We start from the raw sequence: 93,136 nt of genomic DNA, 5'->3' as shown, positions 1-93,136 counted from the left end.
ATTCTACTCAACCACCTTCTCGAGTCAAGCCTTATTTTCACAGACTTTTCGAGGTTACCGACCGGCTTGTTTGCGTTGCCGCTTGCCGTGTCGATGGAGGCGCATTATAGAGAGATTGATCACATTGGCAAGGGCCCCAATGCAATAAAATTGCAAAAAAGCGCACTTTTTTAGTTATTCATATCAACACACAGGCTTTATACAACCTTATCCACAACCAACCTGCTTTTAGATTAAATATGCAGCAGCGCAGCACTCTCCAGGCCCGTCCACCCAGCTCATCGGCAGGACTCCGATGATAGAAGGCTTATGCCAATCCGGCTTCCTGCACCCAACGGGCGATCAGTTCCCCGGCCGGTAGCTCACGACAACCCGACACATTCTGCCCAGCCCACAATGGCGAGAAGCCGCTGTCTCCCGCTTTTTCTGCCGCCGCACGCAGCGGCGCCAGAGCGCCACCGGCATAGGGGAAATCGGGCGCCAAGTCTGACAGGGGCCCTAGTTCTTGCATCAAGCGATTGACGATGCCTCTGGCCGGACGGCCGCTGAACAAATTGGTCAGGGCGGTATGATGGCTGTTGGGAGAATGTAGCGCCGCCCGATGCAACGCCGAGGTGGTGGCCTCCTGGCTGCACAAAAATGCCGTCCCCATCTGCACCGCGCTCGCTCCCAGCGCCAGCGCCGCCTGAATGCCTTTACCATCGACGATCCCTCCTGCGGCAATCACCGGCAGATCGACTGCTTCTACTATCTGCGGCAACAGGGTGAAGGTGCCCTGCTGCAGGTCGAGATCGTCGGATAGGAAATGGCCACGGTGGCCGCCGGCCTCCTGCCCCTGGGCGATGATGGCATTGGTACCATGGCGGGCCAACCACTTCGCCTCGGCCACTGTGGTGGCGCTGGCCAGTACGCACGCCCCCGTGGCTTTCACCCGGGCCAGCAGTTCGGGCTCGGGCAGACCGAAGTGAAAACTGACGACCGCCGGTTTGAACTCTGCAAGCAGGGCTGCATGTTCGGCATTGAAGGGAGCCCGGCTTGGAGCTGCTACTGCCTCGTCTGCACGGATGCCCAATTCTGCGTAGTAAGATGCCAGAGCCTGCTGCCAGCGCAGCATCTGCTGCGAGTCAGGGTCAGCTTGCCGATGGCAGAAGAAATTGACATTGAAGGGGGCGTCAGTTGCGGCGCGGATAGCCGACAGTGCTTTATATAGTTGTTCGGCATTGAGCATGGCGGCCGGCAATGAGCCCAGCGCGCCGGCACGGCAGGCGGCGATGACCAGGCTATGATCCTGCACACCCGCCATGGGTGCCTGAATGATGGGGTAACGCAGCCCCAATTTGACAAACCGGTTCATGGGCTGGCCTCCTCGTTGGTCTGGAGAGGAGTGTCGGCGCACTGGCAACGAGCCAGCACAATGGCGCCCTCAATGGCCGCGCGAGCTTGCGGGCTGTTCTGCCAACAGGTCGAGCCCAGCATGCCGGCCACCAGCGTGACGATATGGCCACTATCGGCCTTCGCGAGTTCACTCAAACTGTGATAGCCCAGCTGTTCGAGTCGGCCAATCACGGTAGGCCCGACTCCCTTTACGCCGAGCAGCAGGGCACGTTCCTGCGCCGAAAACTGTTTCATCTCGCCCATGGTTCAGATTCCTTTCCGAAGGTGGTGTGTGCACATCAGGCCCGCGAGGAGCCTGATGTGGGGGTATCAACGAACGCTGCGCAGCAGGAAGTCCGGCTGGCCACAGGAGCGGCGTTCTCGTGTTTGCATCTCGTCCGAGCAGGGAACCGCCTCCGTCCCTTCCTTATTGATGCAGACATAGATCTCCCGCAGGAAACGCCCCCCGTCGGCGCAGGCGATCGTGATGTTGTCCGGCGCCAGCCAGTCGTTGGCCGTGGCCAGATCCGCCTTGAGCTGGAAGCGGCTCTTGCGCAGCGGCTCGGCGGGATACTGATAGGCGGCCGGGATGTTCACCCGCTGGCGCAGGTCGCTGGCCAGCTGATGGAACTGCTGCTGGGTCAGACCGGAGCAGGTGCCGTGCTTCTCCCACTCATGGCGATAGAGAAAACGGCTGGGATAGAGCCCGGGGAAGGCCTCCTCCATCCCGGGATTTACGCCGAGCAGCAGGGCACGTTCCTGCGCCGAAAACTGTTTCATCTCGCCCATGGTTCAGATTCCTTTCCGAAGGTGGTGTGTGCACATCAGGCCCGCGAGGAGCCTGATGTGGGGGTATCAACGAACGCTGCGCAGCAGGAAGTCCGGCTGGCCACAGGAGCGGCGTTCTCGTGTTTGCATCTCGTCCGAGCAGGGAACCGCCTCCGTCCCTTCCTTATTGATGCAGACATAGATCTCCCGTAGGAAACGCCCCCCGTCGGCGCAGGCGATCGTGATGTTGTCCGGCGCCAGCCAGTCGTTGGCCGTGGCCAGATCCGCCTTGAGCTGGAAGCGGCTCTTGCGCAGCGGCTCGGCGGGATACTGATAGGCGGCCGGGATGTTCACCCGCTGGCGCAGGTCGCTGGCCAGCTGATGGAACTGCTGCTGGGTCAGACCGGAGCAGGTGCCGTGCTTCTCCCACTCATGGCGATAGAGAAAACGGCTGGGATAGAGCCCGGGGAAGGCCTCCTCCATCCCGGGATAGAGCTGCTCGCCGGTGCAGTTGCTCGGGTAGCCCCGCTGATATTGCGGCCAAAGCCCGTGCAGCACGAATCCCAGCTGGCGGGAGCACTGCTCCCGATCGGCCGGTTTTATCGCGCAATGCTGCGGCGACCAGGAGAGCGCCATGGCGTAATAGTCAAATTCCCCCGCCTCCCCTTTGGCCTGAACGGCAGCGGAGAACAGCAGGCCTCCCATCAGCAACCCAATCATCTTCTTCATTTTGGTGTTATTCCTCGCAGCCACTTGCGTTTGGGGATGCTCCAAATGTCACCCCTGTTGACCCATGCTCCCATATTAAAGCGGCAGGCAACAGCCACCCTGGGCCGGAACGTGACAAGGGTCAGACCAGTGAGGGGTTTCCCAAGGCGATATCGAGGCGTAAGCTGGCCAACCGGTAGACTCCCCGTCCACCAGCTGACAATCCTTCATGGCAACCACAGGATGTAACATGATCCGCAAGAATCCCTCCGGCCACCTGCCGGTCATCGACGAATCTGCCTATATCGACAAGACCGCCATCATCTGCGGCAAGGTGATCATCAAAGAGAATGTGTTCGTCGGCCCCTATGCGGTGATCCGTGCCGACGAGGTGGATGAGAGCGGCGACATGGAGCCCATCATCATCGGCGCCAACTCCAATATTCAGGACGGGGTGGTGATCCACTCCAAATCCGGCGCTGCCGTCACCATAGGCGAATACAGCTCCATCGCCCATCGCTCCATCGTGCATGGCCCCTGCGAGGTGGGTAATCGGGTCTTCATCGGTTTCAATACCGTGCTGTTCAACTGCCATATCGGTGACGGCGCCGTGGTGCGTCACAACTCGGTCATTGATGGCTGCGATCTGCCGCCGGAGTTTTATGTCCCCTCCACCACCCGCATCAACCAGCAGAGTGATCTGACCCACATCCCCCGGGTGTCGGTCGATGCCGCCGAATTCTCGGAAGACGTGGCCCACACCAACATCGATCTGGTCAAAGGCTACAAGGCGCTCTCCAACGAGTTCTGAGGCAGGCCAATCCTGCGATGAAAAACGGGCGCCGCAGCGCCCGTTGCTATTTATGGTTCGTGCTTATGGTGAACACTTCTTCAGACTGATATGCCAGTTGGCCCCTGACTCCACCTGATATTTGGTGGCAAAGCTATCCATGTTGAGGGCCACAGAGACCTGCAGCAGGCTGTTGAGGTAGACCAGCGGCTGCCCTTCCGGCACATCGCCAAAGCTGCTGACGTAGGGGGCCTTGCCATCATATTTGACGACATCCCCCTGGCTAATCGCGATGCAGGCGGTGTCTCCCTTGCCGATCCCGGCTTTGGTCAACAGGGCATCGTCGATATTGGTCCAGACGTTGCCATATTGCACATCCAGAATGGGGATGGTGCCCTTGAGGGTGCCATCCTTCTCGGCCACCGCAGCTTGATAGGGGATAGTCACCACCTCGGCGGGCAGTTTGGGCCCCACCTGCTCGTAACTGATGGTGCCGGAGGCAAGCCGGGCCCCGGTATAGGCGTAAACATCGCGGCCGTGGAAGGTGTAAGACTTTTCGGACCCCTTGAGGCGATTGCGCTTCTCATCGATCTGGCGCACCTGATCGATGCCGAAGTGCTCGGCCACCAGAGTCAGGGTGCCGTTGTCCGGCGAGACGATATAGTGGCCACTCTTGGTCTTGAGCACGACCGACTTGCGATCCGTGCCCACGCCGGGATCCACCACACTGACGAAGACGGTGCCCTTCGGCCAATATTGCAGGCTCTGATAGAGGCGATAGGAGGCTTCCCAGATGTTGTAAGCCGGGATCTCGTGGGTCAGGTCATAGAGCGGCAGGGTACGATCCACCCCGAAGGCCACCCCCTTCATGGCCGACACGGCGCCATCCTTGAGACCGAAATCGGTCTGAAACACCAGCGCCTCGTTGGCAGCGGCGACACCGCTGGTCAACATAAAAGCGAGAGCAAGGGCGCGAGGAGCGGTACGAATGTCCATATTGAATCTCCTGAATCTGGTGGACACGAAGAAAATGGCGACACCATTTGGCCAACCAGACTGTCACTATCGGGATCGCTTGCAAGGAAAAAGCCGTAAAGTGAGTCCTGGCTCGCAGAAAAATTGCTCATCAAACGGCCAGTCGATACCCTCAAGCGACTGACCCCCCCCACATTGTTCATTGCAGGAGGCGTTGCTATGCCCTTATCCACACCCCGCACTGACAGCCTGCTGCTGGAGATCGGTGAAAAGAGCAGCCTGGTCCGCCTTGATCTGTGGGACGCCACCCTTTCCCCAATTTCGCTGACCTTTGGCATTCGCGCCATCCAGCCCGGTCCCTTCAGACATGCCCCGCCCACCCCGCTCGAACTGGAGCGCGCCATCATGGTGGTGGAGGATGAGCTGATGCGCATCGCCCCCCGGATCCCGCCCGGAGTGCCGCTGGCGGTACGCAGCCAGCCTTCACTGGCGCCAGTGCTGGGGGCGCACCAACTGAGCCGGGAGCACATCGAGCTGCTCTTCGGCCAGTTGGCCGCCATGGCGGAAGGGGATCCCCTCGCCGCCAGCCAGCTGCCACGGGATGCCGATTTTGCTGCAACGCTGCTGATCATCCGGGAGTGGCTGCATCATCTGGCCAGCGACAGCGTCATCCTCATCGAATAACCGATCGCTTCAGCCTGGGGCAAGGATTGACAGTGGATTCTAGCGGGGTGCCGGTGGCATATACTCCAGCCACACGGACTTCATTTCCGATCAGTGCTGTACTTGACTCATCACACTCATTCCCGAGGAGAAGCCCCGGCCATGATCCGGAACCAGGTTCGCTTTCATCATCCCAAACCGGCACTGCTGGGAGTGATCCTGCTTATCCTGACCGGCCTTGCTTGCGTGTTCTACTACACCTATCTGAACATCCGTCACGACATGGACCTCATCACGGCCAAGCAAGACAACGTGTTCGAGGTTTTCTACCAGCGGGCCAAGATCCTCAAGGTGGAGAACATCACCCACTATCTCGAACAGCACCACGCTCTGGAGCAAGGGAACCCCAAGAGTGAAGAGGGCACCAACTACCTCTATGGCTACGATATCGAGAGCAAGGCCCGCTTTGCCGATATCCCGCTGCAATATCCGGCCGCCAATATTCTCAACACCTTCCGCTATGCCCTCTCCTATCCGGAGGTCATCAATATCTATACCATCTGGAATGACTACCGGCTGATCGGTATGGTGGCCAATGACGATGTGCTGCCGACCAAACTGACGCCCATTGGCTCCAATATGAGGGCGTTTGCGCCCTGGCATCACTATTTTGGCTGCACCGAGTTCATCACCAAGCACAAGCTGTGCAGTAAGGACGAGGCGTTCGTCTCGGATATCGAGGTTGACAGTTTCACCCTGCGCAACACCATAGTGATGTTCTTCCCCTTCGTGCTGGAGCAAAAGAGAAGCGATACCAAATATGGGTTGCTCGGGATCGACATCGCCGTCGACAAAGCCTTCGAGGATGTGTTGCGCCCGTTCAACGAACTCAACCCGACACGCACCTCCATCTCCTTTGATGCTGCCAAGCCCTGCCCCGCCAGACATATCTGCCTGAGCCAGCCCTTTATGCGCACCAAGGCCGGGACCATTCTCTACCTCAAATGGGCATATTCCTGGCTCGACTTCATCAAGGTGACGCTGCACAGTGCCGCCTTCAAGGTCTATCTGATCCTGTTGCTGCTGATCATGGTCATCGGCAAGCAGCTCTACCAGCGCGTGCGTACCCTGGCCTATACCGATCAGCTGACCCGCTTGCCAAGGCGCGATGTGCTTAACCCGGCACGGTTACACGAGCACGACTACCTGATGCTGCTGGATATCGACAACTTCAAGTCAATCAATGACATCTATGGCCACAACGCGGGCGATCAAGCGCTGGCCGCCTTCGCCCGCCACCTCGAGGACAATACCCGCAAGATAGATACCGCCATCCGCTGGGGAGGCGAAGAGTTTATCGTGCTGTTCAAGGGGATGGGGGATGATGACATGATGCGCCACTCGGCGGCCCGCTTGCTGGCCAAGCCACTGGCGATCCCTGCCTTGCCGACCCCCATCACCTTCTCGGCCGGCATCATCCGCATTCGCGACTATCTGACGGTCTCGGAGGCCGTACACCTGGCCGACGAGCTGCTCTATCACGTCAAACAGCACGGCAAGCACAATATCGCCTGGTATGAGGGGCAGGAGATCCGCCTGATCCGCGAGCCCTCTGCCCAGCCAGCTTCTGCCGATGAGGCGGCTCTGCTACCATCGCGGCCATTGTAATTGGCTTGATCGTGGCCGCCGGCCGCGATAACCCCTATCTGGTGCCCTTATGTCTATTGCTTCTTTTGCCGAACTGGCTCTCTCCCCCCAACTGCTTCAGACCCTGAACGAACTGGGCTATGCCGCCCCAACCCCTATTCAGGCTCGGGCGATCCCCGCCATTCTGGCGGGGCGGGATCTGCTGGCCGGCGCCCAGACCGGTACCGGCAAAACCGCCGCCTTTGTGCTGCCGCTGATTGAACAGTTGCAGAAGGCCCCCGCCGGCGAGATGCGCCCGGTGCGCGCCCTGGTGCTGGTACCGACCCGCGAGCTGGCGGTGCAGGTGCAAGAGAGCGTCGCGCGCTATGCCAAGGGCACAGATCTCACCAGCACCCTCGTCTACGGCGGGGTCAGCATCGCCGCCCAGGTGGAGGCACTCAAATCGGGTGTGGATATCCTGATCGCCACCCCGGGCCGTCTGCTCGATCACCTGCGCCACGGGGCGGTGAGCCTCAACGCCGTGGCCCACCTGGTGTTTGACGAGGCCGACAGGATGCTCGACATGGGCTTTATGGACGAAATCAAGGCGCTGCTCAAATACCTGCCAAAGGATCGCCAGACCCTGCTCTTCTCGGCCACCTGCGATGACAACCTGTTTGCCTTGAGCAAGGTATTGCTGCGCGACCCCGAACTGATTGAAGTGGCATCGCGCAACACCACGGCAGCCGAGGTGGAGCAGCGTGTCTATGCGGTGGACAGCGATCGCAAGGTGGAACTGATCGAACACCTTATCAAGGTGAAAGGGTGGGCGCCGGCGCTGATCTTCAGCCGCACCCGCCAGGGGGCCGACAAGCTGGCCCAGCAGCTTGGCAAGAGGGGCATCAATGCGCTGGCCTTCCACGGGGACTTGTCGCAAAGCGCACGGGAGAAGGTATTGATCGAGTTTCGCGCCGGCACCCTGCAGGCCCTGGTGGCCACCGACGTGGCGGCGCGCGGGCTCGATATCAGCGATCTCAACTATGTGATTAACATGGAGTTTCCCTTTGTGGCCGAGGACTACGTGCACCGCATCGGCCGCACCGGCCGCGCCGGCAACAAGGGGCTCGCCATCACGCTGTTCAGCCCGGAGGACACGCCACTACTGGAAAAAGTCGAGGCGGTGCTCGACACCCGATTGCCCCAGCAGTGGTTCCCGGGCTTTGAGCCGGATCTCACCCGCGATATCCCCACCCCGCGCAGCAATAGCAAAGGGGCCCAGAAGCAGAAGGCCAGACGCCAGGCTCTGGGGGGCAATAAAGGCAGCAAAGGACGGCGCTAACCCCCGCCTCGCCCCCCCATAAAAAGAACGCCCAATCGGGCGTTTTTTTACTGGCACTTTGGCCTCTTGTTCGGGACACCCACTTTTCCGACTATTTGGGGGACTATTTGGGAACCCCCTCCTTTTTACCTCGTCGGCCCCCTTTTTTGGGACACCCACTTTTCTACCTATCTCTGTAGTGAAGACCGGGCTCATCGGCTGGTGGTGTGGTTTCAGCAGGATACAGCCAGAATCGTCACCATTTCAGGGCTAGATATGGAAGGTGCCGACAGAAGAGCCAGATAACGGCCAGCCAATGACGCTGGTGTCATGGGACATACCAGGTTGCAGGTGGATTTGGAGTGAAATCAGTGAATTGGCTGATGACATCGTCGCTGCCCACAGTGGTGGGCGTAGCGCTCACGGGCCACACCGTGACCGATGGCCCGGATACCGCTTCGTTTAAACAGCATCACCTGCTTGAGCCAGTCTTCACCGTCGAGTTGCAGCCGTTGCAAGATGGGGGAAAGCACCTCGGGAATATAACCCCGCTTGTCACCCCGGATGGCACGGCCGGTCCAGTCAACCAAAGCCAAATAGTCGGTGAAGGGGCAGAGGAGTGACCTGGGTTCACCCTTCTGAGCAAACGGGAGCAGCAGGGGCGGCAATTCGGTGGTTTGAGCACGGCCGAGGCGCTGGCTGATGCTGGTGTAGTCGCTCTCCTCCGGTGTCTCAGCCAACTTGGCGCGAATGGGATTGAGCTCCACATAGGCCATGCAGGCGAGCAGCGCCGACTCCGTCAGCAGGGCTTGGCTCTTGAAGCGCCCCTCCCAGAAGTGGCCCTTGCAGCTATCTTCTTGATTGGCTTGGCGAGCCAGCCCCTCGTTGAGCAGGCGAATGAACCAGCTGATGGAGTAGAGTCGACCACGCCACTTTTCTATCAACCCTTGTACCACCGTGAGCTCTGGCTCAATCAGGGCATCCCCCTGATACCAGCGTCGCACCAGCAGCGGCCACTGGAACAGCCCGGCCCATCGCTCGGCCACCTCCCGCTCGCTCCAGCCCTGCGCCTGCTCTGCATCCACTTTCAGCACCAGATGATAGTGGTTGCTCATCACGGCATAGGCGCAGATGCCGATGGCAAAGAGCCGCGACAGCTGGCCCAGCCTGTCCACCACCCACTGACGGCGATGCTCGTAACTCTGCCCCGAGTAGGCATCTTCCCCACACAGGAAAGCCCGCCGCACGCAGCGGCTCACCACGTGGTAGTAGGGCGTATCCTGCAGACTGATTTGACGTGAACGGGCGATGGTCATGGCAAGTTCCCTCTGCGTTTCGGTTAAGCCAAGCAGAGCCTCACACGGCTGTCAAAAAGGTGGGTGTCCCAGAATCTTTCAGAATCTTTCTTCCAGAATCTTTCTTTTTGAACTCTCAATTAGATATCTGATAATAATGCTCTGTAACGTTTACCTGAGCAGATGCTTTTGGTAAATCGTGGATGAAAAGACCACCCGCATAACGGGTGGTCTTTTCATTATCTTCGGATAAACCAGAGAGATTTAACTCACAACACCAATCACCCCAGCGGCGGCGTGCGCGGCGGCACCTGGCGCTTGCTGCCGGTGGACTCGAAGGCCGAGGCAACGCGCAGCAGGTTGTTGTCGTCATAGGCGCGACCGGCGAAGGTCAGGCCCACCGGCATGCCGATATCGGCCATCACGCCCATGGGGACGGTAACGGTCGGCACGCCGAGGTGGCGGATGGCGAGGTTGCCGTTGGCAACCCAGATGCCGTTGCTCCAGGCGATATCGGCGGAGGCCGGATTCACGTCCGCGTCAGCCGGGCCCACGTCGGCCACGGTCGGGAACAGTACGGCGTCGAGCTTGAGCCCGTCCATCCAGTCCTCCAGATCCAGCTTGCGGGTCTGCTCCAGCCCACGCAGACCGTCCGGCACTGTGGGGATCTCGTCCCAAGATTTCAGGCCGCGCTTGGCCATGTTGACGTACTCGTCCATGCCGGCGGCGAGATCCCCCTCGCGGTTCGGCAGGGTGCCGGGATCGTGGGGGAAGATCTTGGGCCCGTCGACATCGGCGAGTTTATTGAGCTTGGGATCGCCGTTGGCACGCAGGAAGTCGTCAAACGCCCAGCCGGAGAGCTCCCACAGCTCGTCGTTAAGGAATTCCGGGGTGACGATGCCGCGATTGAACACGGTGGGCGCACCCGGTCTGTCCCCTTCGCAGTTGGAGACCAGCGGGAAGTCCACTTCGATGACCTCGGCGCCGGCGGCTTCCAGCGCCTTGCGCGCGTCTTCCCAGAGGGCAATCACGGAGTCGCGGGTATGGATGCGCTGACCGGTCGGGCCGCCGATGCCGGGGTGCTCGCTGGTGCCCGCCAGTTCATCCTTGTTGATAAACATGCGCGGCACGCCGAGGCGCTTGCCCTTGAGGGCATCGCTCTTGGCGGCCAGATCCAGATAGGAAGCCGGGCGCACCTCGGAAGCCTTGGGGATCTTGACCCAGGGCTGCAGGCGCCAGAGATCACCACGGGTCTCGGCATCGTCGGCGACCACCACATCCAGCACTTCCAAGAGATCGCTCATGGTGCGGGCATAGGGCACCACCACGTCCATGGTCGGGGTCAGCGGCCAGTTGCCGCGCACCGAGATGACACCGCGGGACGGGGTGTAGGCACACAGGCCGTTGTTGGAGGCCGGGCCCCGGCCGCTCGACCAGGTCTCTTCCGCCAGACCAAAGGCGGCGAAGCTGGCCGCGGTGGCGGTGCCGGCACCGTTGGAGGAGCCGGAGGCAAAGGGCGCGGTCAGGTAGTCGGCGTTGTAAGGGCTCTCGGCGCGGCCATAGACGCCGCGCTGCATGCCGCCGTTGGCCATGGGCGGCATATTGGTTTTGCCCAGGCAAATGGCACCGGCGGCGCGCAGCCGCTCTATGGTGAAGGCGTCACGCTGGGCCACCAGATCTTTAAACGCCGGGCTGCCGGAGGCGGCGGTCAGCCCCTTGACCAGGTAGCTGTCTTTGGCGGTATAGGGGATGCCGTCCAGCGGCCCCAGGGTCTCGCCACGGGCGCGGCGCGCATCGGAAGCTTGCGCCTCTTTCAGGGCATCGGGGTTGCGCACCACGACAGCGTTGAGGCGGGTTTCGGTCTCGGGGCCATCATAAGCCTCGATGCGGGCCAGGTAGGCCTTGACCAGTTCGACCGCCGTGGTGCGGCCGGATTCGAGCGCGGCACGCAGCTCGGCAATGGAAACTTCAGTCACTTCGATCATTGGGGATCTCCTGTAAAAGGGTGACGGTTTGGCGATATCCGCGCAGCGGAGCAGACACCGCGTTGTGATTGCTTGCGAGGGTAGCCGCTGCTTAGCTATGTTCGGCCACCCACTTATCGAGAGATAAAACCCCACGGCGTGGGGTTTGGTCTATCACTCTTCCCCGTGGCTTATTTGCCGGAGGGGATCTGCTGGGTAATACAGTGGATATTGCCACCGCCCAGCAGGATCTCGCGGGCCGGCACGCCGACCACTGTGTGCTGCGGGAAAATCTCTTCCAGAATGCGCTGGGCCTCGCCGTCTGTGGTGGCGTCCAGCAGCGGGTAGACGATGCGATCGTTGGTGATAAGGAAGTTCACGTAGGAGCCGGCCAGACGGCCTTCCGCTTCGCGCGGCACACCGGTACCGCTCTCGACACCGGCGGATTCTTCCTCAGTGCAGAACAGCGGGCCCGGCTGGGGCAGCTTCCAGATTTTGAGCTTGCGACCCTTGGCGTCGACGGCGGCCTCGAGCACCTTGAGGGCGGCCACGGAGCGGGCGTACTGGGGATCGGTCTCGTCGTCGGTCCAGTGCAGGGCCACTTCACCCGGGCGAACGAAGCAGCACATGTTGTCGATATGGCCGTCGGTTTCGTCCATATAGACGCCCTCGTCCAGCCAGATAAAGCTGGTGACGCCGAGATAATCGCGAAGGTGTGCTTCGATCTGCTCCTTGATGAGATCCGGATTGCGGTTTTCGTTGAGCAGGCACTCGGCGGTGGTCATGCAGGTGCCTTCGCCGTCGACGTGGATGGAGCCCCCTTCCAGAATGAGCGGCGCGTCGTAGCGATCCATGCCGTGCTGTTCCAGCATCCGGGCCGCCACTTTTTCGTCCTGATCCCACGGATAGTAGAGACCACCCTTGTGGCCGCCCCAGGCATTGAAGCCCCAGTCCACGCCGCGGCACTCACCGGCCGCGTTGGTGACTATGGTGGGGCCGGTGTCGCGGGCCCAGCAGTCATCGCTGTTCATCTCGACCAAAGTGACGTGGGCGGGCATGACGGCGCGCGCCTGCTCCATAAACTGGGCAGGAACACCCATAAAGACCGGGGTAGCTTGCCCGATGGCGTCAGCTACCTTGGCGAAGGTGGCCTGGGCGAAGCGGCCGGCGACGCGCCAGTTGTCCGGGCGAAACGGCCAAATCATCCAGACAGCTTGCTGATGCGCCCACTCGGCGGGCATGGTGAAGCCGTCGGCGGCCGGAGTGGAGTTGATGGTCTTGATGCTCATCGCAAGGCTCCTTGCATGGATTGAGGCCCCCCTATTTGCACGGGAACCTGGGAAAAATAAGAGTGGGTCGCAGTGTAAAAAGTTGTACGCCCATCCATCAAATGAATAGGATGGATTGTCCCATAAACACTGCAAATAATCTTGATGAAACTGCACCAGCTCGACCTCAATCTGCTGCTCGCCTTTGACGCCCTGATGACACAGGGCAGCGTCACCCGCGCCGCCGAAACCCTGTTTATCAGCCAGCCCGCCATGAGCCACGCCCTCGGTCGGCTGCGTACCTTTTTCGGCGACCCGCTACTGGTGCGCACCCCGCAGGGCATGCTGCCCACGCCGCGCGCCCAGCGGCTGCATCTGGGGGTACAGCAGGCGCTGCGGCTGCTGGAGCAACAGCTCAGTGAAGAAGAGGAGTTCGAGCCGCGCCACTCCAAGCGGCGCTTTGTGCTCTGCACCACGGACTACGTGGAGTGCGTGCTGATCCCACCCCTTATCCAGCGCCTCAAGGTGCTGGCGCCCGGGGTTACCATCGAGATCCGCATCCTGCGCGACACCTTGCCCGAAGCCGAGTTGGCGAGCGGCGAGATAGACCTGGTGCTGGGGTTTGACGAATACATGCAGGTGCCGGGGTATCTGGGCAAGGAGACCTGGCTCACCGAGCCCCTGGCCGGCCTGGTGCGCGCCGATCTGTCCATCCCCAAATCGGCCCCCGCAGGAACAGAGGATGACCCCTCCAGGTGGGAGGAACGCATCACCCTGCAGCAGCTGATCGCGATGCCCCACGTATTCCACTCGCCGCTCGGCACCTCGGAGGCGAGCCTGGATCGCTACCTCAAGAGCTTGGGCTTTAGTCGCACCATCTCGGTCAACAGCCAGAGCTATATGTCCGCCGCCGCCATCGTCAGCCAGAGCGACCACCTGCTGGTGCTGCCGAGCATGGTGGCCGAACTGCTCGCCAGCCACTGGCCACTGAAAAGCCTGCCGCTGCCACAAGACGTGCCGGACTACCACCTCAACTGCGTCTGGCACCCCGTGCATGCGCAGCAACCGGCATTGGTGTGGCTAAAAGAGTTGATGAAGGAGTTGGTGAACCCGCGATAACCGCCTCCTAAAAACAACAATGGCTCCCTGGGGAGCCATTGTTGTTGCTGCGTCTGTCATCACGCCCGCAGGGCATTTATCAGCTGGGTGACGACCCCGTCGAGCAGGGGGCGATCCGGGCGGCACTGAGCAAAGGTGACCAGGCCCTGAATATTGATCAGCAAGAAGGCGGTCAGGGTCGGGATATCCCGCTCGGCCGCCAGCTCACCGAGAACCTGGGCCTGTTTCAGCTGCGCCGCCAGATCCTGTTCCATTTCGCCATAGATGACCTTCACTCGCTGGATCAGCTCCTCGTCCTGCTCGCTCAGCTCCATCATGGTACGAGTCACCAGGCAGGTACCGCAGAGGGCCTCACTCACCACCCGCTCGAGATAGGCGGCTAGCCCAGCCAGGGGGCTGGGGTTGTCGAGCAACGCGCGGCGCTGGGCACGTTTGCCCTCCACGTAATGATCCACCGCCGCCAGCAGCAAGCCGCGTTTGTTGCCAAAGGCGCCGTAGATGCTGCCCGGGTGCAGGCCGGTAGCGGCCACTAGCTCCTGCATGGTGGTCTTGGCATATCCCTTGGCACGAAATGCCTCCATGGCGTTTCGCAACACCTCGTCCCGATCAAACTCGGCAATACGCATGGATCCTCCCCTGGGAAATGGTTCACCGGCAAGGGCGCTGACACCTGCCGATTCAAGAGTGCTTGGCAAAGGGCGGCAAGTTTACCCCAGCAGCAGGGCAAGGCCAACCATGTTGAATGAGCATTCAAAAAAAAGCTTGCGCCCGTCCGCAAAAACGAATTGAATGCACATTCAAGAATAACTCGCTCAGGACAATCTATCATGAACACCCTGTTTCAGCCGTATCGTCTCAACGACACCATCACCCTCGCCAATCGCTTCATGATGGCGCCCCTGACTCGCTGCATGGCGGGCCCCGGCCTGGTACCGACCGAGCAGATGGCGGCCTACTACGCCCGGCGCGCCGATATCGGCCTTATCATCTCGGAAGCCGTCATCATTCGCCCGGACGGTCAGGGCTATCCCAACACCCCGGGTCTTTTCAGCGAGGCCCAGATCGAGGGCTGGAAGAAGGTGACCGGCGCCGTGCACGCCAAGGGTGGCAAGATCTTCGCCCAGCTGTGGCATGTGGGTCGCCTCTCCCACCCCTTCTTTCACCACGGCGAGGTGCTGGCCCCCTCTGCGGTTGCCCATGAAGGCACAGTGCCGCGCATACGCGAGCTGACCTATCAGGTGCCCCGCGCCCTGACCCTGGCCGAGATCGCCCAGCTGGTGCAGGATTATGCCCAGGCCGCCGCCAACGCCATCGAGGCGGGCTTCGACGGGGTCGAGATCCACGGCGCTAACGGCTACCTCATCGACCAGTTCCTGCACCACTCCTCCAACCTGCGCAGCGATGAGTACGGTGGCAACCCGGCCAACATGAGCCGCTTCGCGCTGGAGGTGGTGGATGCCATCAGCGCGCGCATCGGTGGTGAGCGGGTCGGCCTGCGCCTCTCCCCAGGGGCCTATGTTCACCTGGCGGGCAGCCCGGAAGATCGCGCCGTGTTCGACCATCTGCTGGCCGAGCTGAACCAGCGCACGCTGGCTTATATCCACCTCGGGATCTTCGATGACAGCCTGACCTTCGACTATCTGGATGGTCGCGCCTCCGACTACCTGCGCAGCCACTATCAGGGCAATCTGGTGGGGGTTGGCAACTACAGCGCCGAGACGGCAGCTCAAGCCATCAAGGCCGAGCGCTTCGATCTGGTGGCCATCGGCCGACCGCTGATCGCCAACCCGGACTATCTCGACAAGGTGAAGAATGGCGAGGCGCTGGTGCCCTATGCCGAGACCATGCTGGCTGAGCTGGTGTAACGGGCAAGCCACTGCAAAGTGCAGATAACAACGAGGGGAGCCATGGCTCCCCTCATGTCATTGCTATTGCCGACGGTTAGTTGGTGCGAAACAGCGCCTCGATGGAGAGCCCCTGACTCAGCAGGATCTCCCGCAGACGGCGCAGCCCCTCCACCTGGATCTGGCGCACCCGCTCGCGGGTCAGGCCAATCTCGGCCCCCACGTCTTCCAGGGTGGCGGGCTCGTAACCGAGCAGGCCGAAACGGCGGGCCAGCACCTCGCGCTGCTTGGGATTCAGCTCCTCCAGCCAGTGCACAATGCTGGCGCGCATGTCATCATCCTGGGATTCCAGCTCGGGCCCCATGCCCCGCTCATCGGAGAGCACATCCAGCAGCGCCTTGTCGCGATCGCCGCCGATGGGGGTATCCACCGAGGTGATCTTCTCGTTGAGCTTGAGCATGCGGTTCACGTCATCCACCGAACGATCCAGCGCCTGGGCGATGTCCTCGGCGGTCGGCTCGTGGTCGAGACGGTGGGAGAGCTCGCGCGCGGTGCGCAGGTAGACGTTCAGCTCCTTGACTACATGGATGGGCAGACGGATTGTGCGGGTCTGGTTCATGATGGCCCGCTCTATGGTCTGGCGGATCCACCAGGTGGCATAGGTGGAGAAACGGAAGCCGCGCTCGGGATCGAACTTCTCGACGGCGCGGATGAGACCGAGGTTGCCCTCTTCGATGAGATCCAGCAGCACCAGGCCGCGGTTGTTGTAGCGACGGGCAATCTTGACGACCAGACGCAGGTTGGACTCGATCATGCGCTTGCGGGCGGCTTTGTCACCCCGCAAGGCACGACGGGCGTAATAGACTTCTTCTTCGGCGGTGAGGAGGGGGGAGAAGCCAATCTCCCCCAGATAGAGCTGGGTGGCGTCCATCACCTTGTTCAGTTCCGGTGCCAGCAACTCATCGGAGATAGTCTCTTCCGCCTCGGCGGCTACCTCCTGCAACTCCTCTACCTCTTGAGACTCGGATTCGGCGTCAAACTCTAATTCTGCATCCTGCATTACCAGTTGTTCTTGGCTCATGGTGTGTCTCCCTGACGTTACCAGAGTAAGACAGACTCTCTGGGATTAACGCTTTGGCAAATAGCTCATCGGATTGATCGACTTGCCTCTGTACCGGATCTCGAAATGCAATCGCACATCCGGCGCGTCCGTGCTGCCCATGTTGGCAATCACTGTTCCTCCCTTGACGCTATCCCCTTCCCGTACCTTCAACTCGTCGTTGTGGGCATAGGCGGAAAGATAGTCATCATCATGCTTGAGGATGATCAGCTTGCCATAACCCCTCAGTGCACTACCGGCATACACCACCTTGCCGCCGCTGGCGGCGTAGACGGGTTGCCCCTTCTGGCCGGCGATGTCGATCCCCTTGTTGCCCTGTTCGGCAACGGAGAAACCTTCAACAATCCGGCCTTTGGCGGGCCAGTGCCACGCCAGTCGTGACTGGGAGCTGGTTGTTTTTTGTTCTTTTGCCTGAGCGTATGCTTTCGGTGGAGCCTCGGCAACGGATTTCTGAGAAACGAACGGCGTGGTCTGACCAGCACTACCACTCGCCCCTGCCGGACGCTGGGTCACAGGTTTGGTGGCCGCAACCATCTGGGGAGCCGTATTGGCGGCTGATTGCACGGTGAGCACCTGACCCGGTTGCAGCGCATAGGGAGCGCTCAGATTGTTGCGCTGGGCCAGCTCCTGGGGCGTGGTACCGAACTGGCGACCAATGCTGCTCAGGGTATCGCCACGGCGTACCTGATAGGTGCTGGTGCTGCGGCTGGCCATGGCGCCGGAGCTGGACGCATCGAGGCGCAACTGCTGGCCCGGATAGATGTTGTAGGGAGGACTGATGCCGTTGAGGCTGGCCAGCGACGGCACATCATTGCCCGAATTGAAGGCGATGGAGTAAAGGGTATCTCCCCGCTTTACCACATAGCTGCTGCCTGTGATGGGCGCGCGGTTCGGAGTCCCCGCCTGGCGAACCGGGATGGTCGAGACAAAGGGGTCGCCTCCCACACCATCCACCGGAGCCGCATTTTTACTGGAGGAGCAGGCAAGCAGCAGCCATGAGAGCATGACCACACTGCTTCCTTGCCAAATACGCGAACGCATAATGGATCCTTAACGACTAAACCAGATATAGGCCACGACGGCCAGACCGATACAGAGCCAACCGAGCACATCCACATAGTGCATCAGCTTGCGTTCCATCTTCTCCCCGCCCCAGCGCATCAGGCCCGCAACAAGGAAGAAGCGCATACCACGCCCGATCAGCGAGGTGATGATGAAGGGCACCAGAGCCATTTGCAACAGTCCGGCGGTCACGGTGAATACCTTGTAAGGGATGGGCGTGAAACTGGCAATAAAAATGACCCAGATACCCCACTGTTCGAACCACTGGCGAGCGATGGCGATCTTGCCTTCGTAACCGACGGAGGCCACCAGCGGCTGGACCACGGGATCCCACAGGGCATAACCCAGGGCATAGCCAAACAGGGCGCCCAGTACGGAGAAGAGGGTCGCCAGAGTGGCGAAATGCCACGCCTTGTGCGGCTTGGCCAGCGCCATGGGGGCCAGCATCACATCCACCGGGATGGGCCAGAACACCGACTCGATAAAGGCAGTGACAGAGAGATACCAGGGGGCGTATTTGTGGCGCGCCCACTGCATCACCATCACGTACAAACGGGAAAACAGCTTCACTCAACATCTCCATCTATCAAGGGAACAAAGCGCACCGGTTCCAGGATCCGGCTGGTCAGCTGGGAACCGGCGCGCTCAATCAGTTGCAGGGTTTGCTGCTTGTCGCCCACCGGCAACACCAGACGCCCCCCTTCGGCCAGCTGGTCGGTGAGGGCCGCGGGGATCTCGCTCGCCGCGGCGGTGACCAGAATGGCATCAAACGGCCCTTTGCTGGGCCAACCCAGCCAGCCGTTGCCGTGCTTGGCCGAGACATTGTGCAGATCGAGCTGGCGCAGACGGCGCCTGGCCTGGAACTGCAGCGACTTGATCCGCTCGACCGTGTAAACATGCTCCACCAGATGGGCGAGGATCGCCGTCTGGTACCCTGAGCCAGTGCCAATCTCCAGCACGTGAGCCGGATTGTTCTGCATCAGCAGTTCGGTCATCCGCGCCACCATGTAAGGTTGCGAGATGGTCTGGCCGTGGCCGATGGGCAGGGCGGTATTATCCCAGGCCTTGTGCGCCATGGCCTCGTCCACGAACAGCTGGCGCGGCACTTTCGCGATCGCCGCCAACACGCGAAAATCGCGAATATCCTGTGCAATGAGTTGATTTAAAAGGCGCTGAACTATCACACCCTCATCCCTGCATATCTAGCCATGCACCCAGCCCAGCCAGACTGTCGTAAGCAGTCATGTCGATGGTCAAGGGAGTAATCGAGACATAACCCTGTTCGATGGCGGCAAAGTCGGTGCCATCGCCCGCATCCTGCTGGCTGCCGGGAGGACCAATCCAGTAGATGGGCTGGCCGCGGGGATCCTCGGTGCAAATCACCGACTCCGCCCGGTGGCGGTTGCCAAGGCGGGTCACCCTGATCCCCTTGATCTGGTCGAGGGGCAGATCCGGCACATTGACGTTGAGGATCTGGTCGGCAGGCAACGGATACTTCATCAACCCCTTCACCAGCAGGGCCGCATAGTGGGCCGCCGTGGCAAAATGGGTCTTGCCCACCAGGGAGATGGCGATGGAGGGATACCCCAGGTGGCGCCCCTCGGTGGCGGCCGCCACCGTCCCCGAGTAGATGACATCATCCCCCAGGTTGGCACCGTGGTTGATCCCCGCCACCACCATGTCGGGCTCAGGGCGGACCAGCTCGTTGACTGCCAGATGCACGCAGTCGGTCGGCGTCCCCTTCACCGCATGAAACCCGGTCTCGCCGATGCGGGTGACCCGCAGCGGCACTTCCAGGGTCAGGGAGTGGCTGGCGCCACTGCGGTTGCGATCCGGCGCCACCACAATGACCTCACCACAGGCGCCCAGCGCCTCGCTGAGGACACGAATGCCCTCGGCATGCACACCATCGTCATTACTGACCAGAATTCGCATCGGTCTGCTTCCTGAAACCATGATCGGCCTCTTCGGCCTGCATTAATTCCCGCACCACGCTGGTGGCAAAGGCGCCCGCCGGCAGGAAGAACGACAGGGTCAGCGCATCGCCTTCCAGCTGCCAGCTCATCTGTTCCGGCTTGAGCAGCAGCGGACGCCTGTCCTGATCCAGCCCGGCCTTCTCCAGCCCCTCGCACCAGTCGCTGTAAGGCGCCAGCACTCCCTGCTCGAATTCGGCTGCTGCTCCCTGGCTCGCTAGCCGGCCGCGACCCCACATGGGGGCGGTCAGCTGCACGTCACCGGCGGCGAGGCGCGCTGCCAGCTCGGGGGTCACGCTCTCTTCGCTGAAGATGGAGTGGCTGCCCCTCAGCATCACGCAGTCACCGGCCAGCAGCTGGTGTGCCAGCCCCTGCTCGATGCGGGCGCTGACGATGGCGTTGAACAGCATGCTGCGGGCGGCGGAGAGGTAGAGGGAGCGCTTGTTGCGATCCTTGATCCGCTTGCCGGCAAACATCGCCTTGGCCGCTTCCAGGTTGTTGCCTTCCCGGCCAAAACGCTGCTCGCCGTAATAGTTCGGCACCCCTTGGGCGGCAATGGCCTGCAGGCGGGACTCCAGCCCGTCGGCCTGGGTCAAACCGGTCAGGCGCAGGGTGAAGTTGTTGCCCTTGAGGTAGCCCACCCGCAGTTTGCGGTTGTGGCGTTTGGCCTCCAGAATCTGGATGCTGTCGCTCTCGATGACCGACAAGTCCGGCTCGGCCTTGCCCGGCAGGTGGATGCCGAACCACTGCTCGGTCACCGCGTGGCGATCCTTCAGGCCTGCCCAGGTCACTGCATTGTGCGCGACCCCGGCGGCATCGGCCAGCAGCCCCGCCACCCAGGCGGTGTTCTCGCCGGTTTTGCGCACCCGCACGAAGATGTGCTCCCCTTCCCCGCAAGGCTCGAACCCGAGATCCTCGATCACCACGAAATCGCTGGCCTCGGCCTTGAGGATGCCGTGGGCGGTGGGGGTTCCGTGCAGATAGTTAAGCTGTTCCAACATTATTGTTTCACCAGTAAGACGACGGCTTCGGTGGCGATCCCTTCCTTGCGCCCCGTGAATCCCAGTTGTTCGGTGGTGGTCGCCTTGACGTTCACCCGGTTCAAATCACACTGCAGATCGGCGGCCAGCACGGCGCACATGGCGTCGATGTGGGGAGCCATCTTGGGGGCCTGGGCGATGATGGTCACGTCCAGGTTGCCGATGGCATAACCCGCCCGCTGCACCCGGGCAAAGACATCCCGCAGCAGGATGCGGCTGTCGATCCCCTTGAATTGCGCGGCGGTATCGGGGAAGTGGCGACCGATGTCACCAGCGCCGATGGCACCGAGCAGGGCATCGCTCACCGCATGCAGCACCACATCCCCATCGGAGTGGGCCAGCAGACCCTGTTCATACGGCACCGCGACCCCGCCCAGCATGCAGGGGCCTTCCCCGCCAAATTTGTGTACATCAAAACCATGTCCAATCCGGATCATGTGCGCTCCTTGTTTGGGCCTATTTGTTCGAATTCGCGGGCTATGCCTGCTGGCTTAAAAACAGCCCGGCCAGGGAGAGATCCTCCGGCCGGGTCACCTTGATATTGTCGGCGCGCCCTTCCACCATGCGCACCGGGAAGCCGGCCCGCTCCATGGCGGAGGCCTCGTCGGTAATGGTGGCCCCCAGCATCAGCCCCTCTTCCAGCGCCCGCTTGAGGGTGCGGGTGGGGAACATCTGCGGGGTGAGGGCATGCCACAGCTGTTCACGCTCGACGGTGGCGATGATGTTGCCCGCGGCATCCGAGCGCTTCATGGTATCGCGCACCCGGCTGCCGAGGATGGCCCCACCGCAGTTCATGGCGGTGGCAATCAGGGCATCGAGATCCCCGTGGGTCAGGCAGGGACGGGCAGCATCGTGCACCAGCACCCACTCCCCCTCGGCCACCTGGAGGGCATTGAGAACAGAAAAGGCGCGTTCGGCGCCTCCTTCGACCCGGATGATTCGGGGATCGGCGGCGACGGGCAGGCTCTCGAACCAGGGGTCATGGGGCGCCAGCGCCACTATCACCCGCTCGATGGCGGGATGTGAGAGCAGGCGCGCCAGGGTGTGTTCCAGAATAGTCTGCCCCGCCAGCTGCAGGTACTGCTTCGGGCAGTCGGCCCCCATCCGGCTGCCAATCCCGGCGGCCGGCACGATCGCCGTCAGACCGAAGGCGCGGCTTGCATCAGTCATGGTAGGGCTCATCGTCCGGTACTGTCTCTTTGTCTTTCTCTTTGGGGATGATCCGGTAGAAGGTCTCCCCCTGCTTGATATAACCCAGATCGTTGCGCGACAGCTCCTCGATGGCCTCAAGGCCCGAGGTGAGATCATCTATTTCGCGGTAAATGAGGTCGTTACGATCCTTGAGGGCCTGGTTGTCCCGCTCTTGTTGCGAGATCGCATCCGACAGGTTCTGGTAATCGGACAGCCCGTTCTTCCCCAGCCAGAGGTCATATTGCAGGCCCCCCAGCAGGAGGAGCAGGATCAGGGTGAATAGGCGCATGCTCTAGGTCTCCTTCAGGGGGCCTAGTGTCCCATATTCGGTGGCAAGACAAAAGAAAGCCAGCACCCGGGAACCCGGGTTAGCGCATAAAAAAAGTCCGAAGATGAACCAGATAACAACAAGCCCCGCCAAACCGGGACAAGGGTACCGAAGTGGTACTCCCTGACCGGGGCGGGGCCGAGGGGCGTCAGACTGCCTCGAAGATTAGTTGACCGCGACCGGGGCTCCTTCGCTGGCAGCCGGGGTGTTGAACTCCTCTTCCGCCTCGTTGAATCGCTCCAGCATGGCCTTGGAAGGCGCTTCGCCAAGCAGGCTGCCAATCACGATGGCAATGCTGGCGAAGACGAAGCCCGGGATGATCTCATACAGACCCAGCCAGCCGTACTGCTTCCAGACGATGACGGTGACCGCGCCCACCAGCATGCCGGCCAGGGCGCCATTGCGGGTCATGCGCGGCCACAGCACGGAGAAGAGTACCACGGGGCCGAAGGCGGCACCGAAGCCTGCCCAGGCGTAGCTCACCAGCCCCAGCACCCGGTTTTCCGGGTTCATGGCGACCGCGATGGCCACCAGGGCGATGGCCAGCACCATCAGGCGGCCGACCCACACCAGTTCGCGCTGGGAGGCGTTCTTGCGCAAGAACGGCTTGTAGAGATCCTCGGTGATGGCGCTGGAGCAGACCAGCAGCTGGCAGCTCAAGGTACTCATCACCGCCGCCAGGATGGCGGAGAGCAGCACACCGGCGATCCAGGGGTTGAACAGCAGCTTGGAGAGTTCGATGAAGACCCGCTCCGGGTTGCCGGTAACGCCGGCGGCCACTTCCGGGAAGCGGCCGAAGTAGGCCAGACCGAAGAAGCCGATGGCCACGGCGCCGGCCAGGCAGAAGATCATCCAGGTCATGCTGATGCGACGGGCGCTGGCCATGGAGTGGTGGGAGTCCGCCGCCATGAAGCGCGCCAGGATGTGCGGCTGACCGAAGTAGCCCAGACCCCAGGCCATCAGGGAGACGATGGCGATCACGTCCAGGTTCTTGAACATGTCGAGGTTGCTGGCGCTCTTGGCCGCCACTTCCACCATGGCGCTGTCGATGCCGCCCACGGCGATGATGACGAACACCGGGGTGAGGATCAGGGCGAAGATCATCAGGGTCGCCTGCACAGTGTCGGTCCAGCTCACCGCGAGGAAGCCGCCGAAGAAGGTATAGGTGATGGTGGCTGCGGCACCGACCCAGAGGGCGGTGTTGTAATCCATGCCGAAAGTGCTCTCGAACAGGCGGGCACCGGCCACCACACCGGAGGCGCAGTAGATGGTGAAGAACAGCAGGATCACCAGGGCCGAGAGGATGCGCAGCACCTTGCTGTGATCCTCGAAGCGGTAGGTGAAGTAATCCGGCAGGGTCAGGGCGTTGCGGTTCTTCTCGGTGTGCACCCGCAGGCGGCCGGCCACCCAGCGCCAGTTGAGGTAGGCGCCGATGACCAGACCGATGGCGATCCAGCTCTCTGAGATACCGCTGATGAAGACTGCGCCAGGCAGGCCCATCAGCAGCCAGCCGCTCATGTCGGAAGCGCCGGCGGAGAGGGCGGTGACCCAGCTCCCCATGCGGCGGCCGCCGAGGATGTAGTCGTCGAAATTGCGGGTGGCGCGATAGGCAATAAAGCCGATCAGCACCATCCCGAGAATGTACACCAGGAAGGTGATTAACATGGGTGTGCTAGCTGTCATTCAAAACTCCGTTTCATGTAGCGTGACGGCCCGCTCTACCGACGGGCTCTTTCCTTAAAAACCGCCATAGCTTAATCAGCAGATCCCGTGAGCTCAATCATTTTTAACAAACACAAAACACAATAAAAACCTTTGTGCATCAACATATCCTCCAGGACAAGGGGATAAGTCACTATTTTATATTGCGGCAGTGGCCTCGCAGTCCCCACTCCAGACACGCCTCCATCTGGCTGGCATATCGGTGCATCGACCGGGCTCGCGACGCCGTATGTCACAGGGCACCAGGCAACAAAAAGGGCGAACAGCATGCTGCTCGCCCTTTTCATCATCTTATCGCCCGTTGGTGCTCAGCACCTTCAGCGATTGATGGCAATCGGCATGCCGCTGCGCTGCTCCAGGGCCTGCTTGACCCGCTGGGAGTCGCTGTCGGCGTGGGCGATGAAGCGGGTCACCGCCGGGGTGATCGGCAGCGGCGCCGGCAGGCTGGAGTTGAACTCGGCTTCGCTACGGGAGAGCGGCTGGTGCACCTCGAGATAGCGGCGACCATCGGGCTCTTTGGTGGCCTTGATCGGCTGGTTGACGAACTGCACCCGGGTACCGACCGGTACCTGCTTGAACAGGTATTCGATGTCATCGTTGCGCAGGCGCACACAACCGTGGCTCACCCGCAGGCCGATGCCAAACTGGGCGTTGGTGCCGTGGATGGCGTACATCCTGCCGATGTAGAGGGCATAGAGACCCATGGGGTTGTCGGGACCGGCCGGCCAGACCGCAGGCAGAGTCTCGCCACGGGCGGCATATTCGGCGTGCATCTTGGCCGTTGGTGTCCAGGTCGGGCGTTCCTTCTTGCGCTGCACGCTGGTCACCCAGTCCTCCGGAGTATCGGTGCCCAGCTGGCCGATGCCGATGGGCAGCACCTCCACCACCTTCTTGCCCTTGGGATAGTAATAGAGGCGCATCTCGGCCACGTTGATGACCACCCCTTCGCGCGGTGCATCCGGCAGGATTAACTGCTGCGGGATCACCAGCTTCTCGCCGGTCTGCACCAGCAGGGGATCCGCCTTGGGGTTGGCCTCAAGCATGTTGGTCAGCCCGAGCTGGAATTTGGCGGCGACCGCCTCCAGCGGCTGGCCATTTTCCCCGGCCGGCACCACGTATTCCAGATTTTCCCCCACCAGGCGGCTGTTGGCGGCAGGCAGGGCATATTCAACGGCAAACACAGGCGCGGCGGTCAGCAGCAGGCCGTAGCAGAGGGTTGCCACACTATTGCGAAAGAGCTTCATAACTTTCCCATGATGATGACTTGATTGAGGTCTTCGGGCTGGCCCCAAGGCGCAATATGCCTGGGGCCGAAGAGAAGGCCGCCATTCTTCTCCTCTGCCCGGCAAATTTCAACCGACAAGTCGTGACGGGTCAGTGATTAATATTCGCTCAGGCCGCTTGCCCGGTTTTCTGGTCGGCCGGTACGGCCCCGCTTTGCCAGGCGCGCATATCGTAACCTGTGGGAGACTGGTGCAACCGCAGATGAAACTGCTCGATGATGGCAAAAATGTGGTCGAAAATATCGGCCTGGATCCCTTCGTATTCACCCCAGGCAGTGGTCGCGGTGAAGCAGTAGATCTCCAGTGGCAGGCCATCTGACGTGGGGGCCAGTTGGCGCACCATCAGGGTCATGTCATTGCGAATGCCGGGATGGGCCTTGAGGTAGGCATCCAGGTAGGCGCGCAGGGTACCCAGGTTGGTGAGATGGCGGCCGTTGATGGGGCAGTTGATCGCCTCCCTGAGCTGCTGGTTGTAGCTGCTCAGCTCCTGCTCCTTGCGGCTCAGATAGGGGGCCAGCAGTTGGGCCTGCTTGAGCTGCAGTTGCTCGTCTGCAGTCAGGAAACGCACGCTGGTCATGTCGATGTTGACGCTGCGCTTGATGCGGCGACCACCGGATTCGGTCATACCCTGCCAGTTCTTGAACGAGTCGGAGATGAGGGCATAGGTGGGAATAGTGGTGATGGTCTTGTCCCAATTCGACACCTTGACCGTGGTGAGACCGATGTCGGTCACCTCGCCATCGGCACCGTATTTATCCATCTGCAACCAGTCCCCCACGCTCAGCATGCGGTTGGCCGAGAGCTGGATCCCCGCCACCAGGCCGAGGATGGGGTCCTTGAACACCAGCATCAGCACCGCAGTCATGGCACCCAGGCCGCTGAACAGGAAGAGGGGGGATTTGCCGAGCAGCAGGGCGATCATCAGGATGCCGACCAGCACGCTCCCCACCAGCTTGGTGCCCTGGAAGATGCCGCGCAGGGGCAGATCCCGTCCCAGGCTGGTGTTGCGGCTCACTGCCAGCACGCAGTCAAGCAGGGCGAAGAAAGCGAGCAGCAGGAACAGCAAGATCCAGAGCTGGGCCACCACTTCGATCAGCGCCAGGCTGTCGGAGCCGCCGGGCAGCCAGATCTCCGCCTGGGCGAGCAGCACGCCCCCTTGCAGCACAAAGGCGAGCCGGTTGAAGAGCCGCTGCTGCAGCTGGGGCGGCAGCCACACCTGTTTGGCCTTGCCGAGGACCCCGACCAGGCGCACCAGCAGGAAGCGGTGCAGCATCATGTGCAGCAACAACGAGGTGATCAGGATGAAGCCGAGCGCGATCACCAGCGCCATCATGCTGGTCACCTCCACGCCAAGACCGGACAGCCAGCTAAAAAACGCTTCTTTCATTCTTCTCTCCCAAACCTTGCAGCGGTTCGTTGCAACCACCATGGCGGTCAGGGTACCTATCCCCTCCCCCATGTCAAATCGGCCACCACCAGAAACGACAACGCCCGGCACAGGCCGGGCGTTGAGACAACACGAAAAGCGTTAGCCAACCAGGCCGAGGGCATCGCGGGCGATGACCAGCTCTTCGTTGGTGGGGATCACCATGGCCAGACGGCTCTCTTTGGTGGTGATGCGACCCTCGCCACCCAGCACGGCGGCGTTGTTGGCTTCCTGGTCCACTTTGAAGCCGAACAGGGCCAGGCGATCCAGCACCATCTCGCGCACCATAGCGGCGTTCTCACCGATACCACCGGTGAACACCAGGGCATCCAGACGACCATCCATGGCGGCAGCATAGGCGCCAACATACTTGGCCACGCGATAGGTGAAGACATCCAGCGCACGCTTGGCGCCGGCATCGGTCGCATAGTTGGAGGTCACATAGCGGCAGTCGCTGCTCGCCTCGGTCAGACCCAGCAGGCCGGACTCGCGGGTCAGCACCTTGTTGATCTCGTCCACGCTGTAACCGAGCTGATCGTGCATGAAGAAGACGACCGCCGGGTCGATGTCACCGCTGCGGGTGCCCATCGCCAACCCTTCCAGCGGGGTCAGACCCATGGAGGTATCGACGGATTCGCCATTCTTGATGGCGCAAACGGAGGCACCATTGCCCAGATGGCAGTTGATGATGTTCAGCTCTTCGAGCGGCTTGCCCAGCTCCTTGGCAGCTTCTTCCGCAATGAAGCGGTGGGAGGTGCCGTGGGCGCCGTAGCGACGGATGCCGTGCTCGAGATAGAGCTTGTGGGGCAGCGCATAGAGGTAGGCCTCTTGCGGCAGTGTCTGGTGGAAGGCGGTGTCGAACACGGCCACGTTCTTCTCGGCCAGCGCCGGGAATACCTTCAGTGCGGCACGGATGCCGATGAGGTGCGCCGGGTTGTGCAGCGGCGCGAACGGGATGGCCGCCTCGATGCCGGCAATCACGCTGTCATCGATGCGCACGGAGCGGGAGAACTGCTCGCCGCCATGTACGATGCGATGGCCGATGGCAACCAGTTGCCCGGCAAGAGTGGGATCCTGCGGCAGGATGTGGCCCACAATGTGGTCGAGGGCCTCCTGGTGAGCGGCACCCGCTCCCAGCATGGCTTCGCCCTTGACCCCGTGGAGTTTCCATTTGATACGTGCATCATCCAGATTGAAGCATTCGGCCAGGCCGGACAGCATGTCCTCACCTGTTTCGGCGTCCATTACGGCAAATTTCAGGGAAGAGCTACCGCAGTTAAGGATCAGTACCAACTTGCTCATTTTCTACATCTTCCTGTGCTTCGGCTTTATGCCGACAGTGTCGTGTCATCCAAAAGAGGATGGGATTCCCCTGCCGGGGGCTTATGGTCGCAGGAGGGTGCGTCCAATTTTTCAATTCGGGTCGTGCATGGCACTGATTGCAAACGGTGCGCAGCACTCAAGTTCAGGCAGCGTGCAACGCACGCCTTGATTCGATAACGTCAGATATTGACCAGCAGGTCCCTGTGTACCTTGACCACCAGCTTCTTCACTTGGGCGGGTTGCTTGAAGGTACAGAGCGGGCGATGCAGCTCGCCCGGCCAGAAGATGGCGAAATCCCCCGGTTGCAGCGCCAGATAGCTGGTCTGCTCGTCGTCGACGAACCAGAGGTCAGGATGGGGATGGTCGGCGCCCTCACTCACATAGTCATGGGGGCCCACACCGATCCACTCTTCACCGCGCAGCAGCAGCTGGATATCGAGGTACTGCTCATGAAATTCGCCGCGGCGATCCGGGGCCGGCTCGGTCAGATCCTCGCTCACCAGACAGAACAGCGTGAGGCCGTCTATCTCCTGCTTGCCGACGGGGGCATCGCGCCAGTGGGCGACGCTTTTCACCACGTCAGCCATGATGCGGGCGAGCGGCGCTGGCAACGGGGTGCGGTGCAGAGTGTTCAGGCTACCGGTGATCATGGCGCGTCTTTCCTGTTAGGTGTATCTGCGCGGCATCTTTGCCCGCCAATGAAAAAGGACCTGTGTCAGGTCCTTCGATAATGCCGTCTGCGATCCGTGCAAACCGGTTTAGAGCTTTTGCTCGTTGTCTCTTTATGGATGCACTGTTACACACTCGTCCTGTGCTTGCCAAGGCCATGGCACCCAATTGCGCAGTGATCGTACCAGCTGAAACCATATTATTCACCACCCTTTTATCATCGGCTTTGACCAGACGCAAAAACGGGAGCATCAGCTCCCGTTTTTTTCAGGTAATCGGTTTCGTTCAAACCTTGCCGGCGTTTTCCACCGGTTTGGCATACATGGCTCGCCAGATTGCCTTGTGCTCTTCGGGCACCTCGGACTGGCGACTCAGGAAGGCGGCCTGTTCGATGGTGTTGGCGTGGCCGGTCACATCTGCCGCCAGGTAGTTGCTGGGGAAGAGCTGATAGTTGCCCCAGATCGCCTTGTCGATCAGCGCGGCCAACTCGTCCGGATCGCTGAACCCCCCGGTGATGGGAGCGCCGAAGGAGACATGTACCCGCCCCTTCATGCCGACGATGCCGGCAACGATACTCTCGATATCCTCGAATTCGCCCTTCTCGTAACTGCCGTTGACCGACTTCTCGTAAAGCTCGCGCGCCTTGGCCTTGTCGGTAGGATCCAGCTCGTAGCTGATGCTCACCGGCACGATATTGAGGCTGCGCATGTAGTCGGCGAATTCGATTTTCTGCTTCTTGCCATCCACGTAGAACATCTTGAGGATGGCCGGATCCGTCTTGTCATCCCCATCCTTGGCACGCCCTTCCTTCTGGGCGATCCAGATGGAGTGCCCCTCGTGCACCGACTGGCCGATATAGGCCGACAGCTCGCCGAGGGCCTTCATCATCTCCCGCGGCCCCTTGGCGGAGCGCTTGACGATAAAGCTCTTGTTGAGCTTCATCAGCTCGGTAGCGCAGGGTTTGCGCAGCAGGTTGTCACCGATGGCGATGCGCACCGTATCGAAACCATGGGTATAGAGACCCCAGTTGACGAACGCCGGATCCATGGCGATGTCCCTGTGGTTGGAGACAAACAGATAGCCCTGCTCTTTCTTCAGATGCTCGAGCCCGGAGAAGGTCACCCCCTTGGTGGAGGTGGCGATCATGCGGGACATGTACTGGGTCACCCCCATCTGCACCTGATGTACCGTGGTCACCTTGGACCACTTGTAGCGCAATACCTGGCGGATCAGCGGGCGAATGGCCCAGCCCAGCCAGCTCATCAGGGAGCCAAAACGATACTTGGCGATGGCACCGACGAACTCATCATCCTGGATCAGCCGTTCGATGGCGGCGGGCACTTCCTCATCACGGTAAGGGCGAATGTCCGCGAATCTATCTACTTCAGTCACAATGTCAGCCTTGCATGCTAGGGGGGCACGGCCAACCCGAGTTGGCCGGGAAAAAATCAGGGCGCAATTTTACACACTTTTATGACGAGGAGTATGAGGTGGACGTAGATAGTGAGATCTGACCAGTAAAATGAACGGATGGCCCGCAGGCCATCCGGGATCAGGCCTCCACGGTGAAGGAGAGCATCATGCCGGTATCCTCGTGCTCCAGCAGATGGCAGTGCGCCATGTAGGCGCGCTCCTTCGGGGCCGGATGGTCGAAGCGTACCAGCACCTCGCTGCGATTTCCCTCGACTCGCACCATGTCCTTCCAGCCGGCACGATGGGGCGCCACCGCCTGGCCGTTCTCCCGCAGGATCCGGAAACGGGTGCCGTGAATGTGGAAAGGGTGCAGCATCATGTCCCCCTCTCCCGAGATGATCCAGCGCTCGGTCCGGCCCTGCTTGACCGCAAACATCGGCTGGTCCATGACAAATGCCTGACCGTTGATCCGGTTGCCCGTGTGCAGATCCAGCGGCTTGGGCGCCTCTTGCATATCGGCCATGCCGTCGTGCTGCATCTTGGCCATCTCGCCGTGATCCATGCCCTCAATCTTCATGGCGCTCTGTTTGCCGGCATCGCCGTGCGCCATGCTCATGCCCGCCATGGCACCGTGACCATAGCGTTCCATCAGCGCCTGCATCCCCAGGCGATCCAGTTCGGGATCCATCGACAGGGTCAGGGTGCGGCTCGTCATCCCCTCCAATGCGGGCAAGGCCGGCAGACGGGCCAGGCTGTCCGGCAGCCGCCCCTTGCCCTCGATGAGGGAGGGCTGGATCCGCAGCAGCGGCAGTGCGGCATCGAACGGGGCGAGCGTCATGCCCATCTGGCGTACCGGCAGGCTGACCAGATCGAACGCCTTGCCATTGCGGGCATCTACCATCACCTCGAAGCGCTCCCCCGGCAGCAATTCGAGCTTCTCAAGCACAACCGGCTCCGCCAACAGACCGCCATCGCTGCCAATCACATAGAGGGAGCGCCCGTCGCTGGTCGCCACCTTGAGGGAGCGGGCGTTACATCCGTTGAGCAGCCGCAGTCGCAACCAGCCCCTGGGGGCGGCATGGCTCGGGAACTCGGCGCCATTGGTCAGCATCAGATCGCCAAACCAGCCGACCGCCGCACTCATCACATCCAGCCGGTAATCGACCTGATCCTGGCCATCGAGCCGCTTGTCCTGCAGCACGACCGGAATGTCATCCTGGCCCCAGCGGCTGGGCAGGGGCAAGCGCTGGATCTCCTCATCATCAAGGATGAAGAGTCCGGCCAGCCCCATGGCCACCTGATGGCCAGTCCGGCCGTGGGTATGGGGGTGATACCAGCAGGTGGCCGCCGGCTGCTCGATGCGAAATGCCGCCTGCCACTGCTTGCCAGCGGCAATGGTGGCCTGGGGGCCGCCATCGGCGCTGCCCGGCACCTCCAGGCCGTGCCAGTGGATCGTGGTGGTCTCGGAGAGCTGGTTGTTGACCTGCATCGTCAGCGACTGCCCCTGCCGCGCCCGCAGCGTCGGCCCCAGCAGATTGCCGTTGTAGCCCCAGGTGCGGGTCGGCTGGCGCCGCCACTGCATCTGGTCCGGCTGGGCATTGAGCCGGATCACCCCCTTTTCGTCCGGCGCAAGCAGGGCGGGGATCGGCAGGACCGGGCGCTCGGCCGCCAGTACCTGGTTCCACCAGGGCAAGGCGCTGGCCACACCGAGTGCGGTAGAGAGTTTCAGAAAATCGCGACGCTGCATGGATCAATCCTCCTGGTCTGAGACAGACTCTCAGCCTAGATGAGCGCCCAATGGCAAGGTCAAGGGCTGATACACAGACGTGTCTTATTACCCCGGTTCGCCAGCTTGCCACCCGGACTCCTTGCTTTAGCCCAGTGCCAGCGTAACCGCCGCCTCGGCATGGATGGCGGTGGTGTCGTAGAGCGGCACCGCAGCCTTCGCCTCCCCCACCAGCAGGGCAATTTCGGTGCAGCCGAGAATGACAGCCTCGGCCCCGTCTGCCGCCAGCCCCTTGATGATGGCCAGATACTCGGCCCGCGACGATGCGCGGATCTGGCCAAGGCAGAGCTCGTCATAGATGATCCGGTGCACCCGCTCCCGCTGCGCCTCTGGGGGAACCAGCACCTCCAGCCCGAAATGCATCTGCAGCCGCCCCTTGTAGAAATCCTGCTCCATGGTGAAACGGGTACCGAGCAGCCCGACCTTTTTCACCCCATCTGCCAACAACTGGTGGGCAGTGGCATCGGCGATGTGGAGCAGCGGAATGTCGATGGCCGCCTCAATCTCGGGAGCCACCTTGTGCATGGTGTTGGTGCCGATCAGCAGAAAATCGGCGCCACCGGCCTGCACGTTGCGGGCCGCCTCCGCCAGCAGACGGGCGGTAGCGGGCCAGTCACCGGCGTGTTGCAGCCGCTCTATCTCGGCAAAATCGACGCTGCTAAGCAGCACCCTCGCCGAGTGCAGACCGCCGAGGCGCGCCTTTACCCCCCGGTTGAGCGCCTGATAGTAGCTGACGGTGGACTCCCAGCTCATGCCACCCAGCAGACCGATACATTTCATGGGAACTCCTTATGCGATCCGAGCGCAGCACGGCGGCCGCCATCGCGATAAAAAAGGCCCCGAAGGGCCAACAAGACAGACGGTAAAGGCCAGCAGGCCTAAATCCAGATCATCAGCACGCAGGCCGCTGTGGCGAGCCCCATGCCGAGGTTGAAACGACGCCAGCCATGGGCGGTGCGGATAAGGCGGCGCACCTGGGCACCGAACAGCACCCAAAAAGCCCCGGTGTAGAGGCCGGTAATAAAGAAGATGGCCAGCACCCAGAGGGCGGACGGCCAGTAGCCCTCCCCCGCCAGGGTGAAGCCGCTGATGGCGGAGAGCGCCATCATCCACGCCTTGGGATTGAGCAACTGCAGCATGGCCCCCTGATGGGCCGGGATCAGCGGCCGGTTGCCCTCCGCCGGGCCGCTGGCGGTCGCCACCTTCCAGGCCAGCCAGAGCAGGTAGGCCGAGCCGATGAGCTTGAGGCCGTCGTGCAGCAGCGGCACCTTTTCAAACATGACCCCAAGGCCGAGCGCCGTGGCCAGGATCATCAGATTGATCCCCCCCACCACTCCCACCAGCAGGGGAAGGGTGCGGCGAAAACCCTGGGCGGCGCCGGCGCTGGTGAGCAGCATGTTGTTGGGGCCCGGCGTGCCGCAGGTAACCAGGGCAAATCCCGCCAGGGGCAGTAACCAGTTCAGATCCATCTCAACCTCTTGGTGGTACAACACATCCGTTATGGAGCAAGCCTCCTAATATGCAGAGCCGGCCCAGCGGCGACAAGGGCACCAACGCACTTATTTGCATTTTTATGCGTGCCAGGCACAGAGATCCAAGCCGCCAGAGAGTCAATACCAGAGCATCACCACACAGAGCGCCGTCAGCAGGCCGAGGGAGCCATTGAGGCGATGCCAGCCCCGATCCGTGCTGATCCAGTTGCTCAGCTGATGGCCGAACAGCACCCAGACAAAGCAGACTGGAAACCCCACCAGCGGGAAGATCAGCATGATCCCCCACAGGCTCGGCCAGTAGCTGGCGCCGGGCAGGCTGAACAGGCTGATGGCGGAGATCCCCATCATCCACGCCTTGGGATTGAGAAACTGAAAGCCCAGCCCCTCCAGCAAGGTCAGCGGACGGGCTCGCCGGGCCGGATCGCCGGGAGCGCCGGCCACCGCGATGCGCCAGGCCAGCCACAGCAGATAGAGGCTGCCGAAGATCTGCAACCCCACCCGCAGCGGCGGCCAGCTCTCGAACAGGGGATAGAGCCCCAGCGCCAGCACCAGTTGCAGCACGGGCTGCCCCACCGCCACCCCGGTCAGGTGTGGCAGGGTGCGACGCACCCCAAAATTGGCGCCGGACGCCGTAAGCATCAGGTTGTTGGGGCCCGGCGTGCCACAGGTGAGCAGGGCAAACCCGAACAGGGTGACATACCATTCCATTGTCATCTTTGTACTCCTGAATTGCGGCAAATTGTATCGATACAATTTACTGTCATTGATTGTTATTAGGTTGAATTTCACGCTATATTGCCGATACATTTCGATCAATGGATTTATTGTCACCATGACAATCTGGACCCCGGACATCACAACCTTCGACGGCCCCCTCTACCTCAAGCTGATCAAGGCCATCGAGCGCGACATAGCCAACGGCACCTTGCCGGCGCAGACCCGCCTGCCCACCCACAGGGCGTTGGCGGACAGGCTGGGAGTGACGGTTGGCACCATCACCCGCGCCTATGGCGAGGCGGAGCGGCGCGGCCTGCTGGCCGCCCGGGTGGGGCACGGGACCTGGGTCAAGGGGGACAATGAGGATCCGGCCAACGCCTGGGTGATCCGCAAGGAGGAGGGGCATCGCATCGAGCTGTGGCAGAACCTGCCGGTGCAACTGGATCGGGCGGCCATCATCCGCCCCATGCTGGAAGAGCTGGCCGGCGGGGATCTCAACACCCTGCTCGGCTACGACAAGGAGGCGGGCCAGCCCGGCCAGCGCCAGCTGTTTATCGACTGGCTGGCGGAACAGGGCGTAGCGGGGAGTGAGGAGCGCCTGCTGTTCAGCCACGGCGCCCAGCACGGTATCACGCTGGCACTGCTGGCCACCGGCTGCGTGGGGGAGACCCTGTTCTGTGAAGGGCTCAGCTATCCCGGCATGCTGGGCAACGCCCGCCAGCTGAAGAACCAGGTGGTGGGACTGGCAATGGACGAGGAGGGGCTGATCCCCGCCGCGCTGGAGGCGGCCTGCCGCACTCGCCGTGCCAAGCTGCTCTACCTCACCCCGACCTTGCAAAACCCCACCACGGCCACCATGAGCCTGGCCCGGCGCGAGGCCATCGTCGCCATCGCCCGCCGCCACGATCTGCTGATCGTCGAGGATGACGTCAATGGCCTGCTACCCCAGACACCGGTGATGCCGCTGGTCAACCTGGCGCCGGAGCGGGTCATCTACCTCGGCAGCCTGGCCAAGATCGCCTGTGGCGGCCTGCGAGTCGGCTTCGCGCTGGTGCCAAGTGCCCTGCGCAGCGCCTTCGCCCAGACGATGCGATTGTCGAGCTGGATGGTAAGCCCGCTACTCATCGAACTGGCTTGCAAGCTGGTGAGCCAGCGCCAGATCATGCCATTGGTCGAACAGCAGCGGCAGATCCTGGCACGGCGCGGCGAACTGCTGCGCCACCTGTTGCCGGGGGCGTGCTGGCAGGCGGGATCCATGCATGCCTGGTTGCCGCTGCCCGAGCCCTGGCGCAGCCAGGAGTTCGCCGAGGCCGCCAACGCCCTGGATGTCGGGGTGGCGAGCGGGGAGCACTTCGCCGCCGGCCAGTTTGCCGCCCCACAAGGGGTGCGTCTGAGCCTCAGCCAACCGGCCACCGACGCTCGCGTCGCCGAGGGGCTGGATCGGCTGGCGCAATTGCTGCGGGGCACACCGCCCACCAATCCCCTGCTATAGTGGGCCAGCGTCCATCACCCGGCCCATCCATGCGCTCAAAGGAGAGTCCATGCACCCGTTTCGCGCCCCGTTCTTGCTTATCACCCTGCTGCTGGGAGGCTGCGCCTCACCCGCCCATCAACAGCTGGGGGCGGCGCTGGACGGGCTGGAGGGGGAGCTGAACCGGCTGGAAGAGGAGCTGGCGGCCATGAACGGCCTCCATTACCAGAAGGCGATCGATGCCCCCCTGAGCCTGCGCCGCTACCTGAACGCCCCTCGCCCCACGGCCGAGGGGTTGATCCCGATCCGCAGCCAGTTGCAGGATGGCCCTCTCCTTCACTACGACTACCGCTTGCCTGTGGGCATGACGAGCCTGCCGCTGGACAACCCCTGCCTGCGCTACGAATTCGAGCTGCGCCACCTCGGCAGGTTGGGCAAGCTGGCGCTGCACTGGCAGGATGCCCAGGGCCAGCAGAGCCGCCTCATTCGCCAGGATGAGTGCCCCTTCTCCCCCAAGGGGCCCGGTCTGCTCTGACATCTGCGGGCCATGTCCACCTCAACCCGAAAACAAAAAGAGCTGCCGAGGCAGCTCTTTTTGCATCATGACCCACATTTAGCCGAGGCTGTCATGGTCGAGGACGGTTTTCAAGAAATCCTTCCAACTGATGATGCCCACCAGGGCGCCGTTTTCCAGCACCGGCAGGCAGGAGACGTTCTTCTCCAGCATCAGCTTGATGCCGTCCCGCAGCGGCAGGTTGGGGGCAATGGTGACCAACTGACGGCTCATGATCTGGTGGGCACGGCGGTTGAGGGTCTCGGTGTCGCGGCTCATCTCGGCCTCGGAGTCGAGATAGGGGCTGATGGCGCGAAACAGATCCCGATCCGAGATGACGCCGACCAGCTCCTCCTCCTCCAGCACCAGCAGATGGCGAAAGTGAGCCTGCTCGAAGATATCCTTGATGACCCCGAGCCTGTCATCCATGGAGACGGTGGCGACCCGGGTCGTCATGATGTCCCTGATATGCAGCATGCTAGCCTCCACCATCCTGATTGATAGTTCTGTTATGACATGTTTTTGCGGCGCCAGCCAGTAGCAGGCCCGCACCTCAAGTGCAAACCGGCGCCATTTCACGTAAGATCCGCGCCAGTTTTTCTCCTCCATTTTTGAGCAAGCAGATCCCACCCATGATAGTTGCCAGTCAAATCGAACTGATCCGCGGCGGCCGCAAGCTGCTGGACAACGCGTCCGCCACCATACACCCGGGCCACAAGGTGGGCCTGGTGGGCAAGAACGGCAGTGGCAAGTCCACCTTTTTTGCACTGGTACGGGGGGAGCTGGCCATCGACAGCGGCACCTTCAGCCTGCCCGCCGGCTGGCAAATTGCGGGGGTCGCCCAGGAGACCCCGGCGCTGGAGTGCTCGGCTCTCGACTACGTGATCGATGGTGACAGGGAGTTTCGCGCACTGGAAGCCCAGCTGGCCCAGGCCGAGCAAGATGACAACGGTCTGCTGGTGGCCGAGCTGCACAGCAAGCTCGACACCATAGGCGCTTACAGCATTCGCGCTCGCGCAGCCGAGCTGCTGCACGGTCTCGGCTTTGGCGACGAGCAGTTGAGCTCGCCAGTACGCAGCTTCTCCGGTGGCTGGCGCATGCGCCTCAACCTCGCCCAGGCGCTGCTGTGCCGCTCCGATCTGCTGCTGCTTGATGAACCGACCAACCACCTGGATTTGGACGCCGTCATCTGGCTGGAGAAGTGGCTCAAGGGTTATCAGGGCACCCTGGTGCTCATCTCGCACGACCGCGACTTCCTCGACTCGGTCGTGGGCCGCATCATCCATATCGAGAACGGCAAGCTCAACGAATACACAGGCGGCTACTCCGACTTCGAACTGCAACGCGCCGAACACCTGGCCCAGCAGCAGTCGATGTACGAGAAGCAGCAGCGCGAGATGGCCCACATGCAATCCTATGTGGACCGCTTCCGCTACAAGGCTTCCAAGGCTCGTCAGGCCCAGAGCCGCCTCAAGGCCATGGAGCGGATGGAGAAGATCCTGCCCGCCCACGCTGACTCCGAATTCAGCTTCGAGTTTCGCGAACCCTCGGCCCTGCCGACCCCGCTGATTGCCATGGAAAACCTCAGCGCCGGTTACGGCGACAAGGTGATCCTGGAGAAGATCAAGCTCAACCTGGTACCGGGTTCCCGTATCGGCCTCTTGGGTCGCAACGGCGCCGGCAAGTCCACCTTTATCAAAATGCTGGCAGGCTCCAACCCGCCGCTTTCGGGCAAGCTGGAAGTGAGCGCCGGGGTCAGCATCGGCTACTTCGCCCAGCATCAGCTGGAGACCCTGCGCCTGGACGACTCGCCCCTCGATCACCTGGTGCGCCTCGCGCCGGACAAGACAGAGCAGGAGCTTCGCAACTATCTGGGCAGCTTCGGCTTTCACGGCGACAAGGCGCTCGACAAGGTGGCCCCCTTCTCCGGCGGCGAGAAGGCGCGACTGGTGCTGGCCCTCATCACCTGGCAAAAGCCGAATCTCTTGCTGCTCGATGAACCGACCAACCACCTGGATCTGGAGATGCGCCACGCCCTGACCATGGCGCTGCAAGGATTCGAGGGGGCCATGGTGGTGGTCTCTCACGACCGTCACCTGCTGCGCACCACCACCGACGACTTCTATCTGGTGCACGGTGGCCGGGTCGAGCCGTTCGACGGCGATCTCGACGACTACCACAAGTGGCTCGGCGAGCAGGAGAAAGAGGCCAACGCCAAGCCGACTGATGCCCCCGCAGCCGCCAACTCGGCGGTGGCGCGCAAGGATCAGAAGCGCCGCGAGGCGGAGTTCCGCCAGCAGACCAGGCCGCTGCGCCAGAAGCTGGAGAAACTCGAAACCAGCATGGAGAAGCTGCAGGAGAAACTCGCCGAGATCGAGACCCAGCTGGCCGACCCGGCCATCTATGAAGAGAGCGCCAAGGGCAAGCTGTCCGAGCTGCTCAAGTCCCAGGGCCCCATCAAGGAGGAGCTGGAAAACGTCGAGATGGAGTGGATGAGCCTCTCCGAGGAGCTGGAAACCATGGAGCAAGCCTTCCTTGCGTAATTTGTCACTGGTGGCGACCGACGCAGTCGCCGAACACGAACTGCCGAGCCCGCTCGATTTCTGGCACTGGAGCGGCGAGGTCTATGGTGCACGCAGCCAGGACTGGCTCCAGGTTCAGGAGCTGGGGGGCTGCGTCAATCTGGCGCTCTTGCTGCATCGACTCGATCAATGCGGGATCCCGGTCGATCTCACCGACCTGCAACCTGCCCTGGTGCAGACCGAGGCGGTGCTGACCCCCTGGCGCGCCCTGCGCAAAAGCGCCAAAGCGCGAGTCGGCGAGCAGGAGTATCAGGCCATGCTGGCCCACGAGCTGGAGCTGGAGCGGCTGCAGCAGGGGGTGCTGCTGCAAACCCTGCGCGAGCTTTCCCTCTACCGGGGCAAGAGCCACAATCTGTTGAACTATCTATCGTTACTGGGTGCCCAGCAGGGCCCCCTCAGAGATCTAATATGCTGAGCTATCGCCACGCCTTTCACGCCGGCAACCATGCCGACGTGCTGAAACACGCCGTCCAGGCCCTGATCATCGAGTCCCTCAAGAAGAAGGAGAAACCCTTCATCGTGCTGGATACCCATGCCGGCGGCGGTCTCTACGACCTGCGCGGCGACTGGTCGCAGAAGAAGGCGGAATATGCCGATGGCATCGGTCGGTTGTGGAACGAGCGGGCCCAGTGGCCGGCCATGGCCCCCTATCTGGACGTCATCGCCGACATGAATGTCGATGGCCAGCTGCACTACTACCCGGGCTCCCCCGAGCTGTCGCGCCGCCTCACCCGCGAGCAGGACAAGCTGGCGCTGATGGAGCTGCACAACAACGAGGTAGAAGATCTGCGCGCCAACATGGGTTACGACCCGCGCGTCGCCGTTCACCATCGCGACGGCTTCGAGGGGCTGGTAGCCCTGCTGCCCCCCACCCCGCGCCGCGGCCTGGTGCTGATCGACCCGCCCTATGAGCTCAAGGAAGACTACTTCGCGGTGGTCGATACCCTGAAAAAGGCGCACAAGCGCTGGGCCACCGGCATCTACGCGCTCTGGTATCCCATCCTCGGCCAGGAGGCGGACAAGTCCCGCGACATGCTGCGCGCCATCAAGCGCGAAAACTTCGGTAACGTCCTGGTCGCCGAGCTGGAAGTAGCCGGCCAAACCAGCGATTGGGGCATGAATGGATCAGGGATGCTGATCATCAGCCCCCCCTGGATGCTGGACCAGCAGATCGAAGCCTTCTTGAAACCCTTGTGCGCCAAGCTGGCCCAGGGCGCCGGTGCCCAGTACAAGGTGGAGTGGCTCAACAAGGTGGAAGAGTAACCGCCTGAAAAACAGGAAAACCGACAAGGGCCTGCCATTGTAGGCCCTTTTTATTGGCAGGATCGGCGGGCAGCTCGGGTGCCATGGCTGGCAATCAGGGGCCGGTGGGTCTGTCCAGGTGCAAAACCAGCAACAGCAGGGCCAGCAGACCCAAGGGCGGAAACAGGGAGAGCAGGGCGCAGAGGGTGGCGATCAGGGCGGGGCGCTCGCTTCTGCGACGGGCCAGCCAATAGGCCAGCTCCCCCCACGACGATCATCAGCAACAGTATGCCCTGTCCCAGCAGGGTGGCGTTGATATTCATATGCATGAAAGCTCCTTTTTCATGGCAAAACATCATGTTAGCGCGGCAACAGTTCAAGGCAAGCCCCAGTCTGGCAACAAGACATTTGATAGGCATTCTCTATCCAACCATTAGATGAGAATAGTTTTCATTTAATAGCATTCCGGGTGATACTACCAACATCACCAAAGGGAGCCGCCATCATGAAAAAGACCATCAGCTTTGCCGCCCTGCACTTCACCGTTGCCTTTACCCTGGCCTATCTACTGACCGGCGAGCTGCTGACCGCCAGCCTGATCGCCCTCATCGAACCCGCCGTCAACACGGTCGCCTTCTACTTTCACGATGTCGCCTGGCACAAATTCAAGCCCAGTCACAGCCTGCAGGCCAAGACCAGCAGCTTCGCCCTGGTGCATTTCTCGGTGGCCTTCGGCGTCGCCTTCCTGCTGAGCGGCGAACTGCTCACCGGCGGCGTGATGGCGATGATCGAACCCACCATCAACACAGTCGTTTTCTTCTTCCACGAGCGGCTGTGGCGTGCCCGCCAGCAGCTGGTGCTGGCCTGATCCCTGGCTCCGGGCTTTACGCGCCAACCCGTGCCGCCAGCGCCAAAAAAGCGCTCGGCGGCATGAGGGCTTTTGTGTTTTAGTGAAGCGATATCTCTCTTTTCAGGAACCGCTTCGATGACCCCGCTCAAGACTCTGCTGCTTGCCCCCCTGGCACTCTTTCCCCTGCTGGCCAGTGCCGCAACCCCCTCGTTCGATTGTCACAAGGCCTCCGGGGCGGTCGAGACGCTTATCTGCAAGGATGCGAAACTGACGGCGCTGGACAATGAACTGGCCGACCTCTATCACAAGGCGCTCGCCCAGCTCTCCCCCGAGCAGCGCAAGACGGAGCAGGCGACGCAGCGTGGCTGGATCAAGGGGCGCAACGAGTGCTGGAAGGGGCAGGATCTGCGCCAGTGTGTCGAGGATAACTACAAGCTGCGGATCGCCGAGCTGCAGGTCACCGGTGGCCAGCTGATGGTCACGGCTCCCGTCTTCTACCGCTGCGGCGACCAGCTCATGCTGGAGACTTACTTCTATCAGGATGCCAAGGTGCCGGTGGCCGTACTCAACCTGAGTGAAGGCAATCGCCCGCCACTGCAGACCATCGCCTATCAGGAACCCAGCGCCAGCGGCGCCCGTTATGAAGGGCAGAACATCAGCCTGTTTACCAAGGGGGACGAGGCCAGGCTGGAGCGTTTCGGCCAGCCGGCGCTCGCCTGCAAGGTGAGCACGGCGCAAGGCAAATAACGCGATCTGGGGGCCGGCCACCGTTTCGCCCTGACGGTGCCGGCCCCGTCATATGCTAGATGGCGATATCCAGCGCCTTGCCTTCCCGCACCACCCGCACCTTGAGTGAACCCGCTTTGCTCTGGTTCAGCAGATCCCGCACCCTGTCTATCTGTAGCGGGTGATAGGGCACGCCGTTGATCTGCTCGATGACGTCGCCATTTTTCAGACCAAACGGCGCCAGATCCCGCTCGTCGTTGTAGTAGACCTGCAGATGCTGACCATCGAAGCGCACCGCAATCTGGCGCAGGTTTGGCTGCACCTGCTGCGCCAGCGTCTCTGCGTCATAGCAGAACATCATGCGCCCAGGGATGATGGCAAAGCGCTTGAAGCGACTCACAAAGTCCATGCCGAGGGCATACTTGTCGTTGTCATTCTCCGACACCCGCAGCTGACCGAGGGGGCGGCCGTCAAAATGCAGGCCGGTGATGACATGATCGCCCAGGTCCTGCATGCCGCTCGCATCGACCCCCTTCATCGGCGTCGAGCCATCCTTCAACAGCGCCTGCTGCTCGGCCATATGGCCGATAAAGCTGCGATCGACATAGCTCTGATCAGCCCCGGTATCGAGGAGCATTCGCAGGCTGCCCTCGCCCTGGGTCAGGTAGAGCGCCGGTGAACGGTTGTAGCTGTCGTCATAACCGATGCAGCGCTCGAAGCCGGCCGCCGAGGGGGCCGACGACCAGGCGCTGATCTGGTGCTGCTCCTGATCAAACACCCAGTTGAAGCGACGTATGACCTCTATCCCGAGTACCCCGTCGATGCGCGTGCCAAGGGATTGGGAGATGAGCGAAAAATCCATGGTGCCCCACAGATCACTGTCATCGATCGTGACCGAGCCAACCGACAAGGGCACCGGCTGTACAAACCCGAAATGTTCACTCTCAATCTGGCCCGAGACGCTGACCATATTGGCAAAATCGGCCTGGTAGGCGCGGGGCAACTGACTCAGGGAAAGCGCCTTGAAGCGGCTGGCAATGCGGCGATCGAGCACGGTGATGCTGGCGCCGGTATCGAGCAGAAACTGGTACTGCTCACCGGCGATGGTGACAGGCACTATGGGGCTACGCTCGTAAGAGACGGCCAGCACGGGCTGGGGCTTGCTTGCTGCATTGGCGCTATCCGGGGTACTGCAACCCTGGGTGCCAAACAGGGTCAAGATGGCGAGCGCCACTGCTTTTCGCTGCAATGTCATAAGACTCCTTTGCGATAGACAATGTGTCTGCGCCTCCCCCAACTACAGCACCAAACACAAACTATCTTGTTGATTTATAGATAAATAAACAAAATATTACGGGGCGGTCGACAATAACAAAGTGTTTTATGCTGACTCAAGCTGATTATGACCTCTCACCATCCAGGGATCCGTCCGGCAAGATCATCCCCCGAGTCCCCACCCCGCTACCATTCAACTCACCCTATTGATTAATTTATTGATCCAGCTTAAGGATCCCTCGCCTTCCCCTTTCTCTTCTTGTCACGCCAGTTAATATACCCGTTTGGCAACAGCCTCGGCGGAGTCACCCCATGAGCCACGCCACTCCTCACGCAGGTAAAAAGCAGCAGACTGGGGGCTGAAACTCAGGGGCGGTAGCCTTGCCGGCGCTTGCCATGGCCAACGTCACACTGCTTTTCTATACAGTCGTAATGGTTGCGCAAAAAGAAGAGGTCAAGCGAACACGTTCAGCTTCATAGGAATGAATATAAGCAATTGATTTGAAATATTATTTTTTGCATTCCGCATCAGGCGGGAGCGGAGTTAGATGGAAAGCGATATTAATGTGTTAGTACTGCCTTCCATCGAATCACTGTTAGGTATTTTAGAGAGGTTTTAGTTTGGACGTGTTTAAACGACTAAAAGATGAAGTAAATGAAATTCACTTTCGTTGGGTGATTTATAGGCAAGTTTATGCTCAAGGACCAAAAGAAATAGAGCTTTTAAACAAAAATGGAGCCTACTTTTTCTATATCGCTCAGCATCTATTTTTGGATAACGTAGCACTTTCTTTTTCGAAACTAACAGATCCGAACAAGCAAGGGTCTAATGAAAACCTTAGTCTTAAACAATTAACAGTTTTAGCTAACAATTCTGGTGATTTAGAGTTAGCTCATACTTTGAAAGAAAAGTTTGAAGAACTCTTAAAGAGCTGCGAAAAATTTAGGAAATTGCGTAACAAGCGCATTGCACACACAGACTTAGGTCATGCGATGGGGGTTGCCGAGGAGCCGCTTCCTGGTGTGTCACGACAGTACGTTGAAGATGCCTTAGCTTTGTTGCGAGATTTTATGAACACTTACGAACTTGCTGTCAGTGACTCCCAAACCTTGTATGACGAAATCATCTTGGATTTAGGGAGTGGTGGAGATGTATTGTTGGATTCTTTACGCAGGGTAACACATACATAACAAAACATTTAAGAGTGATTCGCAATGCTTGGCATTTTCGCTTCGCTCAAGTATAGCCAAGCGCAGCTCACACCTTAATGCGGCGTTATATCAAAAAGCAGACTACCCATATAAAAAGGAAGTATAAATGTCAGTTGAAGTAAGAACTAAAGAAGAATTAACAATGGCTAAAGATCGCGGAGAGAGCGAGATTATAGTCGTAGGTAAACTTGCGGATGAGCTAAAGAAAACTAAGAAGCTAGCCTATGTCGGTGCCGGGACTTTAGCTGCTTTGACAGCTGCGCTGGCAGCAACCCCTTTTACAGGTGGTATGTCGATGTTCGCTGCGGCTCCAATAGCAGCCCTTACTGGCTTGGAGATCAGTGGAATTATAATTGCTGCATCTTTAGGACTGTCGTTGATAATCGCAGTTTTTAAAGGATATGACGAGATATCTTACAAGAAAGGTGAGCTTAAACTAAAACGTAAAAGTTCGTGATATAACAAACTCTTCAAGACGGATTCGCAACGCATGGCATTTTTACTATGCATTGATTTTAGTAATTAAGGTGGTGTGCGTAAACACCATATTGCGTTGCTCACCACTTAAGCGGGCGTTATACAATAATTAGGATTTATCTACATGGGTTACCAACTTTGGATGTCGCCAGAAACTGGTTATCGACGTCAGGGGACTCGTTTCGAGTCCCTGCATGGCATTTTCCTTGAAAATGCAAAGCTACTTTCATTGCTCGAACCAGTTCTTTGTTGCAAAGATACTGATAGTGCGTCCGACGCGAAATATGCGCTTGAATTAAGAGATTTTGATGTAACATGTGTCGTGAATGATGATGGTGTTATTATTGGACAAATAGAAAGAAAAGCTCTGAATAAAGGCTTAGTCGTTGAATATGTAAAGAATGTAGAGGAAGAACAAAAAATAGATGAAAATACCTCCTTAGTTCATCTACTCAAAATTTTGGAGACAACTGAATTTAAATATGTGACTCGAAATGATCAAATAGTAGGCATTGTCACACGTTCAGATCTGAATAAACCAATTCCAAGGACATATCTATTTGGTGTGGTTTCTTTAGTTGAGTTACATATAAATTTTTGGATTAATTATTACTATCCCAACGACATTTGGCTTCAAGCTTTAAACGAAGATAGGCAAACTAAAGTACAAGAAACTATTGAACTTCGTCGAGGAAGTAGTGATTACCTCGCCGTGGTTGAATGCGCTCAGCTTTGTGACAAGAAAGAAATTCTTAGAAATACTCCCGAGTTCTTAGCTAGATTTGGTTTTAGTAAAACAAGCTTCAAAACCTTCTTGGAAAAACTTGAAGTTATTCGTAACGAAATAGCACACAGTCAGTCATCTATAATCGAACGATTAAGTTGGGAAAATATTACTCGTACTATTGCAAAGGCTGAAGAATTCGTTGGTAATTCAGATGACGTAATTGAAGCTGAAGGCAAAGAGAAGGCTAAAGACTTTGAATCGACAGTTTTGGTTCCCGTAACTATTGTATAACAAACTGTTTGGGAGTGATTCGCAACGCATGACATTTTTGCTATGCGTTCGTTTAGTGTTTAAGGTGCTCTGCAGCAACTTTGGTATTGCGTTTCTCACACCTTAACAGGGCGTTATATTTATTCACGGTAAATTACGATGTATGAAGAAGTTGCATTAAAAGTACTGCCAGGTGTGTTTGTGGCAGTGTTCTCGTCTTTTTTGGCTGCTCGATGGGCAATGAAGAAGTTTTACACTGAGAAATGGTGGGATCGTAAAGAAAAAGCATATACAGAAATTATCAACGCTTTATATGACATGGTGCAGTTTTACGAGGTATTTAAGGAGGATTATGGTCAAGATAACTTTATCTCAGAAGCTAGTTCGCGAGAATTACACCAAAATCACAATAAAGCTTATTGGACTGTCCGTAGAGCAACGGATTTAGCGTCGTTATATGTTTCTGATGAGGCAGTAAGGATTCTCCAAACTTTGCGTAATAGAGAAGTCTTTGATTATGAAACTAACCCTCTCTGGGATATCTATAATTCAGAGCACAAGCACCATAGTGGTATCTATTCACCAGGACGGGGTTGACGGCATCAGTTCTGCCGGGATGGGATAATCTGTCTTCTCGATGCACGCCCTGACCACGGCCCTCAACCACTCCTGTGGGCAGCGGCCCAATCGCTTGCCGGTCTCCACCAACGACAGGATGCGCTGGCGAAACAGCTCGCCCCGGTGAGACCACACGCCGTAGCTACCCTTGCGCCAGAGCACATAGCCACGCAGCGCCCGCTCCGCCTCGTTGTTGGTCAGCGCTATTTCGTCGTCAGTCATAAACCGCCACAGCATCTCGTCATCCCGCAGCAGCAACTGGCATCGTCCACGGTAGCGTTTGCTGCACAACAGGGCGCCGCGCTCCAACTGGCTTCGCCAGCTTTGCCGGTAACGCGCGAGCCTGCGCAGGTATTTCTGCTTGCTCAACGCACCGCTTTCCCAACGGTGCCGGGTACGAAACACCGCATCCGCCAGCAAGACCAACCGGGCACCGATGGGCTGGTTGCACTGCTCGCTACTCTCGGCGATGGCCACGAGATTGCGGGCCACGTGGGCCCAGCACAGTTGCCGCTGGTCGGCGTCGATAAACCGGTAGCCGGCGTACTGGTCGGTCACCAGCACCCCGTCAAACTCGGCGCCCAGCAGCCGCTTGGCCGCCTCCTGACCACGGCCATAGGCCGTCATGAAGCAGACGGCTATCTTGCTCAGCGCCAGCCACATCCAGCGGCGCTCTCCACCCCGCTGATGCCGGGTCTCATCGGCATGAACGTGGGTGGCCGTCTGCACCTGCTGCTTGATGGCCTGGTAGGTCGGGGTGAGCATGGCACTCACCCGCCCCTGCGCCTCACTGATGGCGCCCCGGCTAAAACTCAGGCCGAAATGCTGTTTGAGCTGCTGCTGTATCTGGCTGACGCTCTGGTGAAACTGGCCGCTTTGCAGCGCGATGTAGCTGAGCAGATTGGCCCCCATCTGGCTGCTGCTGACGTTGTCTGGCAGTGCGGCCTGGGTCGTGCCGATACACCGTGAGCAGGTCGCACGATACAGTTGGTGTTCGGTGACGAGATAGCTCACCTCGGGCAGCTCGAACACCTGATGAACCTGATAGGGTTTGGCATGGGCCACCATGTCCCCGCCACAGCAAGCGCAATCGGCGGCAGGGTAATGCGGGACCAGGGTCAGGCGGGCATCAAGCGGATGCCGCTCGCGGCGATGTCCCTTGTGACCGGGCTGCGCCCCCCGTTGCTTGCCGGACGCCGGACGCTTGCGGGCCGGCGGCGGTGCACCGGGGCCGTCGCTGGAAGGCGGCTTGGAGGAGTTGCCGCTGTGCTGATTGAGGCGGTCCTCCAGCTCGGCGATGCGGTCGAGGAGCTTATAAATCAGCTCGTTGGCCTGCTCCAGAGTGGTGGGCATTCCCGCGGAATGCATGGTGTTTTTGCTCATGGGGGGAGCGTATCTAAGGAGCAGGATCAAGCAAGCAGGAAAGTGGGATCAAGAGACGATCGTCTCATTTTTCCTGTGTCAATACTGTTCCGGTGAATACTTACCCATAGTGAAGCGTTAGAAAAAATGGTCAAAGTCGCTTCGAAAGATCTCAAAGGAAAATAAACATAACAAAGCGTTCAAGCAAAGAAATTAGGACACCCACCATTATAAGCGCCGCATAGCGAATCTTTTCCATCAGACGAAGATGGGCACGGTATTACGACCCACTGCAAGCCGCTGAGGCGAGTTGAGCGGGTCAGTAGTGCCGTCATGGTCGCCACAGGGGTGGGAGGGCAGCCAGCTTCACCCCGCTGAATAGGCGAGCGCCTTTGCAAGGATAAAGCCATCGCAGAAGACCCCCAACCCTCCTCTTGACAGGGGAGGGTATCACTCTGCGACAACACAGCCTCCAACTCCCCGGTGCAATGCGCTGCGCTTATTGCACCCTACCCCACAATACCCCGTTACCCACCACCCCACTCCCGCAGGGCGGGCGAAATCCCGGTAGCACCAAGCCAGTCAGGCTTGCTCTCCTGGCCATAGCAAAGGAGCCCGACCGGGCTCCTTTTTCGTTCTATATCTGGAACCGCTCCACCAACCGATGCAGGGTACGGCCCGAGTCGGCCAGCTCCGCGCAGGTATGGCGGGTGGCATCGGCCCCCTCGCTCAGCTCGGCCACGATCTGCTGAATGGCCACCAGGTTGCGGTTGATCTCTTCGGTTACCGCGTGCTGCTGCTCGGCGGCGCTGGCGATCTGCAGGTTCATGTCGTTGATGGTGGTGATGGCGCTGCTCATCTCGTCTAGATTGGTCACCAGGGCGCCGGTCTCGGCCAGGGTATTGCTGTGGCGGGCCTGGCTCTCGCTCATCAGGGAGCCGGCGGTAGTCACCATCTGCTGCAGCCGCTGCAGCATGGTGCCGATCTCGACCGTGCTCTGCTGGGTGCGGGAGGCGAGCTGGCGCACCTCGTCGGCCACCACGGCAAAACCGCGCCCCTGCTCGCCGGCCCGCGCCGCCTCGATGGCGGCATTGAGCGCCAGCAGGTTGGTCTGATCGGCAATCCCCGAGATAACCCCCACCACGTTCTGGATCTGATCCGTCTCCCGGGTCAGGGTGCTTATCTGTTCATGAATGGCGTTAAGGTCGGTGATCAGGGTGTCGATACCATCCATGGCGCGGGTGATCACCACCCGGGTCTGGCGTGACAGGTTGTCGGCACTGCCGGTGGCGGCGGCCGCATCGCCGGCGTTGCCCGCCACGCTGTGGGCGGTGGAGCTCATCTCTGTCATGGCGGCCACCACCTGCTCCGTCTCCCTGTGATGGGAACCCATGCGAGAGAGATAGTCGCCGGACTGGCGCTGCAGGGTCTCAACCGACTGGTAGACCCGATCCGAGGCCGATGTCACCTGCTCTACCAGATGGTGGATCTTCTCGATAAAGCCGTTGAAGCTGCGGGCGAGATCGCCCAGCTCATCCCCCTGCTCCAGCTTGAGGCGGCGGGTGAGATCCCCCTCGCCGTGGGCGAGATCGTGAAAACTCTCCACCAGGGTCTGGATCGGCCGGGTAATGGAGCGCGACACCCAGAGGCCGCCAACGATGGCAAGCAGGGTTAGCAGCAGCGAGGTGAGCAGGGTATCGCGCATGGTGATGGCCAGTTCGGCCTCCCCTTCCTCGCGGGCCTTGGCCACCGCATCGTCGATGTCGTCGATATAGAAACCGGTGCCCAGCACCCAGCCCCACTGGGGCAGCAGCACGGCATAGCCGAGCTTGGGCTGCTCGCTCCCCTTGGAGGGCTTGTCCCAGATAAAGCGCGAATAGCCGTCGCCACTCTCGGCCGCCTTGATGATATCGAGGATCACCTTGTTACCTTCGCTGTCGGTCATGCCGGAGAGATCCTTGCCCTCCAGCGCCTGCTTGATGCCATGGGCGATGTTGATCCCCCTGGTGTCGTAGACGTAGAAGTAGCCGTCCTCGGCATAGCGCAGGGTGCGCAGTATGCCCTTGGCCTGCTCGCGGGCCTCGGGGCTGTCCTGGCTGAGCAGATGGGCGATGGCGGTTCTGGCCATCAGCACGTGTTCGGCCAGTGCCACCTTCTTCTGCTCGAGGGCACTGGCGCGGTAACGATCGAGCTGATCCGTCAGGGACTGCTGTGCGCGCCACCAGATCCCGACATTGAGCAGCAGGGCCATCATCAGAATGGGGACTATGGCCAGGGTCAGGGTCTTGCCCCTGATGGAGAGGTGTTTCATCTGCGTAGACATCCTTTGTGCAAGCGTTTGCCGGATATCATAAAAGACTTATTTATCAGTGACTGTTAACAAGATCATGGCTTTGGCCGCTGGCCCCTTTTCAAACCCGCAGCAAGCTCGAAACGCACTATCCCCCGGTACCCCATACGCCTTTTGGCAGAGGCAGCCCGTTGTCGCCACACTCCAATATGCTCTGCCCTACTCTTGCCTTGCCTGCATAAGGGCCAGGCAGACGTTCCGCAATCGACACAGTTGGCAGGCTCGGCGCAATCTGCAGACGAAAAAAAACCGGAACCCAAGGGTTCCGGTTTTTCTCACACCAGCCGAGGCTGGTTAACCAGCAAATCAAGCCTGGTTTTTAACTTCTTTCAGACCGCGGAACGGAGCCTTCTCACCCAGCGCTTCTTCGATACGGATCAGCTGGTTGTACTTGGCAACACGGTCAGAACGGCTCATGGAACCGGTCTTGATCTGGCCAGCCGCGGTACCAACAGCCAGGTCGGCGATGGTCGCGTCTTCGGTCTCACCGGAGCGGTGGGAGATGACGGCAGTGTAGCCAGCGTCTTTGGCCATCTTGATGGCAGCCAGAGTTTCGGTCAGGGAACCGATCTGGTTGAACTTGATCAGGATGGAGTTGGCGATGCCGTTGTCGATACCGCGCTTCAGGATCTTGGTGTTGGTTACGAACAGGTCGTCACCCACGATCTGGATTTTCTTGCCCAGTTTCTGGGTCTGGTAGGCGAAGCCTTCCCAGTCAGATTCGTCCAGGCCATCTTCGATGGAGACGATCGGGAACTTGGCAGTCAGCTCTTCCAGGAAGTCGGAGAAACCGTTGGAGGTGAAGACACGGCCTTCGCCTTTCAGGTTGTACTCTTTCTTCTCTGCGTCGTAGAACTCGGAAGCAGCGCAGTCCATGGCCAGGGTCACGTCGGTGCCCAGCTTGTAACCGGCGGCAGCAACGGCTTCGGCGATCACTTCCAGCGCTTCGGCGTTGGATTTCAGGTTAGGAGCGAAACCACCTTCGTCACCAACGGCAGTGTTGTAACCCTTGGCCTTCAGTACTTTGGCCAGGTTGTGGAACACTTCGGCGCCCATGCGAACGGCTTCTTTCAGGGTCTTGGCGCCAACCGGCTGGATCATGAACTCCTGGATGTCGACGTTGTTGTCGGCGTGCTCACCACCGTTGATGATGTTCATCATGGGCAGCGGCATGGAGTAAACACCCGGGGTGCCGTTCAGCTCGGCGATGTGGGCGTACAGCGGCAGGCCTTTGGCAGCAGCAGCAGCCTTGGCGTTGGCCAGGGAAACAGCCAGGATGGCGTTGGCGCCGAACTTGGATTTGTTCTCGGTACCGTCGAGGTCGATCATGATCTGGTCGACAGTGGCCTGGTCCTTGGCATCTTTACCCAGCAGAGCTTGAGCGATCGGGCCGTTTACGGCTTCGATGGCTTTCAGCACGCCTTTACCCAGGAAACGGCTCTTGTCGCCGTCACGCAGTTCCAGCGCTTCGCGGGAACCGGTGGACGCGCCAGACGGAGCGGCTGCCATACCAACAAAACCACCTTCCAGGTGAACTTCGGCCTCAACGGTCGGGTTACCACGGGAGTCGATGATTTCACGACCGATCACTTTAACGATCTTGGACATGTGTATTTCCTCAGGTTTCGTAAAAAAACAACAAAAATATGCCAAAAAAAGCGGCTGTGGCACAGTGCCCCAACCGCATTTATTTTCAATTACTTCAAATTACGCTTCTGGTACTCACCTGCCGCCTTCACGAAACCGGCGAACAGGGCGTGGCCATCACGAGGAGTAGAGGTGAACTCCGGGTGGAACTGGGCCGCGACAAACCAAGGATGATCCGGGATCTCGATAATTTCCACCAGCTTCTTGTCGGCGGAGAGACCGGTCACCTTCAGGCCTGCTGCCTCGATCTGCGGCAGCAGCTTGTTGTTAACTTCATAACGGTGGCGGTGACGCTCGTAAATGGTCGGGCTGCCGTACATCTGACGCACCTTGGAACCGTCGACCAGGTGGCAGAGCTGGGAACCCAGACGCATGGTGCCACCCAGATCGGACTTCTCGGTACGAGTCTCGACGTTGCCCTCTTCATCTACCCATTCGGTGATGAGGCCAACCACCGGATAGGGACACTCTTTCTTGAACTCGGAGGAGTGAGCCCCTTCCATGCCCGCTACGTTGCGGGCGTATTCGATCAGTGCGACCTGCATGCCGAGGCAGATGCCGAGATACGGGATCTTGTTCTCACGGGCATACTTGGCGGCCAGGATCTTGCCTTCTACGCCGCGCTCGCCGAAGCCGCCCGGCACCAGGATCGCATCCAGACCTTCCAGCAGCTCGGCGCCACGGGTCTCGATGTCCTGGGAATCGATGTATTTGATGTTGACGGAGAGACGGGTCTTCAGACCGCCGTGCTTGAGCGCCTCGTTGACGGACTTGTAGGCGTCCGGCAGGGAGACGTACTTGCCCACCATGCCGATGGTTACTTCGGCGGTCGGGTTGGCCTCTTCGTAGATAACCTGTTCCCACTCGGCCAGGTCGGCCTCTTTGCACTCGATGCCGAAGCGCTCGGTGATGTAGGAGTCCAGGCTCTGGGATTTCAGCAGTGCCGGGATCTTGTAGATGGAGTCGACGTCCTTCATGGAGATGACGGCGCGCTCCGGTACGTTACAGAACAGGGCGATCTTGGCGCGCTCGTTGGCCGGAATGGCACGGTCGGAGCGGCAGATCAGCACATCCGGCTGAATACCGATGGAGAGCAGTTCTTTGACGGAGTGCTGGGTCGGCTTGGTCTTCACCTCGCCGGCGGCGGCCAGGTAAGGAACCAGAGTCAGGTGCATGAACATGGCGTTGTTGCGGCCCACTTCGGCAGCCAGCTGACGAATGGCCTCGAGGAACGGCAGGGACTCGATATCGCCCACGGTACCGCCCACTTCGACGATGGCAACCTGATGACCTTCGGCACCGGCAATCACCCGCTCCTTGATGGCGTTGGTGATGTGCGGGATCACCTGGATGGTGGCGCCCAGGTAGTCACCACGACGCTCTTTGCGCAGCACGTCTGCGTAGATGCGGCCGGTGGTAAAGTTGTTGCGACGGGTCATCTTGGTACGGATGAAACGCTCGTAGTGGCCCAAATCCAGATCGGTTTCGGCCCCGTCCTCGGTTACGAACACTTCACCATGCTGGGTCGGGCTCATGGTGCCCGGATCCACGTTGATATAGGGGTCCAGTTTCATGATGGTCACATCCAGACCACGGGCTTCCAGAATGGCTGCCAGAGAAGCTGCGGCAATGCCTTTGCCGAGGGATGAAACAACGCCACCAGTTACAAAAATATATTTTGTCGTCATGCTGAACCTGAAAGAAGTTTAGGGAATTTTAAGGGGTGCTTCGGGGATGAAGCAGGACGGGGAAACAGTATACCAAAAACCCCTCTCCCAAACAATGAGCAAAAATCTATCAGGCTCCTCGCCGCCCCGTCTTGCGCCAAATCAACTTTGCTCGGTTTCCTTGGCTCTATCCCAGGCGGCATCGAGCTTCTCCAGTGAGCAGTCGGTCATTTTCAGCCCTTCCGCGGCGATAAACTGTTCAACCTGACGAAACCGTCGCTCGAACTTGGCGTTGGCGGCCCGCAGCACCTGTTCCGGATCCTTGCCCAGATGACGCACCAGGTTGACGGTGGCAAACAGCAGGTCGCCAAGCTCGTCGCTCACCCGCGCCTCATCCACATCGGCCATCAGCGCCTCTTCCATCACCTCGTCAATCTCCTCGTGGATCTTGTCCACCACGGGGCCCAGGGTCTTCCAGTCAAAACCGACGGTGGCGCAGCGCTTCTGGATCTTGGCGGCTCGAGTCAGGGCCGGCAGCGAGAGGGGGATGTCGTCGAGCACGCTCTCTTTGTCTAGCGCCGCCCGCTCTTTGGCCTTTTCCGCCTCCCAGTTTGCCTTGACCGCCTGCTCGTCGCCGAGATCGGCATTCGAGAAGACATGGGGGTGACGGCGAATGAGCTTCTCGCTCACCGTATCGACGATGTCGGCAAAGTCGAACAATCCCTGCTCCTTGCCAATCTGGGCATAGAAGACCACCTGAAACAGCAGATCCCCCAGTTCCCCTTTCAGCCCCTGCCAATCTTCGGTCTCGATGGCGTCGGCCACCTCGTAGGCCTCCTCCAGGGTGTGGGGCACTATGGTCTGAAAGCTCTGTTTGAGATCCCAAGGGCAGCCGTTTTGCGGGTCGCGCAGGCGGGACATGATATCGAGCAGTTGGGGCAGGTCGTAACGTTGAGACATGAGTTATTCACTTTCAATTCGTTAAATGGGGATGAACCAACGTCAGGCCACGCAGCCGGTCAATATCATGTCGAGCAGTTGGGGCAGGCCATCACGTTGAGACATGGGTTATTCGCTTTTTCTTCGTGCAACAGGGGGATAAAACAGTGACCGGCCACAGGGGCCGGTCAATCAATATCAGAGGCGCTTGGCGCTGATCACATCGTTGAGCTGGCTCAGCTTGGCCAACGCCCGGTTGAAGGCGTTGATGTTGTAGATCTCCAGCTCCATGTCAATCTCGGCGGTCTGCTCACGCACGTTGGAGCGTGAGCGCACCCCCATCACGTTGATCTTCTCGTTGGCGAGCACGGTCGTGATGTCGCGCAGCAGGCCGGATCTGTCGTTGGAGAGGATGCGGATGGTGAGACCATAACCGCCGGAGTAGTTCTCCCCCCATACCGCATCGATCAGCCGCTCCGGGTTGCGCCGTGACAGCTCTTTCAGCTGCTCGCAATCCTCCCGGTGGATGGAGACGCCGCGGCCCATGGTGATGAAGCCCTGGATGGCATCCCCGGGGATCGGCTGGCAGCAGCGGGCGATATGGGTCATCAGGTTGCCCACCCCTTCCACCACTATGTGATCCTTGGGCTTGTGGCGGAACGGCGCATTGGCCTTCTGCTCCAGCTTCTCCAGCAGGCGGCGATCTTCCTCCTCTGCCGTCGGCTTGTTGTAGCAGGTGTCCAGGTAGTTGATCACCTGGTTGATGCGGATGTCGCCGCTACCGATGCCGGCCAGCAGATCGTCGGTGCTCTCCAGATTGAAGCGGCGCAGCATGCTGCCCTTGTCGATCTTGGCCATGCTGAGGTTGTGGCGATCCAGCTCCTTGTCGAACAGCTCGCGCCCGGCGACGATGTTCTTGTCCCGATCCAGCTTTCGGAACCAGGTGGCCACCTTGGCCCGCGCCCGGCTGGAACGCAGGAAGCCGGAGTTGGGGTTCATCCAGTCGCGGCTCGGGTTCGGCTCCTTCTGGGTGATCACCTCCACCTGATCGCCGGTCTGCAGGGCGTAGGTGAATGGCACGATACGGCCGTCAATCTTGGCGCCGATGCAGCGGTGGCCAATCATGCTGTGGACGTGATAGGCAAAGTCGAGTGGCGTGGCCCCCGCCGGCAGGTCGATGACATCCCCTTTCGGAGTGAAGACGTAGACCCTGTCCTCGAACACCTGACTGCGCAGATCCTCGAGCAGTGAGCCACTCTCGGAGAGATCCTCCTGCCAGGCGAGCAGCTTGCGCAGCCACTCGATCTTGTCTTCGAAGTTGCCCCCCTTGCCGCCGGCCTGCGCCCCTTCCTTGTAGCGCCAGTGGGCAGCGACCCCGAGCTCGGCATCCTGGTGCATCTGGTCGGTGCGGATCTGGATCTCCACTGTCTTGCCCTCGGGCCCCACCACCACGGTATGGATGGACTGGTAGCCGTTGGGTTTTGGGTTGGCGACATAGTCGTCAAACTCGCGAGGAATGTGGTGGAAATGGGTGTGAACGATGCCGAGCGCCGCATAGCAATCCTGCAACCGCTTGGTCACCACCCGCACCGCGCGCACGTCGAACAGCTCGTTGAATTCGAGGTGCTTCTTCTGCATCTTGCGCCAGATGCTGTAGATGTGTTTCGGGCGACCGTAAACCTCGGCCTCGACCCCCGCCTCTTTCAGGGCATCGCGCAGAGACTGCACGAACTCCCGGATGTAGCGCTCCCGATCGAGGCGCTTCTCGTCGAGTTGTTTGGCAATCTGTTTGTAGGTATCCGGGTGCAGGTAGCGGAAGGCGAGATCCTCGAGCTCCCACTTGAGCTGACCGATGCCGAGGCGGTTGGCCAGCGGCGCATAGATGTTGGTGATCTCCTGGGCCATCAGCACCCGGGTCTCTTCATCCGCCTTCTTCGCCTCCCGCAGGCAGGCGATCCGTTCCGCCAGCTTGATGACCACGGCGCGCACATCCTCGACCATGGCGAGCAGCATGCGCCGCACATTATCGACCTGTTCAGGCGAGGTCTCGCTGCGATGCAGGGTCTGCAGGGAACGGATGGCCTCCATCTCCAGCACCCCTTCCACCAGCTTGGCGATCTTGGGACCGAAGTCCTCGTCCATCCGCTCCTGGCTGATGAGACCGGCTTCGACGAAGGGGTAGATGATGGCGGCCTTGAGGGTCGCGATATCCATGCTGAGCATCAGCAGGATGCCCACCATCTCGATGCCACGCACCAGCAGCTTGCTGGTCAGCGCCTCGTCACCGAGCGTCAGACAATACTGATAGACGGTTCGCAGCTGATCCTTGTCACTGTCACTTAAGGAGAGCGAGCCGACCCACTCCTCCAGGGTGAAGTTATCTTTCAAATGAATATCGCGAACCGCAACCATGGTATCAATCCTTTAAATTGTTGGGCCGAAAGCTGACGCTTCCTCCCCCCTCACCTGATGAGACTGCTTCAAATGGGGATATCCGGAGAACTATTCAAGGCGCACCGCCCAAAGGCAGATGTGTTCTCCAGCAGGCCCTGCCTACGTACCGAAGGGTTAGATTACCCCATTCACTCCTGCTCAGACAGCGCCATGGGGGCGAAAGAACAAGAGAAAAGCGGGCGCCATGGACCCCCTCCCGATCCCGTGGCAGGGAGCCCATGCAGCGTTTACTCCCGCACAAACAGCGCCATGGACTCCAGGTGACCAGTGTGAGGGAACATGTCGAGCATCCCCAATCGGGCCAACCGGTAGCCGCCCTTCACCAGCACCTGGCTGTCGCGGGCCAGCGTCACCGGATTACAGGAGACGTAGACCACCCGCTTGGGAGAAAGTTTCGCCACGTGTCCCATCACTTCCAGGGCACCGGGGCGCGCCGGATCCAGCAACACCAGGTCGAACCCTTCCCGTGCCCAGGACATGCCGACGATGTCGCCACTGAGATCCGCCTTGTAGAAACGGGCGTTGTCGATGCCGTTGCGACGGGCGTTCTCCTCGGCGCGGGCCACCATGGCCAGCTCCCCTTCCACCCCCACCACTTCGCGGGCCTGCCGGGCAAGCGGCAGGGTAAAGTTGCCGATGCCGCAGAAGAGATCGAGCACCTTGTCATCCCTGGTCGCCCCGAGCCAGGTCAACGCCTGGGCCACCATGCTCTGGTTGATGGGGCCGTTGACCTGGATAAAGTCACCGGGAGCAAATGCAAGAGACAGGCCATCGAGCGAGTAGGAGGGTTCGAATTGTTGATGCAGCGGCTCTATCTGCTCGTCGTTCGCCTGCAGATAGAGGTCGATCCCCTGTTCTGCGGCAAACGCCACCAGCAGGGCGCGGTCGGTCTCGTTGGGGCGCCCGGTGTGGCGCAGCAGCAGCATGATCCCCTGCTCTGACTGGATCAGCTCCGCATGGCCCAGCTCACGCTGACTCTTGAGACGATTGAGGCAGGCACGCAGCGGGGTGATCAGAGCCGAGAGCGGTGCGGCCAGCACGGGGCACCCCTCCATCTCGACCAGATCATTGGTATTGCGACGACGAAAACCGACCCGGGTGCAGCGACCGTTTTTGTCAAACTTGATGGCGAGGCGACAGACCCGGCGATAGGCCCTATCTTCGCCGCTCAGCACAGGCTCGAGGGCGGGGGCCTTGATGTTGCCAAGGCGTTCGAACAGGCTGACCAGCCCGGCCGCCTTGGCGGCCTGTTGATCGTCCACCGACATATGCTGGGCACTGCAACCACCGCACTCGCGATAGTGGCTGCAAAACGGAGCGATGCGATTTCCCGCCGGCGTCACCACCTGTTGCAGCGCCGCATGGCCATAGTGCTTCTTCTCTTCGGTGATGCGGGCCTTGACCGTCTCGCCGGGCAGCGCTCCTTCGACGAAGATCGCCTTGCCCTGGTGGCGACCGATGCCGACACAGTGGTGGTCCAGAGTGTCTATCGTAAATTCAATACGTTGGGGCTGGGTGGACTTCTTTTGGGGCTTGAAAAACTGGGCCATAAAACTTGGTGCCTATAAGTGGCTATGTCATGATTGTGGAATCTGCAGCCGGGTATTGTCCCACAAGAATAATAGTATGACCAAATACGGCCACAGAGCCCGTGCATTGCCGTTCACCCTATCGCCAACCCCGTTTACTGGTGGCCTGTTCGTATGACCAAATATGGCCTGAGAGCACGCGTTCTCGCCTTTACCATACTGCCTACCCTGTTCATCGGCGGCCTGATGGCCGGTTACTTCACCTTCCACCGCTATCAGCAGCTGGAAAACAACCTGATCGATCAGGGCATCAACATCATCGAACCCCTCGCCATTGCCAGCGAATATGGCATGACCCAGCACAGCAGGGAGTCGCTCAAACGGCTGATAGGGCTGACTCATCGCAAGAATTCGCCGCTCATCAAGTCCATCGCCGTCTTCACCCAGGACAACCAGCTGTTCGTCACCTCCAACTACCACAGGGACTTTACCCGACTGCGGCTGCCCGACGGCCAGCCCATCCCGGAGCTGACCAGCGTCACCTTCCAGGGGGATGACATCATATTGCGCACCCCGATCCAGGCCGAAACCAGCCTGGACGGCTTCCCGCTGCCAAGCGATGTGGAGCCACCGATGATCGGTTATATCTCCATGCAGATAACGACAGATCGCGCCATGTTGCTTCACTATCGCGACACCTTCTTCGCCGTCATCATGGTGATTATCGGGGTGGCCTTCAGCACCCTGTTTGGCTTCCGCTTGGTCAAGAGCGTGACCCAGCCCATCACCGACATGGTGCAGGCGGTGCACAAGATCAGGGAGGGTCGCCTCGACACCCGGGTCAACGGCCAGCTCACCGGCGAGCTGGACATGCTGAAAAACGGCATCAACGCCATGGCCAAGGCGCTCTCCGAATATCACGAGGAGATGCAACAGAACATCGATCAGGCCACCTCGGACCTTCGTGAAACCCTGGAGCAGATCGAGATCCAGAACGTCGAGCTCGACATGGCCAAGAAGCGCGCCCAGGAGGCGGCCCGGGTCAAGTCCGAGTTCCTCGCCAACATGTCCCACGAGCTGCGCACCCCGCTCAACGGCGTCATCGGCTTTACCCGCCAGCTGCTGAAAACCAGCCTGACCCCGAGCCAGACCGACTACATGCAGACCATCGAGAAGTCGGCGCGCAACCTCCTTGGCATCATCAACGACATCCTCGATTTCTCGAAACTCGAGGCGGGCAAGCTGCAGCTGGAACATATTCCCTTCAGCCTGCGAGACACCCTCAACGAGACCATGCATCTGCTTGGCCCCAGCGCCCACGACAAGCAGCTGGAGCTCTCCCTGCGAGTGGATGCCGAGGTGCCGGACTACCTGACTGGCGACCCCATGCGCCTGCAGCAGGTACTGACCAATCTCGCCGGCAACGCCATCAAGTTTACCGAGCAGGGCAACGTGGATGTGCACATCCAGCAGATCGGCAGCAGCCATCACAAGGTGAGGCTCAACGTCCAGATCCGCGATACCGGCATCGGCATCTCGGAAGAGCAGCAGCGCCAGCTGTTCCAGGCCTTCAACCAGGCCGACTCCTCCATCTCCCGCCGTTATGGCGGCACCGGCCTCGGTCTCGTCATCACCCAGAAGCTGGTGCAGCAGATGGGCGGCCAGATCCGGTTCGAATCGGAACTCGGCAAAGGCTCGGTCTTCTCGTTCAGCCTGGATGTGGAGGTCTCCCCCCTGCCCCAGGCCGACTCTCTGCCGCTGGATCGCATCCGCGGCAAACGACTCTGGCTGCTGGAGCCGGATCCCTTTGCCCAGGCCTCCCTGCGCGCCCTGCTGGCCGAGTGGCAGCTGGATGTCCAGCTGCTGGCACATGACGCCCCCTGGCCAGAGATGAGCAGCCAGGAGATGGTGATCATCGGCAGCAGCACCCTGCACACGCCGCAGCAGGTGCTTACTCGCCTCGATGCCCTCGATGGGCGCCAGAACACCATAGTGCTGCTCAGCAGCCACGATCCGGCACTCTATGAGGCGATGCAGGCCCACGGAGCCCAGCACTGTCTCTCCAAGCCGGTCAACCATCGCAAGCTGCTGCACGCCCTGCTCACCCCGGAGGCGAACCACCAGCTATTGCCGGCCCAGCCCAGTCCGCGCCAGTTGCAGCCGATCAAGGTGCTGGCGGTGGATGACAATGCCGCCAACCTCAAACTGATCGCCGCCATGCTCAAGGAGATGGTGAGCCAGGTGGTGGTGTGCAAGAACGGCAAGGAGGCAGTCAAACAGGCCCAGAGCCAGCCGTTTGACATCATCTTCATGGATATCCAGATGCCGATCATGGATGGCATCAGCGCAACCCAGGCGATCCGCAGCCAGTCCCTCAACACCACCACGCCGATCGTCGCGGTCACCGCCCATGCCATTCCCGGCGAGCGGGAGCGCCTGATCCGCCAGGGAATGGATGACTATCTGGCCAAGCCCATCGACGAGAGCATGCTGGCCCAGCTCATCGCCGACTTTGCCCATCGTCGCCACCAGAACTACGGTGATCAGCAGATAGACTGGTCGCTGGCAGTGCGCCAGGCCGCCGGCAAGGAGGCGCTGGCCAGGGAGATGCTGACCATGCTGCTGGCCAGCTTCGACGAGGTGGAACCTGTGCTGGAATCTGCCCTGAACGGCGCCATCGAAGATAGCGAGGTGCTGGCCCAGATCCACCGCCTCAACGGGGGCTGTGCCTACTCCGGAGTGCCCGGTCTGCAGCGATTGCTCTCACAACTCGAGCAGCAGCTGCGCGACGGCGTGCCGGTCAGCGAGCTGGAACCCGAGCTGCTGGAGTTGCAGGATGCGCTGGCGCTGGTGCGCCAGGAGGCCCCCCGCTATCTGGCGTGAGTCCCGGGGTTTTGGCAGTAGAGCCCCGCTTTTTCTGACGCGGGGCACGCCAGATGGTACAGTTGCGCCGTTTTCACAGGAGTCAGCATGACCAATAACGATATTCTGCGCCGCCTGCGCTACGCCCTCAGCATCAGCAACGATCAGATGGTCGACATGTTTGCCAAGGGCAACCTGACCGTCACCCATGCCCAGTTGCACGGTTGGCTGTTGAAAGAAGCCGAAGAGGGAGAAGTGCAGGATCCGGCCTTTGCCGCCTGCCCCGATTCGGCCCTGAGCCAGTTCCTCGACGGTTTCATCGCCACCTGCCGCGGCGTGCGGGAAGATGCGCCGCCCCAGGTGATCCCGAACCGGATCAACAACAACCTGATCCTGCGCAAGCTGCGCATCGGCCTCAACTTCAAAGAGGAAGACATGCTGGGCACCCTCAAGCTGGCCAACTTCAACCTCTCCAAGTCCGAGCTGAGCGCCCTGTTCCGCGCCAAGGATCACAAACACTACCAGGATTGCGGGGATCAGATCCTGCGCAACTTCCTCATCGGTCTGACCGCCAAGTATCGCGGCTAGGACCAGGATCTTTCCCATGCCGGTGCGCCTCTCTTCCCTCCCGTCCTGCTTGTGGACACCCGGGAGATGGCGCCCGCTTCTGCTGCTCCCGCTTCTCCTGCTGGGCAGCTGCACCCCGGCTGACTACCAGCTATCCACCCGTTACCAGAGCGCCAGCCAGAACGAGCGCATTGCCTTTCTGATCCTGCACTACACAGATGAGGACGATGACAACTCTCTGCGCCTGCTGACCGAACCCGAGCACAAGGTGAGCGCCCACTATCTGGTCCCCCGCAACAGCGATGAGACACCGCTGCCCGTCTATCAGCTGGTGCCGGACAGCCAGCGCGCCTGGCATGCGGGGCTCAGCCGCTGGCGGCAATATGCGGGGCTCAATGCCAGCTCCCTTGGCATCGAGATCGTCAACCTGGGCTATCCCCGGGAAGAGGAGTCCCTGTTCCCCCATGAGCGGCGCTGGCAACCGTTCACCCGAGCCCAGATCGCCGCCGTCGGCGCCCTGACCCGGGATCTTGTTGAACGCTACCAGATCCCGCCGACCCAGGTACTGGCTCACAGCGACGTGGCCCCGGAGCGCAAGCAGGATCCCGGTCCCCGCTTTCCCTGGCGCCAGCTCTATCTGGAATACGGGGTGGGAGCCTGGCCCGATGAAGAGCGGGTCACCGAGCTGCTTGCCGCCCCCTTGCCGCACTGGGACATCGCCACCTGGCAGCAACAACTGGCTCATTACGGTTATGGCCTCCCTATCACCGGAGAGTGGGACGCCCAGAGCCGGGCCGTCATGCGCGCCTTTCAACTCCACTTTCACCCGGCCCGGGTCGATAGCGAACCCGATCCCGAGAGCCAGGCCATCCTGATGGCCCTGCTGGAAAAGTACGGCAGCTAATCCCGCGAGCCGCCATTCGATAGCCATTCGCTATCAATCAGTTAGACACTAGCGATTATCCCTCCACTTTGTATGGCGGTACTCTGACCCCGTTCCGAAATACGTTTCCAAATCTGGAGGTGAAAGATGAAAAGCCCGATTGGTCTTGATAGCGTTCAATCACAAGCCCTGGCTGCAGAACTGAACAAGTTGCTGGCCAGCTACCAGATCCTTTACATGAACGTCCGTGGTTTTCACTGGAATATCCGCGGCAACCAGTTCTTCGAACTGCACCTGAAGTTCGAAGAGATTTACAACGACCTGTTGCTGAAGGTCGATGCCCTGGCCGAGCGCATCCTCACCCTTGATGGCGTGCCCATGCACAGCTTCAGCGACTATCTGAAGGTGTCGGCCATTGCCGAGCAAAAAGACATGCACGACGGCCGCGCCTGTGTCGAATCCCTGCTGGAGAGCTTCCGCGAATTGCTGATCGCCCAGCGCCGCATTCTGGGACAAGCCGCTGACGCCGGTGACGAGGGCACAGCCTCCATCCTCTCTGACTATGTACAGCAGCAGGAAAAACTGGTCTGGATGTTGCGCGCCTACCTGGCCTGATCCGTTTTGTAACCCGTTGAGTTGTGAACCCTGAATAGTCTCTCCTATTTATCCCCCCCCTTGCCGCCCCCCGATGGGCGGCTTTTTTGTTTTTGATCTGCATCAATGAAAAATGAATTGGCAAATTGAATGCCTATTAAGTTTTTTCCGAGAGGCATAGAATCGGCACAAAACAGACAACTGAAATGTCCAATTAGGAGAGACATGATGTTTTGTGTGCAATGTGAACAGACAATTCGTACCCCCGCCGGCAACGGTTGCGCCTATGCCCAGGGCATGTGCGGCAAGACTGCCGAGACCTCGGATCTGCAGGATGTACTGATCTATGCGCTGCAGGGGCTGAGCGCCTGGGCGCTGGCCGCCCGCGAGCACGGCATCATCGACAGCGAGATCGATGCCTTCGTCCCCAAGGCCTTCTTCGCCACCCTCACCAACGTCAACTTCGACTCCGCCCGTATCGTTGGCTACGTCAACCAGACCCTGACCTATCGCCACCAGCTGGCCAACCATCTGGCCGAACGCGCGGTGCAGGTTGCCGGACTGCCTGCCGCAGCCAGCTTCGAGCCGGGTGCCGAGCTGCTGGCACAGCTAGCTCATGCACCGCAAACCGCGGTCAACCGTGGCAAGAGCGAAGTGAACGAAGACATCATGGGGCTGCGCCTGCTCTGCCTCTACGGCCTCAAGGGGGCCGCGGCCTACATGGAGCACGCCCGGGTGCTGGATCAGCAAGACAGCGAGGTGGCGGCAGAATTCCACCGCATCATGAGCTGGCTCAGCACGGATCCCAGCGATCTGGATCCCCTGTTCAAGTGCGCCATGGATATCGGCCTGCTCAACTTCAAAATCATGGAGATGCTGGACCTCGGCGAGACCACTGCGTTTGGTCACCCCGAGCCGACCCGGGTGCGCGTCACCCCGGTGCCGGGCAAGTGCATTCTGGTCTCCGGCCATGACATGGTGGATCTCAAGCTCGTTCTGGAGCAGACCAAGGACACCGGCATCAATGTCTACACCCATGGCGAGATGCTGCCAGCGTTGGCTTACCCCTTCTTCAAGCAGTACCCGCACCTGGTGGGCAACTACGGCTCCGCCTGGCAGAACCAGCAAAAAGAGTTCGCCAACTTCCCGGGCGCCGTGGTGATGACCTCCAACTGCATCATCGACCCGAATGTGGGCAACTATGCGGATCGCATCTTCACCCGCTCCATCGTCGGCTGGCCGGGCGTGACCCATCTGGAAGGGGACGATTTCTCCGCCGTCATCGCGAAGGCGCAGGCGCTGGATGGCTTCAAGCATGAAGAGCTCGAGCACTTCATCACCATCGGCTTTGCCCGCAACGCCCTGATGCAGGCTGCTCCGGCCGTCATCGACAAGGTCAAGGCAGGGGAAATCAGCCACTTCTTCCTGGTCGGCGGTTGCGATGGCGATCGCGCCGAGCGCGCCTACTACACCGAGTTTGCCAAGGCGGTACCGCAAGACAGCTTGTTGCTCACCCTGGGCTGCGGCAAGTACAAGTTCAACAAGCTCGATTTCGGTGACATCGGCGGCATTCCTCGCCTGCTCGACGTAGGTCAGTGCAACGATGCCTACTCCGCCATCCAGCTCGCCCTCGCGCTGGCCGATGCCTTCGAGTGCGGCGTCAACGATCTGCCGCTGACCCTGGTGCTCTCCTGGTTCGAGCAGAAAGCCATCGTCATCCTGCTCACCCTGCTGGCGCTCGGCGTGAAGGACATCCGCACCGGCCCGACGGCTCCGGCCTTCCTCACCCCGGCCCTGCTCAAGGTGCTGGAGGAGCAGTTCGGTCTCAAGGGCACCACCAGTGCCGAAGCGGATCTGGCCGAGATCCTGGCGGCCTGACAGCTCGTCATGTTGTAAGCGTTTGGCGAGCCGCCCGGCTCGCCTTTTTTGCTCATGCCTTTTACCAATAACACCGAGGAGCCTTGCGATGACCTCCACCTCTCTCATCCTCACCTGCACCGCCCGCCACGCGGATACCCATGATGTGGTCAGCTGGCAGTTCGTTCCCTTCGAAAGCACTCTGCCCCCCGTGCTGGCCGGCCAGTGTGTGACCCTGCACACCCTCATCGACGGCCAGCCCCACTGCCGTGCCTATACCTTATCCTCCAGCCCGCAGGATCCTTTCTGGCAGGTCACCATCAAGGATGTGGGGCTGGTCTCCCACCATCTGCACCAGACGCTGCAAGTGGGGGACGAGATCCGGGTGGATGGCCCCTTCGGCGATTTCAACCTGAGCGCACTGCCGTGCGAGCAGCCGCTGCTTTTGAGCGCCGGTTCCGGCATCACCCCCATGTGGGCCATGCTGCGGGACGAGCTGACCAAGCGACCGGACGCCGATATCCGCTTTATTCACAGTGCCCGCTCACCGGAAGATGTCATCTTCGGTCGTGAACTGAACGCCCTGGCCGAGGCTCACGAAGGCCTGCGTCATGCGCTGGTGCTGGAACAGGCCCCGGCCGATCACCCCTGGGCTGGGCGCCTCACCCCCGCCATGCTCAAAGAGCTGGCGCCGGACTTGCTCGGCCGCCACGTCTACCTGTGCGGGCCAACCCCCTATATGGAAGCGGTCAGCACCATGCTGGCGGATCTGGGGCTACCCGCCGAGCAACTGCATCAGGAGTCTTTCGGACTGCCGCCCGCCGAGTCTGCACCCGCCACCAGCGACCACTTCTGGCTGACCCTGAAAAAGAGTGGCAAGAAGGTGAAGATACTGCCGGGCCAGACCCTGCTCGCCGCGCTGGAAGGGGCGGGTGAAACCATGATGGCCGCCTGCCGCGCCGGCGTGTGCGGGGCTTGTCGCTGTACCACCACGGGGGAGATAGAACGCCAGAGCATCATGACCCTGAGCCCCCAGGATCTCGAAAGCGGGGTCGCCCTGGCCTGCTCCTGCACCGCCAAGGGGGATGTCAGCGTCGACTATTGATGGAGTCATTGGTAGCTCATGCTTTTCCCGCTGAGGCTGGGCGGGTAAACTCCCTCCAGTTTCATCAGAACACGGGATAGACAATGACAATTCTGGTCACAGGGGGCGCCGGCTATATCGGCTCCCACACCCTGGTCGAGCTGCTTAGCGCCGGACAGCAGGTCGTGGTGCTCGACAACCTCTCCAACTCTTCCCCCGAGTCCCTCAAGCGGGTCGAGCGGATCACCGGCAAGACGGTCACTTTCGTCGAGGGGGATATCCTCGACCGAACCTGCCTGCAGCGCCTGTTCGCCGACTACGAGATCGAGTCGGTCATTCACTTCGCCGGCCTCAAGGCGGTGGGGGAATCGAGCCAGATCCCGCTCACCTACTATCAAAACAACGTGACCGGCACTCTGGTACTGTGCGAGGAGATGGCCAGGGCAGGAGTATTCCGGCTGGTGTTCAGCTCGTCGGCTACCGTCTATGGCGACCCGGCGTCTGTGCCGCTGCGGGAAGATTTCCCCACCAGCGCCACCAACCCCTATGGCCGCTCCAAGCTGATGGTGGAGGAGATACTGCGGGATCTCGCCAAATCCGATCCCCGCTGGGCCATCGTGTTGCTGCGCTACTTCAACCCGGTCGGCGCCCACGAGAGCGGCCTCATCGGTGAAGATCCCAACGGCATCCCCAACAACCTGCTGCCCTATATCAGCCAGGTGGGCGTCGGCAAGCTCAAGGAGCTGGGGGTGTTTGGCAACGACTACCCCACTCCGGATGGCACTGGGGTGCGCGACTACATCCATGTGGTGGACCTTGCCATCGGCCACCTCAAGGCACTGGCACGCATCGCCAGCGACACCGGCGTCTTCACCTATAACCTCGGCACCGGCCAGGGTTATTCGGTGCTGGAGATGGTCAAGGCGTTCGAGGTGGCCAGCGGCCGCACTATTCCCTACCAGATCAAACCGCGCCGCCCGGGCGACATCGCCGAATGTTGGGCCGAGCCGCACAAGGCGCGCGAGGAGCTGGGCTGGCAGGCCGAGCGGGGGCTGGAGCAGATGATGATCGATACCTGGCGCTGGCAAAGCAACAACCCGAACGGCTACCAGGCCTGATGGCATTAAGGCCCGGATAAAAAACGCCCCGACGCAGTGTCGGGGCGTTTTTTTGCATAGCGCCATCAGCAGGCCTGGCTGCGCAGCAGCGGCAAGCGCGCCATATAAGGAACCATTCTCGCAATCAGGCGATCCGAAAGCGGCGTCAGCAGCAGCCAGGGCAGACAGAGGGTAGCCAGCCCCAGGGCGCCGACATAGACATCGGTAAACCAGTGGGCCCCGGAGAAGATCCGTGGCGCAGAGAAGAGCGGCACCATCAACACGGCGCAAACCCCCGCCCAGCGGGGCAGGTAGCGCAGGGCAAAGCCGGCAAAGATCATCAGGAAGAGGGCGTGATCCCCCGGGAAGCTGTCACCGGAAGAGTCCTTGGTTGGAATGGCACTGATGTGGGTGACGCGCAACGCATCGCTGACCATCAGGGTCGGGCTGGGGCGCTCTACCGGCAACTGGTGGCCGATCTGGTTGACGACCAGCGCGGTGAGCAGCATCAAGAGTCCCATCGCCACCAGCTGGCGACGACCTTCCAGATCGCGAGAGACGAAACAGCGCGTCAGGATCAGTCCCATGCAGGCCAGCACCACCAGATCGAACAGCCGGTTGTTGATGATCGCCACCAGATCGGCCCAGCGTGCCGATTCCGCCAGCCAGCCATTCACCCCATGGAAAATCGCGAGATCCCAGCCATCCCAGGGACCGTGAGCGGGCAAAGTGGCCCAACTGATGGCCACCAGACCACCGACCAGATAACAAAGCAGGAACTTGCCCATGAAGAGTCTCCTTCGGAAAAGGGCGATATCCTAGATCTGTTATCGCCATCGCAAAACCCGGGAATTGTAAGAAAGTACGTCATGAAAGCAAGCCTCAAATAAAGCCACATGACTTATTCCGGTCCGGCCACCCCTTGGGTCTGCCAAATTGCTGCCATCTTGCTAGAATGCGCACTCCCTTTAATGGAAAAGGAAGCGGTATGCACATTCACATCCTCGGGATCTGCGGCACCTTCATGGGTGGTCTGGCGGTGTTGGCAAAACAGCTTGGTTACCGGGTGACCGGCTCCGATGCCAACGTCTATCCCCCCATGAGCACCCAGCTCGAGCAGCAGGGCATCGAGCTGACCGAAGGTTATGATCCCTCCCAGCTCGATCCGGCGCCGGATCTGGTGGTGATCGGCAACGCCATGAGCCGTGGCAACCCCTGCGTGGAGTATGTGCTGGATCGCAACCTGCCCTATATCTCCGGCCCCCAGTGGCTGCTGGAGCATGTGCTGCAGGATCGCTGGGTACTGGCGGTAGCGGGTACCCATGGCAAGACCACCACCGCCAGCATGCTGGCCTGGGTACTGGAGTACGCCAAGCTAGAAACCGGTTTTCTCATCGGCGGCGTACCGGGCAACTTCCCGGTCTCCGCCCGCCTGGGCTCTGCGCCCTTCTTCGTTATCGAAGCGGACGAGTACGACTGCGCCTTCTTTGACAAGCGCTCCAAGTTCGTTCACTACCATCCACGCACCCTGGTGATGAACAACCTGGAGTTCGATCATGCAGACATCTTCCCGGATCTCACCGCCATCCAGCGCCAGTTCCATCACCTGATGCGTACCGTGCCTAGCAACGGCCGAGTGCTGTTCCCGCAGGCAGATGACAACCTCACCGCCGTGCGCAAGATGGGCTGCTGGAGCGAAGTGGAGCTGGTGGGTCAGGACGATGCCAAGTGGAAGGCAGTCAAGCTGGCCGACGACGGCTCCGCCTTCGAGGTGTGGCTGGATGGCGAGAAGCAGGGCGAGGTGCACTGGGAATGCATCGGCGAGCACAACGTCAACAACGGCCTGATGGCCATCGCCGCCGCCCGCCATGCCGGTGTCATGGTGGAGCACGGCATCGCGGCCCTGTGCCAGTTCAAATCCCCCAAGCGACGGATGGAGCTCAAGGGTGAAGTGGCGGGCATCAGCGTCTACGACGACTTCGCCCATCACCCCACCGCCATCGAGACCACCCTCGGCGGCCTTCGCGCCAGGGTTGATCACATCGGAGGCCAGGCCCGCATCCTGGCCGTGCTGGAGCCGCGCTCCAACACCATGAAGCTGGGGGTGCACAAGGAGGAGCTGGCTGGCTGCTTCGACGGCGCCGACGAGGTGTTCTTCTTCCAGCCTCCCAACATCGGCTGGGATCTGGGTGAGGTGACCGCCCACATGACCCGCCCGGCCAAGGTGTTCAACGATCTGGAGACCCTGATCAATCGGCTGGTGGCCGAGTGCCGCGACGGCGACCATATTCTGATCATGAGCAACGGCGGCTTCGGCGGCATCCATGACAAGCTGCTTGCTCGCCTCAAGGACTACCACGGTCAACTATGAACAAAGCGATCACCCTGGCGCTGACCGGCGCCTCCGGTGCCCCCTACGCCCTGCGCCTGCTCCAGTGTCTGGTGCAGGCGGACTATCGGGTCTACCTGCTCGCCTCCTCGGCAGCCCGGGTGGTGCTCAAGACCGAGCAGCAACAGGATTGGCCAGGCTCGCCCAGGGAGCTCTCCGCCTACCTCTGCCGTCAGTATGGTGCCAAGGAGGGGCAGATCGTCGCCTGTGGCAAGGAGGAGTGGTTCTCGCCGGTGGCCTCCGGCTCGGCGGCGCCCAAGCAGATGGTGGTTTGCCCCTGCTCCATGGGCACAGTCTCCGCCATTGCCAACGGCGCCTCCGACAACCTGCTGGAGCGGGCGGCGGATGTGGTGATCAAGGAGCGCGGCCAGCTCATCCTGGTGCCTCGCGAGAGCCCCTTCTCCGCCATCCATCTGGAGAACATGCTCAAGCTCGCCCGTCTTGGCGTGACCATCATGCCGGCGGCGCCCGGCTTCTATCACGAGCCCAAAAGCATCGAGGATCTGGTGGACTTCATGGTGGCGCGGATCCTTGACCATCTGGGCATAGAACACGAGCTGACCCGCCGCTGGGGTTATGGCCAAGCCTGATCCGTCAGGACAAAAGTACGGCATAAAAAACGGCGCCACTCATCGAGTGGCGCCGTTTTTGTCAAAACCGTATCAGCTGGCCTGGATAGGGGCAGTCACGTACTTGAACAGGAAGTCCGTCACCTCTTCACGGGCGGGGCGCTGGGGCTGGTTGATCATCTGCATCATCACGTAGCCACAACCACTCAGGGAGCGGGCCAGATCCTGCGCCGACAGCACGCTGGTGATCTCCCCTGCATCCATGGCGGACTGCAGCTCGCTGGCGATCAGGTCGAGACACTGATCGAGCAGACGGGTATAGCGAGGCCATACCTCTTCCCGTACCGATGAACTCCACTCCAGCCAGATGCTGGCGTAATCCGGCTTATCAAAAGCGGCATCGACACACAGGGTCACATGTCGTTTGATCTTGTCCAGGATTGCGTCATTGCCCGAGTATGCCTGTGACAGCATCTGGGTCATGAAGCGTTCGATCTCGGCCAGCACCTCATCAACCAACTCCTCGCGGGTGTTGAAATAGTTGAATACGGTAGCAACCGATACCTTGGCTTCTTCGGCAATTTCGGCGTGGCCAGCACGACCGATGCCTCGGCGGGAGAATACTTCGATGGCACATTCCATCAATTGAGTTCGACGGGCTTCCGGCGACAGCCGGGTACGACGTCTTATTTCTGCGCGTGGTTCCATAGTTTTTATCATCTAATAGTTATTGATTATGGTGTTTATAGTATTTTAACTGATCATGCCTGAGTGCCTGCTAACTCTATCAATTAAAATAAGCTGATAAAAGCACCATCTATCGCTAGCGCCTCCCGAAACGAGTGGTAGAATCATCGGTTTTGACGTTAATGAACGGCCAAATTCCCCTTGGCCATATTGGAGTAAGTGATGAAACACACTGTCGAGGTGATGATCTCCGAGGCCGAAGTCGCCGCCCGGATCGCCAAATTGGGTGAAGAGATCACCGCCCGTTATCAGGGCTCTGATGAAGTGGTGATGATCGGCCTGCTGCGCGGCTCCTGCGTATTCCTGGCAGACCTCAGCCGTCAGTGCCAACTGCCCATCACCCTGGATTTTATGACCGCCTCCAGCTATGGCTCCGGTATGCACAGCACCCGTGACGTTCGCATCCTCAAAGATCTGGATGACGACATCAAGGGCAAGGATGTGGTGATCGTCGAAGACATCATCGACACCGGTTACACCCTCAACAAGGTGCGGGAGATCCTCTCCCTGCGCGAGCCAAAATCCCTGGCCATCTGCACCCTGCTGGACAAGCCGTCCCGCCGCGAAGTGCAGGTACCGGTTGACTGGATTGGCTTCGCCATCCCGGATGAATTCGTGGTGGGCTGTGGCATCGACTACGCCCAGAAGTACCGCAATCTGCCGTTCATCGGCAAAGTGGTACCCCAGGAGTAAGCCAGGCTCAGTCATATCTGGATGAAGTGGCCCCCGTGCTGCTTCATCATCTGCACAGGCGGCCTCGGCCGCCTTTTCTGTATCGAGATGGCATCTGTCATCACAGAGGTTGCAATGAACGCACTGGAAATAAGCGGCCTGAAAAAGACCTATCAGGGGGGCGTCGAAGCCCTGAAAGGCATTGATCTCACTGTCCAGCAGGGGGATTTCTTCGCCCTGCTCGGACCCAACGGCGCGGGCAAGTCCACCACCATAGGGGTCATCAGCTCGCTGGTGAACAAGACCCAGGGCAAGGTGAAGGTGTTCGGCTACGACATCGACACCGAACTGGAGCAGGCCAAGGCCCAGCTCGGCCTGGTGCCCCAGGAGTTCAACTTCAGCCAGTTCGAGAAGGTGATCCAGATTGTCACCCATCAGGCCGGCTTCTATGGCGTGCCCAAGGCCGAGGCCAAAATCCGCGCCGAGAAGTATCTGCGCCAGCTCGATCTGTGGGACAAGCGCGACATGCCGGCCCGTACCCTCTCCGGTGGCATGAAGCGCCGGCTGATGATCGCTCGCGCCCTGATGCACGAGCCCAAGCTGCTGATCCTGGACGAACCGACCGCCGGGGTGGATATCGAGATCCGCCGCTCCATGTGGACCTTCCTCAAGGAGCTCAACGCGCAGGGCGTCACCATCATACTCACCACCCACTACCTGGAAGAAGCGGAGATGCTGTGCCGCAACATCGGCATCATCGACAAGGGTCGCCTCATCGAGCACACCAGCATGAAGAAGCTGCTGGCCAAACTGGGCCGCGAGACCTTCATGCTGGATCTGGCGCCGGGCTCCGCCGTGCCGAACCTGCCCGAGTTCAATGGCCGGATGCAGGACGAGCGCACCCTGGAAGTGGATCTGGACAAGAGCCAGTCTCTCAACAGCCTGTTCGAGCAGCTGTCGAGCCAGCAAGTGCAGGTGCTGAGCATGCGCAACAAGGCCAACCGGCTGGAAGAGCTGTTCGTCAGCCTGGTCGAAGAGGGGAGAAAAGCATGAATCTGACCACCTATTACATCGCCTTCAAGAGCATTCTGGCCAAGGAGATCAGCCGCTTCACCCGGATCTGGATCCAGACCCTGGTGCCGCCCGCCATCACCATGAGCCTCTACTTCGTCATCTTCGGCAACCTCATAGGATCGCGCATCGGTGACATGGGGGGCTTTAGCTACATGGAGTTCATCGTGCCCGGCCTCATCATGATGTCGGTCATCACCAACTCCTACTCCAACGTCGCCTCCTCCTTCTTCAGCGCCAAGTTCCAGCGCAACGTGGAGGAGCTGCTGGTGGCCCCTGTGCCCAACTACGTCATCATCGCCGGCTATGTAGGCGGTGGCGTGGCGCGCGGCCTCTGTGTCGGCCTCATCGTCACCCTGGTGTCGCTGTTCTTCGTGCCGCTGCAGATCCATCACCTGTTCAGCGTCTGCATCACGGTACTGCTGACCTCGATCCTGTTTTCCCTCGGCGGGCTCATCAACGCCGTGTTTGCCAAGACCTTCGACGACATCAGCATCATCCCCACCTTCGTGCTGACGCCGCTCACCTATCTGGGCGGAGTCTTCTACTCCATCACCCTGCTGCCGCCCTTCTGGCAGGGAGTCTCCCAGGTGAACCCCATCATCTACATGGTGAACGCGTTCCGTTACGGCTTCCTCGGTATCTCCGACGTGCCGCTCGGCACCGCCTACCTCATCATCATCGGCTTCATCGTGGCGCTCTACGGTCTGGCCTGGTGGCTCATCTCCCGCGGCACCGGGCTGCGCCACTAAGTAGTTAGATCGCACCGTTCAAGGGGCGCCCGTATGGGCGCCCTTTTTATTGCGATCACACCGGGTAATTGCGGCCCCGTCCGGCAAAAACGGAAATTGGTCGCCCGGATACCGTCAAACTCATTGCGGCTCAATCGGGAATTGTTACAATTCCAGCCTCTCTATAAAGAGGTACCCTATGCCTGCCTATGTGCGCATGCTGGCCAACCTGGCCCTGGGGGGATTTTTCATCGCCTCGGCGGGTTTCAAGCTTGCGTCCCCTGCCCTGTTCGCCGAACAGATCGCGGCCTTCGGGTTGATCTGGTCGCCGCTCATTCTGCCCGCCGCCTGGGGCCTGATCGCCCTGGAGCTGTGCGCCGGGCTCGCGGTGATAGTCAATCGCCGCTGGGGACTCTGGCTGGTGATCGCCCTGCTTGCCCTGTTTATCCCCGTGCTGGGTTACGGCATCGCCATCGGGCTCGATATCTCTTGCGGCTGTCTTGGCAAGGCGGATCTCAGTTCGCTGCCGGAAGCCATCCTGCGGGATCTGCTGCTGCTGACGCTTGCGGGCGCCCTGTTGCGTACCTCCCGCCCCGTTTTTCCTGCTATCAAGGAGTAGTCACATGATGACATTGCGATCCCGTACCCTGCTGGCTTCCGTCATTGCCGCCAGCTTCGCCCTCGCCGGCTGCGGCGACAACCAGTTCGAGCAGGAGGTCAAGCTGGAGCAAGCCGCGGTACAGCTCTCCCAGGAGACCCAGCAAGGGGGCTACCAGCTGCTGACCGTGGCCGAGCTGAAGACCCGGATGGATAAGGGTGAAGAGCTGGTGATCATCGATACCATGCCCTATGAAGACTCCTTCAAGAAGGAGCACATCCCGGGTGCCAAGAACTTCGTCTTCGTGAAGGAAGCCAAGTCCGGCGACGACTGGAGCGAAATCGTGGAAGGCAACGGCACTCCCGAACAGTTCCAGGCCCTGCTGGGTGAAGACAAGTCCCGCCCCGTGGTGATCTACTGCGGCTTCGTCAAATGTGGCCGCAGCCACAACGCCGCCGCCTGGGCGGTGACCCAGGGCTATCAGCAAGTCTACCGGGTACCCGGCGGTATCTTCGCCTGGAAAGGGGCCGGCTACCCCGTCTCCGCCGAATAAGCTCCTCGCCCCCGAATGAAAGAAGCCCGCTGTTGCGGGCTTCTCTATATATCCGGTTTGCTCAAGTCAGGGGATCAGGATTTGACCGTGACGACGCGGTTGTCGATGAGGCGGGCCTTGCCGAGATAGGCCGCCATCAGGATCACCAGCTGGCGGCTCTGATCGGTGGCGGACTCCAGAGTGTCGGCATCGACGATATCGATGGCATCGGTGCGAAAACCGGCGTTGTCGAGTCGCTGGCTGGCCTGGGCCACCAGGGAGGGCAGATAGCTATCTCCCGCCTCTATCTGCTCGGCAATCCAGTTCATGGTGCGCGCCAGCTCGGGGGCGATGGCGCGCTCGGCGGCGGTCAGATAACCGTTGCGCGAAGAGAGTGCCAGCCCGTCTTCGGCCCGCACCGTGGGCACGCCGACAATCTCGATGGGCATCGCCATGTCGGCCACCATCTTGCGAATGAGCGCCAGCTGCTGGTAATCCTTCTGGCCGAAGCAGGCCACGTCCGGCTGTACCAGGTTGAACAGCTTGGTGACCACAGTGCTGACGCCGCGGAAGTGGCCCGGGCGCAGCGCCCCTTCCAGCAGGCTGGAGAGACCCGGCACCTCGACGAAGGTCTGGCTCGCCAGCCCCTGCGGGTACATGATCTCCGGGGTCGGCGTGAACACCATGTCGACACCGGCGGCCTCCAGGGCGGCGCAATCCTGCTCCAGGGTGCGCGGGTAGTTGGCAAGATCCTCGGCCTTGTCGAACTGCATCGGGTTGACGAAGATGCTGACCACCACCTTCTCGGCGTGGCCGTGCGCCTCCTTTACCAGGGTCAGATGGCCCTGGTGCAGGTTGCCCATGGTGGGCACGAATGCAATGGCACGCCCTTCACGACGCCATTGGCTAATCTGTTCACGCAAAACGACGGGATTGTTAACGACCAACATCAGCAGTTCACCTTCCAAATCAAAAGAGAGACGGGTTACATCAGCAAAGAGAGATGGCGAAACGGGGGCACAGGCCCCCGCTCATGGCAATACGACATCCGGTCAGTTGAAGCAGTGCTCCGGACCGGGGAAACTCCCCTCGCTCACCTGCTGCACATAGAGACGGACGGCGGCACGCACATCCCCGGTTTCGGCCAAGAAGTTCTTGGTGAACTTGGGCACATAGCCGGAGGTGATGCCAAAAGCGTCGTGCATCACCAGGATCTGGCCGTCGGTAGCCGGGCCCGCACCTATGCCGATCACCGGAATACGCAGCGCCTTGGTGATGCGCTCGGCCAGCGCAGTTGGCACGCACTCAAGCACCAGCAGCTGGATGCCGGCCGCCTGCAACTCGAGGGCCTGACGGTAGATCTCCTGGGCCTGGAACTCGTCGCGTCCCTGTACCTTGAAGCCGCCAAACACGTGGACGGACTGCGGGGTGAGGCCGAGGTGGCCGCACACCGGCACGCCGTTGCGGGTCAGGTGGCGGATGGAGTCGCACAGCCAGTCGCCCCCTTCCATCTTCACCATGCGGGCACCGGCTGCCATCAGACGGGCGGCGTTCTGGTAGGTCTGCTCCGGGGTGGTATAGCTCATGAACGGCATGTCAGCCACCACCAGCGCCTGGCTGGCGCCACGGGCGACACAGCGGGTGTGATAGACCATCTCGTCCATGTTGACCGCCAGGGTATCCAGCCCCCCTTGCAGCACCATGCCCAGCGAATCACCGATGAGCAGGACGTGCGCCCCTTCGTCATCGAACAGCTTGGCGAAGGTGGCATCATAGGCGGTAATGGCAGTGAACTTCTGGCCATCCTGCTTCATCTTCAGCAGGCTGGCGGTGGTGATCTTGCTCATAAAGGCTCCTGTTCGTCTGCGCCGGAGGCAATGATGGCGAGACCATTGCGCGGGCAGCGGGCAACCAGTTGGGCGAGCGGGGTGCCACAGGGCAGCACCAGAGCGGGCGCGATCTCGGCCAGGGGCAAGAGCACGAACTCCCGCTCCTGCATGCCGTAATGGGGAACGATGAGGCGCTCGTGCTTGATCACCCGATCGCCGTAGAGCAGCAGATCGAGATCCAGGGTTCTTGGCCCCCAGCGCTCATCTTTGCGCACACGTCCTTGTTCCAGCTCGATTTTTTGTAGTTGGTCCAGCAGTGCCAGTGGCGCCAGCCGGGTAGTGAGCCGGGCCACGGCATTGACATAGTCCGGCTGATCAGCCGGCCCCATGGGGCGGCTGCTGTAAAACGACGAGGCCTGCCGCAACTCAGTCTCCGGCAATGCCGCCAGAGCAGAGACGGCGCGGCGAGCCTGGCCGAGCGGGTCAGCCAGGTTGGAGCCGATGGCGACGAAGACCTCGCTCATCATGACCGTGGTCACTCGGCGGCGGCTTTCGGCTTGCGACGGCGGGGACGGCGGCGGTTGCGGCTGTTGCTGCTGCGTTTCTCGCCATCGTTGCTGCGGGCCGCACCGCGCTCACCGCTTGCCGGGCGGCGGGTCGCTTCCCGCTGCAATTGCGGGCGCACGTCCGGATTGGAGGCCACATAGCGCTCCCACCAGCTGGAGAGCTCGCCGAGGCCGCGCTCGACCCGGTTGCGCAGCAACAGGAAGTCAAACGCCGCACGGAACTTGGGGTGCTCCATGGTGCGCTCGGGGTGGCGGCCCTGACGGCGGGTCAGCCGCTGCTGCAGCGCCCAGATATCGCGCACGTCCGTGGTGAAACGACGGGGCACAGCGATGATCCGCACCTGGGTGTCCAGCACCTCGTTGACCGCCAGCATGAAGGCGTCATACCAGGGCAGGCCGCTCTCGTTCTCCAGCACCCGACCACGGGCCTCGACACAGCCCCACAGCAGGGTGGCATACAGGAAGGCGGGTGTAACCCGCTTCTCTTCACGCACCCGGGTATCGGTATCGATCAGCGCCTGCTCGATGAACTGCTCATAAGGGGAGTTGCCGTGCGGGGTAAAGAGCGCGGCCACCTGCGGGAACAGTTGCTGGAACAGGCCGTACTCGCGCAGCAGCTTGTAGGTAGCCAGCGCATCGCCGGCCAGGAACAGCTTGAGGGTCTCCTCGAACAGACGCGCGGCCGGAATATCCTGCAGCAACGGCGCCAACTCCCTGATGGGGGCAGCGGTGCGCGGGCTGATGGTCATGTCCAGCTTGGCGGCAAAGCGCACGGCGCGCAGCATCCGCACCGGATCTTCGCGGTAGCGGGTCTCGGGATCGCCAATAAGCTCCAGCTTGCGCTCCGCCAGATCTTCCAGCCCGCCCTCGAAATCGTGCAGGGTGAAATCCTTGACGCTGTAATAGAGGGCGTTGACGGTGAAGTCGCGGCGCTCGGCATCCTCTTCGATGGTGCCGTAGACGTTGTCACGCAGCAGCATGCCTTCATCAGATTGGGCCGACACATGTTTGCTGGTATTGACCTGATGGTGGTGACCGCGGAAGGTGGCCACTTCGATCACGTCACGACCAAAGACGATGTGGGCCAAGCGGAAGCGACGGCCAATCAGGCGGCAGTTGCTGAACAGTGCCTTGATCTGCTCCGGCGTCGCATTGGTGGCGATGTCGAAATCCTTTGGCGTCTTCCCGAGCAGCAGATCCCGGACTCCGCCGCCGACCAGGTAGGCGTCATAGCCTCCCTTGTTCAGGCGATAGAGCACCTTGAGTGCATTTTCGCTGATCTCTTTGCGCGAAATCGGGTGCTGATCACGGCTCAAGGTACGACGTTGACCGGCGACACGGGCCGGAATGGGGGACTCCACCGACTGCTCGCCGTCTTCCTTGCCGAGCACCTTGCGGCAAAAGTTTGCGATCTGGGAAAAAATGGTACACCTCTTCATGACTTCTAAATTGACGGGAGGCCAAAAAATAGCGGCCTATCATAGCTCAGCACTTATCAAATGAAAAACCGAATGGCCCGCTCAGCCAGTCTCCAGCGGGATCTTCTGGCAGGAGGGGACGCTTGCGAGCCGCCAGTTGGCCACGGCCCAGCGGATCATCTCCGCCACCGGACTCGCCATCAGCTCGGGCGGCGGGCACTGGCCGAGGAAGTGCAGGGCCCGCCACAGGGCCGGACGCACCTCGTCTTGTGCCAGCGCCGGGGCATGGTTCTGCTTGGAAAGCTTGTTGCCATCCGCCAGCACCGCCAGTGGCAGATGCACCCAGTCAGGCACCCTGGCCCCCAGGGTCTGGTAGAGGGCAATCTGGCGCACCGTGGGCTCCAGCAGATCGGCACCGCGCACTATCTCGGTAATGCCGCTGTCCATGTCATCCACCACCACCGCCAGGTTGTAGGCATAAAGCCCATCCCGGCGCCGGACGATGAAATCCTCCTCCGCCAGAGCCGCAGGCACCTCTATGTGTCCCTGCAATCCATCCTCGAAGTGATAGACGGGGTGACGCTGGCGCAGGCGGGCGGCGACGCCTTGCGCCCCCCCTGTCACCGAGAGGCCAAGCTCGCGGCAGTGGCCGTTGTAAAAACCGCCGCTGGCCATGATCTCGCGCCGGGTACAGCGGCACCAGTAGAGATCGCCGGCCCGATAGAGCTGGTCGATGATCTCGTCATAGCGGGCATGGCGCCGGCTCTGGTACATCACTTCCCCATCCCACTCGAGGCCATACGCTTCAAGGGTCTGCAGGATAAGGTCGGCAGCTCCCGCCATCTCTCGCGGCGGATCTATGTCTTCGATGCGCACCAGCCAGCGCCCGCCCCGGGCCCTGGCCTGCAAAAAGCTGCCGAGGGCCGCAATCAGGGAGCCAAAATGGAGCGGCCCCGACGGAGAGGGGGCAAAGCGGCCGACATAGGAGCGCGTTCGGGATGACAAAGGGGCATTCACTGACATGGCGATTCGGGTAAACAACTCATTGAGGCTGCATTCTGGATGGCGCCACCCAAAAGCTCAATAAAAAAGGGAGCCTGCAAGCTCCCTTTCATCGTTCAGACGGACACCATCAACCGGCCATCTGCTTTTCCTTGATCTCGGCCAGCGTCTTGCAGTCGACACAGAGGTCGGCGGTCGGACGGGCTTCCAGACGACGGATGCCGATCTCGATGCCGCAGTGCTCGCAGTAACCAAAATCATCGTCTTCAAGCAACTGCAAGGTCTTCTCGATCTTCTTGATCAGCTTGCGTTCACGATCGCGAGTACGCAATTCGAGAGCGAACTCTTCCTCTTGCGCGGCACGATCCACGGGATCCGGGAAGTTGGCAGCCTCGTCCTTCATATGATCAACGGTGCGGTCAACTTCCTGCATCAGTTGGTTGCGCCAGGCACCCAGGATCTTGCGAAAATGCGCCTTCTGTTGGTCATTCATGTACTCCTCACCCGGTTTTTCCTGGTAAGGGGCGACACCCGCAATGGCCAGGGGGCCCAGAGATTTCCTGTTTTCGCCTGTTGGCATGCCCTGTCTCCTAATTCAGCACGCTACCCGTGCCATCCATAAATTGAGGGCGACATCTATAGCAGAAGGGTAACGGGTAAGCAAACGAGCCGTACCAATTATGTTACCCACTCCAATATTTATGAACTCCCCTCGGGTAGCAGGTGGCTGGCTTCAAACGGGATAAATCCTTGAGCCACCATGCCTTGCACCCCAACATGGGGCCGATAGCATAAAATTTCAACCCCTGCCGCAATTGACTGCTCAATTAGCAGACTATAGTGCGGATCTATATGGGCTGCAGGCCTCATTCTGGTTATTCCCGAGTGCAACACCATAAACAGCAGCACGGCCCTGTGCCCCGCCGCCTTCATGGCCATCAATTCACGCAAGTGCTTGGCGCCGCGGGCGGTCACCGCATCGGGGAAGTACCCCATGCCGGCCTCTTCCCGCTCGTCCAGCAGGGTCACTGACTTCACCTCGATGTAACAACTGGGCCTTTCATCATCTTCCAGCAGCAGATCGATGCGGCTGTTCTCCTCGCCATATTTCACCTCGGTGCGCAGGCGGGCATAGCCGGCCAGCGGCGCGATGGCGCCCTGTTCGATGAGCTCGCGGGCGATCTGGTTGGCACGGGCCGTGTTGACGCAGATGAAGTGTCCCGCCGGGCTCTCGGCAATTTCCCAGCTGTGGGGCAACTTGCGCTTGGGGTTATCAGAAGTGGAGTACCAGACCCGGGTGCCCGGTTCGGCGCAGCCGGTCATAGCGCCGGTGTTGGCGCAGTGGATGGTGATCTGCTCGCCGTTATCCAGCGCCACATCGGTGAGGAAACGCTTGTAGCGGGCGACCAGCTGGCCCGATTGCAGCGGCGGTTCAAATATCATGGGTCATCCTCTCTCTTCTTCTTTAACCCGGGCGCGCAGCGGCCAGCAGGCGAGCGGCTCGTAACGCACGCCATCCGGGGTGGAAACCGACTGGTAGAGGCAGAAGCGATCGGCCTGCAGCACGAAATCCGGTGCCGGCAGGGTGGACGGCGCCTCGCTCGCCTTGCGCGACAGGGTGACATGGGGCCGATAACCCTGCTCGCCATTACCAAGACGCAGCTTCTCGCCGTGACGGCGCAGTGCCCGGGCCAGCACGTTGAGATCGTTGGGCCACTCTTTGGGGCCGATCCAGGCCGCCTTGGCCCGGCCAAACCAGCCGGTCTCGTTCAGGTGAATGGCAAGCGGCGGACAGTGCTGGCGATCCACGGCGGCGATGAGGCGACGGGTGGTCACCTCGTCCGCCTCCCCCAGAAACGCCAGGGTCAGGTGAAGGTTCTCCCCGGGAACCGGTTGGCCTGGCCAGGGCAACCGATCACGCCAGGCGATGAGTTCGGAAGCAAGTCCCTCGACGGGCAGAGCAAAGAAGAGTTTGGCCATTGCGCGGATAGATGCCTTTTTCTCGTTCATGGAGGGGCCATTCTATGGCAGCGGGGCGGCGCCTGTCTCGGCGTCCGGCCGAGCTATGTCCGTCCCGGCGACAGGCGCTCACGGTAGTGGCCGGGGTTGTGGCAGAATAAGCGCCGTTTTGAAGGTGCTACAGAAGGTTTTCATCGCTTTGTCCCAGCTTCCCATCGAGTCGGTGCTGCCCGCACTGTTTGCCGCCATCGACCAGCATGCCTCCGTGATCCTGCAGGCGCCCCCGGGCGCGGGCAAATCGACCCTGCTGCCGCTGGAGCTGGTACGCCAGCACCGGCTGCCAGGTCGCATCATCATGCTGGAGCCCAGACGCCTTGCAGCGCGCAATATCGCCAGCTTTCTCGCCCGCCAGCTCGGCGAGAAGGTGGGCGAGCGCATCGGCCTGCGGGTGCGTGGCGAGAGCCGCACCAGTGCCGCCACCCGGCTCGAAATCGTGACCGAGGGGGTACTGACCCGGATGCTGCAGCAGGATCCCGAGCTCAGTGGCGTCTCCCTGGTCATCTTCGACGAATTCCACGAGCGCAGCCTCCATGCCGATACCGCCCTGGCCTTTGCCATCGAGAGCCAGCAGGGGCTGCGGGATGATCTCAAACTGCTGGTGATGTCCGCCACCCTGGATGGCATAGCCCTCGAGGCCCTGCTGCCGGATGCCCCCGTCATTCGCTCCGAGGGGCGCGGCTTTCCCATCGACTACTACTACCGCCCCGCCAATCGCCAGCAGTGGCTGGAACCCCAGGTGGGCGCCGTGGTGCTGGAGGCGCTGGCGGCTCACGATGGCAGCCTGCTGGTGTTCCTGCCCGGACAGGGTGAAATCGAGCGACTGGCGCAGTGGCTGGCAGAACGCCTGCCGGAAGCGGTGCTGCTCGCCCCCCTCTACGGTCGCCTCGACATGGCGGCGCAGCAGGCGGCCATCGCACCGGCACCGGCGGGTCGCCGCAAGCTGGTGCTCACCACCAATGTGGCGGAGACCTCCCTCACCATCGAGGGGATCTCCGTGGTCATCGACAGCGGGCTGGAGCGACGGGCCTCGTTCGATCTGAAAAGCGGCATCACCCGGCTAGAGACCCGGCCGATCGCCAGATCCTCCGCCACCCAGCGGGCCGGCCGGGCCGGGCGTCTTGGCCCGGGCGTCTGCTACCGGCTCTGGAGCAGCGAGGTGCAGGAGCGGCTCGCCGAACAGAGTCCGCCCGACATCCTCACCCAGGAGCTGACCGGCCTGTTGCTGGATGCCGCCCAGTGGGGCGCCAAGGTTGACGATCTGCCCCTGCTGGACAAGCCCCCGGCGGCGGCCGTGGCCAGCGCCCAACGGCTGCTGGTATCACTCGGCGCCATGAAGGCGGAAGGCGAGCAGCAACTCACCCCGGCCGGCCGCGCCATGGCTGCATTCGGTACGCACCCGCGCCTCGCCCGCATGTTGCTGCGGGCCCGCGAGCTGGAGCGCGAGGGTCTGACAGGGATTGTCGCCGATGCCGCTTTCCTGGTGGCGCTGCTGGAAGAGGATCTGCGAGGATCGGAGCGCCTCTCCGTGCTGTTCCATCGCCGTCAGGGGGCCCTGCGACAAGGCGCTGCTCGCTGGTTCGAGCGGCTTGGCGCGAGGCCCTCACAGGCGCAAGGCCAGTGGTTGGGGCTGCTCTGCGCCCTCGCCTGGCCGGATCGCATCGGCAAGCTGCGCAGCGCCAGTCGTTATCAACTCAGTGGTGGGGTGAGCTGCGATCTGGTAGAAGGTCATCCATGCCAGGGGCAAGGGGCACTCATCGCCATCGAGATGGGGCAGAACGAGCGCGGCAGCCGCATTTTCATCGCCGAACCCGTCGAGCTGGAGGAGCTGGTGCGCCAGTTGCCGGAACTGGTGAGCGAGCGCCAGTGGTTTGACTGGGACGAGCGGGAAGAGCGGGTGCGGGCCGAACGCCAGCAGGTGATCGGCGAACTGGTGCTTAGCCAGCGGCCGCTCACCGAGCTCTCCGATGAGCAGAAGGGGCGCTGCCTGCTGCAGGGGATCCGGCGCAAGGGGCTGCACGTGCTGCCCTGGGACGAGGGGAGCGAAGGGCTGCTGGCTCGTCTGCGCTGCGCCCGCGACTGGCTGCCGGATGAAGCCTGGCCCGCCATGGACGAGGAGAGTCTGCTGGCGACCCTTGAGCAGTGGCTGCTGCCGGCGGTAAGCGGCATGACCCGGCTGGAGCAGCTCAAAAAGCTCAATCTGACCGAGATCCTGCGCCAATCCCTGCCCTGGCCGCTGCCCAGACGGCTGGACGAGGCGCTACCGAGCCACTTCACGGCGCCGACCGGCAGCCGGGTTAGGATCCGTTATCAACCGGGTCAAGCCCCGGTGATCCCGGTGCGCATTCAGGAGATGTTCGGTCAAGCGGCCACCCCCTGCGTGGCCGATGGCCGGGTGCCTCTGGTGGTGGAGCTGCTCTCCCCCGCTCAGCGGCCGCTGCAGATCACCGCCGATCTCGCCGCCTTCTGGGCCGGCTCCTACGAGCAGGTGAAAAAAGAGATGAAGGGACGCTACCCACGCCACTACTGGCCGGACAATCCGCTGGAGGCGATGCCGACCAGGGTCACCAAGAAAAAGATGGGGCTGCAGGAGTAGCCCGCGAATGTCGGTCTGATGACAGGCCACGCGCCGGGGCAGCCAGTGTTGCCCCGGCGAGCAGGATCAGTTCATGGCAGGGAGCACGCCCGCTTGGCCACAGAGGCCGGCGAGGCATGACCCCGCAATGGCGACATAACAAGTAAAAGAGGATTCATGGCAACCCAACGACGCAAACGCACGCCCAAGAAGGCGGCGGCTCCCAAGCGCACCATCTGGCGCAAGCTGTTCTGGCTTGGCTTCAAGCTCTCCCTGGTGGGGGCCGCCTTTATGGTGGTCTTCGGTATCTATCTCGATACCAAGGTGCGCGAGCGGTTTGACGGCGAGAAGTGGCAGCTGCCGGTAATGGTCTACAGCCGACCGCTGGAGCTCTACCCTGGGCAGCGCCTGTCGCGGGATCAGATGGTGCGCGAGCTCAACATGCTGAGCTACAAGCGGGTGCGCCAGCCCCATACCCCGGGCGAGTACACCATCAACGGCAATCGCATCGAGCTGGTGCGTCGCCCGTTCGAGTTTTATGACGGCGCCGACGGGGCTCGCGGCCTGCGCCTCTCCTTCAACGGCCCCCGTCTGGAGCAAATCCAGTCGCTGGAGAACCAGCGCCAGCTCGGCTACGCCCAGATGGACCCGGTGCTGCTCGATCGCCTCAACACCGAGGATCGGGAGGATCGCCTGCTGGTACGCCTCTCAGAGGTGCCTGACAGCCTGCTGGTGACCCTGCTCACCACGGAAGACCGTGAGTTCTACCAGCATGGCGGCGTCTCGCCGGTGGCCATCATGCGCGCCATGTTTGCCAACCTGGTGGCGGGGCGCACCGTGCAGGGGGGCAGTACCCTGACCCAGCAGCTGGCCAAGAACTTCTTCCTGACCCGTGAACGCAGCCTGTGGCGCAAGCTGCAGGAAGCCTACATGGCAGTGCTGATCGACTATCGCTACAGCAAGGACGAGATCCTGGAGTCCTACCTCAACGAGGTCTATCTGGGGCAGAACTTCTCGCAAGGGGTCTACGGCTTCGGGCTCGCTTCCTACTTCTACTTCGGCATTCCGGTCAACGAGCTGGATATCGATCAGGTCGCCCTGCTGGTAGGCCTGGTGAAGGGCCCCTCCTATTACGATCCCTGGCGCTTCCCGGAGCGGGCCAAGGCGCGCCGCGACCTGGTGCTGAAGCTCCTGATGGATCACGGCAGCCTGACCCAGGCCGAGTATGAACTGGCCAGCAAGCAGCCCCTTGGCATCATCGCCCGGGGCCAGATGAGCTATGGCCGCACCCCGGCCTTCATGGGCCTGCTCAAGCGGGAGATCCAGAGCCGCTTCGGCTCAGATCTGCTCAAGCAGTCCGGCCTCAAGATCTTCACCAGCCTGGACCCCATCGCCCAGCACGCCGCCGAGCGGGCGGTCGAATCAGGCCTGGCCCAGATCGAGAAACAACGGGGCAAGAAGAAGCTGGAGGCGGCCATGGTGGTCTCCGACTGGCATAAAGGCGAGGTAGTGGCACTGGTGGGTGGCCGGGATCCCCGCTACGCCGGCTTCAATCGGGCGCTGGATGCCCGCCGCCAGATAGGCTCTCTGGTCAAGCCGGCGGTCTACCTGACCGGTCTCTCCAACGGCCTGACCCTGGCGACCCCGCTCAAGGATCAGCCGATCCGCATTCGCGGCCAGGATGGCCAGCTGTGGACACCGCAGAACTACGATCGCAAGTTCCGCCAAAGCGTGCCGCTGATGGATGCGCTGGCCAGCTCCCTCAACGTGCCGACCGTCAATCTCGGTCTGCAGGTGGGGCTGGAGAAGGTGGTAGACACCCTGCACAAGATGGGGGTCGAGCAGGAGATCCAGCCCTATCCGTCCCTGGTGCTGGGGGCAGTCGCCTTGTCACCGCTGGAGGTGAACCAGATGTACCTGCCCATCGCCAACCGCGGGCTGACCCAGCCGCTGTCGGCTATCCGCGCCGTAGTGAAGGGTGATGGCACCCTGATTTATCGCCATGACGAGGGGGCCAAGCAGGTGACGGATCCCCAGGCAAGCTGGCTGACCCTGTTTGCCATGACCAAGACGGTGAGCCAGGGTACGGCACGGGCCCTCAGCGCCCGGTTCCCCGGTGCCACCATGGCGGGCAAGACAGGTACCACCAACGAGCTGCGCGACTCCTGGTTTGCCGGGCTGGACAACAACGAGCTGGTGAGCGTCTGGGTCGGTCGCGACGACAACACTCCGGCGGGACTGACCGGCTCCAGCGGTGCCCTGCAGCTGTTCAGTGGCTATATGAGCCAGCGCGGCGTCAACAGCCTGGGGCTGAAGACTCCGGAAGGGGTAAGCTGGGCCAACTTCTCCCGCGCCAACGGCGCCCATGTTGCCAGTAACTGCCCGGGCAGCCTGCAGGTGCCGGCCAAGACCGCCACTCTGGGCACCCCGATCAGCTGTGCCAGCAGCCCCTCACCGCGCAGCACGCTGGACGAGTGGTTCGGTGGCTTCTTCAACTAACAGGACGAGACGGGCAGCGCAGGCTGCCCGTTGATTATTTATTCCCGCAGACAAGGAGTCACCATGACCTTGCCACTGTTTGAGGCCATCCACCATGTGGCCATCATCGCCAGCGATTACGAGCGCTCGCGCCACTTCTATCACCAGGTGCTGGGGCTGCCTATCATCTGCGAAACCCTGCGCGAAGCCCGCCAATCCTGGAAGCTGGATCTGGCCCTGCCGGATGGCAGCCAGCTGGAGCTATTCAGTTTCCCGAATCCCCCCGCTCGCCCTTCTCAACCTGAAGCCTGCGGCCTGCGCCATCTCGCTTTTCGGGTCGGTGATATCGATAGGGTCATTGCCCATCTGCAACGCCACGGCATCGAGGTGGAGGCAGTGCGGGTAGACGAGCTGACCGGCAAGCGTTTCACCTTCTTTGCCGATCCCGATGGGTTGCCGCTGGAGCTTTATGAGACAGGTTGCTGAATGCCGGAGGTGGTCGCCACCTCTGCAAACCCACGGCAGGCGAGGAAAAACTCGCCACTTTGTTGTATCAAGGGGGTATCAAAGCCGCACGGCGAACGAGTCCATCAATGGCATGCGGCCAATGACCGTTGAAAGATGGTCATTTAACATCACATCGCTATAATATCCGCCTGCAAACCTGATACTAACAATCAAGGAATTATCATGAGCCTGAACCTGGTACCGGCTGGCAAGAGCCTGCCCGACGATATCTACGTCATCATCGAAATCCCGCAGAATGCCGACCCGATCAAATACGAAGTCGACAAGGACAGCGGCGCAATTTTCGTGGATCGCTTCATGTCTACCCCCATGTTCTATCCGTGCAACTACGGCTATGTGAACGCGACCCTCTCCCTGGATGGTGACCCCGTCGACGTACTGGTTCCGACCCCCTACCCGCTGCTGGCCGGCTCCGTCATCCGCTGCCGCCCGGTTGGTGTACTGAAGATGACCGACGAATCTGGCGAAGATGCCAAGATCGTGGCCGTGCCGCACTCCAAGCTGACCAAGCAGTACGACCACATCCAGGATGTGAACGATCTGCCGGAGCTGCTGCGTGCCCAGATCCAGCACTTCTTCGAGCGCTACAAAGAGCTGGAAGCAGGCAAGTGGGTCAAGGTAGAAGGCTGGGGCGACAAGGCCGAAGCCGAAGCCGAGATCAAAACCTCTGCCGAGCGTTACGCTGCCAAGTAAGCGTACCGGTCGATAAAAAGGCGCCTTATGGCGCCTTTCTTATGGATGGTGACGGTGCCTGTTTGGGCATTTCTCCGCCAGGATTCCCCTGAATATATATTTCCCGTCCATCTTGCTGGTAGGGGCGATAGTAGTCCCCTCCGCAGCGATACCCTCCTCCCTGCTGACTCATCAGCTCGCAATTGACCGGCAATACCTCCAGCCACTTGATGGCCTGCTGGAAGCGCAGCCACTCCTGCCACTCATGCTCGCGCGCCAGCTGATCCCGCAGGGCAAAGGCATCGATCTTCTCCCCCCCCTTGCTGACGATCACCGGCCCGGCCAGCGCCGGCAGACTCAGCAAGCCCAATAGCCATACCATCAAAAGCTTCATATCCCCTCCAGAACAACTTAATTTCACAATTAAATTTAAAGCTGCATCAATCTGTTATCCCGATCACAAAACGAAACATCCTCAAACCGCCGCCGGCTCACCTAGTTGTTAATTATCGTTCCCGGCAGGAAGTATCACCATGAAGCCGCTACCCGGTCTGCTGTTAACCCTGAGCCTGTGCACCTGCGCCATCGACGCCAGCGAGATCAACCTGAGCTGGCAGTGGCAATCGAGCGATGGCCAGTTCAAACACTTCCAGCTGATCACCGACGATCGGGTGATGGCAGCCAGTCGCCACGATATGAACCTGCTCGACGCCTCCCTCACCAACCCGCTGGAGACCCTCTATGCCTACATAAGCCCACGCCTCTACAACAGCATCAACCTGATCAACCAGAACAGTCCGGAGACCGCCACCAAGTTTCGCAATCTGGAACAGGCCTTCACGGTCCACGACGACAGCGTGGAGTCGCTGCTGTTCTGGCAAGCCTACCAGCAGTATCAGGACGATGCTTTCTACCAGATGCGGGTGATCCCTTGCGTACATCCGGCCAACCGCAAGCTCCCTTGCGTGCGCCCCGATTACTCCCAGCTCTTTTATCACTTCAAGAGCGATCTCAAGCCGCTGGCACGGCAGTTCGCCGCCAAGGATCTGGCCACCAGCATCAATCTGCTGCAGGAGTGGCTTAACGCCATCCCGACCCGCCCGGAACAGATGGATCACTTCGCACCGCCGTTGCAGGCCCTCCAGGAGAACAAGGCGGACAGCGACGAGAAGGCGCTGCTAATGGCAAGCCTCTTGGCCGAACTGGCACCGCAATACGTGCTCAGCATCATCTACCCGAATATCAGCATCGGCAGTGTCTCCCCCGCCTGGCTGGCCATCACCGCAGACAGCGGCGTGCCCGGCGATATTGTGGTGATCAACAATCAACGCCACGTCTTGCTGACCGGCTCCCCCCTGCTGGCTCAGCAGATGACCATGGCCAGGATCCCCCTCGTCAGCGAGTCCCTATACTGACCCTGACACCTCAGACCAGCCGCCAATTCATTGATTTTTATTGCTGCCATGCCATTCTTGCCGCCCTTGCCAGCCAGTCTCCTGACTGGCGGGGCGTCTGGCTATCCATGTCGCGATCAGATTTAACACTTTTTAAACAGATCCGATCAGTTTAGGATGAAACTCGCCCATTCCCTCAACCAGCAACTCGTTATAACATAACAAATGGAGTGTCATCCGGATGAAACATCTCGTACTTACTCTGGCGCTGCTGCCCTGCCTGGCCTTTGCCCACAACATCAAGGAAGCGAGCCAGGTGCCGCTGGTCAATATCAGTGACAAGGGCGAGCTGGTGCTCAATGGCAAGGAGATTGGCTACCAGCCGTGGCAGAGCAAGGCGCTCAGCGGCAAGGTCTTCATGATCCAGCATATCGCTGGCCGCTCCAGCGCCAAGGAGCTCAACGCCCCCATGATCGAGGCGATCAAGGCCGCCAAGCTGCCCCACGACAAGTACCAGACCGTCACCATCATCAATAGCAATGATGCCATCTGGGGCACTTCGGGCTTTGTGAAGAGCAGTGCCGAAGACAGCAAGAAAGAGTTCCCCTGGTCCGCTATCGTGCTGGATGCCAAGGGCATGGCACGCAACGCCTGGGATCTGGCGCCGGAAAGTTCGGCCATCATCCTGGTAAATAAAGATGGCAAGGTGCTGTTTGCCAAAGATGGCCAGCTCGATGCCAACAACATCGCAACCGTGATGGGGCTCATCCAGTCCCATCTGTGATATCAGAGAGAAGGGCGCTGATGGCGCCCTTCCCATAAGGGTCTATGGGTCGTTTCAAGCGAATAATCTGGGTCTTGCTGCTGGGCTGGTTGTGGTTGCAACCCGCCCTCGCCCAGCACCCCCTTGACGCCTCCCTGCCCGGACACGATCACCACTGCCTGATCTGCGCCCTCCATCTGGATGGCAATCAGGCTATCCCTCCTTCGATTCAACTCCTCCCCCCCACCGCCACCTGGTGGCAGCCCGTCGACATCATACCGGCGGTGCCTCCTCGCCAGGTCGCTCACGCCTATGCCATCCGTGCCCCGCCCCGCACTGCTTTCCTGTTCCCATCCATCTGAATTATTTGTTTTTTAAAAGGATTCACAATGAAAGCAGTTACCCTGTTGCTGGCCGCGGCGGCCTTTGGTGCACACGCACATCACGACGAACACGACGGCCATGGCCACGGTGCCCACGAGCACGGTCACGGCCACCTCAATCTGGTGCTCGACGGCAACCAGCTGATGCTGGAATTTCAGGCCCCGGCTGCCGATCTGGTGGGCTTCGAACACGCGGCAAAGAACGATGAAGAGAAGGTGCAATACGCCAGGGCGATGGATCGCCTCAAACAGCCGGACACCCTGTTTCGCTTCGCACCGGCGGCGGGCTGCAAGCTGACCCAGCAGGAAATCAACGCGGCCAATAAAGAGCATAACCATGACCATGACCATGACCATGACCATGACCATCAAAAGTCTGACGACGGCCACGATGATCACCAGCACGATGAGGCTGGCCACGCCGATATAGGCGCCATGTATACCTATACCTGTGCGCTGCCGGACAAGCTCGTCGGCCTGGAGGCCACACTGTTCAGCGTCTATCCAACTCTGGAGAAGCTGAGCGTGCAGGGTATTTTGCCCACTGGCCAGACCGCAGCCGAGCTGACCCCCTCCTCCAACCAACTGAGCTGGTAACGTCATGAAAAACGCCGTGGTTGAGATCCGCGATCTGGCCTTTGCCTGGCCGGGTCATGAGGCTGTACTCGATCTGCCCGCCCTCACCATCACAGAGGGTGAGCGAGTGTTTATCAAGGGCCCCTCGGGCTCCGGCAAGTCGACCCTGCTCGGGTTGCTCGCCGGGATCCAGACCGCCAACCACGGCACCCTGGAGGTGCTGGGCCAACCGCTGGCCCGGCTCTCCGGCCGTGCCCGTGACCGGTTCCGGGCGGCCAATCTGGGTTACATCTTCCAGCAGTTCAACCTGCTGCCGTTTTTATCCGTTCTCGACAACGTCACCGCTGCTCTCACCTTCTCCCCCGAGAAGCGGGCGCGCCTGCACGGCAGTGCTGACGCCGAGGTCCGGCGCCTGTTGACGGAACTGCAGCTGCCCGAAGAGGCGCTGCACAGGCCCGTCCATGCCCTCAGTATCGGCCAGCAGCAGCGGGTGGCTGCCGCTCGGGCGCTGATTGGCTCACCACCGCTGGTGATCGCCGATGAGCCCACCTCGGCCCTCGACACCGACAACCGGGCCGCCTTTATCAAGCTCCTGTTCGAGGAGTGCGACAAACAGGGCTCGACCCTCATTTTCGTCAGTCATGACCCCTATCTGGAGCCCCTCTTCCCCCGAGCGGAAAACCTGCAACAGCTGAACAGGAGGGCCACATGCTGAAACTCGCCCTGCAAAGTCTCTGGGCCCGCCGCCTCACCGCCGGCCTCACCCTGCTGGCGGTCGCCATCAGCGTCACCCTGCTGCTCGGGGTGGAGCGGGTGCGCAACCAGGCGCGCGAGAGCTTCGCCAATACGGTCTCGGGGACCGATCTCATTGTCGGTGCCCGCTCCGGCCAGGTGAATCTGTTGCTCTATTCTGTGTTTCGCATCGGCAATCCCACCAACAACGTAGGCTGGGATGCCTATCAGGCCATCAAGACCAGACCCGGCATCGCCTGGACCATTCCCCTCTCCCTCGGTGACTCCCACAAGGGTTTTCGGGTGCTCGGCACCAATGGCGACTACTTCACCCACCTCAAATACGGCCGACAGCAGTCGCTGCAGATGAAGGAGGGACGCCCGTTCGACACACCGTTCGAAGCCGTACTCGGCGCCCAGGTCGCCGAGAAGCTCGGTTATCACCTGGGGCAGTCCATCGTCATCGCCCACGGCGCCGGCAACACCTCGTTCAGCCAGCACGACAACCTGCCGTTCAAGGTGGTGGGCATTCTGGCACCGACCGGCACTCCCATCGATCGCACCATCCACGTGCCGCTGGCCGGCATCGAGGCGATCCACCTTGGCTGGGACACTGGCCGTCACAGCAAAAATGTGACCGCCGAGCAGGCGCTGGCCCAGGATCTGACCCCCAAGACCATCACTGCCTTCATGGTGGGCCTCAGCAACCGGATACTGGCGTTCCAGCTGCAGCGCAGCGTCAACACATACCGGGGTGAGCCGCTGATGGCGATCCTGCCGGGCGCCGCCCTGCAGGAGCTGTGGAGCCTGATGAGCGTGGCTGAAACGGCGCTCTCGGTGATCGCCGGTTTCGTGGTGGTGGCGGGCCTGATCGGCATGCTGACCACCTTGCTGGCCGGACTCAACGAGCGGCGCCGCGAGCTCGCCATTCTAAGATCCCTCGGTGCCGGACCGGCCCACCTGTTCCTGCTGCTGGCGCTGGAGGCGATGGCCCTCACCACAGCGGGCATCGCCCTCGGGGTCGCCACCCTCTATGCCGGACAGGCCCTTGCCACCCCTTGGCTGCTCGGTCACTATGGCCTGCAATTGAGCCTGGGGCTGCCGAGCGCCTATGAGTGGCAACTGCTGGGGCTGGTGTGGCTGGCGGGCATGGTGATAGGCCTGTTGCCCGCCGCCCGCGCCTACCGCTACAGCCTGAGCGATGGCATGAGCATCCGCGTCTAGCAATGACGCCGTGAACAACAAGAGAAGGACACACGATGAAGTGGAAAATCGCGGCGCTGCTGGCCAGCCTGCTGGTGCTGCCGGCCCTGGCCGCCGACTACAAGACCATCGACTGGGATGTGCTGATCCCGGAAGGGGAGAAACTGCTGCCACCGCCCCAGGTCAATCACGAAGATCCCATGTCGGTACCACAACCGGTCGGGGGGGTGAACAAGAAACTGGACAGCCAAGATGTGCGCATTCCGGGCTTCGTGGTGCCGCTGGAAGGGGATGCCAAAACCATCACCGCCTTCCTGCTGGTGCCCTACTTCGGCGCCTGCATCCATGTGCCGCCGCCGCCGACCAATCAGGTTATCTATGTGAGCTACCCCAAGGGGGCACCGGTGGATGACCTGTGGGACGCCATCTGGGTGAAGGGCAAAATGCACACAGTCAGCTCCAGCCACGAGATGGCCACCGCCTCCTACTCGATGGATGCGGTCGAGGTGAGTGTTTACGAAGAGTAAGAGTCATATCTC

General features: G+C 60.8%; 89 protein-coding genes and 2 pseudogenes. 42 read left to right on the top strand and 49 right to left on the bottom strand.

Annotated elements, in window-relative coordinates:
- Positions 1-307: 307 nt before the first annotated feature.
- The 4 genes and pseudogenes from I6L37_RS08565 to I6L37_RS08550 all read right to left on the bottom strand — a co-directional run bounded on the left by I6L37_RS08565 (position 308) and on the right by I6L37_RS08550 (position 2,871).
- A complete protein-coding gene (locus I6L37_RS08565; RefSeq protein ID WP_216993781.1) occupies positions 308-1,354 on the bottom strand; it encodes a nitronate monooxygenase family protein in 1,047 nt (348 codons plus the stop codon).
- Positions 1,351-1,638 carry a helix-hairpin-helix domain-containing protein gene (locus I6L37_RS08560; protein WP_216993780.1) on the bottom strand — a complete coding sequence of 96 codons (288 nt, stop codon included), beginning with the start codon at positions 1,636-1,638 and terminating at the stop codon, positions 1,351-1,353. The genes I6L37_RS08565 and I6L37_RS08560 overlap by 4 nt, the downstream gene beginning before the upstream one ends.
- Before the next feature lie 66 nt (positions 1,639-1,704).
- Positions 1,705-2,112: pseudogene (locus I6L37_RS08555) on the bottom strand (ribonuclease); the annotation flags it as partial.
- Between the two features lie 117 nt (positions 2,113-2,229).
- Positions 2,230-2,871: a ribonuclease gene (locus I6L37_RS08550; protein ID WP_216993779.1), complete on the bottom strand. Its 642-nt coding sequence runs from the start codon at positions 2,869-2,871 to the stop codon at positions 2,230-2,232.
- Positions 2,872-3,100: 229 nt separating this feature from the next.
- Here I6L37_RS08550 and I6L37_RS08545 point away from each other — a divergent pair, with 229 nt between their 5' ends.
- Positions 3,101-3,661: a carbonate dehydratase gene (locus tag I6L37_RS08545; protein WP_026457421.1), complete on the top strand. Its 561-nt coding sequence runs from the start codon at positions 3,101-3,103 to the stop codon at positions 3,659-3,661.
- Positions 3,662-3,724: 63 nt separating this feature from the next.
- Here I6L37_RS08545 and I6L37_RS08540 read toward each other — a convergent pair whose 3' ends face one another.
- Positions 3,725-4,636, bottom strand: coding sequence for an S-adenosyl-l-methionine hydroxide adenosyltransferase family protein (locus I6L37_RS08540; protein ID WP_216993778.1), 912 nt, complete (start codon positions 4,634-4,636; stop codon positions 3,725-3,727).
- Between the two features lie 198 nt (positions 4,637-4,834).
- Between I6L37_RS08540 and I6L37_RS08535 the strand changes: the two genes are divergently transcribed.
- The 3 genes from I6L37_RS08535 to I6L37_RS08525 all read left to right on the top strand — a co-directional run bounded on the left by I6L37_RS08535 (position 4,835) and on the right by I6L37_RS08525 (position 8,243).
- Positions 4,835-5,299 (top strand): hypothetical protein, encoded by a 465-nt coding sequence (locus I6L37_RS08535; RefSeq protein WP_216993777.1) that lies wholly within the window; start codon positions 4,835-4,837, stop codon positions 5,297-5,299.
- Between the two features lie 141 nt (positions 5,300-5,440).
- Positions 5,441-6,946 carry a GGDEF domain-containing protein gene (locus I6L37_RS08530; RefSeq protein WP_216993776.1) on the top strand — a complete coding sequence of 502 codons (1,506 nt, stop codon included), beginning with the start codon at positions 5,441-5,443 and terminating at the stop codon, positions 6,944-6,946.
- A 49-nt stretch (positions 6,947-6,995) separates the two neighbouring features.
- On the top strand, positions 6,996-8,243 hold the full coding sequence (locus I6L37_RS08525) for a DEAD/DEAH box helicase (protein WP_216993775.1): 1,248 nt from the start codon (positions 6,996-6,998) through the stop codon (positions 8,241-8,243).
- Between the two features lie 347 nt (positions 8,244-8,590).
- Here I6L37_RS08525 and I6L37_RS08520 read toward each other — a convergent pair whose 3' ends face one another.
- From I6L37_RS08520 to aguA, 3 genes are all read right to left on the bottom strand, one after another.
- Complete coding sequence (locus tag I6L37_RS08520; protein WP_216993774.1) at positions 8,591-9,538, bottom strand: transposase; 948 nt, start codon at positions 9,536-9,538, stop codon at positions 8,591-8,593.
- Between the two features lie 260 nt (positions 9,539-9,798).
- Entirely contained in the window at positions 9,799-11,502 is a 1,704-nt protein-coding gene (locus I6L37_RS08515; RefSeq protein ID WP_216993773.1) for an amidase, read from the bottom strand.
- Positions 11,503-11,672: 170 nt separating this feature from the next.
- Positions 11,673-12,770: an agmatine deiminase gene (gene aguA / locus I6L37_RS08510; RefSeq protein ID WP_216993772.1), complete on the bottom strand. Its 1,098-nt coding sequence runs from the start codon at positions 12,768-12,770 to the stop codon at positions 11,673-11,675.
- A 144-nt stretch (positions 12,771-12,914) separates the two neighbouring features.
- Here aguA and I6L37_RS08505 point away from each other — a divergent pair, with 144 nt between their 5' ends.
- Positions 12,915-13,868, top strand: coding sequence for a LysR family transcriptional regulator (locus tag I6L37_RS08505; protein ID WP_216994139.1), 954 nt, complete (start codon positions 12,915-12,917; stop codon positions 13,866-13,868).
- Between the two features lie 59 nt (positions 13,869-13,927).
- Here I6L37_RS08505 and I6L37_RS08500 read toward each other — a convergent pair whose 3' ends face one another.
- Positions 13,928-14,494, bottom strand: coding sequence for a TetR/AcrR family transcriptional regulator (locus I6L37_RS08500; RefSeq protein WP_216993771.1), 567 nt, complete (start codon positions 14,492-14,494; stop codon positions 13,928-13,930).
- A gap of 201 nt (positions 14,495-14,695) precedes the next feature.
- Between I6L37_RS08500 and I6L37_RS08495 the strand changes: the two genes are divergently transcribed.
- On the top strand, positions 14,696-15,733 hold the full coding sequence (locus I6L37_RS08495; RefSeq protein WP_216993770.1) for an alkene reductase: 1,038 nt from the start codon (positions 14,696-14,698) through the stop codon (positions 15,731-15,733).
- Positions 15,734-15,809: 76 nt separating this feature from the next.
- Here the strand turns inward: I6L37_RS08495 and rpoS are convergent, their stop codons facing one another.
- From rpoS to I6L37_RS08400, 19 genes are all read right to left on the bottom strand, one after another.
- Positions 15,810-16,793 carry an RNA polymerase sigma factor RpoS gene (rpoS, locus tag I6L37_RS08490; protein ID WP_026456793.1) on the bottom strand — a complete coding sequence of 328 codons (984 nt, stop codon included), beginning with the start codon at positions 16,791-16,793 and terminating at the stop codon, positions 15,810-15,812.
- A gap of 45 nt (positions 16,794-16,838) precedes the next feature.
- Positions 16,839-17,873, bottom strand: coding sequence for a LysM peptidoglycan-binding domain-containing protein (locus I6L37_RS08485; protein WP_042026880.1), 1,035 nt, complete (start codon positions 17,871-17,873; stop codon positions 16,839-16,841).
- Positions 17,874-17,882: 9 nt separating this feature from the next.
- On the bottom strand, positions 17,883-18,464 hold the full coding sequence (locus I6L37_RS08480) for a YqaA family protein (RefSeq protein ID WP_216993769.1): 582 nt from the start codon (positions 18,462-18,464) through the stop codon (positions 17,883-17,885).
- Positions 18,461-19,078 carry a protein-L-isoaspartate(D-aspartate) O-methyltransferase gene (locus tag I6L37_RS08475; RefSeq protein WP_026456796.1) on the bottom strand — a complete coding sequence of 206 codons (618 nt, stop codon included), beginning with the start codon at positions 19,076-19,078 and terminating at the stop codon, positions 18,461-18,463. The genes I6L37_RS08480 and I6L37_RS08475 overlap by 4 nt, the downstream gene beginning before the upstream one ends.
- 4 nt (positions 19,079-19,082) lie before the next feature.
- Complete coding sequence (surE, locus tag I6L37_RS08470) at positions 19,083-19,829, bottom strand: 5'/3'-nucleotidase SurE (RefSeq protein WP_042026881.1); 747 nt, start codon at positions 19,827-19,829, stop codon at positions 19,083-19,085.
- Complete coding sequence (truD, locus tag I6L37_RS08465) at positions 19,810-20,868, bottom strand: tRNA pseudouridine(13) synthase TruD (protein WP_216993768.1); 1,059 nt, start codon at positions 20,866-20,868, stop codon at positions 19,810-19,812. The genes surE and truD overlap by 20 nt, the downstream gene beginning before the upstream one ends.
- Positions 20,868-21,344, bottom strand: coding sequence for a 2-C-methyl-D-erythritol 2,4-cyclodiphosphate synthase (ispF, locus tag I6L37_RS08460; RefSeq protein WP_124239531.1), 477 nt, complete (start codon positions 21,342-21,344; stop codon positions 20,868-20,870). The genes truD and ispF overlap by 1 nt, the downstream gene beginning before the upstream one ends.
- A gap of 40 nt (positions 21,345-21,384) precedes the next feature.
- Positions 21,385-22,077, bottom strand: coding sequence for a 2-C-methyl-D-erythritol 4-phosphate cytidylyltransferase (gene ispD, locus I6L37_RS08455; RefSeq protein WP_216993767.1), 693 nt, complete (start codon positions 22,075-22,077; stop codon positions 21,385-21,387).
- The gene (gene ftsB / locus I6L37_RS08450) at positions 22,070-22,387 is read right to left on the bottom strand and encodes a cell division protein FtsB (protein WP_026458807.1); all 318 of its coding nucleotides are present in this window, start codon (positions 22,385-22,387) and stop codon (positions 22,070-22,072) included. Before ftsB ends, ispD begins: the two co-directional genes overlap by 8 nt.
- Positions 22,388-22,591: 204 nt before the next feature.
- Positions 22,592-24,109, bottom strand: coding sequence for a sodium/proline symporter PutP (gene putP, locus I6L37_RS08445; protein ID WP_042071305.1), 1,518 nt, complete (start codon positions 24,107-24,109; stop codon positions 22,592-22,594).
- A gap of 356 nt (positions 24,110-24,465) precedes the next feature.
- A complete protein-coding gene (locus I6L37_RS08440; protein WP_216993766.1) occupies positions 24,466-25,392 on the bottom strand; it encodes a L,D-transpeptidase family protein in 927 nt (308 codons plus the stop codon).
- A gap of 148 nt (positions 25,393-25,540) precedes the next feature.
- On the bottom strand, positions 25,541-26,818 hold the full coding sequence (locus I6L37_RS08435) for a mechanosensitive ion channel family protein (RefSeq protein WP_042026890.1): 1,278 nt from the start codon (positions 26,816-26,818) through the stop codon (positions 25,541-25,543).
- Positions 26,819-26,959: 141 nt separating this feature from the next.
- Entirely contained in the window at positions 26,960-28,159 is a 1,200-nt protein-coding gene (locus tag I6L37_RS08430) for an acetate kinase (RefSeq protein ID WP_216993765.1), read from the bottom strand.
- A gap of 200 nt (positions 28,160-28,359) precedes the next feature.
- The gene (locus tag I6L37_RS08425) at positions 28,360-28,830 is read right to left on the bottom strand and encodes a YhcH/YjgK/YiaL family protein (RefSeq protein WP_042026893.1); all 471 of its coding nucleotides are present in this window, start codon (positions 28,828-28,830) and stop codon (positions 28,360-28,362) included.
- Between the two features lie 304 nt (positions 28,831-29,134).
- Complete coding sequence (locus tag I6L37_RS08420) at positions 29,135-30,241, bottom strand: 1-acyl-sn-glycerol-3-phosphate acyltransferase (RefSeq protein ID WP_216993764.1); 1,107 nt, start codon at positions 30,239-30,241, stop codon at positions 29,135-29,137.
- Between the two features lie 160 nt (positions 30,242-30,401).
- Positions 30,402-32,009: a multicopper oxidase CueO gene (gene cueO / locus I6L37_RS08415; protein WP_216993763.1), complete on the bottom strand. Its 1,608-nt coding sequence runs from the start codon at positions 32,007-32,009 to the stop codon at positions 30,402-30,404.
- A 126-nt stretch (positions 32,010-32,135) separates the two neighbouring features.
- Positions 32,136-32,828, bottom strand: coding sequence for an aspartate/glutamate racemase family protein (locus I6L37_RS08410; RefSeq protein WP_216993762.1), 693 nt, complete (start codon positions 32,826-32,828; stop codon positions 32,136-32,138).
- A gap of 98 nt (positions 32,829-32,926) precedes the next feature.
- Positions 32,927-33,517: a LysE family translocator gene (locus tag I6L37_RS08405; RefSeq protein WP_042026897.1), complete on the bottom strand. Its 591-nt coding sequence runs from the start codon at positions 33,515-33,517 to the stop codon at positions 32,927-32,929.
- Between the two features lie 141 nt (positions 33,518-33,658).
- The gene (locus I6L37_RS08400; RefSeq protein ID WP_201979236.1) at positions 33,659-34,255 is read right to left on the bottom strand and encodes a LysE family translocator; all 597 of its coding nucleotides are present in this window, start codon (positions 34,253-34,255) and stop codon (positions 33,659-33,661) included.
- A gap of 118 nt (positions 34,256-34,373) precedes the next feature.
- Here I6L37_RS08400 and I6L37_RS08395 point away from each other — a divergent pair, with 118 nt between their 5' ends.
- Positions 34,374-35,750 (top strand): PLP-dependent aminotransferase family protein, encoded by a 1,377-nt coding sequence (locus I6L37_RS08395; protein WP_216993761.1) that lies wholly within the window; start codon positions 34,374-34,376, stop codon positions 35,748-35,750.
- Between the two features lie 49 nt (positions 35,751-35,799).
- Positions 35,800-36,264 carry a hypothetical protein gene (locus tag I6L37_RS08390; protein ID WP_216993760.1) on the top strand — a complete coding sequence of 155 codons (465 nt, stop codon included), beginning with the start codon at positions 35,800-35,802 and terminating at the stop codon, positions 36,262-36,264.
- 78 nt (positions 36,265-36,342) lie between these two features.
- Here the strand turns inward: I6L37_RS08390 and I6L37_RS08385 are convergent, their stop codons facing one another.
- Positions 36,343-36,759, bottom strand: coding sequence for a CBS domain-containing protein (locus I6L37_RS08385; protein WP_216993759.1), 417 nt, complete (start codon positions 36,757-36,759; stop codon positions 36,343-36,345).
- Positions 36,760-36,914: 155 nt separating this feature from the next.
- Between I6L37_RS08385 and I6L37_RS08380 the strand changes: the two genes are divergently transcribed.
- From I6L37_RS08380 to I6L37_RS08370, 3 genes are read left to right on the top strand one after another with little or no spacing between them, the layout of a single operon-like run.
- Positions 36,915-38,825, top strand: coding sequence for an ABC transporter ATP-binding protein (locus I6L37_RS08380; protein WP_216993758.1), 1,911 nt, complete (start codon positions 36,915-36,917; stop codon positions 38,823-38,825).
- Positions 38,818-39,279: a DUF2390 domain-containing protein gene (locus I6L37_RS08375; protein ID WP_216993757.1), complete on the top strand. Its 462-nt coding sequence runs from the start codon at positions 38,818-38,820 to the stop codon at positions 39,277-39,279. Before I6L37_RS08380 ends, I6L37_RS08375 begins: the two co-directional genes overlap by 8 nt.
- Complete coding sequence (locus I6L37_RS08370) at positions 39,273-40,127, top strand: 23S rRNA (adenine(2030)-N(6))-methyltransferase RlmJ (protein WP_216993756.1); 855 nt, start codon at positions 39,273-39,275, stop codon at positions 40,125-40,127. Before I6L37_RS08375 ends, I6L37_RS08370 begins: the two co-directional genes overlap by 7 nt.
- 94 nt (positions 40,128-40,221) lie before the next feature.
- Here I6L37_RS08370 and I6L37_RS22060 read toward each other — a convergent pair.
- Positions 40,222-40,429 (bottom strand): annotated as a pseudogene (locus tag I6L37_RS22060) (hypothetical protein).
- A 182-nt stretch (positions 40,430-40,611) separates the two neighbouring features.
- Here I6L37_RS22060 and I6L37_RS08365 point away from each other — a divergent pair.
- Both I6L37_RS08365 and I6L37_RS08360 read left to right on the top strand, forming a co-directional pair.
- A complete protein-coding gene (locus I6L37_RS08365; protein WP_026456048.1) occupies positions 40,612-40,974 on the top strand; it encodes a DUF2061 domain-containing protein in 363 nt (120 codons plus the stop codon).
- Positions 40,975-41,091: 117 nt separating this feature from the next.
- Positions 41,092-41,703, top strand: coding sequence for an MliC family protein (locus tag I6L37_RS08360; RefSeq protein WP_216993755.1), 612 nt, complete (start codon positions 41,092-41,094; stop codon positions 41,701-41,703).
- 55 nt (positions 41,704-41,758) lie between these two features.
- On the opposite strand, the gene I6L37_RS08355 is transcribed toward I6L37_RS08360, so the two are convergent.
- The gene (locus tag I6L37_RS08355) at positions 41,759-42,937 is read right to left on the bottom strand and encodes an aspartyl protease family protein (RefSeq protein WP_216993754.1); all 1,179 of its coding nucleotides are present in this window, start codon (positions 42,935-42,937) and stop codon (positions 41,759-41,761) included.
- 647 nt (positions 42,938-43,584) lie between these two features.
- Here I6L37_RS08355 and I6L37_RS08350 point away from each other — a divergent pair.
- The 4 genes from I6L37_RS08350 to I6L37_RS08325 all read left to right on the top strand — a co-directional run bounded on the left by I6L37_RS08350 (position 43,585) and on the right by I6L37_RS08325 (position 46,240).
- Positions 43,585-44,148, top strand: a complete 564-nt coding sequence (locus tag I6L37_RS08350; protein ID WP_254203574.1) for a hypothetical protein — start codon at positions 43,585-43,587, stop codon at positions 44,146-44,148.
- Between the two features lie 127 nt (positions 44,149-44,275).
- A complete protein-coding gene (locus tag I6L37_RS08345; RefSeq protein ID WP_216993752.1) occupies positions 44,276-44,626 on the top strand; it encodes a hypothetical protein in 351 nt (116 codons plus the stop codon).
- 144 nt (positions 44,627-44,770) lie between these two features.
- Positions 44,771-45,664 carry a CBS domain-containing protein gene (locus I6L37_RS08335; protein ID WP_216993751.1) on the top strand — a complete coding sequence of 298 codons (894 nt, stop codon included), beginning with the start codon at positions 44,771-44,773 and terminating at the stop codon, positions 45,662-45,664.
- 138 nt (positions 45,665-45,802) lie between these two features.
- A complete protein-coding gene (locus I6L37_RS08325; protein ID WP_216993750.1) occupies positions 45,803-46,240 on the top strand; it encodes a hypothetical protein in 438 nt (145 codons plus the stop codon).
- On the opposite strand, the gene I6L37_RS08320 is transcribed toward I6L37_RS08325, so the two are convergent.
- From I6L37_RS08320 to rlmD, 7 genes are all read right to left on the bottom strand, one after another.
- Positions 46,223-47,644 carry an IS66-like element ISKpn15 family transposase gene (locus I6L37_RS08320; RefSeq protein WP_032495448.1) on the bottom strand — a complete coding sequence of 474 codons (1,422 nt, stop codon included), beginning with the start codon at positions 47,642-47,644 and terminating at the stop codon, positions 46,223-46,225. The genes I6L37_RS08325 and I6L37_RS08320 overlap by 18 nt on opposite strands.
- Positions 47,645-48,260: 616 nt before the next feature.
- Positions 48,261-49,934 carry a methyl-accepting chemotaxis protein gene (locus I6L37_RS08315; protein WP_216993749.1) on the bottom strand — a complete coding sequence of 558 codons (1,674 nt, stop codon included), beginning with the start codon at positions 49,932-49,934 and terminating at the stop codon, positions 48,261-48,263.
- 345 nt (positions 49,935-50,279) lie between these two features.
- A complete protein-coding gene (gene eno, locus I6L37_RS08310; RefSeq protein WP_042026918.1) occupies positions 50,280-51,581 on the bottom strand; it encodes a phosphopyruvate hydratase in 1,302 nt (433 codons plus the stop codon).
- Positions 51,582-51,670: 89 nt separating this feature from the next.
- Positions 51,671-53,308 (bottom strand): glutamine hydrolyzing CTP synthase, encoded by a 1,638-nt coding sequence (gene pyrG, locus I6L37_RS08305; protein WP_216993748.1) that lies wholly within the window; start codon positions 53,306-53,308, stop codon positions 51,671-51,673.
- A 141-nt stretch (positions 53,309-53,449) separates the two neighbouring features.
- Positions 53,450-54,247, bottom strand: coding sequence for a nucleoside triphosphate pyrophosphohydrolase (gene mazG / locus I6L37_RS08300; protein ID WP_201979320.1), 798 nt, complete (start codon positions 54,245-54,247; stop codon positions 53,450-53,452).
- 177 nt (positions 54,248-54,424) lie between these two features.
- The gene (gene relA / locus I6L37_RS08295) at positions 54,425-56,638 is read right to left on the bottom strand and encodes a GTP diphosphokinase (protein WP_042026921.1); all 2,214 of its coding nucleotides are present in this window, start codon (positions 56,636-56,638) and stop codon (positions 54,425-54,427) included.
- A 269-nt stretch (positions 56,639-56,907) separates the two neighbouring features.
- A complete protein-coding gene (gene rlmD / locus I6L37_RS08290) occupies positions 56,908-58,230 on the bottom strand; it encodes a 23S rRNA (uracil(1939)-C(5))-methyltransferase RlmD (RefSeq protein ID WP_216993747.1) in 1,323 nt (440 codons plus the stop codon).
- A gap of 153 nt (positions 58,231-58,383) precedes the next feature.
- Here rlmD and barA point away from each other — a divergent pair, with 153 nt between their 5' ends.
- The 7 genes from barA to galE all read left to right on the top strand — a co-directional run bounded on the left by barA (position 58,384) and on the right by galE (position 67,174).
- Positions 58,384-61,092: a two-component sensor histidine kinase BarA gene (barA, locus tag I6L37_RS08285; RefSeq protein ID WP_216993746.1), complete on the top strand. Its 2,709-nt coding sequence runs from the start codon at positions 58,384-58,386 to the stop codon at positions 61,090-61,092.
- Between the two features lie 87 nt (positions 61,093-61,179).
- The gene (locus I6L37_RS08280) at positions 61,180-61,659 is read left to right on the top strand and encodes a DUF1456 family protein (RefSeq protein WP_216993745.1); all 480 of its coding nucleotides are present in this window, start codon (positions 61,180-61,182) and stop codon (positions 61,657-61,659) included.
- Positions 61,660-61,675: 16 nt separating this feature from the next.
- Positions 61,676-62,542 (top strand): N-acetylmuramoyl-L-alanine amidase, encoded by an 867-nt coding sequence (locus I6L37_RS08275; RefSeq protein ID WP_216993744.1) that lies wholly within the window; start codon positions 61,676-61,678, stop codon positions 62,540-62,542.
- Positions 62,543-62,668: 126 nt separating this feature from the next.
- Positions 62,669-63,136 (top strand): Dps family protein, encoded by a 468-nt coding sequence (locus I6L37_RS08270; RefSeq protein WP_026456176.1) that lies wholly within the window; start codon positions 62,669-62,671, stop codon positions 63,134-63,136.
- A gap of 207 nt (positions 63,137-63,343) precedes the next feature.
- Complete coding sequence (hcp, locus tag I6L37_RS08265) at positions 63,344-64,993, top strand: hydroxylamine reductase (protein ID WP_216994137.1); 1,650 nt, start codon at positions 63,344-63,346, stop codon at positions 64,991-64,993.
- Between the two features lie 88 nt (positions 64,994-65,081).
- Complete coding sequence (locus I6L37_RS08260) at positions 65,082-66,077, top strand: hybrid-cluster NAD(P)-dependent oxidoreductase (RefSeq protein WP_216993743.1); 996 nt, start codon at positions 65,082-65,084, stop codon at positions 66,075-66,077.
- 83 nt (positions 66,078-66,160) lie between these two features.
- Positions 66,161-67,174, top strand: a complete 1,014-nt coding sequence (gene galE, locus I6L37_RS08255; protein ID WP_216993742.1) for a UDP-glucose 4-epimerase GalE — start codon at positions 66,161-66,163, stop codon at positions 67,172-67,174.
- Between the two features lie 65 nt (positions 67,175-67,239).
- Here the strand turns inward: galE and I6L37_RS08250 are convergent, their stop codons facing one another.
- The gene (locus I6L37_RS08250; protein ID WP_042026929.1) at positions 67,240-67,941 is read right to left on the bottom strand and encodes a phosphatase PAP2 family protein; all 702 of its coding nucleotides are present in this window, start codon (positions 67,939-67,941) and stop codon (positions 67,240-67,242) included.
- Positions 67,942-68,141: 200 nt separating this feature from the next.
- Here I6L37_RS08250 and mpl point away from each other — a divergent pair, with 200 nt between their 5' ends.
- Together mpl and I6L37_RS08240 are read left to right on the top strand one after the other, a co-directional pair.
- Positions 68,142-69,524, top strand: coding sequence for a UDP-N-acetylmuramate:L-alanyl-gamma-D-glutamyl-meso-diaminopimelate ligase (gene mpl / locus I6L37_RS08245; RefSeq protein WP_216993741.1), 1,383 nt, complete (start codon positions 68,142-68,144; stop codon positions 69,522-69,524).
- Entirely contained in the window at positions 69,521-70,132 is a 612-nt protein-coding gene (locus I6L37_RS08240; protein WP_026456181.1) for a flavin prenyltransferase UbiX, read from the top strand. The genes mpl and I6L37_RS08240 overlap by 4 nt, the downstream gene beginning before the upstream one ends.
- Before the next feature lie 72 nt (positions 70,133-70,204).
- Here I6L37_RS08240 and I6L37_RS08235 read toward each other — a convergent pair whose 3' ends face one another.
- On the bottom strand, positions 70,205-70,819 hold the full coding sequence (locus I6L37_RS08235; RefSeq protein ID WP_026456182.1) for a TetR/AcrR family transcriptional regulator: 615 nt from the start codon (positions 70,817-70,819) through the stop codon (positions 70,205-70,207).
- A 201-nt stretch (positions 70,820-71,020) separates the two neighbouring features.
- Between I6L37_RS08235 and hpt the strand changes: the two genes are divergently transcribed.
- The 5 genes from hpt to I6L37_RS08210 all read left to right on the top strand — a co-directional run bounded on the left by hpt (position 71,021) and on the right by I6L37_RS08210 (position 74,483).
- Positions 71,021-71,551, top strand: coding sequence for a hypoxanthine phosphoribosyltransferase (gene hpt / locus I6L37_RS08230; protein ID WP_026456183.1), 531 nt, complete (start codon positions 71,021-71,023; stop codon positions 71,549-71,551).
- A gap of 114 nt (positions 71,552-71,665) precedes the next feature.
- The gene (locus I6L37_RS08225; RefSeq protein ID WP_042071356.1) at positions 71,666-72,583 is read left to right on the top strand and encodes an ABC transporter ATP-binding protein; all 918 of its coding nucleotides are present in this window, start codon (positions 71,666-71,668) and stop codon (positions 72,581-72,583) included.
- Positions 72,580-73,353: an ABC transporter permease gene (locus I6L37_RS08220; protein WP_026457884.1), complete on the top strand. Its 774-nt coding sequence runs from the start codon at positions 72,580-72,582 to the stop codon at positions 73,351-73,353. Before I6L37_RS08225 ends, I6L37_RS08220 begins: the two co-directional genes overlap by 4 nt.
- 178 nt (positions 73,354-73,531) lie before the next feature.
- Complete coding sequence (locus I6L37_RS08215) at positions 73,532-73,951, top strand: MauE/DoxX family redox-associated membrane protein (protein WP_216993740.1); 420 nt, start codon at positions 73,532-73,534, stop codon at positions 73,949-73,951.
- 4 nt (positions 73,952-73,955) lie between these two features.
- On the top strand, positions 73,956-74,483 hold the full coding sequence (locus I6L37_RS08210; protein ID WP_026457885.1) for a rhodanese-like domain-containing protein: 528 nt from the start codon (positions 73,956-73,958) through the stop codon (positions 74,481-74,483).
- A gap of 74 nt (positions 74,484-74,557) precedes the next feature.
- Here the strand turns inward: I6L37_RS08210 and panC are convergent, their stop codons facing one another.
- From panC to thpR, 8 genes are all read right to left on the bottom strand, one after another.
- Positions 74,558-75,412: a pantoate--beta-alanine ligase gene (gene panC / locus I6L37_RS08205; protein ID WP_042071353.1), complete on the bottom strand. Its 855-nt coding sequence runs from the start codon at positions 75,410-75,412 to the stop codon at positions 74,558-74,560.
- Between the two features lie 102 nt (positions 75,413-75,514).
- Positions 75,515-76,309, bottom strand: coding sequence for a 3-methyl-2-oxobutanoate hydroxymethyltransferase (gene panB, locus I6L37_RS08200; RefSeq protein ID WP_216993739.1), 795 nt, complete (start codon positions 76,307-76,309; stop codon positions 75,515-75,517).
- On the bottom strand, positions 76,306-76,815 hold the full coding sequence (folK, locus tag I6L37_RS08195; protein WP_216994136.1) for a 2-amino-4-hydroxy-6-hydroxymethyldihydropteridine diphosphokinase: 510 nt from the start codon (positions 76,813-76,815) through the stop codon (positions 76,306-76,308). Before folK ends, panB begins: the two co-directional genes overlap by 4 nt.
- An 11-nt stretch (positions 76,816-76,826) precedes the next feature.
- Positions 76,827-78,296 carry a polynucleotide adenylyltransferase PcnB gene (gene pcnB / locus I6L37_RS08190; RefSeq protein WP_216993738.1) on the bottom strand — a complete coding sequence of 490 codons (1,470 nt, stop codon included), beginning with the start codon at positions 78,294-78,296 and terminating at the stop codon, positions 76,827-76,829.
- A gap of 81 nt (positions 78,297-78,377) precedes the next feature.
- Positions 78,378-79,298 carry a tRNA glutamyl-Q(34) synthetase GluQRS gene (gluQRS, locus tag I6L37_RS08185; RefSeq protein ID WP_216993737.1) on the bottom strand — a complete coding sequence of 307 codons (921 nt, stop codon included), beginning with the start codon at positions 79,296-79,298 and terminating at the stop codon, positions 78,378-78,380.
- A gap of 109 nt (positions 79,299-79,407) precedes the next feature.
- On the bottom strand, positions 79,408-79,857 hold the full coding sequence (gene dksA / locus I6L37_RS08180; RefSeq protein ID WP_005335644.1) for an RNA polymerase-binding protein DksA: 450 nt from the start codon (positions 79,855-79,857) through the stop codon (positions 79,408-79,410).
- 119 nt (positions 79,858-79,976) lie between these two features.
- The gene (gene sfsA, locus I6L37_RS08175) at positions 79,977-80,720 is read right to left on the bottom strand and encodes a DNA/RNA nuclease SfsA (RefSeq protein ID WP_042026939.1); all 744 of its coding nucleotides are present in this window, start codon (positions 80,718-80,720) and stop codon (positions 79,977-79,979) included.
- A gap of 3 nt (positions 80,721-80,723) precedes the next feature.
- Positions 80,724-81,257 (bottom strand): RNA 2',3'-cyclic phosphodiesterase, encoded by a 534-nt coding sequence (gene thpR, locus I6L37_RS08170; RefSeq protein ID WP_216994135.1) that lies wholly within the window; start codon positions 81,255-81,257, stop codon positions 80,724-80,726.
- A gap of 178 nt (positions 81,258-81,435) precedes the next feature.
- Here thpR and hrpB point away from each other — a divergent pair, with 178 nt between their 5' ends.
- From hrpB to ppa, 4 genes are all read left to right on the top strand, one after another.
- Complete coding sequence (gene hrpB, locus I6L37_RS08165) at positions 81,436-83,889, top strand: ATP-dependent helicase HrpB (RefSeq protein ID WP_216993736.1); 2,454 nt, start codon at positions 81,436-81,438, stop codon at positions 83,887-83,889.
- A 156-nt stretch (positions 83,890-84,045) separates the two neighbouring features.
- Positions 84,046-86,367: a penicillin-binding protein 1B gene (gene mrcB, locus I6L37_RS08160; RefSeq protein ID WP_042071216.1), complete on the top strand. Its 2,322-nt coding sequence runs from the start codon at positions 84,046-84,048 to the stop codon at positions 86,365-86,367.
- A gap of 63 nt (positions 86,368-86,430) precedes the next feature.
- Complete coding sequence (locus I6L37_RS08155; RefSeq protein ID WP_216993735.1) at positions 86,431-86,832, top strand: VOC family protein; 402 nt, start codon at positions 86,431-86,433, stop codon at positions 86,830-86,832.
- A 204-nt stretch (positions 86,833-87,036) separates the two neighbouring features.
- Positions 87,037-87,567 (top strand): inorganic diphosphatase, encoded by a 531-nt coding sequence (gene ppa, locus I6L37_RS08150; RefSeq protein WP_042071210.1) that lies wholly within the window; start codon positions 87,037-87,039, stop codon positions 87,565-87,567.
- A gap of 25 nt (positions 87,568-87,592) precedes the next feature.
- Here ppa and I6L37_RS08145 read toward each other — a convergent pair whose 3' ends face one another.
- Positions 87,593-87,940: a hypothetical protein gene (locus I6L37_RS08145; protein WP_216993734.1), complete on the bottom strand. Its 348-nt coding sequence runs from the start codon at positions 87,938-87,940 to the stop codon at positions 87,593-87,595.
- 139 nt (positions 87,941-88,079) lie between these two features.
- On the opposite strand from I6L37_RS08145, the gene I6L37_RS08140 reads away from it, so the two are divergent.
- The 7 genes from I6L37_RS08140 to I6L37_RS08110 all read left to right on the top strand — a co-directional run bounded on the left by I6L37_RS08140 (position 88,080) and on the right by I6L37_RS08110 (position 93,124).
- Complete coding sequence (locus tag I6L37_RS08140; protein WP_216993733.1) at positions 88,080-88,961, top strand: hypothetical protein; 882 nt, start codon at positions 88,080-88,082, stop codon at positions 88,959-88,961.
- Positions 88,962-89,181: 220 nt separating this feature from the next.
- Positions 89,182-89,724, top strand: coding sequence for a YtfJ family protein (locus I6L37_RS08135; RefSeq protein ID WP_026458078.1), 543 nt, complete (start codon positions 89,182-89,184; stop codon positions 89,722-89,724).
- Between the two features lie 44 nt (positions 89,725-89,768).
- Positions 89,769-90,065, top strand: coding sequence for a DUF2607 family protein (locus tag I6L37_RS08130; protein WP_216993732.1), 297 nt, complete (start codon positions 89,769-89,771; stop codon positions 90,063-90,065).
- A gap of 27 nt (positions 90,066-90,092) precedes the next feature.
- Positions 90,093-90,683 carry a DUF2796 domain-containing protein gene (locus I6L37_RS08125; protein ID WP_216993731.1) on the top strand — a complete coding sequence of 197 codons (591 nt, stop codon included), beginning with the start codon at positions 90,093-90,095 and terminating at the stop codon, positions 90,681-90,683.
- A gap of 4 nt (positions 90,684-90,687) precedes the next feature.
- Positions 90,688-91,377, top strand: a complete 690-nt coding sequence (locus I6L37_RS08120; RefSeq protein WP_216993730.1) for an ABC transporter ATP-binding protein — start codon at positions 90,688-90,690, stop codon at positions 91,375-91,377.
- Positions 91,371-92,618, top strand: a complete 1,248-nt coding sequence (locus I6L37_RS08115) for an ABC transporter permease (RefSeq protein ID WP_216993729.1) — start codon at positions 91,371-91,373, stop codon at positions 92,616-92,618. The genes I6L37_RS08120 and I6L37_RS08115 overlap by 7 nt, the downstream gene beginning before the upstream one ends.
- A gap of 35 nt (positions 92,619-92,653) precedes the next feature.
- On the top strand, positions 92,654-93,124 hold the full coding sequence (locus I6L37_RS08110) for a DUF3299 domain-containing protein (RefSeq protein WP_026457751.1): 471 nt from the start codon (positions 92,654-92,656) through the stop codon (positions 93,122-93,124).
- Positions 93,125-93,136: the final 12 nt, after the last annotated feature.

This window comes from Aeromonas sp. FDAARGOS 1407, from assembly GCF_019048725.1.
Taxonomy (GTDB): Bacteria; Pseudomonadota; Gammaproteobacteria; order Enterobacterales; family Aeromonadaceae; genus Aeromonas; species Aeromonas enteropelogenes.
This window is presented reverse-complemented; position numbering and strand designations above follow the sequence as displayed.

What these genes read in the sequence shown, in the direction of transcription:
- I6L37_RS08565 (WP_216993781.1), bottom strand. Translation starts at nt 1,354, where the DNA reads ATGAACCGGTTTGTCAAATTGGGGCTGCGTTACCCCATCATTCAGGCA.
- I6L37_RS08560 (WP_216993780.1), bottom strand. Translation starts at nt 1,638, where the DNA reads ATGGGCGAGATGAAACAGTTTTCGGCGCAGGAACGTGCCCTGCTGCTC.
- I6L37_RS08550 (WP_216993779.1), bottom strand. Translation starts at nt 2,871, where the DNA reads ATGAAGAAGATGATTGGGTTGCTGATGGGAGGCCTGCTGTTCTCCGCT.
- I6L37_RS08545 (WP_026457421.1), top strand. Translation starts at nt 3,101, where the DNA reads ATGATCCGCAAGAATCCCTCCGGCCACCTGCCGGTCATCGACGAATCT.
- I6L37_RS08540 (WP_216993778.1), bottom strand. Translation starts at nt 4,636, where the DNA reads ATGGACATTCGTACCGCTCCTCGCGCCCTTGCTCTCGCTTTTATGTTG.
- I6L37_RS08535 (WP_216993777.1), top strand. Translation starts at nt 4,835, where the DNA reads ATGCCCTTATCCACACCCCGCACTGACAGCCTGCTGCTGGAGATCGGT.
- I6L37_RS08530 (WP_216993776.1), top strand. Translation starts at nt 5,441, where the DNA reads ATGATCCGGAACCAGGTTCGCTTTCATCATCCCAAACCGGCACTGCTG.
- I6L37_RS08525 (WP_216993775.1), top strand. Translation starts at nt 6,996, where the DNA reads ATGTCTATTGCTTCTTTTGCCGAACTGGCTCTCTCCCCCCAACTGCTT.
- I6L37_RS08520 (WP_216993774.1), bottom strand. Translation starts at nt 9,538, where the DNA reads ATGACCATCGCCCGTTCACGTCAAATCAGTCTGCAGGATACGCCCTAC.
- I6L37_RS08515 (WP_216993773.1), bottom strand. Translation starts at nt 11,502, where the DNA reads ATGATCGAAGTGACTGAAGTTTCCATTGCCGAGCTGCGTGCCGCGCTC.
- aguA (WP_216993772.1), bottom strand. Translation starts at nt 12,770, where the DNA reads ATGAGCATCAAGACCATCAACTCCACTCCGGCCGCCGACGGCTTCACC.
- I6L37_RS08505 (WP_216994139.1), top strand. Translation starts at nt 12,915, where the DNA reads ATGAAACTGCACCAGCTCGACCTCAATCTGCTGCTCGCCTTTGACGCC.
- I6L37_RS08500 (WP_216993771.1), bottom strand. Translation starts at nt 14,494, where the DNA reads ATGCGTATTGCCGAGTTTGATCGGGACGAGGTGTTGCGAAACGCCATG.
- I6L37_RS08495 (WP_216993770.1), top strand. Translation starts at nt 14,696, where the DNA reads ATGAACACCCTGTTTCAGCCGTATCGTCTCAACGACACCATCACCCTC.
- rpoS (WP_026456793.1), bottom strand. Translation starts at nt 16,793, where the DNA reads ATGAGCCAAGAACAACTGGTAATGCAGGATGCAGAATTAGAGTTTGAC.
- I6L37_RS08485 (WP_042026880.1), bottom strand. Translation starts at nt 17,873, where the DNA reads ATGCGTTCGCGTATTTGGCAAGGAAGCAGTGTGGTCATGCTCTCATGG.
- surE (WP_042026881.1), bottom strand. Translation starts at nt 19,829, where the DNA reads ATGCGAATTCTGGTCAGTAATGACGATGGTGTGCATGCCGAGGGCATT.
- truD (WP_216993768.1), bottom strand. Translation starts at nt 20,868, where the DNA reads ATGTTGGAACAGCTTAACTATCTGCACGGAACCCCCACCGCCCACGGC.
- ispF (WP_124239531.1), bottom strand. Translation starts at nt 21,344, where the DNA reads ATGATCCGGATTGGACATGGTTTTGATGTACACAAATTTGGCGGGGAA.
- ispD (WP_216993767.1), bottom strand. Translation starts at nt 22,077, where the DNA reads ATGACTGATGCAAGCCGCGCCTTCGGTCTGACGGCGATCGTGCCGGCC.
- ftsB (WP_026458807.1), bottom strand. Translation starts at nt 22,387, where the DNA reads ATGCGCCTATTCACCCTGATCCTGCTCCTCCTGCTGGGGGGCCTGCAA.
- putP (WP_042071305.1), bottom strand. Translation starts at nt 24,109, where the DNA reads ATGACAGCTAGCACACCCATGTTAATCACCTTCCTGGTGTACATTCTC.
- I6L37_RS08440 (WP_216993766.1), bottom strand. Translation starts at nt 25,392, where the DNA reads ATGAAGCTCTTTCGCAATAGTGTGGCAACCCTCTGCTACGGCCTGCTG.
- I6L37_RS08435 (WP_042026890.1), bottom strand. Translation starts at nt 26,818, where the DNA reads ATGAAAGAAGCGTTTTTTAGCTGGCTGTCCGGTCTTGGCGTGGAGGTG.
- I6L37_RS08430 (WP_216993765.1), bottom strand. Translation starts at nt 28,159, where the DNA reads ATGAGCAAGTTGGTACTGATCCTTAACTGCGGTAGCTCTTCCCTGAAA.
- I6L37_RS08425 (WP_042026893.1), bottom strand. Translation starts at nt 28,830, where the DNA reads ATGATCACCGGTAGCCTGAACACTCTGCACCGCACCCCGTTGCCAGCG.
- cueO (WP_216993763.1), bottom strand. Translation starts at nt 32,009, where the DNA reads ATGCAGCGTCGCGATTTTCTGAAACTCTCTACCGCACTCGGTGTGGCC.
- I6L37_RS08410 (WP_216993762.1), bottom strand. Translation starts at nt 32,828, where the DNA reads ATGAAATGTATCGGTCTGCTGGGTGGCATGAGCTGGGAGTCCACCGTC.
- I6L37_RS08405 (WP_042026897.1), bottom strand. Translation starts at nt 33,517, where the DNA reads ATGGATCTGAACTGGTTACTGCCCCTGGCGGGATTTGCCCTGGTTACC.
- I6L37_RS08400 (WP_201979236.1), bottom strand. Translation starts at nt 34,255, where the DNA reads ATGACAATGGAATGGTATGTCACCCTGTTCGGGTTTGCCCTGCTCACC.
- I6L37_RS08395 (WP_216993761.1), top strand. Translation starts at nt 34,374, where the DNA reads ATGACAATCTGGACCCCGGACATCACAACCTTCGACGGCCCCCTCTAC.
- I6L37_RS08390 (WP_216993760.1), top strand. Translation starts at nt 35,800, where the DNA reads ATGCACCCGTTTCGCGCCCCGTTCTTGCTTATCACCCTGCTGCTGGGA.
- I6L37_RS08385 (WP_216993759.1), bottom strand. Translation starts at nt 36,759, where the DNA reads ATGCTGCATATCAGGGACATCATGACGACCCGGGTCGCCACCGTCTCC.
- I6L37_RS08380 (WP_216993758.1), top strand. Translation starts at nt 36,915, where the DNA reads ATGATAGTTGCCAGTCAAATCGAACTGATCCGCGGCGGCCGCAAGCTG.
- I6L37_RS08370 (WP_216993756.1), top strand. Translation starts at nt 39,273, where the DNA reads ATGCTGAGCTATCGCCACGCCTTTCACGCCGGCAACCATGCCGACGTG.
- I6L37_RS08365 (WP_026456048.1), top strand. Translation starts at nt 40,612, where the DNA reads ATGAAAAAGACCATCAGCTTTGCCGCCCTGCACTTCACCGTTGCCTTT.
- I6L37_RS08360 (WP_216993755.1), top strand. Translation starts at nt 41,092, where the DNA reads ATGACCCCGCTCAAGACTCTGCTGCTTGCCCCCCTGGCACTCTTTCCC.
- I6L37_RS08355 (WP_216993754.1), bottom strand. Translation starts at nt 42,937, where the DNA reads ATGACATTGCAGCGAAAAGCAGTGGCGCTCGCCATCTTGACCCTGTTT.
- I6L37_RS08345 (WP_216993752.1), top strand. Translation starts at nt 44,276, where the DNA reads ATGTCAGTTGAAGTAAGAACTAAAGAAGAATTAACAATGGCTAAAGAT.
- I6L37_RS08335 (WP_216993751.1), top strand. Translation starts at nt 44,771, where the DNA reads ATGGGTTACCAACTTTGGATGTCGCCAGAAACTGGTTATCGACGTCAG.
- I6L37_RS08325 (WP_216993750.1), top strand. Translation starts at nt 45,803, where the DNA reads ATGTATGAAGAAGTTGCATTAAAAGTACTGCCAGGTGTGTTTGTGGCA.
- I6L37_RS08320 (WP_032495448.1), bottom strand. Translation starts at nt 47,644, where the DNA reads ATGAGCAAAAACACCATGCATTCCGCGGGAATGCCCACCACTCTGGAG.
- I6L37_RS08315 (WP_216993749.1), bottom strand. Translation starts at nt 49,934, where the DNA reads ATGAAACACCTCTCCATCAGGGGCAAGACCCTGACCCTGGCCATAGTC.
- eno (WP_042026918.1), bottom strand. Translation starts at nt 51,581, where the DNA reads ATGTCCAAGATCGTTAAAGTGATCGGTCGTGAAATCATCGACTCCCGT.
- pyrG (WP_216993748.1), bottom strand. Translation starts at nt 53,308, where the DNA reads ATGACGACAAAATATATTTTTGTAACTGGTGGCGTTGTTTCATCCCTC.
- mazG (WP_201979320.1), bottom strand. Translation starts at nt 54,247, where the DNA reads ATGTCTCAACGTTACGACCTGCCCCAACTGCTCGATATCATGTCCCGC.
- relA (WP_042026921.1), bottom strand. Translation starts at nt 56,638, where the DNA reads ATGGTTGCGGTTCGCGATATTCATTTGAAAGATAACTTCACCCTGGAG.
- rlmD (WP_216993747.1), bottom strand. Translation starts at nt 58,230, where the DNA reads ATGGCCCAGTTTTTCAAGCCCCAAAAGAAGTCCACCCAGCCCCAACGT.
- barA (WP_216993746.1), top strand. Translation starts at nt 58,384, where the DNA reads ATGACCAAATATGGCCTGAGAGCACGCGTTCTCGCCTTTACCATACTG.
- I6L37_RS08280 (WP_216993745.1), top strand. Translation starts at nt 61,180, where the DNA reads ATGACCAATAACGATATTCTGCGCCGCCTGCGCTACGCCCTCAGCATC.
- I6L37_RS08275 (WP_216993744.1), top strand. Translation starts at nt 61,676, where the DNA reads ATGCCGGTGCGCCTCTCTTCCCTCCCGTCCTGCTTGTGGACACCCGGG.
- I6L37_RS08270 (WP_026456176.1), top strand. Translation starts at nt 62,669, where the DNA reads ATGAAAAGCCCGATTGGTCTTGATAGCGTTCAATCACAAGCCCTGGCT.
- hcp (WP_216994137.1), top strand. Translation starts at nt 63,344, where the DNA reads ATGTTTTGTGTGCAATGTGAACAGACAATTCGTACCCCCGCCGGCAAC.
- I6L37_RS08260 (WP_216993743.1), top strand. Translation starts at nt 65,082, where the DNA reads ATGACCTCCACCTCTCTCATCCTCACCTGCACCGCCCGCCACGCGGAT.
- galE (WP_216993742.1), top strand. Translation starts at nt 66,161, where the DNA reads ATGACAATTCTGGTCACAGGGGGCGCCGGCTATATCGGCTCCCACACC.
- I6L37_RS08250 (WP_042026929.1), bottom strand. Translation starts at nt 67,941, where the DNA reads ATGGGCAAGTTCCTGCTTTGTTATCTGGTCGGTGGTCTGGTGGCCATC.
- mpl (WP_216993741.1), top strand. Translation starts at nt 68,142, where the DNA reads ATGCACATTCACATCCTCGGGATCTGCGGCACCTTCATGGGTGGTCTG.
- I6L37_RS08240 (WP_026456181.1), top strand. Translation starts at nt 69,521, where the DNA reads ATGAACAAAGCGATCACCCTGGCGCTGACCGGCGCCTCCGGTGCCCCC.
- I6L37_RS08235 (WP_026456182.1), bottom strand. Translation starts at nt 70,819, where the DNA reads ATGGAACCACGCGCAGAAATAAGACGTCGTACCCGGCTGTCGCCGGAA.
- hpt (WP_026456183.1), top strand. Translation starts at nt 71,021, where the DNA reads ATGAAACACACTGTCGAGGTGATGATCTCCGAGGCCGAAGTCGCCGCC.
- I6L37_RS08225 (WP_042071356.1), top strand. Translation starts at nt 71,666, where the DNA reads ATGAACGCACTGGAAATAAGCGGCCTGAAAAAGACCTATCAGGGGGGC.
- I6L37_RS08220 (WP_026457884.1), top strand. Translation starts at nt 72,580, where the DNA reads ATGAATCTGACCACCTATTACATCGCCTTCAAGAGCATTCTGGCCAAG.
- I6L37_RS08215 (WP_216993740.1), top strand. Translation starts at nt 73,532, where the DNA reads ATGCCTGCCTATGTGCGCATGCTGGCCAACCTGGCCCTGGGGGGATTT.
- I6L37_RS08210 (WP_026457885.1), top strand. Translation starts at nt 73,956, where the DNA reads ATGATGACATTGCGATCCCGTACCCTGCTGGCTTCCGTCATTGCCGCC.
- panC (WP_042071353.1), bottom strand. Translation starts at nt 75,412, where the DNA reads ATGTTGGTCGTTAACAATCCCGTCGTTTTGCGTGAACAGATTAGCCAA.
- panB (WP_216993739.1), bottom strand. Translation starts at nt 76,309, where the DNA reads ATGAGCAAGATCACCACCGCCAGCCTGCTGAAGATGAAGCAGGATGGC.
- folK (WP_216994136.1), bottom strand. Translation starts at nt 76,815, where the DNA reads ATGAGCGAGGTCTTCGTCGCCATCGGCTCCAACCTGGCTGACCCGCTC.
- pcnB (WP_216993738.1), bottom strand. Translation starts at nt 78,296, where the DNA reads ATGAAGAGGTGTACCATTTTTTCCCAGATCGCAAACTTTTGCCGCAAG.
- gluQRS (WP_216993737.1), bottom strand. Translation starts at nt 79,298, where the DNA reads ATGTCAGTGAATGCCCCTTTGTCATCCCGAACGCGCTCCTATGTCGGC.
- dksA (WP_005335644.1), bottom strand. Translation starts at nt 79,857, where the DNA reads ATGCCAACAGGCGAAAACAGGAAATCTCTGGGCCCCCTGGCCATTGCG.
- sfsA (WP_042026939.1), bottom strand. Translation starts at nt 80,720, where the DNA reads ATGATATTTGAACCGCCGCTGCAATCGGGCCAGCTGGTCGCCCGCTAC.
- thpR (WP_216994135.1), bottom strand. Translation starts at nt 81,257, where the DNA reads ATGGCCAAACTCTTCTTTGCTCTGCCCGTCGAGGGACTTGCTTCCGAA.
- mrcB (WP_042071216.1), top strand. Translation starts at nt 84,046, where the DNA reads ATGGCAACCCAACGACGCAAACGCACGCCCAAGAAGGCGGCGGCTCCC.
- I6L37_RS08155 (WP_216993735.1), top strand. Translation starts at nt 86,431, where the DNA reads ATGACCTTGCCACTGTTTGAGGCCATCCACCATGTGGCCATCATCGCC.
- ppa (WP_042071210.1), top strand. Translation starts at nt 87,037, where the DNA reads ATGAGCCTGAACCTGGTACCGGCTGGCAAGAGCCTGCCCGACGATATC.
- I6L37_RS08145 (WP_216993734.1), bottom strand. Translation starts at nt 87,940, where the DNA reads ATGAAGCTTTTGATGGTATGGCTATTGGGCTTGCTGAGTCTGCCGGCG.
- I6L37_RS08140 (WP_216993733.1), top strand. Translation starts at nt 88,080, where the DNA reads ATGAAGCCGCTACCCGGTCTGCTGTTAACCCTGAGCCTGTGCACCTGC.
- I6L37_RS08135 (WP_026458078.1), top strand. Translation starts at nt 89,182, where the DNA reads ATGAAACATCTCGTACTTACTCTGGCGCTGCTGCCCTGCCTGGCCTTT.
- I6L37_RS08130 (WP_216993732.1), top strand. Translation starts at nt 89,769, where the DNA reads ATGGGTCGTTTCAAGCGAATAATCTGGGTCTTGCTGCTGGGCTGGTTG.
- I6L37_RS08125 (WP_216993731.1), top strand. Translation starts at nt 90,093, where the DNA reads ATGAAAGCAGTTACCCTGTTGCTGGCCGCGGCGGCCTTTGGTGCACAC.
- I6L37_RS08120 (WP_216993730.1), top strand. Translation starts at nt 90,688, where the DNA reads ATGAAAAACGCCGTGGTTGAGATCCGCGATCTGGCCTTTGCCTGGCCG.
- I6L37_RS08115 (WP_216993729.1), top strand. Translation starts at nt 91,371, where the DNA reads ATGCTGAAACTCGCCCTGCAAAGTCTCTGGGCCCGCCGCCTCACCGCC.
- I6L37_RS08110 (WP_026457751.1), top strand. Translation starts at nt 92,654, where the DNA reads ATGAAGTGGAAAATCGCGGCGCTGCTGGCCAGCCTGCTGGTGCTGCCG.